Raw genomic sequence first — 115343 nt, forward strand, 5'->3', positions numbered from 1 at the left:
GTTTTGTAAGATTTTAGAGTTGACTAGAGATTGTTTCGCGGAGTTTCTCCGAGAAAAAAAGAGGATTCACAAAGGCTTTTTATTAGATAAGCGCAAAAAAAACAATAGTTCAAACAAAGCTTCTCGATACAATTTTAAACAATAAAGCTACCGCATTATTACAAATCATTATCAGACGATATTGAATTATTTTGACAACAGAAGCACCAATGCTTCGGCAGAATCTTTTAATGCAAAAATAAAAGCATTCAGATCAAAATTCAGATGCGTTAGAAACGTTGCGTTTTTCCTTTTTTTAAGCTAACTAACATCTATGCTTAATTATTGCTTCCCCACAGGTTTTAGGACTGATCCGGACTGATCCCTGATCCGTTTTTTTCTGAAACCAATTATTAAACAAAAAAACCTCTTTCTTACGAAAGAGGTTTTTAAATATATCAAAGGAGTAATATTACAATTTAGAAACAAATTTAGTTAACTTTGATTTCAAATTAGAAGCTTTATTATCGTGAATAATATTCTTTTTTGCTAACTTATCAATCATAGAAATAACATTTGACAATTTAGAAGTAGCATCAGATTTATCAGTAGCTATTCTTAACGCCTTAATAGCATTACGAGTAGTTTTGTGTTGGTATCTGTTTAACACTCTTTTCTTTTCGTTACTTCTAATTCTTTTTAGAGCTGACTTATGATTTGCCATTTTATTTTATCTTTTATCTTTTTTACTATATTTTTTTGTAGTCCGTAAGGGAATCGAACCCCTGTTACTAAGACGAAATCTTAGCGTCCTAACCCCTAGACGAACGGACCAATATCCCTCTAGTTAGTTTTTAATCTCTTAAAGATTAATTGTAGCCCGTAGCGGAATCGAACCGCTCTTACATGGATGAAAACCATGCGTCCTAACCGATAGACGAACGGGCCATGTTACTTTTATAGTTAGTAAGAACTTTTTTTTGCAAATAAAAAGTAGCCCGTAGCGGAATCGAACCGCTCTTACATGGATGAAAACCATGCGTCCTAACCGATAGACGAACGGGCCTGTTTCTGTATTGCGGTTGCAAAGATACAACTGTTTTTTAATTTCGCAATAGCTAAGACAAAAAAAAAATATTTTTTTAATATGCTTTAGCAAAAAACACTCTTTTTGTTGATGGATTCCCAGTAAACACACAGCTTCCCGCTTCCTCTACTCCATCTAAAGGTATACATCTTATAGTTGCTTTAGTCAACTCTTTAATCTTCTCTTCCGTTGCTGTAGTTCCATCCCAATGTGCTGATACAAAACCACCTTTGTTCTCTAAAACCTCTTTAAATTGATCAAAACTATTTACCTCAGTAATATGAGCTTCTCGATAATTTAATGCCTTATTAAATAAATCTGATTGAATTTGGGCTAACAAATCACTTATAAAAGCAGCAATTCCTTCTTTAGACTTCACTTCTTTAGTCAAAGTATCTCTTCTTGCTACTTCATAAGTTCCGTTTTCAAGATCTTTTGGACCAACAGCAATTCGAACAGGAACTCCTTTTAACTCCCACTCTGCGAATTTAAAACCTGGTTTTTGGGTTGTTCTATCGTCAAACTTAACCGTAATACCCAATTTGCGTAAATCAACAATTAGGTTATTTACTTCTTGCTTTATTTGTGATAATTGTTCTTCTGTCTTGTATATTGGAACAATCACCACTTGTATTGGCGCTAAATTAGGAGGCAACACTAATCCTTGATCATCAGAATGTGTCATTACTAAAGCTCCCATCAATCGGGTAGAAACTCCCCAAGAAGTCCCCCATACATATTCCTGCTTTCCTTCGGCATTGGCAAACTTGACATCAAAAGCTTCTGCAAAATTTTGTCCTAAAAAGTGCGAAGTTCCCGCCTGAAGTGCTTTTCCATCCTGCATCAAAGCCTCAATACAATAGGTTTCTTCTGCACCAGCAAAACGTTCTGTTTCCGTTTTCAAACCTTTAACAACAGGAATAGCCATAAAGTTTTGAGCAAAATCAGCATAAACGTTCATCATTTTTTCTGATTCCTCGATAGCTTCCTTTCTTGTTGCATGTGCTGTATGTCCTTCCTGCCATAAAAACTCAGCAGTTCTTAAAAACAGCCGCGTACGCATTTCCCATCGCACCACATTAGCCCATTGATTAATCAATAAAGGTAAATCTCTATACGATTGCACCCAACCTTTATAGGTAGACCAAATAATAGCTTCACTCGTAGGCCGAACAATAAGTTCTTCTTCAAGCTTAGCATTTGGGTCGACCATTAACTTTCCTGGTCTATCAGGATCATTTTTTAACCGATAATGAGTTACAACAGCACATTCTTTAGCAAAACCTTCGGCATTTTTTTCCTCAGCTTCAAACATACTTTTAGGAACAAATAACGGAAAATAAGCATTTTGATGTCCTGTTTCTTTAAACATTCTATCTAACTCGGCTTGCATTTTTTCCCAAATTGCATAACCATAAGGCTTAATGACCATACAGCCTCTAACTCCTGAATTTTCGGCTAAATCAGCTTTTACAACCAGCTCATTATACCATTTTGAATAATCTTCCGATCGCGTAGTAAGGTTCTTACTCATATTGAATAGTTTGGCACAAATTTTGTTTTGTTTTATTTAACTAAATAGTTCCGCAAAACTAACTATTTTTGTAATGTGCAACAATAAAAAAACCAATAGATATGAAAACTAATATTTTTTCATTCCAAAAAATTCAAAATTATCTCTACATTGGATTACTAAGCCTTTTCATGGTTTCTTGTGGTTCTTATCAAAATAGCTCCTATTATAAAAGTGATGGGATTTATGGAGCTTCAAGCAATAGAGTCTATAGAACTCCAGAAAGAAACACGAATTCAGACAATTATTATAGAGATTATTTTAGTTCACTTCAAAATGACAGTGAATCTGCTGAAGTCATGACAGATATTGACAAATACAGTGATTTTGACTCAGTTGATAATGATTCTCATTCAAGTTATGCTGGATGGGGCAATAATCAAACTGGGACAATCGTTAATTATTGGGGAATGAATTCTGGTTTTGGCTGGAATAATTGGGGAATGAATAATTGGGGAATGAATTATGGATTTGGCTGGAATAATTGGGGATGGAATAATTGGGGCATGAATTACGGATTTGGTTGGAACAACTGGGGCTGGAATAACTGGGGTATGAATTATGGATTAGGCTGGAACAATTGGGGCTGGAACAATAATTATTACAACAGGGTGTATAGACCGGCCTATTCTTCTTATGCGCCAAATAGAAGAGGAACCTCTTCAGTGAGTTCTAGAAATTATGCTCCGTCAAGAAGTTATTCTACGGACAGAAACAATTCAATTGGTAGAAATTACTCAACGAGCAGAACAGCTGTTAACAGAACACCTACTTTTACGAATCCAAGAACTTACAGTTCTAACAGAACATCAACGAATACCAATAGAAATACAACTACTACGAGAACGCCTAGTAATACCAATTCGAGACAACAACAAAACAGCAACTACTCAAGAAACGAAAGCTACAACACCCCTTCAAGAACATACAGCACCCCATCATCTGGTGGAGACAGTGGTAGCAGATCTTATGGTGGTGGAAGTAACAGTGGTGGAAGTAGCGGTAGATCATCAGGAGGAAGTAGAAGATAAACAATAGTAGTTTTACAACATAAAAAAAATTAAAATGAAAAAATATCTATTTTTAATACTATTAGGTTTTGCTTTTAATACTATACAATCTCAAGAAATTAGTGACGCAGTTCGATACAGTCTAGAAAACCTAAACGGAACAGCTCGTTTCAGGGCAATGAGTGGAGCTTTTGGTGCTTTGGGCGGTGACTTATCTTCATTAAATGTAAATCCCGCTGGTTCAGCTATATTTGCATACAACCAAATGGGAATAACTGCAAGCAACACTAATACTAAAAATAATTCTAATTATTTTGGCTCTACAAATACAGAAAAAGAAAATTCTTTCGACTTTAATCAAGCTGGATTAGTATTTGTTTTTAATAATAACAACAACAGAAACAATGAAGGGTGGAACAAGTTTTCTTTAGCCATAAATTATGATAACAAAAACAACTTCGACAATACTATTGGTTCTTTTGGAATCAATCCAACAAATTCAATTGGGAATTATTTTTTAAACTATGCAAATGGTATTTCTTTAAACAGCTTTCAAAATTCCAATTACGAAAATTTAGACTTCGCAGCTCAACAGGCTTTATTAGCCTATGATACCTTTATTATCGACCCAGCAAATAACGACCCTAATCCCAACGAATACATCTCAAATGTTACTGAAGGAGGTAATTATTATCAAGAAAACACAGTTATTACTAATGGTTACAACGGAAAACTATCTTTTAACGCAGCAGCTTCTTGCAATGATAAATTTTTCATAGGGATTAACTTGAACTCTCATTTTGTAGATTACACTCAATCATCTGTTTTTTATGAAGACAATGATAACCCCCTAGAACCTACAAGTTATAGAGTAAACAAAGTTCAATTCAACAATGATTTATATACTTATGGTTCTGGTTTTTCATTCCAACTTGGAATCATTGGAAAAATAACTAATGAAGCACGAGTAGGTTTATCTTATGAATCACCAACATGGTACAAATTGAATGATAAATTAACCCAAACTTTAATCGCAGTAAGTGCTAATTTATCTGGTTCATTAGATCCCGATGTTGCTGATCCAAGACCTAATGTTTATGCACCTTATAAATTACAAACTCCAGGAAAATTAACAGCAAGTTTTGCCTATGTTTTTGGAAAAACAGGACTCATAAGCATTGATTATAGTTATAAAGATTATGGTAACACCAAATTCAAACCTGAATATGACAGTCACTACCAAGTTTTAAATAACGCAATGAACAGAACTCTCTCCAAGACTAATGAAGTAAGAATAGGAGGAGAATACAAAATTGAAAAACTTAGCCTTAGAGCTGGTTATCGTTTTGAAGAAAGTCCGTATGAAAACAAAATAACTATTGGTAACTTAAATGGTTATTCAGCTGGTTTGGGGTATAATTTTGGAGGAACCAGAGCAGATTTATCTTATGCATATGCAAAAAGAAATTCACACCAATTTATTAACCAAGGGCAAACACCTAACCAAGGCTTAACTGACGTAACCAAAATAAATTCAATCAACAACACGGTTTCTTTAACACTATTATTTGAATTATAATTACTAGAAAAACAATCTGAAAATAACCGTCTTGTCTTTTTGTAAACAAGACGGTTATTTTTTTAGTCGTGATGCCAAGGGAAATCCTCCCTATTTTTCTTCAGAAGATTATATTACACATCTCGAATAGCTTCACAAAAAACAGCTAAATGGCACGAAAACCAATTCAATTTGAATAAAAAAACGTAATTTTGCCATCCAATTTACAAATCTATGAGAACCAAGTCTTTAAAAAAGAACAAAATAAACGTAATTACCCTAGGGTGTTCAAAAAACATATACGATAGTGAGGTATTAATGGGGCAACTTCGTGCCAATGGAAAAGATGTGGAACACGAAGCTCCTGTTGAGCGAGAAGGAAATATTATTGTAATCAATACTTGTGGATTTATTGATAATGCCAAAGCAGAATCGGTAAATATGATTTTAGAATATGCTGACAAGAAAGAAAAAGGTTTGGTAGACAAGGTTTTTGTAACTGGATGTTTATCGGAGCGATATAGACCCGATTTAGAAAAAGAAATCCCCAATGTGGATCAATTTTTTGGAACTACTGAATTACCTCAATTATTAAAAGCGCTAGGTGCTGATTACAAACATGAATTATTAGGAGAACGTTTAACTACTACTCCTAAAAATTATGCCTATTTAAAAATTGCTGAAGGATGTGACAGACCATGTAGTTTTTGTGCTATTCCTATTATGAGAGGCGCACACGTTTCGCAACCTATTGAAAAATTAGTAAAAGAAGCTCAAGGCTTAGCTAGAGACGGTGTAAAAGAATTGATTTTAATTGCTCAGGACTTAACTTATTACGGTCTTGATATTTATAAAAAACGAAATCTTGCCGAATTACTAGAGGCTTTGACAAAAGTTGAAGGAATTGAATGGATTCGTTTGCATTATGCCTTCCCTACTGGTTTCCCTATGGATGTGTTAGAATTAATGAAACGCGAACCTAAGATTTGCAATTACATTGATATTCCGTTACAGCATATTTCTGATTCTATTTTGAAATCGATGCGTCGCGGAACAACTCAGGCTAAAACAACTCAGTTATTGAAGGATTTTAGAGCAGCAGTTCCAGGAATGGCTATTCGAACCACATTAATTGTAGGTTATCCAGGAGAAACTCAGGAAGATTTCGAAATATTAAAAGACTTTGTTCAAGAGATGAAATTTGACCGTATGGGATGTTTTGCTTATTCTCACGAAGAAAACACACATGCGTATTTACTTGAAGATGATGTCCCTGATGATGTAAAACAAGCACGTGCCAATGAAATCATGGAATTACAATCGCAAATTTCATGGGATTTGAATCAAGAAAAAGTAGGTCAGGTATTCAAATGTATTATCGACAGAAAAGAAGGAGAACACTTTGTAGGTCGTACTGAATTTGACAGCCCAGATGTAGATAACGAAGTATTGATTGAGGCGTCTAAACATTACTTAAAAACTGGCGATTTTGCCATGATTAAAATCACAGAAGCTACAGAATTTGACCTTTACGGAGAACCTGCATAACATCTAATTTCAGCTATTTTAAAAAATAAAATTATGAATAAGACACAATTTATCGTTGCATTAGCGTTTATATTACTTTCGTTTAATACTACATTTGCCCAATATGGTTATGGAAATGGCTATGGCAACGGTTATGGCGGTGGTGGAATGGGTAGAAACAGTATGAGCCAAATAAACCAAATGGATCAAACTCCATCCAAACCAAAAGAAATTCCTGTAGAAGTAACCGTGAGTAAAATAATGGAGAAGTTAAAACCAGAATTAAATCTTGACGAATTGCAAACTATCGCAATTGGTAACGTTTATACTGATATCATCAGATCACAGACGGCCATTATGAAAGATGAAAAACTAGGACAAACCGAAAAATCAAACGAAATAAAAGTGCTTTTTGAAGTAAACGAACGAAAAGTAAATGAATACTTGAGTGAGGAACAAAAAATAAAATACAAAGCATTGAAAGAAGATCGCGGAAATAACAAAAAAGAAAAGAAGAAAAAATCTAAAAAAGAAGAATAAAAAAATCTTTCAATAAAGCTCTCAAAAATGATTAAACCTTTTTTTTATTTAATTCCTTTTGCTATCATTACGGCTTGTTCCACTAATCCGTATAAGAAGAGCGAGAAAGAATATGCTACTAAACTAAAATCTTTAACAGATGAAATGTCTATTAAAGTACCTGAACCACTACCTATTGTAAATAAAGTAACATTAAGTATTGATAGTGTTTACTCCAAACAGTTATACACTTTTAAAGATAGTATTTTCAAAGTAGGTTCAACCCGATTAGATAATGGAATTCATACTGAATGGATAAGTACAGTAAATTTCAATCTTCGCAAGCCTAATTTTATCATTATTCATCATACTGCACAAGATTCTTTAGAGCAAACGATTAATACATTTACAAAAGTACACACACAAGTAAGTGCTCATTATATAGTTGCCGAGGATGGTCATGTGGTTCAAATGCTAAACGATTATTTACGTGCATGGCATGCAGGAGCAAGTTCGTGGGGAAAAAATACTGATATTAATTCGGCTTCCATAGGAATTGAATTAGACAACAATGGTGTAGAACCTTTTTCTGAAGCTCAAATTACCAGCTTAATGGCTTTATTAAGTAAGTTAAAAAAAGATTATAATATTCCTGATCAAAACATTATTGGTCATTCAGATATTGCTCCTACTCGAAAAAAAGATCCAAGCGCATTATTTCCATGGAAAACCTTAGCCGAAAATGGATTCGGAATTTGGCAAGACGACATACTCCCTTTGGCTCCTTTTGATTTTAGCCCCGTGCTAGCATTACAAATTATAGGCTACAATACAAAGAATTTAAATGCTGCAATTACTGCTTTTAAATTACATTACATGCCTCAAGAGGTTAATTCTATTTTAGATCAAAGCACTATTAATACTATTTATTCTATCTACCTGAAACAACAATAATTTTCATTTATTACCAATACAAAAGTTCTTTGAATCCTCTCAAAGAACTTTTTTTTTGCATAAAAGCGGTCACTAAATAATAATTAATATAGCTATCCGAAACTAATACTATTAGATAGGATTAGCCACAGATTAAAATGTTTTAAACAGATTTCTCAATAGAACGGGTGATACTGATTAAACAGATAAAAAAAATTATCAATAAACAAACTACAATAGGCAAAAACCAATTTGTTGTATCCTTTTATTTTTCCTCCAAATACAAAAACTACCAATCTTTAAAAAGGCACAAAAACCTAAACGTTTGCGTCTGGAGCGCCATTGTTTGGGTTGTTGACGTAAAAGTTGGCGTCCTTGATGCCAAATTTGGCGTTGTCCTACGCCAAATTTCACGTTCCCGACGTAAAGTTTCACGTTCCTGACGCCAAATTTGACGTTGAAGACGCAAACGTTTAGGTTTTAAGACTCTTTTTTCTTGTTTTTTTTTAAAGATTCATTCCTATAGCTGAGCTTTTAAGATAGAAAAGTATTTAGAAAAAAGCATTAATAACATTTTCAATACAACAAGCTAACTCAAGTCGGATTAAATTTGAATATAACTAACTCAAAAGACATGTACTATTAATAACAAAAAAACTGCCAAGACACCTGAAGCGCCTTGGCAGTAAAAAAAATTATATTTTTAATTCTAAAATTAAATTTTAGTTATTTCTTAGAAAGCATATACTAATGCTATTGAAGCTTGTGAAGCAGATTTTGTTTGAGTCATCATATCCGATTTCATGAAAAAATCATCAGAATTACTATCCAATCTAAATTCAGGAATAACTGTTAACCCACCTGCTTTCAAGTTAGCTGACAATGTAAAAGCTGTTACTGATTGATCAGCTCCAATTCCAAATAGACCTGTAGCAGTTTCTTTAGCTTTGAAATATTCAGCACGCAAACCTAAACCAAAGTTTTCAGTTACTGCAACTGCAGGATACAAAGCTACTCCTGTATAACCGAAATCACTATCAGCAGCTGAAGACCAATCAGCAGCATTTAAACCTAAACTGAATTTATCCGATAATTGGAAAGTAGCTGTTAAATCTACAATAGTACCACTTTCTGAACCGTCCATAAAATTAAGGTAAGCACTTATTCCTTCTGTTGGAGCAAAAGAAAGTTGTGCACCTATTGCATTCAATCCTTTAAATGGATCTGCAGAATACACATTCCAAGAGCTATTAAAACCACCTATCATCAAACCAACTTTATCAGAAAACGCGTAGTTTGCTTTTACTCCTGCATTTTGGAATGGTCCATTAGTAAATAAATAAGACGTAGAGTAGTGGAAGTTAGCCACTGGAGAAATTACCTCATATCCAATAAATGTTCCCATGTAACCAGCTGTGAAACTTAATTTATCTGTAGCTGCATAAGTAGCATACAAGTTTTGGATGTGGAATGAGTTAGTTCCTTCATCGTATGTTCCATCTAAGTTTGGAATCGATTGATTTTGTCCTCTAGGTCCAAAAGAAACTTCACCCACGAAAGACGTTTTACCTGTTGTTTTTTTCAAAGCAATATCGATCATACCTAGTGAAACAGAATTTTGATCACTTGCAAAACTAGTTCCTATGTTTTGTCCTTTAGCAAAATCGTATTTGTAATATAGATCAGCAGAACCTGAAATTTCTAATGGTGTGTCTTGTGCAAATGTCATGTTTCCTGTAAGCGCTAAAGCTAAAATTAAAAGTACTTTTTTCATGTTGAATTTTGTTTTGGTTATTTAAATTATTTTTACTTAAAAAGAAATATTAACATATTATTCTCAGTATTTAACACATTTTATCTCTTTTTGTTGAAGCAAATTTATCAACTTTTATATTTACAAAAATGAAATCAGATAACTTTTTACCAATTTTGACGTCGAATTATTAAAAACCAAGATTCGAATAATAAAAAATACATTTTCCTTATTTTTCAATATCAAAAAAATAATTATTCTCATAGTTAAAAAACAAAACCCTCTTAAAAAACGATACAAAAACCAAAAAAGAAGTAAAAAATAAATCAAAACACAACAAAAAACATATTTACACACATACACCCCTATAAAAAATAGGGATGTACTGTAAAAATAAAAAAATGTATAAAATTAAAAAAACACCTATAAATAGAAAAACCTCCTAAAAAGGAGGTTTACTAATAACTACGATCAATTTGTCTTTAAGCAATCGAAATAAAAGAATTGCGGATTACTTTATAACGTATAAGTAATGAGTGTTTTCAAAAAGAATAAATTATTTGTAACTATTTACAACACCAACAATCCAAATTCCCTCAAAGTATTCACCGGTTTGGAATACCAAAACAATTCAAAATCTTCTAAACTAGTTTCAAAATCCGATTTGATTTCCATAAAAGAATATATTTTAGAGTTAGAAGATGAAATTTTTTCAAGCATTTGCACCAACCATTCGCCTTCTTTTTTTGGCGTTTGAATAGTAAAACTTTCCTTTTTATCGTGAAAAGTCAAAGTCATCATTTCCCAAGTATTTCCTTTTTTGGATTTTGTGAAATGTTCTACAAAGGGCTTCCCTCCTAGCCAAACGATTTTGGCTGTTGGTTTTATATTGAAATCTTCGGATTCTTCTAAAGCATTGGCAATAAAATCAGGATGAATTTTTGTTTTTGGGATTTTAAACTCAAACCAATCCTGCAATTCATAGTCAAAACAAATGCCATGCATAAAATTGAAGAGCGATTTCTTCAATCCAAAACTAAATTTATCGTGGTCTATTCCTGTATGATCTACATAATTAATATCGTTATTGGCAAAAACCACCCCTAACCCCTCCAAAGGAGGGGAAGTTGGAACAACACCAAATTTCTCTGGATACATTCCAACGGGACTGTGAGCTGTCATCGCAAATTGATGCCAAAATCCCGATTGCAAAATCCCCGCTTCAAATAATTGACGTACCATTTCCAGACTATCCACCGTTTCCTGAACCGTTTGTGTTGGATAACCGTACATCAAATAAGCGTGAACCATAATACCGGCTTCGGTAAAATTTCGGGTAACTTTTGCCACTTGTTCTACCGTTACGCCTTTGTCAATCAATTGCAATAATCGGTCGGAAGCCACTTCGAGTCCACCCGAAACAGCAATACAACCCGAGGCTTTGAGCAACAAACACAAATCACGAGTAAAACTTTTTTCGAATCGAATATTGGTCCACCAAGTCACCGATAATTTTCGACGAAGTATTTCGAGAGCCAAAGCGCGCATCAAGGCTGGAGGAGCAGCTTCATCTACAAAATGAAACCCGTTTTCTCCTGTTTGCGCTATCATTTCCTCCATTCGATCGCACAATAAATTGGCGGCAACAGGTTCGTAGATTTTTATGTAATCCAATGAGATGTCGCAAAATGTACATTTCCCCCAATAACAACCGTGCGCCATCGTGAGCTTGTTCCATCGTCCGTCGCTCCACATTCGGTGCATCGGATTCACAATTTCGATAACCGAAATGTATTTATCCAACAACAAATCCGAATAATCGGGAGTTCCTACTTGCGATTGCTTGTAATCTGGTTTTAATGAATTGTTTTTATAAACTACTTTTCCGTTTTCTAAAAGAAAAGTTCTTTTAAAAGAATCATACGTTGGATTTTCAATATTGGAAATTAATTCTTCAATGGGCACTTCACCATCATCCAAAGTGATATAATCGAAAAATTCAAAAACTCTTGCATCCGAAAGCGAACGTAATTCCGTATTTGGAAAACCGCCACCCATTGAAATTTTAATATTCGGATAATGCTGTTTCACCCATTGTGCACATCGAAAAGCCGAATATAAATTCCCAGGAAAAGGAACAGAAATCAGGAATAATTCAGGTTGAATGGTTTCGATTTTATCTTTTAAAAGAGAAAAAAGAACTTTGTCAATGTAAGTTGGTTCTTGCTGCAAAGCCCCATATAATTCGTCGAAAGAATTGGCAGATCGTCCCAAACGTTCCGCATAACGGCTGAAACCAAAATTAGCATCGACACATTCTACAATGAAGTCGGAAATATCTTCGAGGTATAAAGTGGCTAAATGCTTGGCCTTATCCTGAGTTCCCATAGTACCAAAAGCCCAATCCAATTCTTCCAATTGTGCAAAACGAGACGCCTCGGGCAAATAATCTTCCTGACAAATTTGGAGCGCCAAGGTTGGATTCTTCCCTTGCAAAAAAGCAATAACCGAATCAATGGTTTTGATGTATTCGTCTTGTAAGGCTGAGATTCGTTTACAGTTGTCGGTTGTTGGTTGTTGGTTGTTGGATTGAAACAAATTTTCAAGCCCTTGCTTCGAAAACAATTTTAAGATCACTTCAATCCCTAAATCCGCTTGTGTTGCCGAAATGTTTTTGGTATTCAGAAACCCTTTGATATAAGCGGTTGCTGGATAGGGTGTATTCAGTTGGGTAAAAGGCGGTGTGATAAGGAAGAGTTTGGTTTTCAAAAGACATTGTTTTGATGCAAAAGTAAAGTATTTTAGAATTTAGGGAACCATTCAGCATATTCTATTTTCAAAACATTAATTGCCTACAGCTTTAGCTGGAGAAATAAAATTGCCTTGTTTTTAATGGCTTTAGCCAAAATAGCATACTTTTTGGCTAAAGCCAATGCTAAATTGATTCCTTTTCCTCCAGCTAAAGCTGGAGGCAAATCAAAATTATTGATATGCTTTCCTTCAGCTAAAGCTGGAGGCAAGTCAAAATTATTGATATGCTGAATACGAATTTAGAAAAGAATAAAATTCATTTTTGAAGGTTTTCCGTATTTTGGAATAAAATTACTACTTTTAAAATCTCAAAAATAATACAATGACAATCCAAGAATACCTCTCCAAAATAAATACCCTTTACAAAACTGGCAATGCTCGCGAACACTCCTATCGAGGCGATTTGCAAAACCTAATTATGGCTATTTTGCCCGATGTTTTGGTAACCAACGAACCCGCGAGAGTGGATTGTGGAGCACCCGATTATGTATTGACCCGCAAAGATGTGCCTATTGGCTATATCGAAGCCAAAGATATTGGAGTCGATTTAAAAGACAAAAAACTCAAAGAACAATTTGACCGTTACAAATCAGGATTATCCAATTTGGTTTTTACTGACTATATGGATTTCCATTTTTATAAAGACGGAGAGTTTGTGACTAAAATTGCCATAGCACGAGTAGAAAACGAATTGATTATACCACAATCCGAAAACTTTGAGCAGTTATTTTAAAGATAATGACACAGAGACTGAGTCAGTATACAAAAAATTCATCCCATTAAATAAATTATTTAACAAATCAATTATTGGTGTACAAACACACAGAGATGAATTGGTAGTGGATTTCAACAAAAGAGATTTAACATCACGTATAAATTCAATATTCAATTCTAATGAATTAAATTTTCTTATTGATAAATATAAGATTAAACAATCGAATAGTTGGAATTTACAATTAGCAGTAAACAAAGTAAAAGAATTTAAAGAAACTGAAATTAAAAAACTATGTTACCGTCCATTTGATGATAGATATATATTACAATGATGCATTTGTAGATAGAACAAGAAGGACTGTTGGTAAAGAAGTAATAAATGATAATTTAGTTTTAAATTTTCCAAAAATTGTGAAAGTAAATTGGAATCATTCTTTAATTACAAAATCAATACCAACAGCAATTTCAATGGATATAAATGGGACATATTTTGCACCCCTCTACCTCTACCCCGAAACCACAGCCCAACAAACATTAGACGGCAACACGGAAAGAACACCTAACCTAAACCCCGAAATTGTCAAACAAATTGCGGATAGTTTGGGATTGACTTTCACCAACGAAAAAGAAACAGAAGGAGAAGTTTGTTTTGCCAATAGTGAGGAAGTGCGACCAGAATTTAGACAAAGTTTTGCCCCAATCGATTTGCTGGATTATATTTATGCCGTTTTGCATTCGCCAACATATAGAGAGAAATACAAGGAGTTTTTGAAAATTGATTTCCCTAGAGTGCCGTATCCGTGTAGAGACGCGATTAATCGCGTCTGTACGAAAGAAGAGATTGATAATTTTTGGCAATTGGTACAATTAGGTGGCGAATTGCGTCAAATTCATTTGCTGGAAAACCCAATTGTAGAAAAATATATCACCCAATATCCCGAAGATGGCGATAATGTGGTGGCAAAACCTCGTTACGAAATTAACCCTGTCAGAGTTCAAAACTCTGACAGGGTTCTTGGAAAAGTTCACATCAACAACACCCAATATTTTGACAATATTCCCGAGGTAGCTTGGAATTTTTACATTGGTGGTTATCAGCCCGCACAAAAATGGCTCAAAGACCGCAAAGACCGTGAGTTGAGTTATGATGATATTTTGCATTATCAAAAAATCATCGTGGCTTTGAGCGAAACGGATAGAATTATGGCAGCAATAAATACAATTGAAATATAAAGAATGGCAGAATTTTTAAACACACAAAAATTAAGAGACTATTTACCTAAACTTATTGAAACAGCCGAGAGAGAATTGGTTATTATAAGTCCCTATCTTCAAACTTCGGAAATAATTATAAAACTACTCAAAGCAGCAGAAAAAAGAGGCGTTGAAATAACCATTATTTATAAAGAAAAGGAGGTTAACGAACACGAAAGAGTAAAATTGAAGGAAATAGACAACCTTAATCTTTTGCACCATCCGAATTTGCATAGTAAATGTTTTTACAACGAAAAATATTTAATTATTGGATCGATGAATTTATTTGAATACTCTCAACGAAACAATAGAGAAATGGCAGTTTTATTCCGTAGAACTGATGAAGAAACTAGCAATTGGAACGATTATAAACATGGTAGAGATGACGAAAGCATTTTTCAAGATGCCATCACCGAAATAAAATCTATCATCAACAGTTCGGAATTTGAAAAGGAAAGCCGAGAAACCAAAACTATTGGTTTTGAAATGGATATTATAAAAACTAACTATGATTTTATTATAGAAAAATGTGCTGTTTATAATAAATTTTCAAAAAACAAAAAGTTTGTTCCATTCCAATCAGGACAAGAATGGTATTGCAAATGCGAAAATTTTTTAGATCACGTAGTTTTAGTTTTTGAAGGCAACAGAGTTGTAATAAATCTAAATTTTGAAGAAAACCGTTTAGAAAAACTATTTAACGTTTTAAGTACCAAAAAACTAAAAGAAGAACACCAAAAAATAGATTGTTTCAGAATGTATTGGACCTATCACAAATCATCTATTTACCTTTATCAATTGAAAGGGCATAAAACCTGGGCTTTTGAAGAAAAAGAAGCATTTTATCCATTATTATTTATGGGGCTTAATGAAGTTTTCAAAACTATAAAACCAGTAATTGATTCAACCAAAAAATAGAAAAAACAAAAAAGGTCTTCTGAAATTTTACAGATGACCTTTTTTATGAGTTAAAATCGTTTCTAAAACTTATGCTCCTCCTTACTAATTACCAACAAAGCAACCAAAGAAATACAAGCCGCAATAGTCAAATAAAAGCCAACATAAGTTAGACTATAAGTCGATGCTAACCAAATGGCTACCATTGGAGCAAAAGCTGCCCCTAAAATTCCTGCCATGTTGAAAGTCAAAGATGCTCCCGAATAACGAACAGAGGTAGGAAACAATTCAGATAAGAAAGTTCCTAGTGGGCCATAAGTAAAACCCATCAACGCCATTCCCATACAAATAAAAGCAGTAACTAAAAAAGTACTTCCTGAATTTAAAAAATACGAAAAGAAAAAGCCAAACAGAGCAATAGCAATCGTGGCCAAAATCAACATTTTCCGACGTCCAATTTTATCAGCTACTACCGCTGAAACAGGGATAAACAAAGCAAAAAACAATACCGAAAATAGCTGAATCAACAGCGCATCTCTTTTTGCAAAACCCAAATCAGAAGTTGCCCAACTTAGCGTAAAAACTGTCATTAGATAAAAAACCAAGAAAGTGGTAACGGCAGCCAGTGTTCCAAAAATTAATTGGTTTTTATAGGATTTTATCAAAGTCAGGAATGGAATTTTCACTTCTTCGTTTGCTATTTTAGAGTTTTCAAAAGAAGGTGTTTCGGAGATTTTTGTTCGAATATAAAACCCAACTACTACCAAAAGTGAACTGGCAATAAACGGAATTCTCCATCCATAATCCATAAAATCTTCGCTATTCATCGAATCAGTTAATAACAAGAAAGTCCCGCCTGAAAGCAACAAACCAATTGGCGCACCCAATTGTGGAAACATTCCGTACCAAGCGCGTTTATTAGGCGGTGCATTTTCGATTGCCAGCAAAACAGCTCCACCCCATTCTCCTCCTAATCCAACGCCTTGACCAAATCGACAAAGCATTAATAATAAAGGAGCCGCAACACCAATACTAGCATAACTAGGCAAAAAACCAATGGCCACTGTAGAAACTCCCATGGTTAATAAAGCGGCGACTAAAGTAAATTTTCGTCCAATTTTATCACCATAATGTCCAAAAAAAGCTGAACCCAACGGACGCGAGATAAAAGCTATCGAAAAAGTAGCTAACGATTGTATGGTAGCCATAGTAGGACTTGAACTCGGGAAAAACAATTGTGGAAAAACCAAAACCGCCGCATTGGCATAAATATAAAAATCAAAAAACTCTATGGTAGTACCTATCAAACTACCAAAAAGGACATGTTTTAAGGAATTTTTTTTCTTTGGCTGTTCTTTCATCGTCAAATAATTAGGTTTAAAATCGTGCAAAAGTCTTCCTTATTTTTGAAAGCAACAAATATTTAGTTCCAATATTTTTTGGTAATTTTACTCAAAACAAATTCAAACATGCCCAACGACTGTATCAGCTATCAAAAATCAGGATATTTTTCTCCTTTGATGAATGATTATTTAGACCAAAATCCAAAATTAAAATCTTTATATAATCAGTTTCCTATCATTGAAAACTTCGAAGCTCAAATTACCGAAAAGCAAGCCAATTTCAATCATATACATAGAGCGAACTTGGTTTCAGTTTTACAAAAACAATATAGCGGAATTGAAATTTCGCATTTAACTGAGCAAAACATTGAATCTCTAAAAGTTGACAATACTTTTACTATAACTACAGGACATCAACTAAATCTGTTTTCTGGACCTTTGTATTTTCTATACAAAATCATTTCTACTATTAATTTGAGTACCGAATTAAAAGCAAAATACCCCGCTTACAATTTTGTGCCCGTTTATTGGATGGCAACGGAGGATCATGATTTTGAAGAAATCAATTATTTTAACTTTAAAGGAAAAAAATTCCGTTGGAACGCAGAAAGCAGTGGACCAGTAGGACGGCTTTCAACTGAAGGATTGGATGATTTTTTTGAAATATTTGCCCAAGAATTAGGTTCTAGCACCCATGCTGAAACACTAAAAAAACTATTTCAAGAAGCTTATTTGAATCATGATAATTTAGCTGATGCCACACGTTATTTAGCTAATGCGCTGTTTAGCGCACATGGATTAGTCATTATTGATGCCGATGATGCTGATTTAAAACAAAATTTCGCACCATATATAAAAGAAGAATTATTGCATCAAACTGCTTACAAAAAGGTGCTAGAAACTATCGAAAAACTAAATGAATATACAATTCAAGTAAATCCGCGTGAAATTAATCTATTCTATATCGAAGATCAATTACGAGAGCGTATTGTTTTTGAAAACGGAAAATTCAAAGTGAACAATACTAAAATGGAATTTTCTGAAAGTGAAATTCTAGCATTACTGGAAAATCATCCTGAAAAGTTCAGTCCAAATGTAATTATGCGTCCTTTGTACCAAGAAGTGATTCTGCCTAATCTTTGCTACATTGGTGGTGGTGGTGAAATTGCCTATTGGCTCGAATTAAAATCTTTTTTTGATGCAGTAAAAGTTAGTTTTCCAATACTTCTAGTTCGTAATTCGGTTCTTTTGGCAACGGAGAAACAAGTAAAAAAAGCGGATAAATTAGATCTCAATTGGAATGACTTGTTTTCGAAACAAACCAATTTGATTAATTCCAAAGCAAAAGTACTTTCAGAAATAGATATAGATTTGTCTATGCTAAAAAACCAATTGCACTCGCAATTTAGTATCCTACACGAAATTACTACAAAAACCGACCCATCTTTTGCGGGTGCAGTAAAAGCACAAGAAATGAAACAGTTAAAAGGACTTGAAAATCTAGAAAAACGTTTGCTAAAAGCGCAAAAAATAAAATTAAAAGATACTTTAACTCGCATTACCGATTTACAAAACGAATTATTTCCTAATCAAGGATTACAAGAACGACAAGCTAATTTTTCTGAATTTTATATTGAAACCGGAAATAACCTTATTACAAAACTCATTGAGTGTCTTGAACCGCTAGAGCAGCGTTTTGATGTCATTACTTTATAAAATGTAACAAAAGAACAGCATTTTTGACTTAATTTATAGTTAAATCAAGAGAAATTACGTTTTAAAAAAACTACTTTTATAAAAAAGAAATTATAAAATGACTACCAACAGAACTTTTACCATGATTAAACCCGATGCTGTCGCTAATGGACACATTGGAAATATACTTGCAATGATTAACTATGCAGGATTTAAAATCGTTTCCTTAAAGTTAACACAGCTTACAGTAGCCGATGCACAAGCTTTTTATGCTATACATAAAGAAAGACCGTTCTACGCCGATTTAGTAGAATTTATGTCAAGCGGACCTATTGTTGCAGCGATTTTAGAAAAAGAAAATGCTGTTTTAGATTTCCGAACACTTATTGGTACCACAAATCCAGCTGATGCTGCCGAAGGTACTATCAGAAAAAAATACGCCACTTCAATGAGCCAAAATGCAGTTCACGGTTCTGATAGTGATGAAAATGCAGCTATAGAAAGTGCTTTTCATTTTGCAACAAGAGAAGAATTTTAGTATTTAGTATTCAGTGTTCAGCTTTTTAGTGTTCAGTCACAGTTGAAGAAAGTCGCAGATAAAAAAAGAAATCCCGTCTCGTTTTTTAGAACAAGACGGGATTTTTTTATTTGATAATAACTGATTACTAAAAATCTGAACACTGACCACTACCTAAGAACCACCTCTTTTATCACATCGCGACGCAGTTCTTCATTAATCATTGCTACAATTTTAGATTTTCCGTGGCTTAGTTCTTCTCTCAAAACTGATGATGTTAATTCTACATACAAAGTACTTCCTTTTAAAACTACATTTCTGGTATAACTATTTACCCCATTACCCATTAAATTTTGCCATGCTTCTTTTACATTGATTCCGTCCATTCCTGACTGCAATTTATTCACCTGAATAATTTGCTTTAGAACATCGCCTACGGTACTTTGATTATTTAGTCTTTTTGCCATCTTCTAATAAGTTAATTGGTCCTGCTTTTTTATATTCGTATTCTTTATTTTGATCATTTTTAATTACCATCTCATCTTCTGATATATATATTAATTCTTCAGTCCATTTTGCGTAAGCGGTAGAATAATCTAAAAAAACATGTTCTTCTTCAAAACGTACTTTTACATTTTCATAATCTTCGTTGAATAAAAATGTTCCGTTAAATTGAGGCCTTACTTTTCTTCGAATTCCTTTATTATTAGCAATTTTAAAAAAATCAAAATTTTCATTCATCTTGAATTCTTTGTCTTCGCCATCTTTAAAAACCACCTTCTCGATTTCCCAATAACCGTTGAGTTTATTAATATCTTCTGGGGTAATTTTTTGTTGGCAAGAAACCAAAAACAAACATACAAAAAGAGTTTTTAAAACATTTTTCATCATAAATACTATTAATTATCAGGAGCGATTTCTAAGAACAAAGTTAAGTGTATTATAATTAACTTAGCTAAAAAATAAAACACAACTTAAACTATTTTATATGTTTTGTGTCTTAAAGAAGTTAACCTAAAATTACAAAATCATGTCTAAAATACTTCTTAGCTTAATTAGCCTTTTGTTATTTATCAATTGTAGTCCAGAAAGCAATTCAGATACTACAACCACAGAAAACCTATATTTCCCTCCTACTACAGGATCAAATTGGGAAACCAAATCTATTAGTGATTTAGAATGGAAACAAGAAGCAGTTCAACCATTATTAGACTATTTAGAGTTAAAAAATACTAAGTCGTTTATGATTTTAGTGAACGGACGCATTGTATTGGAAAATTATTTTAATGGACATTCAGCAACTACTAATTGGTATTGGGCAAGCGCTGGGAAAACCTTAACAGCAACACTCACTGGAATTGCAGAGCAAGAAGGCTATATCAACATTAACAACAAAGTATCTGATTATATAGGTACGGGATGGACATCTGAAACTGTAGCAAAAGAAAATCTAATTACTTCCAAACACTTACTTACCATGACTTCAGGAATTGAAGATATTGCTAATGGCGATGATGTTGCCCCTTCTAGTTTAACCTACAAAGCCGATGCAGGAACGCGTTGGGCGTATCATAATGTCTATGTAAAATTACAAGATGTTATTGCACAAGCTACAGGACAAAGTTGGAACAATTATTTCAATTCAAAATTGAGAGATAAAATTGGAATGAATGGTACTTGGTTACCACTAGACAACAATATTGTCTATTTTAGTAATACCAGAAGTATGGCTCGCTTTGGTTTATTGATGTTAAACAAAGGAAAATGGAAAGACAATACTGTTTTGAATGAATCTTTTTTTAACGCTGCAACCTCAACATCACAAAATATTAATCTCGGGTATGGCTATCTTTGGTGGTTGAACGGAAAAAGCAGTTACCATTTACCACAAACTCAACTACAATTTTCAGGAAGTATTATTCCAAATGGTCCTAACGATATGTTTATGGCTTTAGGTAAAAATGACCAAAAAATCTATGTGATTCCTAGCAAAAAAATGGTGGTAATCAGAATGGGAGAAGCAGCCAACACAGTTAATCCATCTTTTGCTCTATCTGGTTTTGATAATGAATTATGGCAAAAGATAAATGCTTTATATGAATAACAAATTAGGATTTATTACTGATTCTATTTTTAAAACCTAAAACAAAAAAAATGATTCCAATAATCAGTAAAATATAATATAAGTTTATATATTGATCCCGGATAATATTTGCAATTACAAAACATATTACACTTACCATATAAAGATAAATAGGCGCAATATTTTTAAATGAAGAAAACATATTTATTTTTTATTTAAAAAAACTATCTACAAATTCGTGTTTATTGAAAACCTGTAAATCCTCAATACCTTCTCCTACGCCAATGTATTTTACAGGAATTTGAAACTGATCTGAAATACCAATCACAACTCCTCCTTTGGCAGTTCCGTCCAGTTTAGTAACAGCAAGTGAAGTCACTTCGGTTGCAGCTGTAAATTGTTTGGCTTGCTCAAAAGCATTTTGTCCAGTAGATCCGTCCAAAACTAACATTACGTCATGTGGTGCATCATTAACAACTTTTTGCATCACACGTTTCACTTTTGTCAATTCGTTCATCAAATTGACTTTATTATGCAAACGTCCTGCCGTATCAATAATTACAATATCAGCATCTTGTGCCACTGCCGATTGCAGTGTGTCAAAAGCTACCGAAGCGGGGTCAGAACCCATATTTTGTCTCACAATAGGAATCCCTACTCTATCTGCCCAAATTTGCAATTGGTCAATAGCAGCAGCTCTAAAAGTATCAGCAGCTCCAAGAACTACGTTGTAACCTTGTTTTTTAAATTGATAAGCTAGTTTACCAATAGTAGTTGTTTTTCCAACGCCATTTACACCCACAACCATTAAAACATAAGGTTTAACGTTAATTGGAATAATAAATTCTGTTGCTTCGCCAGTATTGGTTTCTGATAATAAAGAAGCAATTTCTTCTTGTAAAATTTGGTTTAGCTCCGCAGTACCTAAATATTTATCTTCAGCTACGCGTTTTTCAATACGAGTTATGATTTTTAAAGTAGTATCAACACCTACATCAGAAGAAACAAGAATTTCTTCTAAGTTATCCAAAACATCATCATCCACTTTAGATTTACCTGCAATGGCTTTACCTAACTTAGAAAAGAAAGTATTTTTTGTTTTTTCAAGTCCTTTATCTAAAGACTGCTTCGCCTGTTCGCTTAAGCTCGGGTCTTTTTTTTCTGACGAAAATATTTTTTTAAAAAAACTCATTGTATTTGAAGTATAAAAAATGATGTAAAAGTATTGAGTAACTGTTTACGTTTTTTTAAGAGTAAATATAGAAAATAAAAAAGCTACTTCCGAGAATGAAAGTAGCTTTTCTATATATTATTTTATGAATTATTTCTTTTTCAAGAATTCTTCAACTAATTCAGGAACAATAATAGTTTCTACGAAAGTATATGCGCCAGTTTTTGGAGATTTAACCATTTTGATGGCTTTTGATAATCTCTTAGAAGATGTTTGTAACGATGCTACTGTTTTCTTTGCCATGATTCAAATGTTATTTGAATTTTAATAAAATCTCTAAATGCAACATTTGAGACTCTTATCAAAATCTTATTATTATTTAATTTCTTTGTGAACAGTTACTCTTTTCAAAACAGGATTGAATTTTTTAATTTCTAATCTGTCTGGAGTATTTTTTTTGTTCTTAGTTGTTATGTATCTTGAAGTACCAGCAACACCTGAAGTTTTGTGCTCTGTACATTCTAAAATTACTTGGATTCTATTACCTTTCTTTGCCATCTTGCTATATATTTATTTAGGAATAAAGATTATTTAATAAATCCTTGTGACTGTGCTTTTTTCAAAACAGCGTCAATTCCATTTTTATTAATTGTTTTTATCGTAGATGCTGCTACTCTAAGAGTAATCCATCTATCTTCTTCTGGAAGATAAAAACGCTTTTTAACTAAGTTTACAGAAAACTTTCTCTTAGTTTTATTCATAGCGTGAGAAACGTTATTTCCTACCATCGCTCTTTTACCTGTAAGGTCACAAACTCTTGACATTATACTTATTTTTATCGTTATTCAAAATCAGGGTGCAAAGAAAAGAAAAATAAATGGTTCAAACAAAAAAATTACAAGACATTTTTAAAAATTTCTTTCTTTAATATTTCTAAACTTTTAATCACCGCTCTATCTATCACTCTTTCACGGGGTTGACCAAAATTAAACTCTTCCACAATTACCTCATTTGGCGTAGCCAAAGCAATAAAAACACTTCCTAATTCGGCTTTTTCATCGCCTTTTGTTGGCCCGGCATTTCCTGTAGTTGCAATTGCGTAATCTGTGTTTAATAGCTTCTTAACGTTCAACGCCATCGCTTTTGCCACCTCAGCGCTTACAACCGAATATTCTTCGATTAATTCTTCTGGAATTCCCAATACATTTATCTTAGTTTCAGTTGCGTAAGAAACCACACTTCCTTTAAAATAACTTGAAGCTCCAGCCACCGAAGACAAACTTGCTGCAATTTGACCTCCTGTACAACTTTCTGCTGTTGCTACGGTTATCTGTTGCTTTTTAAGCATTTTACCCACTATAACTTCAATTGTTTCATCTTCGTCAAAACCAACAATAATATCATTGATAATAGCATCTAATGAAACCACATAAGCCCCTAAAGCGTGTTCTAACAATCCTTTATCTTTTCCTCTAGCAGAAAGACGCAAACGCACTCTTCCCGGACTTGGTAAATAAGCTAACTTAATAAAATCAGGCAAACTGTTTTCCCAATCTTCAATACGTTCTGCCACCATACTCTCCCCTTGTCCGTAAGTCAGAATCGTTTTATGAATAATATACGGACGATTGTATTCCTTAACCACCTTTGGAATGATCTCATTTTCGACCAAGTATTTCATTTCAAAAGGAACTCCTGGCAACGAAACAAAAACGGTATTTTCTTTTTTCACCCACATTCCCGGAGCTGTCCCTACTTGATTGTGAAGTACAGTACAACGCGAAGGAACCAATGCTTGATCTTTATTGATTTGAGTAATTGTACGCTTATAAAAACCTTCGATTAACTGTGTAACGTGCTTTAAAACTACCTCATCGACAATTAGCTCATCTTCAAAATAATCGCAAAATGTTTTTTTAGTGACATCATCTTTTGTGGGTCCCAAACCTCCTGTAATGATTACCAAATCAACCTTATTTTGCAATTTTGCAAAAGTATCTAAGATGTGTTGTTTATCATCGCTAATAGAAATCATCTCACTGATTTCTACTCCTATTTTATCCAGAGATTTGGCTATAAAACCCGAATTAGTATCAATGATTTGCCCTATCAAAATTTCATCTCCTATAGTAACAATGGTTGCTTTCATTATATTATTTTGATAATTTGAGTGTATTAAAAAATAAAATCAACATTCAAAAAAGTTGAATGTTGATTTTTATTGTTGATATTTAATTTAAAATGAGATTTATTACAAATCAAAATCTTTCTTAATCTCTTTAATAGCTTCTTTCACCTGAGTCTTTATACTATCAAAAGTATGCTCGATATCTTTTCTTTTTCCTTCTTCTTTTGTCCAGGCTTCCACTTGAAGAATTTCCTCAAAAGCCACAGTCATTCCCAATAAATCCAAGGTTGGCTTAATTTTATGGGCATAAGCATAGGCATGCTTGTGATCTTTCTTTTTAATTCCCTCTTTAATTTGCGCCAAATCTTCTGGAACATCATTGACAAACAAGGTTAGAATTTCGTTTACAAAATCTGCATCATTGTCAGAAATCGCATATACTTTTGCTAAGTTATAGTGTAAAGCCATTATTTTATTTGTATTCTAAATAGTTTTTGTCCTTCTAAATATCCTTCCAAAACGTCGTTTGGATTTACCTTTGCTACTCCTTTTGGAGTTCCTGTAAAAATAATATCTCCTATTTTTAAAGTAAAATATTGTGAAGCATAGGCAATTAGCTCGTCTATTTTCCACAACATCATATTCACATTACCTTCCTGAACGGTTTGATTGTTATTTTTCAATTCAAAAGTAAGATTTTCTAACGAACTAAACTGTTCTTTTGGTAAAAAATCGCCAATTACAGCTGAACCATCAAAAGATTTTGCTTTTTCCCAAGGTAAGCCTTTTGCTTTTAAGTCATTTTGTAAATCACGAGCGGTAAAATCAATTCCTACGCTTATTTCGTCATAATATTTATGAGCAAATTTGGCATCTATATACTTCCCTACTTTATTAATCTTAACAATAACCTCAATTTCATGCTGTACATCTTCTGAAAATTCAGGGATTACAAAAGGATGTTGTTTTAACAATATCGCCGAATCTGGCTTGATAAAAATCACAGGTTCTGTTGGGCGTTCGTTTTGTAATTCTTCGATATGATTCGCATAATTGCGACCAATACAAATTATCTTCATTTTTTAGTATTCAGTATTCAGCGGTCAGTGGTCAGTGTCAATCTGTAAACTGAACACTGTATACTGAACACTATTTCGTGTTTAATTTTCTAAGTTTAATAGCTGTCAATACCTTTTTAGTATACAAAGGGAAATCAGCATTTTGAACCCAACTAAAATAACCGGGTTCTTTTTCTAAAATAACATCCACTTTTACGCCTTTGTGTTTTCCAAAAGTGAAGATCTCATTTCCATCTTTATCAAAAGAAATCATTCCCGCAAAATCAGCTATTTTTTTTCTAGTTGTAAATTCAGATAACGATTTCATATCGTTTTCCAAATCAGGATAACGCTCTAGTTGTGCTTTTAAAATCTCGTAAGTCGCCATCGTATCTGCTTCTGCCGAATGTGCATTTTCTAAACTTTGTCCACAATAAAACTTTAATGCAGCACTCAAAGTACGCTCTTCTTTTTTATGAAAAATGGTTTGAACATCAACAGAAACTCTGTTTTTCATATCAAAATCCACTCCCGCACGAAGCAATTCTTCTGCCAAAAGCGGAATATCAAATCGATCCGAATTAAATCCAGCCAAATCGCTGTCTTTTATCATATTGTAAACCTGAGTTGCTAATTCATTAAAAGTAGGTTCGTTAGCTACTTTTTCGTCAGTAATTCCGTGAACTGCGGTAGTTTGCGGTGGAATGGGAATCGTAGGATTCACTAACCAGGTTTTGCTTTCTTTGTTTCCGTTTGGAAAAACTTTAAAAATTGATATTTCAACAATTCTATCTTTTCCAATATCAATTCCTGTAGTTTCAAGATCAAAAAAGCAAATCGGTCTATTGAGTTTTAATTCCATTTTTTATCATATATAATTACAAATATAAAGTTTTGAGTTTAATTTAAACAACAGTTTAAAAAAGAAAACCCGAAAGTCTTTTAAAACTTTCGGGCATTTTCATTATTAGTAATATCAAATTAAACGGTTCTGCTACTATCAAAAGCCTCTAAATATTCGGCAACTCTTTTTACAAACATCCCTCCTAAAGCTCCGTCAATGATACGATGATCGTAGCTATGTGTTAAAAACATTTTTTGACGGATTCCAATAAAATCGCCTTCCGGAGTTTCTATAACTGCTGGTACTTTTCGGATAGCTCCTAATGCTAAAATTCCCACTTCTGGCTGATTGATAATTGGCGTACCAAAAACACTTCCAAAAGAACCCACATTAGTTACCGTGTAGGTTCCGCCTTTAGTCTCGTCTGGTTTTAGTTTTCCTGTTTTAGCACGATTTCCTAAATCATTCACAGCCTTAGCCATACCTACTAAATTCAACTGGTCTGCATTTTTTATTACAGGTACAATCAAATTACCATTTGGCAAAGCGGCTGCCATACCTAGGTTGATGTTTTTCTTTTTAATAATATAATCGCCATCAACTGAAATATTCATTCCTGGAAAATCTTTCAAAGCCTTAGCAACGGCTTCCATAAAAATGGGAGTAAAAGTCAATTTAGCTCCTTCTCTTTTTTCGAAATCATTTTTATGCTTATCGCGCCATTTTACAATATTGGTCACATCAACCTCAATAAAGGATTGTACATGCACCGAAGTTTGAATAGAAGCCATCATATAACCCGATATCAGCTTACGCATTCTATCCATTTCAATGATTTCGTCTCCACCACTTACTGAAACAGACATAGCTGATTTTGATGGTGCATCTTCAGCAACTTTCTTTACAACCTCAACCTGAGGAGCATTCGTTCTATTTTTAAGGTATTCTAAAATATCATTCTTAGTTACTCTTCCTTCGTTTCCTGTCCCTGGAATTTGTTCTAATTCTTCCATTGCAATGCCTTCGGCAGCAGCAATATTTTTGACTAGTGGCGAAAAGAATTTTTCAGAATTACTATTTGTTATCGTTGGAGCTGAAACACTTTCTTTTGCTCCCGACACTTCGGGACTAATTATTTTTGTTACTTCTTCAATTATTTCTGGTGCAATTGTTTCTTCAATTTCATCTTCCGCATCTTCATCCTCGCCTTCTGTTTCAATGATGGCAATAGTTTGTCCTACGGCAACCAAATCATCTTTTGAAAACAATTGTTCTACTAAAACCCCCGAAACTTCGCTAGGTACTTCACTATCCACTTTGTCGGTAGCAACTTCTAGCACCGCCTCATCGGCTTCAATTTTATCGCCTACTTGTTTCAACCAGTTTGTAATGGTTGCTTCTGCGACACTTTCTCCCATTCTTGGAAGCTTTAATTCGAATCTTGCCATATTGTTAACCCAAAAGGTAGTTTTTTAATTTCTGTTTGCGAAATTACTAAATTCTTAAAACATAAATTATATTAAATGTAGCTTTCCTATATTAATTATAACAAGCAACTCATTTTCAAAACAATAATTCACTTATTAATAAAAATCAAAACCTAAATACATGGTATTTTACCAATTTGATAAAAAAACAAGTGTACGAATCGATTGCTTTTTACAACAAATTAACCTGAAACGCCCGATTGGTAATGGAAAAAGGCTTATTTTATTTTCTTTTTTACTTCTAAAAGTAATCTTTTTTTCAAAAATAGGAAAGCTTCTCTTAAGATGATTAAATAATCAATCCATAAAAATCACTTACTTTTGAAGTATAATAAAGAACCTATTCCTAAATTATTGTATCCCATTGAAAAAAGCTTTCTTATTATTTTTTCTGTTTTCAATTAGCCAAATCCAATCTCAAATTTCAGGGTGTACGGATCCTTTGTCAAAAAACTACAATCCAAAAGCAACCATTAATGACGGAAGTTGTAAATACAAGAATAAAAATCTAAAACCTTTTTTTTCAAATAAACTCAGTAGTGCTATTGTAGAAACTTCGGGCTTAATTGCATTCGATAATTTGCTATGGACCCACAATGATGATACTGACACTAACATTTACGGATTAGATGCTGCAGGTGAAATTAAAAAGAAAATCAAACTTGAAAAAGTTAACAATACCGATTGGGAGGAGATTTCGCAAGACAGTAGCTACATATATATTGGCGATTTTGGTAATAATTATCGAGGCAATCGCACCGATTTACATATTTTAAGAATTGAGAAAAAATCTTTCTTAGCAAATCAAGCTGTAATTGATACCATTTCGTTTTCTTATTCAGATCAAACTGATTTTTCTCAAGCAAAACCTAATAAAACCAACTTTGATTGTGAAGCTTTTATAGTTTCTAAAGACAGTATTTATTTGTTTAGCAAACAATGGAATGAAAAGAAAACCAATATTTATGTATTGCCTAAAAACCCTGGAAAACATATTGCTCAATATAAAGAAACTCTCAATGTGAAAGGACTAGTTACTGGCGCAACTTACTTAGAAAATAAAAAACTAATTGCACTTTGCGGTTATTCTAAAACAGGAAAAACATTCATTTATCTTTTATACGATTTTAAAAACCACGATTTTTTATCTGGAAACAAACGAAAATTAAAACTCAAGCTGCCTTTTCATCAAATTGAAGGAATTGCAACCCAAGATGGAAAATTATTTTATTTAACCAATGAATCTTTTATTAAAAAACCCATTGCTAATAATCCGCAGCAAATTCATCATTTCGATTTAAGCAGCTATTTATTGCAATATCTTGAACAATTCAAAACGGATTAAAACAAACAATTCGCAATTAGTCATTTAATAGCTTACTTTTGCCAAAAAAATTACAACTGTGAATTATTTATCTGTCGAAAATATATCCAAATCTTTTGGAGAAAGAACTCTTTTTGAAAACATTTCTTTTGGAATTAACAAAGACCAAAAAATTGCCTTTATAGCCAAAAATGGTTCTGGAAAAACAACAATAATGAACATTATTAATGGTTTTGACGAACCTGATACGGGACAAGTTATTTTGCGTAAAAGCATCCGAATGGCATTTCTTTCTCAAGACAATAATTTACAAGACGAATTGACGATTGAAGAAAGCATTTTTGCATCGGACAATGAAACTTTAAAAATTATCGAAGCTTACGAAAAAGCATTAGAAAATCCGGAAGACGAAGAAGCCTATCAAAAAGCTTTTGACGGAATGGATCAGCACAATGCTTGGGATTTTGAAACCCAATACAAGCAAATTTTATTCAAATTAAAGTTAGAAGATTTTAAACTAAAAGTAAAAAGTCTTTCGGGTGGACAAAAAAAGCGTCTTTCTCTAGCTATCATTTTGATAAATCGTCCTGATTTATTGATTTTGGATGAACCTACCAATCACCTCGATTTAGAGATGATCGAATGGTTAGAATCTTATTTTGCTAAAGAAAATATTACCTTGTTTATGGTTACGCACGACCGTTTCTTTTTGGAGCGTGTGTGTAACGAAATCATAGAATTGGACAACGGAAAAATATACCAGTACAAAGGAAATTACTCGTATTACTTAGAGAAAAAAGAAGAACGAATTGCTTCTGAAAATGCGAGTGTAGACAAAGCACAAAACCTATTCGTAAAAGAATTAGAATGGATGCGTCGTCAGCCAAAAGCGAGAACAACCAAATCTAAATCGCGTCAGGATGATTTTTACGTTATCAAAGAAAAAGCGCAAAGTCGTCGTAAAGAGAACAAAGTAGAATTGGAAATCAACATGGAACGCATGGGAAGCAAGATTATAGAGCTTCATAAAATTTCTAAGAAATTTAAGGATCATGTAATTTTAGATGAATTTAGTTTTGACTTTCAACCTGGGGAACGCATTGGAATTATTGGTAAAAACGGAACTGGAAAATCAACTTTCTTAAATTTGGTTACAGGAACCTTGCCGCTTGATAGTGGAAGAGTGGTAACAGGCGAAACCATAAAAGTGGGTTATTATACACAAAGTGGAATCAACCCAAAACCAGGACAACGTGTTATTGATGTGATTAAAGAATACGGAGAATTTATTCCGTTGATGAAAGGACGATTAATTTCGGCTTCCCAATTATTGGAGCGTTTCCTTTTTGATTCTAAAAAGCAATATGATTTTGTAGATCGATTGAGTGGTGGAGAATTAAAACGTTTGTATTTATGTACGGTATTAATTCAAAATCCAAACTTCTTAATTCTGGATGAACCTACAAATGATTTGGACATTGTAACCTTGAACGTCCTGGAAAGTTTCTTAATGGATTATCCTGGTTGTTTATTAGTAGTTTCTCACGACAGGTATTTCATGGATAAAATTGTTGATCAATTATTTGTTTTTAGAGGACAAGGTGAGATTGAAACATTCCCTGGTAACTATTCTGATTTTAGAAGCTATGAAGACAGCTCCGATGTAGCTCAAAAAGAAGACAACAAAACCGAAAAAAAGGAATGGAAACAAAAAAATCCAACTGGAAATTTAACTTTCAACGAGCAAAAAGAATATCAAAAAATCGAGAAAGAAATTAAAGATTTAGAAATCGAAAAAACTAAAATCGAACAATTATTCTCAGAAGGAAAAGTAGCTGATACTGACATCGAGAAAAAGGCTAAAGAATTAGAAAGTATCATCACCAAAATGGAAACCAAAGAAGAACGCTGGTTTGAACTTTCGGCAAAAATTGAAGGATAAACAAAAAATGGAAATCCCGTAACAGAATTCATTTTTCGTTACGGGATTTTTTATTATTACTTTTTTAAAAACAATATCAGTATGTTTTTTTTATATTTTCATTTATGTTTATGTTGTTTATTTCCTTATCAAAAATTTCAAAATAAATTCCCTATTCTAAATCAGATTAGCTTCTGATATGGATTAGGTTTGTTGGGATTATGACCATCTCTAACTGTAAAACCTTGCTCAGCGATTTCTTCATTCGTTTGATTATTAGGCTTCTTATCAGATTGCGATTCATTGGCTAAATCAATTTTTCTGTCTTTGTCCACAAGACTACTTTTACCGTCTTTTTTATCTTTCATTTTTACTTTATTTTAGGATTACTCTTTTTCATAATAAATAATAAAATAAACCATTACTATATTTAACAACAACGAAATACTATTAGTAACAATTATTGGCATGTCATTTTTTAAAACTCCATACACCACCCACAATGCTATTCCAAAAGTCAATACACTAAAAGTCAACAACGAAATGTCTTTTACTTTCTTAGTTTTCCATACTTTCCAAATTTGTGGAATAACCGAAATTGTAACACATATTCCTACAGAGAAACCCAAAAAATCAATAAAATTCATCGTTTTCTGTTTTAGTTCTATTTGTGTTAGAAGTATTTTATCTTTTTGAAAATAAATCAACCTTATAGAAATTACAAGAACTAAAAATAGTTTAATTTTCTATATTCCTTTAACTTCAAAAAATTAAAGATTATCTCAAAAGAAAAAGCTCTCAAATAGTTTCTAACTTTTTGAGAGCTTTTATATTTTGGTTTTTTAGACCAAAGCTCAAGAACTAAACCAAATCAAAACGATCTAAATTCATTACTTTGTTCCATGCTGCCACAAAATCTTTCACAAATTTATGATGAGCATCAGCACTGGCATAAACTTCAGCAATAGCTCTCAACTCAGAGTTAGAGCCAAATACTAAATCCACACGAGTTCCTGTCCATTTAGGCTGACCTGTTTTACGATCTATTCCAATATAAATTTCTTTGCTTTCGTCCATTGCTTTCCAGGCTGTTCCCATGTCTAACAAATTAACAAAGAAATCTGTCGTTAATTGTCCGGGACGAGTCGTTAATACACCATTTTTTGATCCATCAAAATTAGTATCTAAAGCTCTCAAACCACCTATCAAAACAGTTAATTCAGGAGAAGTTAAGGTTAACAATTGTGCTTTATCAATTAGTAATTCTTCAGTAGAAACAGCACTTTTATTTTTTCTGTAATTTCTAAAACCATCAGCAATTGGCTCTAAAAACCCAACCGATTCAACGTCTGTTTGTTCCTGAGTAGCATCTGTACGACCAGCAGTAAATGGAACAGTCACACTTGTTCCTGCATCAGCTGCTGCTTTTTCTACAGCAACATTACCCGCTAATACAATTAGATCCGCAATAGAAACTTTTTTAGATATGTTTGCGTTATTAAATTTACTTTGAATATTTTCTAAAGCCGTAAAGACTTTACTTAATTGAACTGGATTATTTACTTCCCAATTTTTTTGTGGTTCTAATCGAATGCGTGCTCCATTAGCACCACCACGTTTATCAGAACCTCTAAAAGTAGATGCCGAAGCCCATGCAGTAGTCACTAATTCTGATACCGAAAATCCTAATCCTAAAATTTGAGATTTTAACACATCAACATCATTAGCGTCTATTAATTCATAATCTGCAGCAGGAATTGGATCTTGCCATGTAAACACTTCCTGAGGAACATCTGGACCTAAATATCGTGAAAGAGGTCCCATATCACGGTGTGTTAATTTAAACCAGGCTTTTGCAAAAGCATCAGCAAATTGATCTGGATTTTCGCGGAATCTTTTTGATATTTTGGCATATTCTGGATCAAATCGTAAAGATAAATCGGTTGTTAGCATCGTTGGTCGGTGCATTTTGTTAGGATCGTGTGCATCTGGAGTAATTGCGCCAGCATTTGTAGCCACCCATTGATGAGCACCCGCAGGACTTTTTGTTAATTCCCAATCAAAATCTAATAAGTATTCAAAAAATAAGTTGGTCCATTCTGTTGGTTTACTCGTCCAGGTAACTTCAAGTCCTGAACTAATAGTATCAGCACCTTTACCTGTTCCAAAACTATTTTGCCATCCAAAACCTAATTCTTCGATTTCCGAAGCTTCTGGTTCTTTACCCACATGATCCGTTGAAGCCGCACCGTGAGCTTTACCAAATGTATGACCACCAGCAATTAATGCCACCGTTTCCTCATCATTCATTGCCATACGGGCAAAAGTATCTCTAATATCATGGGCTGCTAAAATAGGATCAGGATTTCCGTCTGGTCCTTCTGGATTTACATAAATTAATCCCATTTGAACGGCAGCCAAAGGATTTTCTAAATTACGGGAATGAACTTTTCCATCTGCATCATCATCAGAAGGAACTACGCCGTCTCCTGCTACTCCATGAGAACCATGCGCATAGCGAATATCTCCACCAAGCCAGTTTTTTTCAGAACCCCAATATACATCCATGTCTGGCTCCCAAACATCAGCACGACCACCGGCAAAACCTAATGTTTTGAATCCCATAGACTCTAAAGCGATATTTCCAGTAAGGATCATTAAATCAGCCCAGGAAATTTTATTACCATATTTTTGTTTTATTGGCCAAATCAAACGACGGGCTTTATCTAAAGACACATTATCAGGCCATGAATTTAATGGAGCAAAACGTTGTTGACCTGAACCAGCGCCACCTCGTCCGTCTTGCACGCGGTAAGTTCCAGCACTATGCCATGCCATACGAATAAAAAATGGTCCATAATGTCCAAAATCGGCCGGCCACCAATCCTGAGAATCGGTCATCAAAGCATGTAGATCTTTTTTTACTGCTTCTAAATCTAATGATTTGAATGCTTCTGCATAATCAAATTCTTCGTCCATTGGATTAGATTTTGATGAATGTTGACGTAAAATATCAACTTTTAGCTGATTAGGCCACCAATTTTTGTTTTGCGTTCCATTACCTGCACTTTGCTTAGGAGCGCTTCCAGAAAATGGACATTTTCCACCACCGTTTGAATTGTTTGTATTTTCCATATTTATTTGTTTTTTGTTATTAATTTCGAAATGCTAATCTAGCTACAATAAATCTATTTAAAAACAATTGATAATAGATAAAAACTATAGTTCTATTTTTTATAAACTGTCCTTCAACTAATAAAAATACTAAAAAAACAACTGTTCTCCAGTAAATAATGAACAAACTTAAAATGATATTAAAAAATAAGCTACCTAATCTTATAATTAAATTTATTTTTAAGGCATTTTTTATGATATAAAAATAAAAATTCAATATTTTTTCCTATTTTGCATAGTATTCCAAAACCATAGCTATGAACTCAATCACCCGAATTTTTGACTTCCCGTACCATCAACAGGATGAGTTTACTTCTATTCCAGACGCCTTAACTTCAAAACAAAATGGGGTTTGGGTAAAAATATCTACACAAGAATATATTGCTAAGTCCAATAGTATTTCCAGAGCATTATTGCGAATGGGAATAAAAAAAGACGATAAAATTGCCATCATCTCCTCTAATAATAGATCTGAATGGCACATCGTTGATATTGGTGTTTTGCAAACTGGAGCACAAACTGTTCCAATATATCCTACTATTTCTGAATATGATTATCAATATATTCTTAGCCATTGTGAAGCAAGCTACTGTTTTGTTTCTGACGAAGAAGTATTAAGAAAAATAAACTTAGTCAAAGACAAATTACCTCACCTAAAAGAAGTTTACAGTTTTAATCCTATTACCAATTGCAAAAATTGGAATGAATTACTATTACTTGGAGAAGACGAAAATAATCAAGATGAAGTTGAAGCCCGAAAAAACAGCATCAATACCGAAGATTTAGCTACAATAATATATACTTCGGGAACAACGGGAAATCCAAAAGGTGTGATGCTTTCACATCAAAATATTGTTTCAAATGTTTTAGGTAGTGCTCCTAGAATTCCATTTCAAGCAGGAAAAAGCAGAGCCTTGAGCTTTTTACCTATTTGTCATATTTTCGAACGAATGGTATTGTATTTATACCAATATTATGGTGTATCGATTTATTTTGGAGAATCCATTGAAAAAATTGGAGAAAACATAAAAGAAGTTCAGCCTACAGTAATTACTGCTGTTCCTAGATTAATCGAAAAAGTATATGATAAAATTTATGCTAAAGGAGCAGAACTTACCGGAATTAAAAAGAAATTATTCTTCTGGGCAATTGATTTAGGATTGCGATATGAACCCTATGGAGCCAATGGCTTTTGGTATGAACTCCAACTTAAAATTGCCAGAAAACTTATTTTTAGCAAATGGAAAGAAGGACTTGGAGGCAAACTAGAAGTTATGATTTCTGGAAGTGCTGCTTTGCAAACACGCTTGTCTCGAATTTTTGCCGCTGCCGAAATACCCGTTATGGAAGGCTATGGTTTAACCGAAACTTCGCCTGTAATTGCTGTAAATGATATGAGAAATTATGGTTTCCGAATTGGAACTGTTGGAAAAGTAATTAATAATGTTGAAGTGAAAATTGCCGAAGACGGAGAAATTCTTTGCAAAGGGCCTAATGTAATGATGGGTTATTACAAAAACGAAAAACTGACTAATGAAGTAATTACCGATGGTTATTTCCATACCGGAGACATAGGAAATATGGATCCAGATGGATTTTTAAAAATTACCGATCGCAAAAAAGAAATGTTTAAAACTTCGGGTGGAAAATACATTGCTCCTCAACTTATTGAAAACACAATGAAACAATCGCGTTTTATAGAACAAATTATGGTTATAGGCGAAGGTCAAAAAATGCCAGCTGCATTTATCCAACCTAATTTTGATTTTATAATTGAATGGGCTAAAAAGAATAAAATTGACTTAGATAAATCGCACGAGGGTATCGTTTCTAACGAAAAAGTTATTGCCCGAATCCAACAGGAAATTGATTCTATTAATCCTAAATTTGGTCATTGGGAACAAATAAAACGTTTTGAACTTACTCCAGATATTTGGTCTATTGATGGTGGACAATTGACACCAACTCTTAAATTGAAACGTAAAAACGTTTTAGAAAAATACCAGGATTTATATCAAAAAATATATAGTGCTTAAATAAAAGCTATTTCTTAACTAAAAAAGAGATTGTTTCATACAGTGTGAAACAATCTCTTTTTTTTTAAGCCAAACCATTATTTAACAAAAAAATAGCGGTTTTATATTATGCATGCATACTATTATTTCTTATATTTGAAACAACAACAATGCTAATATCATAATTTTTAGATTAAAATAAAATGATTATGATAAAAAAATGATTTTCTGTTTGAGAGAAATTTAATCAGCATGCCACATGAAAAACAAAACGATAGACTATATTTTAAGAGCGACTTGGCAAGCTATTTCCAGAATGTACAATGAAGAAGCTACTAAATATGGAGCTACAATGGCAACTGGTTTTACATTATTAAGTATCGACAAAGAAGAAGGAACGCCATCTACTGCTTTAGGCCCAAAAATGGGAATGGAACCCACAAGCCTGACTCGTATATTAAAATCGATGGAAGAAAAAGGATTAATCATAAAAAAGAAAAATCCAAATGACGGTCGAGGAGTGTTAATTTACCTAACAGATCAAGGAAAAGAAAAAAGAGCCTTATCTAAAAGTACCGTTATCCAATTTAATGAAAGTATTAAAAAACATATCTCTGATGAAAAATGGGAAAACTTTATAGAAGTTGCCGAAACCATCAACAAATTAATACAAGATAAAGAAATATTTAACCCATCTGAAAATAGAGAAAATGGAATCGCTACAACCGAAAAAAACAAAAAATAATTCATTAGTAACGATAATAAATTCAGATAAAAATAAATAGTAACAACTTATGAAACGCACAATTAAAAAAGTTGCCGTAATCGGTTCAGGGATCATGGGTTCAGGAATTGCTTCTCATTTTGCAAACATCGGTGTCGAAGTATTGCTTTTGGATATTGCTCCAAAAGAACTTACTGAAGCCGAGAGCAAAAAAGGACTCACTCTGGAAAGTAAAGTAGTTAGGAACCGAATTGTCAATGAGCATTTGGCTAATTCCCTAAAATCAAAACCCTCCCCTATTTACAGTGCAAAATTTGCTAGCAGAATCACCACTGGAAACACCACGGATGATATGGCAAAAATTGCTAATGTAGACTGGATTATAGAAGTTGTGGTAGAACGTTTGGACATCAAAAAATTAGTTTTCGAACAAATCGATCAATACCGAACTCCGGGAACCTTAGTGACTTCAAATACTTCTGGGATTCCAATCCATTTTATGAGTGAAGGACGAAGTGATGATTTTCAGCAACACTTCTGCGGAACACACTTTTTTAATCCGGCGCGTTACTTACAATTATTCGAAATTATTCCGGGACCAAAAACTTCGACTGAAGTATTGGTTTTTTTGAATAATTATGGAGAAAAATTCTTAGGAAAAACTTCGGTTGTTGCCAAAGATACTCCTGCCTTTATTGGAAACCGTATTGGAGTTTTCGGAATCCAAAGTTTGTTTCATTTGGTAAAAGAAATGAATCTGACTATTGAAGAAGTCGATAAATTAACAGGACCTGTTATTGGACGACCAAAGTCGGCTACTTTTAGAACTGTTGATGTAGTAGGTTTAGATACTTTGGTTCATGTTGCCAATGGAATTTACGAAAACTGTCCTGAAGACGAAGCGCATGAATTATTCAAACTTCCGAAATTCATTACCAAAATGGTCGAGAACAAATGGTTTGGAAGCAAAACGGGACAAGGTTTTTACAAAAAAGTAGACAAAGACATTCTTTCATTGGATTTGAATACTTTAGAATATCGTGCAGCTAAAAAAGCTTCGTTTGCTACTTTAGAACTCACAAAAACCATTGATAAACCTATTGATCGTTTTAAAGTTTTAATAAAAGGACAAGATAAAGCGGGCGAATTTTACAGAAAAAGTTTCGCCGCATTATTGGCTTATGTTTCCAATAGAATTCCTGAAATCTCAGATGAATTATATAAAATTGACGATGCCATGAAAGCGGGTTTTGGCTGGGAAAATGGTCCATTCGAAATTTGGGATGCCATTGGGGTTGAAAAAGGAATCGAAATGATAAAAGCCGAAGGTCATACTCCTGCTCCATGGGTAAATGAAATGTTGGCTTCAGGAAACAATAGTTTTTATTCTGTGAAAGAAGGAGCTACTTATTTCTATGATATTGCAACCAAATCACAAACTAAAGTTCCGGGACAAGATGCTTTTATCATTCTGAATAACATTCGCGAAAGCAAAAAAGTCTGGAGCAACAGTGGTGCTATCATTGAAGATTTAGGCGACGGAATTTTGAATATCGAATTCAAATCGAAAATGAATACTATTGGTGGTGATGTATTGCAAGCCATCAACAAAGGAATTGATTTAGCTGAAAAAGAATATTCAGGATTAGTGATTGGAAATCAAGCCGCTAATTTTTCGGTTGGTGCCAATATCGGAATGATATTCATGATGGCTGTGGAACAGGAATACGACGAACTGAATATGGCAATCAAACTATTTCAGGATACAATGATGCGTGTGCGTTACTCTTCAATTCCTGTAGTAGTTGCACCACACGGAATGACTTTTGGTGGTGGATGCGAAATGAGTCTTCATGCCGATAAAGTGGTTGCAGCAGCAGAAACCTACATGGGATTGGTTGAATTTGGTGTTGGTGTGATTCCTGGCGGCGGTGGTTCAAAAGAATTGACTTTACGTGCCTCCGACTTGTTCCGAAAAAATGATGTAGAACTCAATACTTTACAGGAATATTTCCTGACCATTGCTATGGCAAAAGTATCAACTTCTGCTTATGAAGCCTTTGACACTGGACTTTTACAGCATGGAAAAGACATTATTGTAGTAAATAAAGACCGCCAAATTGCCGAAGCAAAAAAACATGCCTTATTAATGGCTGAAGCGGGTTACACTCAACCTATCAAAAGAAATGATATCAAAGTTTTAGGAAAACAAGTTTTGGGAATGTTCTTAGTAGGAACCGACCAAATGCTTGCTGGTAAATACATCTCGGAACACGATAAAAAAATTGCAAACAAACTAGCTTATGTCATGGCTGGAGGTGATTTATCTGAACCGACATTGGTTTCTGAACAATACTTACTCGATTTAGAAAGAGAAGCTTTCTTGTCTCTTTGTACCGAAAGAAAAACAATGGAGCGTATCCAGTATATGTTAAAGTCGGGGAAACCTTTGAGAAATTAGTATCAATTTGAAAAATTAAAGATTTGGCAAAAAGCAATGACCTCGTAGAGGTCAACTATTTGTAGAAAATAGAATAATTTTAGTTTTAGCTCCGTAGGAGCGACCTGTAAAAAAATGAATTTATGGCAAATACCTATTCGCAAATTTATATCCAAATTGTTTTTGCCGTAAAAGGAAGAGAAAATTTGATCAAAAAAGAAAACCGTGAAGAGTTACATAAATTCATTACAGGTATTGTTTCCAATAGAGAACAAAAGTTATTAGCCATTTTTGCAATGCCAGACCACGTTCATATTTTGGTTGGAATTAAGCCAAATATTGTAATATCTGATTTGGTGAGAGATATAAAAGCTGGTTCATCAAAATTTATTAATGACAGTAAATGGATTAATGGAAAATTCAGTTGGCAAGAAGGATATGGAGCATTCTCTTATTCAAAAAGTCATCTTGACAATGTGATAAAATACATTTTAAACCAAGAAGAACATCATAAAAAACAAACATTTAAAAAAGAATATCTTGCCTTTTTAGAAAAATTTGAAATTGAATATGAGGAAAAATATTTATTTGAATGGATCGAATTATAAACAGGTCGCTCCTACGGAGCTCATCAACAAATTCGCAACTTAATGCTACAAACAGTGTGCCTCTACGAGGCAAATAAATAGGAGCAAAAAAGAACATGATACTAATTAAAATCTTTACAAAACAGTTCCGTAATAGAAAAAGCACTAAAAAAACCTCGTAGAGGTTTACTGTTTGTAAAAAATATAGTTTGAAATTAAATTTAGCTCCGTAGGAGCGAACTGTAAAATATCAAAATAATAAGAATTATGAAAAACACAACAGCATATATTGTTTCTGCATACCGCACTGCAGTTGGAAAAGCTCCAAAAGGTGTATTCCGTTTCAAACGCCCTGATGAATTGGCAGCAGAAACCATTCAACACATGATGAATGAATTGCCTGATTTCGACAAAAAAAGAATCGATGATGTTATGGTAGGAAACGCTATGCCAGAAGCCGAACAAGGATTGAATTTTGGACGATTAATTTCCTTAATGGGATTAGAAATTAATGATGTTCCCGGAGTAACCGTTAACAGATATTGTGCTTCGGGATTGGAAACCATCGGAATGGCAACTGCCCGAATCCAATCAGGAATGGCAGATTGTATTATTGCCGGTGGGGCCGAAAGCATGAGTTTTATCCCAATGGGCGGTTACCGACCTACTCCAGATTATGCCGTTGCCAAAGCTGGTCACGAAGATTATTACTGGGGAATGGGACTAACAGCCGAAGCCGTTGCCAAACAATTCAATATCTCCAGAGAAGACCAGGATTTATTTGGTTATCATTCGCATCAAAAAGCACTGAAAGCACAAAACGAAGGTAAATTTGATAATCAAATTGTTCCAATTACTATCGAACAAACTTTTGTTAATGACAATGGCAAAAAAGAGACAAAATCATATACCGTAAACAAAGACGAAGGACCAAGAGCCGATACTTCACTAGAAGCTTTGGCTAAACTAAGACCCGTATTTGCCGCTGACGGAAGTGTAACAGCAGGAACTTCATCTCAAATGAGTGATGGTGCTGCCTTTGTTTTGATTATGAGCGAAGAATTGGTGAAAGAATTAAACCTAACACCTATAGCAAGATTAGTCAATTACGCATCCGCTGGAGTAGAACCAAGAATCATGGGAATTGGCCCTGTAAAAGCCATTCCAAAAGCCTTAAAACAAGCAGGATTGCAATTGAAAGACATTGATTTAATTGAATTAAACGAAGCTTTTGCTTCTCAATCCTTGGCAGTAATTAGAGAATTAGACTTGAATCCTGATATTGTTAATGTAAACGGAGGTGCCATTGCATTAGGTCATCCTCTAGGTTGTACCGGAGCAAAATTATCCGTTCAATTGTTTGACGAAATGAAACGCAGAGGTAATAAATACGGAATGGTTACTATGTGTGTAGGAACAGGACAAGGAGCAGCAGGGATTTTTGAATTGCTTTAGAAGAAAATAGAACAAAGAATAGAGATAATAGAATATAGACTAAAAAGAATGAGAAATGCGTCATAACTATAAAAACTTGAAAATTTGGCAACTTGGAATAGAAATCGCAAATGATGTTTCTGATATCCTTTTAGAATTTCCAAAACACGAAAGATATGATTTAAGCTCTCAGTTAAGTCAATGTTCCGTTTCAATTCCAAGTAACATTGCTGAAGGTTCTTCTAGAACTGACAAATCTTTTAGCCACTTTATAGATATCTCTCTAGGTTCTTCATTTGAATTAAACACTCAATTAATAGTAGCAAAACATCGAAAATACATTAATGAAAAAACATTTAATCAATTAGAAAAAAAAGTAGAAGAATTTCAAAGAATGACTATGGGATTTCAAAATGGACTAAAATAAAGTCTATTTTGAAAATTTAAACTCTAGTTTCTCTTTTCTATATTCTTTATTCTATTTTCTCTTTAAAAAAAATAAATCATGGACAACAAAACAAGAGGCGGACAATTCCTCGTAAAAGAAACAAAATGCGAAGACATTTTTATTCCAGAAGATTTTTCGGAAGAACAAAAAATGATGCGCGACATGGTCAAGGAATTTGTTGACAAAGAACTTTGGCCCAACAAAGACCGTTTTGAAAAAAAAGATTTTGCTTTCACGGTCGAATGTATGCAAAAAGCGGCTGAACTTGGACTTTTAGGAATTTCTGTTCCTGAAGCCTATGGCGGAATGGGAATGGGATTTGTAGAAACCGTTCTGGTTTGTGATTACATTTCAGGAGCAACAGGATCATTTTCTAGTGCTTTTGGAGCGCATACAGGAATTGGAACGTTACCAATTACCTTATACGGAACAGAGGAGCAAAAACAAAAATACGTTCCTAAACTCGCTTCTGGCGAATGGTTTGGTGCTTATTGCCTTACTGAACCTGGTGCTGGAAGCGATGCCAATTCTGGAAAAACAAAAGCTGTTTTATCTGAAGATGGTACTCATTACAAAATTACAGGACAAAAAATGTGGATTACCAATGCTGGATTTTGTTCGCTTTTTATTGTTTTTGCCCGAATTGAAGACGATAAAAACATCACTGGTTTTATTATCGAAAACGATCCCGAAAACGGAATTTCTACCAATGAAGAAGAACATAAATTAGGAATTCGTGCTTCATCAACAAGACAAGTTTTTTTTAATGAAACTAAAGTTCCTGTAGAAAACATGCTTTCTGAAAGAGGAAATGGTTTTAAAATTGCGATGAATGCACTGAATGTGGGTCGTATTAAATTGGCAGCAGCCTGTTTGGATTCACAGCGAAGAATCATCACTGGATCGGCTAAATATTCGAATGAAAGAGTGCAGTTTAATGTTCCTATTTCTAAATTTGGTGCCATTCGATACAAATTAGCCGAAATGGCTACTAGCTGTTACGCAGGTGAAAGTGCGGTTTACAGAGCGGCAAAAAGCATTGAAGAACGAATTTCCATTCGCGAAAGTGAAGGTGCTTCACAACAGGAAGCCGAATTAAAAGGCGTGGAAGAATTCGCTATAGAATGTGCTATCTTAAAAGTAGCGGTTTCTGAAGACATTCAGAATTGTTCTGATGAAGGAATTCAAATTTTTGGAGGAATGGGATTCTCTGAAGACACTCCTATGGAAAGTGCTTGGCGTGATGCCAGAATTACTCGAATTTACGAAGGAACTAACGAAATCAACCGAATGCTATCAGTAGGAATGTTAATTAAAAAAGCCATGAAAGGTCATGTGGATTTATTAGGTCCAGCTTCAAAAGTACAAGAAGATTTAATGGGAATTCCATCATTTGAAACTCCTGATTATTCTGAATTATTTTCTGAAGAAAAAGAAATGATTAGCAAATTGAAAAAAGCATTTCTAATGGTTGCTGGTGGTGCTGTTCAAAAATACGGTCCTGATTTAGACGAGCACCAACAATTGTTAATTGCATCTGCTGATATTTTAATCGAAATTTACATGGCTGAATCTACTATTTTAAGAACAGAGAAATTAGCTAAAAAAGAAGGAGAAGCTAATATTAAAGAACAAATTGCAATGGCAAAATTATATCTTTATAAAGCAGTCGATATCATTACTCAAAAGGGAAAAGAAAGCATCATTTCTTTTGCCGAAGGCGATGAACAACGCATGATGTTAATGGGATTGAGACGTTATACTAAGTATACCAACATGCCCAACATTGTAGAAATTAGAAGAACTATTAGTGCTAAAATTATTGCCGAAAACAAATATTGTTTTTAATATAATTTGTTGCAATCAGGTATAAAAAACGTCCCAAAAATTGGGACGTTTTTTGGTACATATCATTTTTTCTCTTCTTCTTCCAATGGCGATATTTCACCAAAATAAGAAATAGATTCTCTATTATTACTAATGATGGTTAGTGTGCTACTTCCTTCAAATAGTACAGAAAGCGTGATATTAAAAAAATCCTGCTGTCCTTTAACTGCAACATCAATTTGATATCCTTTTTTCTGCTTGTTTACTACAAATTTTTCTGGTTTTCCTTCAAATTTTAATCCTGTATCACTACCACCATAACCTAATCCGCTAAATCCTCTGCCAAAAAAAGGCATTTCACTTTTTATAAAATCAGGTTTAAACTGGATAAAATTAGGAATGATACTTAAATCGACCATTCTAAAAGTTTGCGAATTTAAATTTCGAGCAACAAATTGAAATTCTTTAGCATCAATTAGTTTTTCAATCTCTTTTTTCTTTTCTATGCTTTTTTCAATTCTAAGTTGCTTTCTTGTCTTTTCCTGAGAAAACCCAGTTAAAACATTAAAAAAAAGCAAGAATACCATAGCAACTTTATATGTTTTCATAATTTTTAGTTTTTAATAATACCAAAATATTTAAAAAAAATCATCTAATATTAAACGACTTTGATCTAATAAAATTACATTTTTGAAACAACAAAAATTATTCCTGTATTTAGTTAAAAAGCAAAATTGTATGAAAAAAACTAGGAGATTGTCTCAATATTATATTTTAGAAACAGTAAAAAGAATGATTAATAGAACAAAATGATTAAATTTTTAACTGTTTATCTTCTTCAAATAACAATTTAATGTTCTCATAAGAGTTCTTCAAAACTTCCGGAATGTCATTTGGATGAATCCAGGCTACTTTTTCAATACCTTCTTCTAATTGCCCTTGAGGTGTGCCTTCAAAATCTGAAAACATTTCAAACCAATGGGTTATTTTTAATTTATAAACCCCGTTACGCTTGAAAACATGATAGGTTTTTTGCAGTTTATTTATAATTCTTAATTGATTGACACCTGTCTCTTCTTCCACCTCGCGCATAGCAGTTTGCTCAATTTCTTCCTTCTTTTCGACACCTCCTTTTGGCAAATCCCATTTCCCATTTCGAAAAATAAACAAAACTTCCCCTTTTTTGTTATACACTAAGCCTCCACCTGCTTTATTCACTGGGATTTTAGCTTTTAAGGTTTTCATAATCTCCTTTTCATCAGGATGATAGAGATAAGCTTTTTGAATTTTATTTTGAAAAATTTTAACTATAATTTGCTTTATATCAATGCTTTCCAATAAAAACAACTGAAAATCTGTCTCTTTAGAGATTTTATTTGTCAAAAAAAGTGGTTTGTCGTTCACAAAAACTTTATACATTTGTACTATGATTTTTAATAAAGATACAGCCGAAAAAACAGCCGAATTGCTTTTACAAATAAATGCAATTAAATTGAATCCTGAAAATTCTTTTACATGGGCTTCAGGGTGGAAATCACCCATTTATTGTGATAACCGCTTAATACTTTCATTTCCAGCAATAAGAAATTATGTGAGAGATGAATTTGCAAAAAACATAGAAAAACAATTTGGAAAACCAGATGTTATTGCTGGAGTTGCAACTGGAGCTATCGGAATAGGTATGCTTGTTGCCGAAAGCATGGGATTACCTTTTGTTTATGTACGTCCAGAACCTAAAAAACACGGTCGTCAAAACCAGGTGGAAGGTTTCTTGCAAAAAGGACAAAATGTAGTTGTGGTTGAAGATTTAATTAGTACAGGAAACAGTAGTTTGCTTGCTGTTGAAGCTTTGCGTGCTGCAGGAGCTAATATTAAAGGTATGGCTGCCATTTTTACTTATGGTTTTGATGTGGCCGAAGAAAACTTTAAAAATGCAAAACTGGATTTATATACTCTTAGTAATTATCAAAATCTTTTGAATTTAGCTGTAGCTAAAAAATACATTACAGAAAAGGAAGAAAGCACTTTAAGAGAATGGAGCGTTACTCCTTCTACATGGGGACAAGTAGATAGCAATTAAAAAACAAAATCATGAACTTAGAAAGTCCAAAGGTTAACCTTGAAAAATCGGCAGATGAATTATTTAATTTATTGACCGATATGAAAAATTTCGAAAAATTAATGCCTGAAAACATTGCTAAGTTTGAAGTTATTGGAGATGATTCATTTCTTTTTGGTTTAAAAGGAATGCCTGAAATACAACTGAAAGTAAATGAAAAAATAGCTCCAAACAAGATTGTTTTTGGTTCAGCAAGTGATAAAGTGCCTTTTACATTAATAACTAATATTGAAAGTGTTTCGTCTAATTCAAGTTCAGTAAAATTAGATTTCGAAGGAAGTTTCAATCCTATGATGGCAATGATGGTAAAAGGACCAATTAGTAAATTTATCGAAACTCTTGTTTCTAATATGCCTAAATTATAGCTTATCCTCTTAAAAACAAACTTTTCAAACCCTTTTAGTTTAAGACTAAAAGGGTTTATTTTTTTATACAAATGGCTTAATGAATAGCTATTCTTACCTCATTTCTTTTATTTTCAGTTTTTAACTATTTCACTTTTAGTAATAGAAAATAAAATCTACTCGTTGGGTGAAATTGTTTTTGGATATTAAATTTTCGTCAGTTCGAGTGAATTTTCAGAAAACGCGACAGCTTTTTCGGAAAATTTGTATCGAGAACAAGAAAATATTGAATAGAAAACGGTTCTCGATACATTTTTCGCTTCATTTCATTACGCAAAAAACACTACCATTGAGGTTTTTGATAATTTCACCCAACGGGTAATATCTCAATTATTTTAGCTCGACTCCTCCTGTTTTATTTGTATAATTTACACAAAAAAACTCAATCACCCACTTGTTTTATAGGTTAAAATATAAAAATGCATTGAAATTAAGCCAAAAAGACGTAAAAAAAACACACTTTACTAAAACAACCCTATTTTTTTAGGGGCACATACAAAAATACATTTATGAAAATATCAAAATTCAATTACCGAAATTAAAGATTATACATTATTTTGATTTGATTTTCGGTAATTGACAATTCTTTCATGTTTTAAGCAAAAAATACCAAATCTTTGATATTTTTAAATCAAAAGTTGATAAATTCGCCATTATCAATAACAAAAAAACACAATCACTAATAATTATTCAAAAACACAAATACCTTTTATGAAAACCAAAAGAAACTAACACTTAACTGAAAATAAAAAACTTTAAAAAAAGAAACAATAGAAAACTTTTACCATAAATCAATTTAAAACCCATTTATTATGAAAAAAATCGAAGCAGTGATACGAAAATCTAAATTTGAGGATGTTAAAAAAGCATTGCACCAAATTGAGGTTAACTTTTTTACCTATTGGGACGTTACTGGAGTTGGTAACGAAAAAGAAGGACACGTATACAGAGGAATCACTTACAGTACTTCAGATATCCAAAGAAGATATATTTCGATAGTAGTTTCAGATCCTTTTTTAGAAAGAACCATTGACGCTATTTTAAATGCGGCAGAAACAGGAATGGTTGGAGATGGAAAAATATTTGTTTCTGATATCACGGAAACTTACCGAATTAGAACCAAAGAAAAAGGAACAGACGCTGTTAACTAAATCATTTTTTAAAATTAACTTATAAAATATATATTATGGATACGAATGCTGTATTAGACTTAATGTGGGTATTAATCTGCGGAATTTTAGTGTTTTTCATGCAAGCTGGTTTTACTCTTGTAGAAGCTGGTTTTACAAGATCAAAAAACACAGGAAACATTATAATGAAAAACTTAATGGATTTTTGTATTGGTAGCATTGCCTTCTGGGTACTTGGTTACTCATTAATGTACGGAGATTCAATTAGTGGTTTCATAGGAACTCCAAGTTTGATTTTTGACACTGCTGCTGATATGCACAGTTTATTCTTTCAAACTGTTTTTGCTGCTACTGCTGCTACAATTGTTTCTGGAGCTATTGCTGAAAGAACTAAATTTACTACTTATTTATTCTTCTCTCTTTTAATGACTTTAGTAATTTACCCAATCTCGGGAAGCTGGGTATGGAACGGTGGAGGTTGGTTAGCTCAAATGGGCTTTACTGATTTTGCTGGTTCAACTGTAGTACACTCTGTAGGTGGATGGGCCTCATTAGTTGCTGCTGCAATGGTAGGACCTAGAATTGGAAAATACAATGCTGACGGAACTTCAAATGCTATTCCTGGTCACAACATTATGTTAGGAGCTTTAGGGGTATTCATTTTATGGATGGGTTGGTTTGGATTTAACCCAGGTTCTCAATTAGCAATCTCTGGAGACAATGCAATTGCTGTAGCTGGAATCTTTATCACGACAAATTTAGCTGGAGCTGTTGGAGCAATAGCTGCTATGTTTGTAACTTGGATTATCTACAAAAAACCAGATATCTCTATGACATTAAACGGTGTATTAGCTGGACTAGTAGGTGTAACTGCAGGTTGTGCTGCTGTAGATACTGTTGGTGCATTCTTCATAGGATTAATTTGTGGTATTGCTGTAGTATTCTCAATCGAATTTATCGACAAAAAACTTAAAATTGACGATCCGGTTGGAGCAATATCTGTTCACGGAGTTTGTGGAGCTTTAGGTACTATATTAGTTGGTGTTTTTGCTACTGATGGTGGATTACTTTACGGAGGTGGATTTGAAAAACTAGGAGTTCAACTTACAGGAGTAGTTGCAATAGGCGCATGGGCTATCGTAACCTCTTTTATTGTACTTTTTGTTCTTAAAAAATTGATGGGATTGAGAGTTACTAAAGAAGAAGAAATTGACGGATTAGATATCCACGAACATGGTTCAAATGTTTATAATGATTAAGAAATACTAACTATTAATTTTCAAAATGAGGCTATCTAAAAAAGACAGCCTCATTTTTTTTACACAAAATGATGATTATATTGCTTTTATATCGTAATATTGCAATATAAATATATTACGATGGGAACTACAAAATCCGAACACTTTACCGATACACAAAACGAAATGGCGACTTTAGCTAAAGCCATAGGTCATCCAGCACGAATTGCCATTATAGAATACCTTATAAAAGTGGATAGCTGTATTTGTGGTGATATTGTAAATGAGTTACCACTCTCCCAACCTACTATTTCGCAACACCTGAAAGAACTTAAAAACGCCGGACTTATCAAAGGAAACTTTGAAGGAAATGCAATTTGTTATTGCTTGAACGAAGAAGGTTTTAATAAAATAAAGCTCTTTTTTAATCATGTAAATACCTATTTAGAGAACAAGAAAAATGAATGTTGTTAATTTTTAAATTAGTACAAAATGAAATTATCAGAAATTAAAAATCTATTGAGCAGCGTAGAAACAGTTGCTTTTGTATTACCAAACGGAACTTATGTTCCTGAACATTTTCACGTAACCGAAGTCGGCTTGATTTCTAAAAACTTTATTGATTGCGGCGGAGTAGTGAGAAAAGAAACCGTTGTTAATTTCCAATTATGGAATGCCAATGATTTTGATCACCGTTTAAAACCTAAAAAACTATTGGATATCATTACGCTATCTGAAAAAGTTTTAGGAATTGGAGATTTCGAAATAGAAGTAGAATATCAATCCGAAACAATAGGAAAATATGATTTAGGTTTCAATGGTAAAGATTTTACTTTATTAAACAAACAAACCGCTTGTTTAGCAGAAGATCAATGTGGAATCCCTCCGTCCAAACAAAAATTATCTGACAACAATACAGAGACCAGCTGCTGCCCACCAGGAGGAAGCTGTTGTTAATTGTATCGACAAAAAAAGCAAACATCAATCCAATAAATTTTAAACTAAAAACATGACTTCAACACAAACTGCATTATTTCCAGAAATTGAAAAAGTAATTCATCGTTTTAATTTCGAAACTATATCCGAAGAACGCAAACATATTTTACAGCCTTTAATTGATTTTATTCAATCCAAAGCAAATAACAAACAAGAAATAAGACTAAACCTGATTTGCACACACAATTCTAGAAGAAGTCATTTGTCCCAAGTTTGGGCTCAAACCGCAGCAACTTATTACGACATCAAAAATGTATTTTGCTATTCTGGAGGGACTGAGGCAACTGCACTATTTCCAATGGCGGCTCAAACATTAGCCAAACAAGGATTCCAAATTAAAACTATTGCCGAAGGAAACAATCCTATTTATGCAATAAAATATACTGAAAACGCACATCCTATCATTGGATTTTCTAAAACCTTTGATTCTGAGTTCAATCCACAATCGGAATTTGCAGCGATCATGACTTGTTCAAGTGCGGACCAAGGTTGTCCGTTTATAGGAGGTGCCGAAAAGCGTATCCCAATTACTTTTGAAGATCCAAAAGCTTTTGATAATACTCCGCAACAAGCTGAAAAATATGAAGAAAGAAGCATTCAAATTGGTACAGAACTTTTATATGTGTTTTCACAAATTCAAAAATAACCATGTCAATAAATCATTGTACACCCGCTGTTTCTAGAAAAAAGCTGAGCTTTCTTGATCGTTTTCTAACACTTTGGATCTTTTTAGCCATGGCTGTAGGAGTGGGTATTGGAAATTTTATTCCGTCTAGCAGTAACTTTATCAATTCCTTTTCAAACGGGACAACTAATATTCCGCTCGCTATAGGACTTATTTTAATGATGTATCCTCCACTAGCAAAAGTAAAATATGAACAAATGGGCGAAGTATTTAAAAACGTCAAAGTTCTAAGTGCTTCATTAATTTTGAATTGGATTATTGGTCCTATTTTAATGTTTTCCTTAGCATTATTATTTCTAAATGGTTATCCAGAATACATGATTGGACTAATTCTTATTGGGCTTGCCCGATGCATCGCTATGGTAGTTGTTTGGAATGACCTTGCCGATGGAAACAGAGAATATGCCGCTGGACTTATTGCTTTAAACAGTATTTTTCAGGTCTTGCTTTACAGCGTGTATGCCTATGTTTTTATCACTGTACTTCCTCCCTATTTTGGTTATAACGGATTTGAAGTCAACATTAGCATAGCACAAATTGCAGAAAGTGTTGGGATTTATTTAGGAATTCCATTTGCTTTAGGAGTTATAAGTAGATACAGTTTAATAGCCTTAAAAGGCGAAGATTGGTTCCAAAATAAATTTGTTCCCATTATCTCTCCTATCACATTGATTGCGCTATTATTCACAATCATCATTATGTTTAGTTTAAAAGGAGCGCTTATTGTTCAAATTCCTATGGATGTGGTACGAATAGCCATTCCACTGGTTATTTATTTCAGTCTAATGTTTGTGATAAGTTTCTTTATTGGAAAATATTTTGGCGCTGACTATTCTAAAAGTACAGCGATTGCTTTTACAGCTACAGGAAACAATTTCGAATTAGCCATTGCAGTAGCTATTGGTGTTTTTGGAATTAACAGTGGACAAGCTTTTGCCGGAGTTATTGGTCCATTAGTTGAAGTTCCAGCTTTAATTGCATTAGTAAATGTTGCCTTTTGGTTTCAAAAAAAATATTTCCAACCCATTAAGTAATCTTACGTAAAAAAAGCTTTTTTATTTTTTCAACCAAAGCATCAAAATAAGTATTTAAAAGTACTTATTCTTGATGCTTTTTTAATTTTAGAATATTACACATTTGTTTTAGTTGATTTTCTTCATCTTTAAAACCTAAAAAAATGAAAAAAATCAACCAAAACCATAATAATTGATTAAAAAATAAAAAAAACTTCGACTGTTTTTTACACATAATCTATTTTATACTCTTAGTTTTCACAATATCTCAATTAACATCAAAAAATTATAATTAAGTATTTAAAATAAGTATTAATACTTATATTTGCTTCATAATACTTAATAATGATATTATGAAAAAAGTAATAGTAGTCGGAAACGGCATGGTGGGTTATAAATTTTGCGAAAAATTCATATCAAAACAAGGACATGAAAATTACCAAATCACCGTATTTGGAGAAGAACCAAGACGTGCTTATGACAGAGTTCACCTGAGTGAATACTTTGCTGGAAAAAGTGCTGAAGATTTATCATTATCAACTTCAAACTGGTACGAAGAAAATAATATCATACTGAATACTTCTGAATTAATTACAGATATAAATAGAGAACAAAAAACCATACATACACATCTGGAAACTACGCACGAGTATGACTACTTAGTTTTGGCTACGGGTTCAGCTGCTTTTGTACCACCAATTGAGGGTGTGGACAAAGAAGGCGTTTTTGTTTACAGAACAATTGAAGATCTGGATGCCATCATGGCTTACGCCAAAAAAATCAAACTAAACGGAGCTACGGAAGCAGCTGTACTTGGTGGAGGATTATTAGGTCTCGAAGCCGCAAAAGCCGTTCGTGACTTAGGATTGAATCCTCACGTTGTGGAATTTGCTCCTCGATTGATGCCAAGACAACTAGACAAAGGCGCCAGCGATATGCTTCAATCAAAAATTGAAGAATTGAATATAGGAATCCATTTGAACAAATCTACTCAATATATTGATGGTGAAGACGTGATAACAGGGATGATGTTTGATGAAAATGAATTGCTAAAAGTAGATATGCTGGTAATTTCTGCTGGTATCAAACCTCGTGATGAACTAGGAAGAGTTTGCGGACTTGAAGTAGGTGTTCGTGGAGGAATTGTGGTGGACAACAAGATGCAGACTTCAGATCCAAATATTTACGCAATTGGTGAAGTGGCACTTTACAATCACATGATTTATGGTTTGGTTGCTCCTGGATATGAAATGGCGGATGTTGCTGCTGAGCAAATCATGAATGGCGAGAAAACCATGAGAGAAGTAATTGACATGTCCACTCAATTAAAATTAATTGGTGTTGAAGTAGCGAGTTTTGGAGATCCTTTTATCGAAAATGATACTGTTACTGCTATTGTTTATGAAAATAAGTTCAGCGGAATATATAAAAGAATCAATGTTACCAAAGACGGAAAAACACTTTTAGGAGGAATTCTGGTAGGTGATGCAAGTGATTATAACGGATTATTCCAAATCTACAGCAATGCAATGGCGTTGCCTCCTAACCCGGAAGATTTGATTTTGGGATCAAGAGGCGGAGAAGCTTCTTCTTTTGGAAACGCTTCTGATTTACCCGATACTGCTGTAATTTGTTCTTGCGAAAATGTAACTAAAGGCGCTATTTGTTGTTCAATTATTGACGGAACTGCAAATACATTTGGTGATGTAGTAAAACAAACCAAAGCCACTTCAGGTTGTGGAGGTTGTAAACCGATGGTTGCTGATTTAGTAAAAGCGGCTCAAAAATCAATTGGGAAAGAAGTAAAAGAAAGCATTTGTGAGCACTTTAATCATACCAGACAAGAATTATTTGATTTGGTAAAAATCAACAAATACACTAATTTTTATGAAGTGATTGATCATCACGGAAACGGAGATGGTTGCGAAGTTTGTAAACCTTTAGTAGCATCTATTTTCTCCAGTATTTATAACGATACGGCAAACAAACACGTTACTACACAAGATACTAATGACAGATACCTAGCTAATATTCAAAGAAACGGAACCTATTCTGTTGTACCAAGAATTGCAGGTGGTGAGATTACGCCAGAAAAACTAATTGTAATTGGAGAGGTTGCTAAGCAATTCGACTTATACACAAAAATTACTGGAGCACAACGTGTGGATTTATTTGGAGCTACACTAAACGATTTACCTGAAATATGGAGAATTCTTATCGAAAATGGTTTTGAAAGCGGACACGCTTACGGAAAATCTTTAAGAGCGGTAAAAAGTTGTGTGGGTAATGCCTGGTGTCGTTACGGAATGGATGACAGTACCACTTTTGCTATCGAATTAGAGAACCGTTACAGAGGAATTCGTTCTCCTCATAAACTAAAAGGAGGCGTTTCTGCTTGTATTAGAGAATGTGCCGAAGCAAGAGGAAAAGATTTTGGAGTAATTGCGGTGGAAGGCGGTTGGAATCTTTACATCTGTGGAAACGGTGGCGCAAATCCTAAACACGCTGTACTTTTAGCCGAACAAATCGATAAAGAAACCGTATTCAAATACATGGATCGTTTCCTAATGTACTACATCCGTACGGCTGGACCACTGGTTAGAACCTCTACCTGGTTAGAAAAATTAGACGGAGGATTGGATTATTTAAAAGAAGTAATTATCCATGATCGTATTGGAATTTGTGAAACATTGGAAGCAGAAATGGAACAATTGGTTGGTACATTCGAATGCGAATGGAAACAAGTATTAGAAAAACCAAGATTGATGAAACGTTTCAGTCACTTTGTAAACTCTGATGAGAAAGATGACAATATTGAATATGTGGCATTAAGAGATCAAAAGATGCCAAAAGCCTGGTAATTTTCGAGTAAAAACAAAAAAATAATACTTCAATTTCAATTCCTCTTTCTTTTAGAGGGATTGGAAATGAGAAAAAAAGATAAATCATGGAAAATATTTTAGACAAATACAAAACGGTTTCTATAAATGAAGTAACCACTTGGTTTAAAGCTGGTAATATCAAAGACTTTCCAAGTAACAGAGGGGGATGTATCAAATACAAAGACAAACAAATTGCTGTTTTTAATTTCGAAAGAAGAAACGAATGGTACGCTTGTCAAAACGCTTGTCCTCATAAAATGGAAATGGTTTTATCTAGAGGAATGACCGGTTCAGCCGATGGTGTTCCTAAAATTGCTTGTCCAATGCACAAAAAAACTTTTTCTCTGGTGGATGGTTCTAACTTAAATGGAGACGATTTTTCTATTGCAACTTATCCTGTAAAAGTGGTGGACAACGAAGTATTCGTTGGGTTTTTAGAATAATTATGTATCTTTGAAAATATACTTTTCCAAATGATACTTACGCCATTCCAAAACGCCAGCGCAAAGATTGATGCAGAAAATGCACAAGATCCTAATAGTGAGCTATTTCAATCGAAATCTTACCCAAAAGAATTATTGTATTCGAATAGAATGTATAAGAGGCTGTTGGATTTTCATCCAAACGCTTCTGAAGAAGTTCAAATTGCGGCAAAAGCACAACACATTTGTCGTTGGAAAATGCCCAGAGAATCCTATCCCATGGATCGTGTGGGTTATCTAAAATGGCGTGAAGAATTGAAAAAATTTCACGCCAAAACTACCGCTGGTATCTTAGCTTCAGTAGGATACTCACAGGAATTTATTGATCGGGTTTCGTTTCTTATCGAAAAAAAATTACTTAAAAAAGATGAAGAAACCCAACTCCTTGAAGACGTAATTTGTTTAGTTTTTCTAGAGTTTTATCTTGAGCCTTTTGTACAAAAACACGATACTGAAAAGCTTAAAAATATTATTCTAAAAACCTGGAATAAAATGTCTGAAAAAGGACATCAAGCCGCTTTAAAAATAAGTTATACTGACGAAAATCTTCAATTGATTAAAGACGCGCTTGGATTGTAATTCATTTCCATTATGATAAAAGAAGCCAAAGCGTTTTCTGAAAATCTTAATTTCAAAAAATTAAAGCAAATGTATTTATTTGCTTTGATTACTATTGCTATTACCATTCTTCTAAGTCAGCTGCTTATCCAGTACAACATCAGTAGCCAACTTAATGATTCCCGATTGATTAACATTTCGGGCAGACAAAGAATGTTTAGCCAAAAATTAGCCAAAGAAATCCTGATCTTGAATGCTTCAACTGATAATTCAAATGAGGCAGAATCCATTTCGAACATAAAAAAAACGCTTGAACTTTGGAAATTTACTCATTTTGCATTAGAAAAAGGAAACGACAGTCTTAATTTTCCTGAAACCAAAAGTCCGGGTCTTTTAAAACTTTTCAATGCGGTAAAACCTAATGTGAACTATATTGATCGTGCAACTACACAATACTTACTCAATAGAAATAAACAACTTTCGCAAACTAGAAACCAACAAGAAGTTCAAGGCATACTAAATAATGTAAATGTTTTTGTGACGAAAATGAATCTTATTGTAAGTCAATATGAATATGAAGCTTTAGAAAAAGTAACCAAGCAACGCAATATTGAATACGGAATTCTAAGCTTTACGTTATTGATTTTATTTTTAGAGTTTCTTTTTATCTTTAAACCTACCAATAAGAAAATTGAAGTTCTTATCTCAAAATTATTGTCTTCTGAAAGAAGAGCCATCAAACTAGCTCGTGATACAGAAGCCATCAGTATTATCAAAGAAAATTCAGTAAAAGAATTAAAATCTTTGAACTATGCAATGGAAAACACCTTGCTGTATTGCCGAATTAGTCCGATGGGAAAAATCATCCACATGGGAGATAAATTCTCCAAATTATTACATTACAATCCTTCTTTTGATACTGATAAAAGTTTTTCTCAAGCCTTAACAACTATAGAAAAAGAGCAATTGGCTATAGACCAAATTATTGCTGACAAACAAAGAAGCGGCTGGCAAGGCGAGTTAAATACAACTGATAGAAATGGCAACATGCTTTGGCTTGATATGTCGATGATTCCTGTGAGAATCAGAAAAGAAGAATCGGAATTATTAGTGATTTGTTTCAATATTACGGTTCGAAAAAATGCCGAATTAGAAGTCGAAAGATTGAATAGAGAAAACATTATTGAAAGAATCAATCAGCAAAAAGTCATTTCGAGTAAAATTGTTGAAAACCAGGAAAACGAACAAAACCGAATTGCCAGAGAAATCCACGATGGAATAGGACAAATGCTTACAGGATTGAAGTTTAGTCTGGAAAGCATCAATCTGGACGACAAAGAAAAATCGGCTCAAAAAATAGAATACTTAAAAAAACTCTCTTTAGATATTATTAAAGGGGTTCGTACTGCAACTTTCAATTTGATGCCACCGGAATTGAGCGATCACGGAATTGTTTCTTCGATTGCCAAATTGACTTTAGAACTGGCAAAACTAACGGGTAAAAATGTTCAATTTTATAATAAAACCGATTTTGATCAAAGACTAGATTCTTTAATCGAAATTAATATTTACCGCCTTACTCAGGAAGCGATTAATAATGCTATAAAATATGCCGAATCTTCGCATATTATTGTACAGCTTTCCCACAGCAACAAAATACTAAGTATTACAATAGACGACAACGGAAAAGGATTTGATGTTACGGCAGTAGAAAAAAAGAGAAATAGTGAGTCTGGAATGGGATTATTATTCATGAAAGAAAGAGTACAATACATTAACGGACGCGTATTTATCAACTCCATTCCTGGCGAAGGAACCCGAATTACTTTTAATATTCCCATTTAATTTTGAAATAAAATACGTAAAAAATACGTATATTGCACTAATTTAGATGAAATACGTAAATTTTATATTCTTAAAATAAGTAAGTTATGAACCAAACGATTCGAGTTGTCCTTGCTGATGATCATTTTTTTGTTAGAGATGGTATCAAATCACTTTTAGAAAGCGAGAAAAACATAGTTGTAGTAGGAGAAGCAACGGATGGATTAGAAGCTTTAGAAATTGTTACAACAACAAATCCTGACTTATTAATTGTAGACATTAGAATGCCACACCATACCGGTATTGAAGTGGTTGAAAAATTACGTAACCTCAACAACCCTGTAAAGATTATTGTGCTTTCAATGCACGAATCAGAAGAATACGTTTTAAAATCTATTAAAGCAGGTGCCGATGGCTACTTACTAAAAGGTTCTAGTAAAGAAGAATTTTTAAAAGCATTACATTCTGTTGCTAATGGCGGTAAATATTTTACTGGAGACATTTCGTCTATTTTGATCAATCAGTTGACTAGTAGTGCTACTTCTTTGGAACCAAAACCAACACTTGCTGAAGACTTGACCATCACCAAAAGAGAAAAAGAAATCCTTACCTTATTATTATCTGGAAAAGGAAACAAAGAAATTGCCGAAGCTTTAGAAATTAGTAAACGTACTGCCGAAGTACACCGTTTTAACCTAATGAAAAAACTGAAAGTAAAAAACCTGATGGAACTTTCAAATAAAGCTACCGAATATTCGCTGATCTAAGAATCCAAGTTTTATTGGTTTCGATTAATACACTTTTTATATCTATCCTGCTTTTTAGTTGCTACTAGAAAACAGGATTTTTTATTTATGTTTTTTTAAACACAAAGAGCACAACGTTTTCGCAAAACTCAAAGAAAAATATAATCCTTTAAATTTGTGGCAATCTGTGGATAATTTCAAACACAAAAGGCACAAAGTTTTCGCAAAACTCAAAGAAAAATATAATCCTTTAAATTTGTGGCAATCTGTGGATAATTTCAAACACAAAAGGCACAAATATTTTGCAAAGCACTCAAAGAATAATCTAATATTTTTAATCCGCAAAAACCTGTATAATCAGCAGCAAAAGAGAACCCGAAACAAATACGTAATTAAAATACGTATTTTTACTTATTTATTTTCTAAAAACTGCGTTTTCGCAGCTTTTTACCCGTATATAGTATTTAAATTTGTTGAAAAATATAAGTATTATGAAAAACGCAAACTCCCTATCAAAATCGCACCAAATGTTATTTCTCAATACATTGGCCTTCACAGTATGCTTTGCTTGTTGGACATTAAATGGTGTGTTAGTTACTTATTTAGTAGACAAAGGTATTTTCAATTGGAGCGTGATGCAAGTAGGTTGGTTACTTGGAATTCCTATTTTAACGGGTGCCATCATGCGTTTGCCAATAGGTATTCTAACCGATAAATATGGTGGGAAATACGTATTTACCACATTATTGCTTTTATGTTCCATTCCTCTTTTTCTTTTACCGCTTGCAGATAGTTTTTTAATGTTTGCCGTTTTAAGTTTTTTATTCGGAATGGTAGGAACAAGTTTTGCTGTGGGTGTAGGATATACTTCTATTTTGTACCCAAAAGAATGGCAAGGTAGAGCATTAGGAATTTTCGGAATGGGGAATGCAGGAGCTGCCATTACTACATTTATTGCTCCTTCCCTATTGAATCATTTTGCTATTGATGATCCCGAAAACGGATGGAAAATATTGCCAATCATCTACGGAGCAGCCTTATTGATTATTGGAATTTTATTTATCATTTTTGCCGAAAATAAAAAATTAGAAAAATCGACCAAAACGATTCCACAAATGCTTTCTACGTTAAAAAACGTTCGTGTTTGGCGTTTTGGAGCCTACTACTTCTTAGTTTTTGGTTGTTTTGTGGCGTACTCACAATGGTTGTTGCCTAACTTTATGAATGTGTACCAAACCAGCTTAGTTATGGGCGGAATGTTTGCTACCTTATTCAGTTTGCCATCAGGAGTTATTCGTGCCTTTGGTGGATATTTATCCGATAAATATGGTGCCAGACTAGTAATGTACTGGGTACTGGGAACATCAGTATTATTTAGCGCATTATTGATGGTACCAAAAATGGAAATCACTACAGCTGGTGCTGGAATTATGGCAAAAAAAGCAGGTGTAGTCACTGAAGTTTCAACAACGAACATCAAAATAGACGAAACCGCTATTCCTATAAAAGCCAAAGACGAACTAGAAAGCGATGGAACTGGTATTTTTCCAAGCAAAACCACTTGGCAAGAAGTTGTTGTAACCCAAAACCAAAGCGTAGCTAAAAAAGAATTACTTGCAAAAGGAATCACCAAAATTAAATTTGATGCTAACATGTGGGTCTACCTGATTTTAGTAGTTTTAATTGGTATATCCTGGGGAATTGGCAAAGCTGCTGTTTACAAACACATCCCTGAATATTTCCCTAACGAAGTAGGTGTTGTAGGTGGAATGGTTGGATTACTTGGTGGACTTGGTGGATTCTTTGGTCCTATCATCTTTAGTTACTTACTAGAATACACCGGACTTTGGTCAAGTTCATGGTTGTTTGTGTTGTTGTTCTCCATCATTTGTTTGGTTTGGATGCACATTACCATTACTAAAATGATGAACAAAAACGAACCAATATTATCTAAACAAATAGAAACTAAAAGCTAAATTCTAGCTGCTCCATACTAAAACCTCCTTTTCGTTTGAATTTCAAATGAAAGGGAGGTTTTTCTTTTTTGGAGCCAATCCCGTCATCCGCTCTATCTTTGTCTCGTTAAAAAAACGAGACAAAGGATGCCGCTTCTACCGGGGCTAGAGAGACTGCTAACAACCAAAATCCGATAGCTAAATTGTTTCAGTACCCACAATAGATAGCAAATAATCAATAAAAACTAAACAAAATAATATACTTTGTCGAGTTACTATAGGAGATATTTCCTTCGTCAAAAGGACAAGTTTGTGGGGAGTTGGGCTGTTTAAAATTAGTTACAACCAGCTCCGCAAAGTCCCCGTTAGCGCGGAAATGCTTTCCGTGCCCACAACAGTGAGCAAACAATCAATAAAACTAGACAAAATAATATACTTTGTCGAGTTACTGGCTAAGATTCTTCCTTCGTCAGCAGGACAAGTTTGTGGGTAAAACTACTTTAAAACGTTCTTTTACAAAAACCTAAACCGCCCAGTTTGTCTTTCCGACGAAGGAGGAATCTCCGCAATACTTTTCCGCACAGATGCGAAGATTTGTAACTTTTAAAACAGCAATGAGTAGCTTTGTCGAGTTACTGGCTAAGATGCTTCCTTCGTCAGCAGGACAAGTTTGTGGGTAAAACTACTTTAAAACGTTCTTTTACAAAAACCTAAACCGCCCAGTTTGTCTTTCCGACGAAGGAGGAATCCCCCGTTAGCGCGGAAATGCTTTCCGTGCCCACAACAGTGAGCAAACAATCAATAAAACTAGACAAAATAATATACTTTGTCGAGTTACTGGCTAAGATGCTTCCTTCGTCAGCAGGACAAGTCTGTGGGTAAAACTACTTTAAAACGTTCTTTTACAAAAACCTAAACCGCCCAGTTTGTCTTTCCGACGAAGGAGGAATCTCCGCAATACTTTTCCGCACAGATGCGAAGATTTGTAACTTTTAAAACAGCAATGAGTAGCTTTGTCGAGTTACTGGCTAAGATGCTTCCTTCGTCAGCAGGACAAGTTTGTGGGTAAAACTACTTTAAAACGTTCTTTTACAAAAACCTAAACCGCCCAGTTTGTCTTTCCGACGAAGGAGGAATCCCCCGTTAGCGCGGAAATGCTTTCCGTGCCCACAACAGTGAGCAAACAATCAATAAAACTAGACAAAATAATATACTTTGTCGAGTTACTGGCTAAGATGCTTCCTTCGTCAGCAGGACAAGTCTGTGGGTAAAACTACTTTAAAACGTTCTTTTACAAAAACCTAAACCGCCCAGTTTGTCTTTCCGACGAAGGAGGAATCTCCGCAATACTTTTCCGCACAGATGCGAAGATTTGTAACTTTTAAAACAGCAATGAGTAGCTTTGTCGAGTTACTGGCTAAGATGCTTCCTTCGTCAGCAGGACAAGTTTGTGGATAGTTGGGCTGTTAAAAATTAGTAACACTTGCTACGCAAAGTTTCCAACTTGGCGGCTGTGAGTATCGGTTTTCAACCTATAATAATTACAACTATACAAGGGTCAGAGACAGCTTCACACTTACTCAAAGTCAGAGACTTTGCGGCGCTGTAGTCAAATCAAATTTCACATTTGAAAAATTGTTGATATATTTTTTTTGATTTTGCTTAAAATCAGACTCTTAATAATTACAAAAATGGGCTCTACAATTTCGAACAAACATACTCGTAAAACTGCTCTTTTATGCAAAGAGCAACAACGAATACTGGATGACCTAATCAATTCTGATAAATCAATTTACACCGAAGCTGAAACGCTTTATTCTGATTTAAAAAAGAAGTACGAATTATAAAATATTCCAATAAAAAAAGCCCCAAAAAGGGGCTTTTTCAATATCAGGATTTGAGTTATTATTTACTCAAATACATTTTTCTTCTAGAGTACAATTCGTAGAATTGGTCGTCTTTTAAGTCATCAATAAACAAGATACTTTCTCCTGTTGATTTCATTTCAGGCCCTAAAGCTTTGCTTACATTCGGGAACTTGCTGAAAGAGAAAACCGGTTGCTTGATAGCATATCCTTTTAACTGTGGATTAAAATCAAAATCAGTTACTTTATTGTGTCCTAACATTACTTTGGTAGCATAGTTTACATAAGGCTCTCCGTAGGCTTTTGCAATAAATGGAACCGTACGTGAAGCTCTTGGATTGGCTTCAATAATATAAACCGTATCGTCTTTTATAGCAAACTGAATGTTGATTAGTCCAACCGTTTTTAATGCGATAGCAATTTTATGAGTATGATCTTTAATTTGTTGCATTACAAACTCTCCTAAGTTAAAAGGAGGCAATGTAGCATTAGAATCTCCAGAGTGTACTCCACAAGGCTCAATATGCTCCATAATTCCGATGATGTACACATTACCATCAGCATCACAAATGGCATCTGCCTCTGCTTCTATTGCACCATCAAGATAATGATCTAACAGTAATTTATTTCCAGGAATCGTTTTTAGCAAGTTAACCACATGCTCTTCTAATTCTTGTTTGTTGATTACAATTTTCATTCCCTGACCCCCTAATACATAAGAAGGACGAATCAATAATGGGAAATCCAACTGATCCGCTAAAGCTGAAGCTTCATCCGCTGTTTCAGCAATTCCGAATCTAGGGAAAGGAATTTTTAATTCGGTCAATAAATCAGAGAAACGTCCTCTGTCTTCGGCTAAATCTAGTGCATCAAAACTAGTTCCGATGATTTTTACTCCGTATTTAGATAATTTTTCTGCTAATTTAAGAGCTGTTTGACCACCTAATTGAACAATAACACCTTCTGGTTTTTCATGCTGAATGATGTCGTAAATATGTTCCCAGAAAACAGGTTCGAAGTATAATTTATCGGCAGTATCAAAGTCGGTAGAAACCGTTTCAGGATTACAGTTAATCATGATAGTCTCGTAACCACATTCTTTTGCTGCCAAAACTCCGTGAACACAAGAGTAATCAAATTCGATTCCTTGTCCAATTCTGTTTGGTCCAGAACCTAAAACAATGACTTTCTTTTTATCCGTTACCACACTTTCGTTATCTACATAACGAGTTCCATCTGCTTTTTCAATTTCGGCTTCAAAAGTGGAGTAGTAATAAGGCGTTTTTGCTTTAAACTCAGCTGCACAAGTATCTACCAGTTTAAACACACGGTTAATGTTTGAATTCATACGCAAAGTATGTACTTCACTTTCTAAACAACCCATCATGTGCGCAATTTGTCTGTCGGCAAAACCTTTTTGTTTGGCTTCTAGCAACAATTCTCTTGGCAAGGTGGTAACGGTATATTTAGCAATTTCTTTTTCAAGGGTAAAAAGCTCTTCGTATTGTTTCAAGAACCACATGTCGATTTTTGTGATTTCATGAATTCTGCTCAATGGAATTCCCATTGCAATAGCATCATAAATTACAAAAACACGATCCCAACTTGCGTAAGTTAATTTTTCGATTACTTGCTCATAGTTAGTATATCCTTTTCCGTCAGCCCCTAAACCATTTCTTTTAATCTCTAATGATTGAGTGGCTTTGTGTAAAGCTTCCTGGAACGAACGTCCAATTCCCATTACCTCACCTACTGATTTCATTTGAAGACCTAAAGTTCTGTCTGATCCTTCAAATTTATCAAAGTTCCAACGTGGGATTTTTACAATTACATAATCCAATGTTGGTTCAAAAAGAGCCGAAGTCGACTTTGTAATTTGGTTTTGCAATTCATCTAAGTTGTATCCTAAAGCTAATTTTGAAGCAATTTTAGCAATTGGATAACCCGTTGCTTTTGATGCCAAAGCAGAAGAACGAGATACACGAGGATTGATTTCAATCGCTACGATATCTTCTTTTTCGTCTGGAGAAACCGCAAACTGTACGTTACATCCTCCAGCAAAATTTCCAATACTACGCATCATCAAGATAGCGTAATCACGTAATTTTTGGAAAGTAGTATCCGATAACGTCATGGCTGGTGCCACTGTAATCGAATCTCCGGTGTGGATACCCATTGGATCCATATTTTCGATAGAACAGATAATTACAACATTATCATTCTTATCTCTTAAAAGTTCTAATTCATATTCTTTCCATCCCATCAAAGCCTTGTCAATCAAAACTTCGTGAATTGGCGATGCTTCAAGACCAGCAGTTAACAATCTGTCAAAATCTTCTGGTTTGTACACTATAGAAGCTCCAGTTCCTCCAAGTGTAAACGATGGACGAATTACAAGTGGGAATCCAAATTCCTGGGCAATTTCTTTTCCTCTTAAATAAGAAGTACAAATTTCAGCAGGAGCTGTGGGTACATTTATTTTTTTAAGCAACTGTTTGAACTGCTCTCTATCTTCAGTAATATTAATGGCATTAACATCAACTCCTATTAATCGTACTCCAAAATCCTGCCAAATCCCTTTTTCTTCAGCTTCTAAACACAAGTTCAAAGCCGTTTGTCCACCCATTGTAGGCAAAACAGCATCAATTTGTGGGTGCTCTTTTAGAATTTCGATAATCGATTTTGTTGTTAAAGGCTTCAAATAAATATGATCCGCCATAGAAGGGTCGGTCATAATCGTAGCGGGATTCGAATTGATAAGAATAACTTCAATTCCTTCTTCTCGAATAGAACGTGCTGATTGTGATCCTGCGTAATCAAATTCGCAAGCTTGACCAATAACAATAGGACCTGAACCTATAATTAAAACTGATTTTATGGAAGTGTCTTTTGGCATTATATTATAATTATTGTTTTATGAAGAATCTCTTTTATTCGATTTTATAAGATTAAAAATGATGCAACTCACTATAAATCTTAAGTTTGAATGTCATTTTACCGACAAGATATAAAAAAAGGCGGTACTAAAAAAAGTAACGCCCTTATTTATGTTTATACAAACATTATTTTTTGTGTCTAGGTTCGCTAGAAACAGTCAATTTATGTCTTCCTTTAGCTCTTCTACGCGCAAGAACTTTTCTTCCATTAGCAGAAGCCATTCTGTCCATAAATCCGTGTTTATTTCTTCTTTTTCTTTTCGATGGTTGAAACGTTCTTTTGCTCATTGCTTTGTATCTTTAAAACTTATTTATATGTATCTTTTATATTTCGAATAGTGCTTATTCTGAAACCGAGTGCAAATATACAAAGACTTTTTTTTCTAGCAAGAAGTTTTATAAAAATATTTTTAATTCCTTTTACTATATTTGCAAACACAAATTATACATCATCATGTTAAACAAGAATATCAAACTTATTATCGCTGGACTTATTGTAATTACTAGCATTTGGCAATTTATTGAGAACAATATTGGAAATGGAATTTTCTTATTACTACTTACTATAATTCCTATTTTTCTTTATTTCAGGAACGAATACATCCTGTTAGCCTTTTTAAAATTACGAAAACAAGACTTTGAAGGCGCTAAAAAATGGCTTTCGTACATCAAAAATCCAGAATCAGCTTTAGTAAGAAAACAACAAGGTTACTTTAACTACCTTCACGGGATTATGCTTTCGCAAACCAATATCAATCAATCTGAAAAATATTTCAAGAAAGCGATCGAACTAGGATTATCTATGGATATGGATTTGGCTGTAGCCAAATTAAATTTAGCTGGTATCGCTTTGTCACGCCGAAGAAAACTAGAAGCAACCACTTTGATTACCGAAGTTAAAAAACTAGACAAACAAAACATGTTGAAAGAACAAATCACCATGATGAAAGAACAAATGAAAAAAATCTAACGATTTTAAATTTCAATCCCGAAGCTTCGGGATAAAATCCCAAATTCCAAGAGTTTGGGATTTTTTATTGCGAAAAACTAAGCAATCTCAATAAAAGATGGAAGATGGAAGTACTAGACGTTAAAACTTGGAATTTGGGATTTTATAATTTGGGATTTTTATCTAAAATAATATCAGGTAAGTGCGCATTAAACCAACGGTATTGCGTATAAACCATAACATGCGTACCACCTTTTAGCACGGTACAATTGTTAATGTTCTCAATAGGAAATATTCGGTCTTTTGTACCATGAATATGAATCACACGATCATTAGCCTCTAAACGATTCCAAAGCACTACTTTTTCAACCGCCCATTTTAAATAATAAACATCCCTTACTGACAAGAAAGTATCATACAACTGTATGCGATGTTTCAATTTTTCTCCAAATACCATTTTTGCCAACTTATCCAAACTCAGAATCAAACGCATCGGAATTAATTTGTATGCCGATGTTTTCTTAGCAAACTTGATTCGTTTGGGCAATTCTAACCTCGTTTTTACACTCGAAATAATAATTATTTTTCTAATATTTATCAAATCAGCTATTTCCTGAACCAGAATTCCACCAAAAGAAACTCCTATTAAAACAGGATTTTCTTCTTTTATATGCAAGGCAATTCGTTTAGCATAATCTTCTAAAGTTTCTTTTGGTTTCGGAATTTCCCATTCCAAATAATGAACATCAAAAAGAGCATCATCCAGCTTAATCCTTTCAAAAATCAAAGGATTCGCTGCTAATCCGGGCATAAAATAAACAGGGATTTTATTCATATTCTAACTTCAAAATTCAAAGGGATAAAAAACGAATTTAAAGTTTTTCAAACAGCATACCTAATTTTACAAATAATAAAAAACACACTTCCTCTTTCAATAATAAATGAGCTTCAAAAAGCATTTGTTTTTGGCTATCAATTACTTACCTTTACATTTCCTCATTTGAGTATAAAAATCATTGCAAAAACAACAGTTTAGTTAAAAAAGAACAAGCTTCAAAAAAAACAAAATGCTATGGAAAATATTGCAACAATCGAAATTAGAGACAACGCTTTTGCAAGACAATTTGAAACTACACTACCCGAAGGACTTATAACTATAGAATACTCCTTTCAAGAAAGGAAAATATTTTTGACCAAAATAAATACTCCCGAAGAATTTAAAAACGAAATATTTATTGATAATCTGATTAAAAACATCTTAGACAACGCAATAGAACAGCGATTAAGAGTCGTCCCCATTTATCCTAGAATAGTACAATTTTTCAAAAAAAATCCCTCTTACAAAGAATTGCTTCCTCCTGGAATTAGATTATAAAATCAAAAAAAAGAGCATTTGCGTGACACAAATGCTCTTTTTTATTTATTTTATTTCCAAAATTTATTTTTCAATTTCTCTCATGCTTTCCATTTTCTTGTGTGCCAAGAAACCTGAAATATCTTCAAAATGCTCCACTACTCTTTTGTTTCCAAATTCGAAAACCTTGGTTGCTAACCCATCTAAGAAATCACGATCGTGAGAAACTAAAATTAAAGTTCCGTCAAAATCACGCAAAGCATCTTTAATAATATCTTTGGTTTTCATATCCAAGTGATTGGAAGGCTCATCCAAAATCAATAAATTCACTGGTTCCAACAACAATTTAATCATTGCCAAACGTGTTTTTTCTCCTCCCGAAAGCACTTTTACTTTCTTAGTAATATCATCGCCCTGAAACATAAATGCTCCTAAAATATTCTTGATTTGCGTTCTGATATCTCCTACAGCAATAGCATCAATGGTTTCAAAAATAGTAGCATTTTCATCTAATAAAGACGCTTGATTTTGAGCAAAATACCCAATTTGAGCATTATGACCAATTTCGACACTTCCGCCATCAATGCCAATTTCTTTCATGATAGCTTTAATCATAGTCGATTTACCCTCACCATTTTTACCTACAAAGGCTACTTTCTGCCCTCTTTCAATAACAATATTAGCATCTTTAAAAACCACATGATCTCCGTAAGACTTGGACAAATCCTTAACTACAACAGGATACTGCCCTGAACGAGCAGCTGGTGGAAACTTCAATTTTAGTGCTGAATTATCCACTTCGTCAACCTGAACAATAACTAATTTTTCTAACATTTTCACACGGGACTGAACCGCATCAGTTTTAGAAAAAGTCCCTTTAAAACGATCAATAAAAGCTCTATTATCAGCAATCATTCTTTGTTGTTCATCGTATGCTTTTTGCTGATGAACTCTACGGTCTTTTCGCAATTCTAAATAATGTGAGTATTTGGCTTTGTAATCGTAAATCCTTCCCATTGTTACCTCAATTGTACGATTGGTAATGTTATCTACAAAAGCCCTATCGTGCGAAATCACCACCACTGCCTTAGCCGAATTGATTAAAAAATCTTCCAACCATTGAATACTTTCAATATCCATGTGATTGGTTGGCTCATCGAGCAAAATCAAATCGGGTTTACGCAATAAAATTTTAGCTAATTCGATTCGCATTCTCCATCCTCCAGAAAACTCCGAAGTTTGACGTGTAAAATCTTCACGAACAAATCCTAATCCAATTAATATTTTCTCAACTTCTGCTTCGTAATTGATCTCTTCAATAGCATAAAATTTTTCGCTTAAATCCGAAACTCTTTCGATTAATTTCATGTACTCATCACTTTCATAATCCGTACGAATAGTCAATTGCTCATTGATTTCGTCAATCTCTGATTTCATAGAAAAATATTCCGAAAAAGCTTTAGACGCTTCTTCCATAACCGTTGCACCATCAGTAGTCAATAAATGCTGCGGCAAGTAAGCCACAACTGCATCTTTAGGTGCCGAAACACTTCCCGTAGAAGGCTTGCTATTCCCTGCAATAATTTTTAGTAAAGTTGATTTTCCTGCTCCATTTTTACCCATAAGGGCAATTTTATCATTCTCATTAATAGCGAAAGAAACATCGCTAAAAAGTGTTGTTCCACCAAATTGTACCGATATATCGTTTATTGTAATCATTGTAAAAAGTTAGAAGTTAGAGGTTGGAAGTTAGAAGTTTCTACCCTCAATAAATTTAAAAGTGCAAAGATAGATTAATTAAGTAATTTGTTGCTATAAAATAAAAGCTTCTAGTAACAACCTGAAATGGGCTACTAGAAGCTTTAAAATAGTATCAAGAAATGGATTACTTTTCTCTTTCTTTATTTAATGTATTCCAAATATGCGCATTAGTAACTCCTATTTCTTCTGGAACAAAAACAGGATCTTTGCCTTGTTTTTTCTGTTTTTCATAATCCAATAATGCCTTTAAAGCTGGTTTTTGCAAAAGAAGAATAGCTACAATATTAAACCAAGCCATTAAACCAACACCAATATCTCCCATTGCCCATGCTAAGGTAGCTTGATTTACTGCACCGTACATGATAACAAGCATCATAATTACCTTTAAAACATAATAAAAAACAGGCGATTCTATTTTTCGAGTCAAATAAGAAACATTAGTTTCTGCAATATAATAGTAAGCTATAACGGTGGTAAAAGCAAAGAAAAACAAGGCTATAGCAACAAAGTAGGATCCAAATCCTGGAAAAACCGTATCCATAGCATTCTGGGTATAAGCTGGCCCTACTGCAATATTATTTAATCCGTGATATAAAAATTCTGAGGCTCCACCAGCAGCAGAACTTGGATTGTAAACATTATACATTCCAGTAATTAAAATCATAAACCCCGTAGCCGAACACACAAACAAAGTATCAATATACACCGAAAAAGATTGTACCAAACCTTGTTTAACTGGATGCGAAACATTAGCAGCAGCAGCAATATGCGGTGCAGTTCCCTGACCTGCCTCATTAGAATAAATCCCTCTTTTTACACCCCATTGAATGGCTAAGCCAAAAACAGCTCCAAAACCCGCTTCCATATCAAAAGCACTTTTGAAAACCAAACTAATCACTCCTGCTAATTGATCAAAATTTACTGCAATAATTATTAATGCCAATAAAATATAACCTATAGCCATAAACGGAACGACATATTCTGTAAACTTAGCAATTCTTTTCACTCCTCCAAAAACAATAGTTCCAAACAAAATTACCATTCCCAATCCTGTTATCCATGTTTCTACATTAAAGGCGTTTTTAATTCCCTCAGCCACTGAATTTGCTTGAACTCCTGGTAAAAATGCACCAGCAGAAACTACCGAAACAACGGCAAATAAAATCCCAAACCATTTCATTCCTAATCCTCTTTCGATATAAAAAGCAGGTCCTCCACGAAATTCTCCCAGATGCTTTTCCTTATAAATTTGTGCCAATGTAGCTTCAACATAAGCAGTACTTGCTCCTAAAAAAGCAACCATCCACATCCAAAACATAGCACCTGGCCCACCAAAAGCAATGGCTGTAGCTACACCTGCAATGTTTCCAGTACCTACTCTACCCGCCAGAGACATGGCCAAGGCTTGAAAAGAAGAAACGCCAGAATCAGTACTTTTTCCATCAAATAGAAGGCGGCACATTTCTTTAATATGTCTTAATTGTAAAAAACGAGTTCGTATTGAAAAATAAAGTCCTGTACCCAAACACAAAATGATTAAGCCGTTACTCCAAATAATATCATTTATCATTCCAACAAATTCTTCCATATCTTATTTATTAATTTGTCATCAAAAAAACAACAAAACAATCATTTATCAAACATTTTTTCAATAAATAACTCAAAACAACCTAAAAACAAAAAAAATACTCTATCCATTACAGACAAAGTATTTTTATATTATCGGAATAAATAATTCCTCAATTACTCTTTACGCCACTTTTTAGTTTCTTCAAAAACATGTTCTAAAATGGCAGCTTCTTTTTCATCAAATTCAATATTTCTTCTTCCCATGACTAACTTAGCTGTTTCGAAAGCCTTTTTTGTGGTATACGTTGCAAAACCAGCTGCTCCGCCCCATGAAAAACTTGGAACAAAATTGCGAGGAAATCCGCTTCCAAAAATATTTGAACTCACCCCAATAACAGTTCCTGTATTAAACATCGTGTTTATTCCACATTTACTATGATCTCCCATCATCAAACCACAAAACTGCAATCCCGTTTTAGCAAAACCTTCCGTTTCATAACTCCATAATTTTACTTCGTCATAATTGTTTTTCAGGTTCGAATTATTACTGTCTGCGCCAATATTACACCATTCGCCTAAAACTGAATTTCCTAAAAATCCATCATGTCCTTTATTTGAATGACTAAACAACACCGAATTATTAATTTCTCCTCCTATTTTAGAATACGATCCTACAGTAGTTGCTCCATAAATTTTAGCGCCCATTTTCACCACCGCTCCTTCACAAAGTGCAAAAGGACCACGAATGGTTGTTCCTTCCATTATCAAAGTATCTTTACCTATATAAATAGGACCAGTCGAAGCATTTAAGGTTACAAATTCCAATTGAGCTCCTTCTTCAATAAAAATATTCTCTGCAGCAATTACATTGACACTTTTTGGAATAGCTTGCGACTTTCTATCTTCGGTTAAAAACTCAAAATCCTCTCGGATTGCCGCAGCATTTTTAGAAAAAATATCCCAGGTATTCATCACCGTTAAACATTCCTCGCTATATTCAATAATTTCATAACTATCAAAATCTACTTCTTCCTGACTGTCATTGGTATAAAAAGCAATTACTTCTTCTCCTTTAAAAATGGCTTGATTGGGCTCTAAATTCGAAACCATTTCTGCTAAAACTTCGTTGGGAAGAAAGGAAGCATTAATCATTACATTCTCTTCTAATTCTACCATTGGATATTTATCAGACAAATATTCTTCAGTCAAAGTAGTAATGGTCGAACCTAAATATTTTTCCCATTTTTGACGAATTGTTAGAATTCCAATCAAAATATCCGCTACTGGACGCGTAAAAGTAAATGGCAACAAAGCATTACGAGCGGGTCCGTCAAAAAGTATATAATTCATAAAAATTGGTTATTAGTTGATTCGGTTATTTGATGATTAAAACAGATGCAAACAACTTACTTTTTTATTGTATCGAGTTCAAAGTTACAAAGTTTTGAATAGCAATAAAAATAAAAAAACCTCGCGATTTGCGAGGTTTTCTATATTTAAAAACAAATTAAAATTATTTAATGTGTTTAGCGTATTTAGTTTTGAATTTATCAATACGTCCTGCAGTATCGATAAGTTTAGATTTACCTGTGTAAAAAGGGTGAGAAGTTCTAGAGATCTCCATTTTTACAACTGGGTATTCAACACCGTCAACTGTAATTGTCTCTTTTGTTTCAGCAGTAGATTTAGTAATAAAAACATCTTCGTTTGACATGTCTTTAAAAGCAACTAATCTGTAATTTTCTGGGTGTACACCTTTTTTCATCTTGAATCTTTTTTATTTGTTTGGCTATAAAACATTTTGAAGCTTCTCTTTTAACAGAAAAGGTATAAAGGAATTATAACTTTTTATTTTAATATTATTTTGAGGATGCAAAAATACAATTATTTTTCAATAAACAAATGTTTATTTCTTTTTTTTATATAAAGCGGTAAAAACAGTTTTTTGCTCCTCAATATAGAGGGAATTACTATATTTGTTGCTTAATTGAAAGTATCGAACAATGATTCACGAAACCATTAAGAAAAACGGCATTACTTTTGGAATTATAACTGGATTAACTTCTGTTTTAATCACCGCACTAATCTACTCCATTGATTTAAATTTATTTACCTCTTCTTGGATTGGTTTCACTAATTTAGTTTTATACCTTATTATTGCTATTGTATTATTAAGTAAAACAAAAAAAGAATTTCCAGGTATTTTTACCTACAAAGATGCCTTTACTACTTATTTCATTTCGGCATTAATTGGAATTCTAATATCACTTATTTTCAACATAATACTTTTTAATTTTGTCGATCCTTCAGCCAAAGATACTATTAAAGAATTAACCATTAAATACATGATTTCTGCAATGGAGAAATTTAACGCTCCTGCAGCAACCATTAACTCAGCTGTTAAAGATTTACAAGAAAACGACCAGTTTTCTATTATAGGATTATTAAAAGGCTCTCTTTCTAATATTGTTTTCTGTACTATTTTTGGCTTAATTTTAGCCGCTTTCTTTAAAAGCAAATCTCCATCACAAGAATAAAATCGATGAATCTATCTATATTAATACCACTTCTTAACGAAGAAGAATCTCTTAAAGAACTCTACACTTGGATTATAAAAGTAATGCAAGAGCACCGTTATTCTTATGAAATTATATTTCTGGATGATGGAAGTTCTGATCGTTCCTGGTCAATCATTCAAGGATTTGCTACCGAAAACACTCATGTAAAAGGAATCCAATTCATGAAGAATTTTGGAAAATCGCAGGCTTTACACGCCGGTTTTGCAAAAGCCCAAGGCGATGTAATTATCACTATGGATGCTGATTTACAAGACAGCCCAGAAGAAATCCCAGGATTGTACGAAATGATTACCAATCAAAATTTTGATTTGGTTTCAGGATGGAAAAAGAAACGTTACGATTCTGTCGTGGCTAAAAACCTTCCTTCTAAATTATTTAATTGGGCGGCTAGAAAAACTTCGGGAGTAGAATTGAATGATTTTAACTGCGGTCTAAAAGCATACCGAAATATAGTTGTAAAAAACATCGAAGTTTCGGGCGAAATGCACCGATACATTCCAGTTTTAGCAAAAAATGCCGGATTTGGGAGAATTGGAGAAAAAGTTGTACAACATCAAGCTAGAAAATACGGTGAGACTAAATTTGGAATGGAACGTTTCATTAACGGATTCCTAGATTTAATTACTATTTGGTTCTTATCTCGATTTGGAAAAAGACCCATGCACTTATTTGGAGCCATTGGTTCGTTAATGTTTATCATCGGTTTCTTACTAGCAGGATATATTGGTATTTCTAAATTGTATTATATGTACAACGACATGCGTTACAGCTTAGTGACTAATAACCCTTGGTTTTTTATTGCGTTGACCACAATGGTATTAGGAACACAATTATTTTTAGCTGGATTTTTAGGCGAAATTATTTTACGTACTAAAAATAACGAAGAACGCTATAAAATTTCTAATGAGATTAATTTCTCATAATCAAGCTGATTTGTAAAAACAAGCTATATATTTCTTAAATTTCGAAGGGAAGAATAGTTTACAAACTATTACAGAAAGACTAAAAACAACCAAACATAAAACTACAACAGTAAACGCGACAAAAATGAATATCAAACAAAACATTTTAGATGCAGTTAATGAATGGCTAAGCCCTACATTTGATACCGCAACCCAAGAAGAATTAAACAAAATAATAGCAACATCTCCTAAAGAACTTGAAGAAAGTTTCTATAAAAACCTAGAGTTTGGAACTGGAGGAATGCGTGGCATTATGGGAGTGGGAAACAACCGAATCAACAAATATACGCTAGGAAAAAGCACACAAGGACTTTCTAATTATTTAAAGTCTGTTTTTCCTAACCAACCCATAAAAGCCGTTATTGCTTTTGATTGCCGACATAACAGTAAACTTTTAGCTAAAGTGGTTGCTGATGTTTTTTCTGCCAATGGAATTCAGGTTTATCTTTTTTCTGATTTAAGACCAACGCCAGAACTGTCTTTTGCATTAAGACATTTAGGTTGCCAATGCGGAATTGTTCTAACTGCTTCTCACAATCCACCTGAATACAACGGATACAAAGTGTATTGGGAAGATGGCGGGCAAATTGTTCCTCCAGAAGACGAAGCAATTATTAATACGATCGAAAAATTAAATTACAACGAAATCAAATTTGATGCTAACGAAGATTTGATTCAATATATTGACGAAGAAATTGATCAAGCCTTTATCCAATCGACTATTGAAAATGCTAGTTTTGACACAGCTGTTGAAGCAAAAGACAATTTAAACATTGTTTTCACTTCTTTGCACGGGACTTCCATTGCCGTAATGCCTCAAACTTTTGAGCAAGCGGGTTACAAAAATGTAAGTATTGTTAGCGAACAAGCCATTCCTAACGGAGATTTCCCTACTGTAAAATCCCCAAATCCCGAAGAACCAGAAGCCTTGACTTTAGCTTTGGCCTTAGCCGATAAAAAAAATGCCGATGTTGTTATTGGTACTGATCCTGATTGTGACCGTTTAGGCATTGCTGTAAGAAATAACGAGGGCAAAATGACTTTGTTGAACGGAAACCAAACTATGATTTTAATGACTGCATTTTTACTAGAAAAATGGAAAAAAGCAGGCAAAATCAACGGAAAACAATTTGTAGGTTCAACCATTGTCTCTACTCCTATGATTATGGAATTAGCTTCGGCTTATGATGTTAATTTTAAAGTAGGTTTAACTGGTTTTAAATGGATTGCTAAAATGATTAAGGATTTTCCTGAATTAGAATTCATTGGCGGTGGAGAAGAAAGTTTTGGATACATGGTAGGCGATGCTGTTCGCGATAAAGACGCAGTTGCTGCTACCCTATTAATTTGCGAAGTTGCGGCTCAGGCCAAAGCTAACGGAAGTACAGTTTACAAAGAATTACTAAAATTATATGTTGAACACGGGTTTTACAAAGAATATTTAGTTTCATTGACTAAAAAAGGAATGGAAGGCTTGCAGGAAATCAACCAAATGATGATTGACCTGAGAGAAAATCCATTAAAAGAAATCAACGGACAACGTGTGATTATGGTGGAAGATTACCAATCATCAGTTGCTAAAAACTTATTGGACGGAGAAGAATCAATCATGGATATGCCAAAATCTAATGTATTAATTTATTACACTGAAGATGGTTCTAAAATTTGTGCCAGACCAAGTGGAACTGAACCTAAAATTAAATTCTACATCAGCGTAAATACGCAACTTGATGCTGTAGAAAACTTCAACGAAGTAGAAAGTATTTTAGATGATAAAATAAAAAACATTATAGCAGCAATGCAATTGAATTAAAATCAATAAATGGAAAAATTGGACACAAATGACGCTCCGAAACTATTAAATTCAATTATCGGTTTAATAGACCAAACACGTCATGTTGTTGCCAAAACAGTCAATCAAGAACTGACTTTATTGTATTGGAATATTGGTAAAACTATCAATGATGATATTCTAAAAAACGACAGAGCCGATTATGGAAAGAAACTTATTTTAAATTTAAGTAACGCTCTTTCTAATAGATATGGAAGTGGATTCAACAAGAGAAATCTTCATAGCTTTATAAAACTAAACACTATAATTCAAGACATTACAATTGTGCACACACTGTGTGCACAATTGAGTTGGTCACATATTAGAAATCTTATTTATATAGAAAACCCCATAAAACGAGAGTTTTACATTCAAATGGCAGTTCATGAAAGGTGGAGTGTTCGTACGCTACAGGAACGAATAGACAGCATGCTTTTTGAGAGAACGGCAATTAGCAAAAAGCCTGAGCTAACTATTGTCAATGAATTAAAAACCTTAGCAACCGAAAAGAAAATAAGCCCAGACTTAATTTTTCGAGATCCTTATTTTTTAGACTTTTTAGGTTTACATGACAGCTATTCCGAGAAAGATTTGGAAAGCTCTATTTTGGCACAACTTCAATATTTCATTACCGAAATGGGAAGCGAGTTTGCTTTTTTAGCCCGTCAAAAAAGGATAACTATTGACAATGAAGACTTTTATATCGATTTACTTTTTTATCATAGAGGTTTAAAAAGTTTAGTTGCGATAGATTTAAAATTAGGAAAATTCAAAGCCAATTACAAAGGTCAAATGGAGTTATACCTCCGTTGGTTAGAGAGAAACGAACAAAAAGATGGAGAAAACAAACCCGTTGGTTTAATTCTTTGTAGCGAGAAATCTCCTGAACAAATTAATTATTTAATGCTTGATAATCACGAGCAAATCAAAGTGGCAGAATACTTAACGCTATTACCCGAAAAAAAACTATTACTAGAAAAACTGGAGAAAGCCATAGCTATAGCAGAAAACAATACCCGAAAATAAATGAGTAATTTCAAAAAAATACTTCCTTTTATATTCCCATACAAAAGATACGCTTACTTGAACATCTTTTTTAATGTGCTATATGCCCTTTTTAGCACCTTGTCGTTTATGTCATTAATTCCGATGATGCAGGTATTATTTGACCAGACTAAAAGAAATACAGTAATGCCAACGTATACTGGAATTTGGGAAATTAAAAAATTTGGAGAAGATTATCTTAGTTATTATATCACTACTATCACAGACACTTTCGGTGTAGGTTACACCTTATCCATCATGGTCGCTGTGATTATTTCCATATTCTTATTGAAAAACTTTTGCGATTATATGGCCATGTTTTTTATTACTTTTTTAAGAAACGGAATTTTGAAAGACATGCGTAATGCGATGTATCAAAAAACATTGGAGCTACCTTTATCTTTTTTCTCAGAAAAGAGAAAAGGAGATGTAATTTCTAGAATTTCGGCAGATGTAAACGAAGTACAAACTTCCTTTTTATCCATACTAGAACTTATTGTAAAAGAACCGCTAACTATTATTTTTACCATAATAGCCATGCTTGCCATTAGCCCACAGTTGACATTATTTGTATTCGTTTTTATTCCTGTTTCTGGTTATATAATTTCTATTATTGGAAAACAATTAAAAAAGAAATCCACACGAGCTCAACAAGAACAAGGTATCTTTTTATCTACAATCGAAGAAACTTTAGGCGGACTGAAAGTGGTAAAAGGATACAATGCCGAAAAATATTTTGGTGAAGTTTTTAGAGCATCTACCCAACGTTTTTTTACATTATCCAATAGTATTGGTAATCGTCAAAATCTGGCTTCGCCCATGAGTGAATTTATGGGAATTATGGTTATTGCTATTTTGCTTTGGTATGGAGGAAATATGGTTTTGATTGAAAAAACCTTAAATGGCGCTTCGTTTATTGCTTATATGGGACTGGCTTACAATATTCTTACTCCTGCTAAATCCATTTCTAAAGCTTCTTATAGCGTAAAAAAAGGAAATGCTGCTGCAGAACGTATTCTTGAAATTTTAACTCAGGAAAACCCTATTACCAGCAAAGTAAATGCGGTTGAAAAAAACAGTTTTGAATCCAATATTGACATTCAAAACATTAATTTTAAATACGAAAAAGAAAGCGTCTTAATAGATTTTTCACTTCATATTAAAAAGGGACAAACTGTTGCTTTAGTGGGACAATCAGGAAGTGGAAAAAGCACCATTGCTAATTTATTGACTCGTTTTTATGATGTAAACAAAGGAAGTATTGCCATTGACGGAGTAAACATCAAAGATATGAATTTACAATCTTTACGCGGATTAATGGGATTAGTTACTCAAGACAGTATTTTATTTAACGATACCATAAAAGCTAATATTTCTTTGGGCAAACCAAATGCTACCGATAAAGAAATTATCGAAGCTTTGAAAATTGCTAATGCTTACGAATTTGTAAAAGATTTACCAAAGGGAATTTATACCAACATTGGTGATAGCGGAAACAAACTTTCAGGAGGACAAAAACAACGACTATCCATTGCTCGTGCCGTATTGAAAAATCCTCCCATTATGATTCTGGACGAAGCAACTTCAGCTTTAGATACCGAAAGCGAAAAATTTGTACAAGTAGCATTAGAAAACATGATGCAAAACCGAACTTCAATTGTTATTGCACACCGACTTTCTACGATTCAAAAAGCAGATACAATTGTGGTTATGAAAAAAGGGAAAATTGCAGAACAAGGAACTCACGAAGAACTAATTGCATTAAATGGTGCTTACAACAAACTAGTCATGATGCAATCTTTTGAATAAATAATTATAATTTAACATCGTTTAATTTTAAAATGCCGAATTTAGGTTTAAGATTTCTCACAAACAGAAGATCATTACATCTTTCCATTTTTTATCTTTAAATTATAACAATGTACCATAACAATCTAAATATTAAACTGCCAGAAAACCTAGATACTGTTGTTTGGAAATACCTGGACTTGTCAAAATTTTTAGATTTATTGCTTTCGCAAAAATTATTCATGTCGCGTTCAGACAAATTTGAAGATCAATACGAAGGTACTTTTAGCGAACCTACGTATGAAGAAATCAAGAAATTAGCCATTAATAATCCTGATTTTATTAATTATTACAAAACACATCGGGAAAAAGTAGCTATTAGCAGTTGGCACATTAATGAATATGAATCCTTTGCTATGTGGCAAATTTTTACTCAAAACAGTGAAGGTCTCGCCATTCAATCAACCATTGGGAGATTACAAAAAGCGTTACAGCCTGAAACCAATTTCAAACAATATATTGGCGAAGTCAATTATATCGATTACAAAAAAGAATACATTCCTTTTGATGATTTATTCTTCCCTTTTCTTTTCAAACGAAAAAGTTTTCAATACGAGCGTGAAGTTCGAATTATTACTGACGTTTCTGATAGCGACAGCAATACCAAATTAAATGAAGGCTTAAAAATTAGTGTAGATATTAATGAACTTATCGAAAAAATTTACATTCATCCCAAATCTGAAAACTGGTATAAAAATTTAGTTATCGAATTGATGAAACAATTAGGTTTTGATTTCACTATTGAAAAATCCGATTTAGAAAGCGATATTCTGATTTAAATTGGTTCATAACTTGTTACCTCCCAATCTTTATCTAATAAATGAATGTAATTATAGTGCACTACATCGTTTTTATCAAACTGTCCGTTTTTATTAGTATCCTCAACAGTTCTAAAATACAAACGGTTTTTAGATTCAATTAAATTCCAATCAATCAATTCTTCAAAATTAGCTGAAATCTTGGTAAAATGATTGCCACTAATATCACTCAAATACAACGATTTAATATCACTAGTATCTAATTTTCCGTCTTTATTAGTATCCATATCATACATGGTGTACACTAAAATTTGCTTTTGGGTCTTATCTGCAATTGCTTTTAAATAAGTAGCCGTTAAAATCAAAGCAGGCTTTTTTGTCAAGGCTGTTATCGAATCGGAATCTAATTTTTGAAATTTTAAATTTTGTAAATATCCTGTCAATTCGGAATCACCTAAATTTGAAATCGTAAAACTCAAATCAATCACACTCGAAGAACCATATTTAGCCTTTGTTCCTCGCTCATAAACCCTTAAATCTCCTACAGGATGAATTAAATAATCCGTTCCTTCCATCTGAATAGGTAAATCAGCAATAGCAATCTGAGTGGAATCTACTTTAGTTAATTGTTTATTTCTATTAGAAGAATCATAAATCACTTTAGGCTTTTCTACTTCTTCTTTACAACTCACTAAACATAAGATTGCTAAATTCATCAAGGCTATATGTAGTGTTTTCATAGGAATGTGATATTAAAATATTTTCAAATGTAATGATTTTTAAAAATGGTTTCGATTTTTTAAACTTAATTTATGACATGCTACAATCAAATTCAAACTCCTGACACCAAAGTTTGACTACAATTTAGCATTCAACTTTACATTGAATATTCTTGTAGTCATATAATTAGGTATTGCATATTCGTTTTTAGAATACACGTCTCGCACCCATGTATTGGTAATGGCATTTTGATTGTTAAACAAATTAAATATTTCTAGACCAATAGCTAATTCTTTAAAATTTCCTAACCAATTCTTTTTTGTTTTCATCGAATGGGCCTCTATTAAAACTTTAGAAAATCCAATATCCACACGGCGATAATCATTCAATCGATTTTGATATTGATACGCATCAGCATAAGAAGGCGAACCTCCTGGCAACCCCGTATTATAAACCAAATTCAAATACAATTTCATACTCGGAATTGTAGGCATATAATCCTGAAACAAAACGGCAAATTTGAGTCGCTGGTCTGTTGGCCGTGCAATATACCCCCGACTATTGCTGTTTTCTTCCGTTTTAAGATAACCAAAACTAAACCAAGATTCCGTACCCGGAACAAATTCTCCGTTCAACCGAAAATCCAATCCTTGGGCATAGGCTTTAGCATCATTGTTCGCCGCATAACGCATTCTAACATTATCAATTGTATACGTATTTACATCGCTCAGGGATTTATAATACAATTCCGAAACCAACTTAAATGGACGTTGCCACATTTCAAAACTGTATTCATTACCTAAAACTACCTGAATTGATTGCTGCGCTTTTACATTATCCTGAACTGCTCCAGATGCGGCTCTCAATTCTCTATAAAATGGAGGTTGATAATAATAACCTCCTGAAATTCTAAATATCGTTTCTTTTTCCCAGTTGGGTTTTAGTGCTAATTGCCCTCTTGGACTAAAAACAGTTTGCAAATTCCCCGAAGCATTTGTTCCTGATATTCCCCAATTTTGCATTCTAATTCCTGCTGTGTACCAAAGTTCGGCAGTTGAAAAATTAACTTTAGAATTCCACTGAACATAAGCCGAAAAACGATTGATTGTATTAAAATTAGTGGCAAAAACACTTTGGTACGGAGCCAAAGGCCCAGTAAATGAAGTATTGGGTTGATCCTCTCTAGAAAAATCAAGTATGGGTGGATTAATTGAAAATCCTGCCGAATCGATAACCTCCCATTCTATTAATCGGTCGCGAATGGATTCACGGGTATATTTTACTCCAAACGCTACATTGTTTTGCTTCCAATCATAAAAACCCTTAATTTCGGAATTTACAATCAAAGCATCCAAATCATTTCTGGCATGATTCAGCTGTGTTCCAATTCCATTTGCATAAGATACATCATAGGAATCCGAACCAATTATTGAATTAGCATTAGTTAATGCGTACTGTGCCAAAATATCAAAATGTTCTTGCTCCATAGTATGAAAAACAGAAGTAATGAACTTAAATTTTAAGTTATCAGAAACTTGATAAGTAGTTTTCAAAGCACCGAAATAGGTAGTGTATTTATCCTTTTCCTGACCTTCATAAAACACATTTAACTCCATTGGATTGTCTATAGTCCCAAATCTAGTCTTTCGAGTTAAAGGCTGGTAATTGTATTTATTTTGCGAAATATTCCCTAAAAAACTCCATTGCCATTTATTCGATGCTTTATAATTTAGATTGGTTTGAACATCGATAAAAGAGGGTGTATAATTGGTTTCTGTATCTTGGCTATTGACTAAAAGACTGTTATTTCTATAACGAACTCCCGTAACCGAAGTCCATTTTTTATTTTTTGAAATTGCATCCACGGCAAGGCTTCCGCCAAGGAGACTTGCTTCAAAAGCTGCCGCAAATTGAGTTGGATTTCGATAGGTTATATCTAAAACCGACGATAATTTGTCCCCATATTTAGCCTGAAATCCTCCTGCCGAAAAATTGACATTTTGCACTAAATCAGTATTCGTAAAACTCAAACCTTCCTGTTGCCCGGAACGAATTAAGAAAGGACGGTAAATTTCTATATCGTTGACATAAACCAAATTCTCATCGTAACTTCCTCCTCGAACAGAATACTGTGTACTCAATTCATTATTCGAATTGACTCCTGCTAAAGTTTTCAAAACATTTTCGATTCCTGCATTAGCTCCTGGTAATTTCTTTATAATTTCAGCCGAAATGGTTGTAATTCCTTCAATTTGGCTTCTCTTGTCTTTTGAAACAACAATCTCACCCATTTGTTCTTCGAACTCATTCATCACCAAATTCAATTCGTAATCAGAAATACTTTTTAACACTAATGAAACAGTAACTTTCTTAAATGTTAAATGACTAAAAATCAGATTTATTTTTTTATTTACAGGAACTTTTATTACATAAAAACCTTTGGTATTAGACAGCGTTGTATGTCCTAAAAACGAAATATTGACATTACTTACTGGTCGATTTTGAGCATCAAGCAGCGTTCCTTTCACCCTAACTAATTGTGCCAGAGAAGAAAAACTTACCCAAAACAGAATAAAAACCCAACCTAGCTTATTATTATTCAATGTATCTCCTATTATTTTTGACTTCTAAAAAACTGAGTCTCAAATGTTTTTGAATTCCCCACTTGGTCTGTTACAATTACTTTTAAATTGTTAGCACCTTCGGCTACAATTCCATCACTAAAATAATGAGTTATTTTTCTAGTTTTAGTATTGTATTCAAATAAAATCCAGTTTCCATTTAAATATCCGTTGTATGATTTTATACCCGATCCAGTGTCGCTTATTGAAAGTTGGAGCGTTTTATCATTACTCAACCACCGTCCTTGAATTGGTTTTACCACGCTAATTATAGGTGGTGAATTATCAATCGCCAAAGTATATTTTCCTAAAGTTCGCACTCGGGTGGTAAATACATTTCCTTTTACGTTAGTCCAATTATAACCCAACCTTCCATTAGCACCTAAATTAGCAATATATACTTTACTTTTTTGTTCATCCGTATATTTATCACTCTCAATAGCTATTTCAAAATTAGAATGTGCTGGAACTGTATCATCGTGAAGCGTTAGTATATTTCCATTTACAGCAAAATTCATGGAAAAATCTTCGTAAAATGTTTTTGCAGGAAATGTTACTGTCATATTATCTTTCGAAAAAATATTTTCTTTTTGCGCTTTTACAAAATAATTCGAAATAACGGCTTCTTGCTCTACAACTGAACTGGAAGCATCAAAACCAATTGGAATAGTTACGGTAGTGGTATTCCCAAAAAAATCAGCCACCTCAATTCGATACACTAAATTGATGTTAGGAAGCACATTTACAATTCCATTAGTCCCATCTGTTTTTATAATACTTAAATTATAAGGCGTACTCATAAAAAGTTTTTGAACTCGTTGGTAAGTTTTTTTGTACCGTGAATAATCAATCAAAGCATTTACATAACGCATCTCATCAAATCCATAAGTATCAAATTGATATCCAAAAGAAGTTTTTCCGTTCAAAAAAGACTGTACCTTATAAATGCCATTTTTATTGAACGAATTATTATCATAATCATCGGCTGTAATTCCAAAACCAATAGCGCCATTAGCCAACACTTTATTGGCTAAATAAGTTCCATCTTTTTGTAAACTTAGATTCAGCAATAAAGGACGCTTGGATTTATTAGCAGTTGAACCTGACAAAGGATAAACGTAAACAGCAGCTATCACGGGGGTCTTGGTATCTTTTATAAATTTATCAAAACCAAAAAGCATTGGATTGATAATTTTCTCTGTTTTAGTATCTCTAAATTCAAAATGCAAATGCGGGCCTTCCGAAGAACCTGTATTTCCTGAAAGCGCAATCACTTGTCCTTTTGTGACGACTAATTCATTTGCTTTTGGAAACATTTCAATCTCAAAGTTTTGATCTTTATAATGCGTTTTCTTGATGTAATTTTCAATTTCACCAGAGGCGGTTTGTAAATGACAATAAACGGTAGTATATCCATTAGGATGATTAATGTATATCGCCTTTCCATTTCCAAAAGGAGAAATTTTAATCCGGGAAACATACCCATCAGCAGCAGCATACACTTTTAATCCTTCTCTTTGTAAGGTTTTAAAATCAAAACCCGCATGAAAATGATTGGGTCTTAATTCTCCAAAATTCCCCGACAATTGCGTTGGAATGTCTAAAGGAGCTTGAAAATAATCTTTTGGATAGGTAGTTTGAGCAATAACTACTCTAGAAATCAATAGGAAAAAAAGGAAAAATCTCATGCGTATCGTTTTTGCTAATATAAAAAAACTAATTTGGAATACTTTATAAAAAAAGTTTTTTTGTAATCAATTACAGTACAACATTTTGATTATTTTATAATAAAAAAACCAATAAAATATTGTAATAATAAAAACTAATACTAAATTTGTAATATTAAGTAATGAATAGGATTAATAATGAGTGTAATTGCAGAAATAATTGATACTCTTGAAAATAAAGTTGGAAAACTTATTCTAAAACTAAGAAATTTAGAAAAAAACAATCAAGATTTAACTATCGAATTAAGTAAAGCTGCTCAAATCATACAAAAACAATCCAGTGAGATTGAAGCGTTAAAAGCGCAGTATGAGACACTTAAAATTGCCAGTTCATTATTGGGCAGTGACGAAAACAAAAGAGATACAAAGCTTAAAATAAATTCATTAATTCGGGAAATTGATTACTGTATTGCACAGTTATCAGATTAGTATAAACAATGGACGAAAAGCTTAAAATTAAAATATCAATTGCAGACCGGGTGTATCCATTAACTGTGGATCCTAGTCAAGAAGAAGGACTTAGAAGTGCTTCTAAAAAAATTGATACGATGATAAAGCAATTTGAAGAGAATTATGCTGTTCGCGATAAACAAGACGTTTTAGCCATGTGTGCTTTGCAATTTGCATCACAAGTAGAGCAAAAACAGATTGACAATGCTATCAATGGTGATGAAACCATCGATAGAATTCAAAAAATTAATGCACTTTTAGACGAAAATCTCTAAAAAAACAACGACGTTCTTTAACAACTAAGATACTGCCTACATTAGTTCATAATTTGGTAAACTCAACACTAACAATTTAGAATGAGCGAATCATCGTTACTATAGCAAGCCAATTCAGTTTGGAAGCTTGAACAGCGAGTTAGCTCAAAACTTGTCTTTACGAGTTTATACAAACAACTAATGTAGGCTTTTTTTTATATATAAATTTTTAAACAAACATGGACATATTAACGATTATTATTTCGGGAATTATAGGTATTGCAGCAGGTTTTATTATTGCTAAAATCATAGAAAAAAGCAACATCTCTAATCTTATCAAAAATGCTAAAAAAGAAGCCGCTTCAATATTAAAAGATGCCAATCTAGAGGCTGAAAACATAAAAAAAGATAAAATTCTTCAAGCAAAAGAGAAGTTTATTGAATTAAAATCAGAGCATGAACAAGTGATTTTAGCTCGTGACAAAAAAGTAGCAGAAGTAGAAAAAAGAACAAGAGACAAAGAATCTCAAATTTCTAATGAACTATCTAAAGCTAAAAAAATCAACGACGATTTTGAGAAAAAAACGGCTGAATTTGAAGCTAAAATTGAAGTTTTAGACAAAAAACAAGCCGAAGTAGACAAACTACATAAAAGCCAGCTACAACAATTAGAATTGATTTCTGGTTTATCTGCCGAAGAAGCCAAAGAGCAATTAGTTGAAGGTTTGAAAGCAGAAGCGAAATCTAAAGCAATGTCTCATATTCAAGACACAATCGAAGAAGCTAAATTAACGGCACAACAAGAAGCTAAAAAAATCATCATCAATACCATTCAGCGTGTAGGTACAGAAGAGGCTGTAGAAAACTGCGTTTCTGTATTCAATATCGAATCGGATGATGTAAAAGGTAGAATTATTGGTCGTGAAGGAAGAAACATTAGAGCGCTTGAAGCAGCTACAGGTGTTGAAATTATTGTTGACGATACTCCAGAAGCGATTATCCTTTCTTGTTTTGATCCAGTTAGAAGAGAAATTGCTCGTTTGGCTTTACACAAATTAGTAACTGACGGACGTATTCACCCAGCACGTATTGAAGAAGTGGTGGCTAAAACAGCCAAACAAATTGACGACGAAATTATCGAAGTAGGTAAACGTACCGTTATCGATTTAGGAATTCACGGTTTACACCCAGAATTAATTAAAGTAGTAGGACGAATGAAATACCGTTCTTCTTACGGACAAAACTTATTGCAACACTCCCGTGAAGTTTCTAAACTTTGTGGATTGATGGCTGCTGAATTAGGATTGAATGTTAAATTGGCAAAAAGAGCTGGTTTATTACACGATATTGGAAAAGTGCCAGATACTGAAAGTGATTTACCTCACGCTTTATTAGGTATGCAATGGGCTGAGAAATATGGTGAAAAAGAAGAAGTTTGCAACGCAATTGGTGCGCATCACGATGAGATAGAAATGAAATCTTTATTGTCTCCAATTATCCAGGTTTGTGATGCTATTTCAGGAGCAAGACCAGGTGCAAGAAGACAAGTATTAGATTCTTATATCCAACGTTTGAAAGACCTTGAAGAAGTAGCTTACGGATTCAATGGTGTAAAAAATGCTTATGCTATTCAAGCGGGTAGAGAATTACGTGTAATTGTAGAAAGTGAAAAAGTTTCTGATGACAATGCAGCCACTTTATCTTTTGAAATTTCTCAAAAAATCCAAACTGAAATGACTTATCCAGGTCAGGTTAAAGTAACCGTGATTAGAGAAACGAGAGCAGTAAATATTGCTAAATAATCCTCACCCCAACCCTCTCCAAAGGAGAGGGAGGCGGAATAAAAAATCCAAATTCCAATAATCATAATTGGGATTTGGAGTTTTTTTTTACAAATGAATTTTGGAATTTGGAATGGATCAACGCTAAATGTTGTGGAGAAACATAAAAACCATACGCTCTAATTATTTTCTACCGCAAAGAGCGCAAAGATTTTCAACGAAGAATGCTTCTAAAAGCACAAAGTTCACAAAGCTAAGTCAATAGAAAACTTTGCAAACTTTGCCTTTTTATAAAAACTAAGGGTAAAAAACTTAGCGCTCTCTGCGGTAATTTTTTTTCTAACTCCACAAGTTTTTGTGTTGACCCTTCGGAATTTAAAAAATTGGAATTTCACTTCCCTTTTCTCGGATGAAAATTATTGATCACTTCGGTTAAAAATTTTCTATCCAAATGCAAATAAATTTCGGTAGTGGTTATGGATTCATGTCCAAGCATTAACTGAATCGATCTTAAATCGGCGCCATTTTCTAAAAGATGTGTCGCAAAAGAATGCCTGAAAGTATGTGGACTTATTTTTTTGGTCAAACCAATTTTAACGGCTAAATTACTGATAATGGTAAAAACCATAGCACGAGTCAACTGACCTCCTCTTCTATTCAAGAACAAAGTATCACTAAATTCTTTTTTTGCAGGAACATTTATTCTAACATTTTCTTTGTAAAGAAGAATGTATTTTTGAGTCGAATGAGCAATTGGAACAAATCGTTCTTTATTTCCTTTTCCTGTAATTTTAATAAAGCCCTCATCAAAAAACAAATCGGATATTTTAAGCGAAACCAATTCTGATACCCGAAGTCCACAGCTATACAATGTTTCTAACATCACTCTGTTTCGTTCGCCTTCATTAGATCTTAAATCAATAGCCAAAATTAGCGCATCTATTTCTTCAACCGCCAAGGTATCCGGTAATTTCCTACCCGTTTTAGGAGCTTCAATTAACTCCATTGGATTATCTTTCCGGTAATCTTCGAAAATTAAATAGCTAAAAAAGCTTTTTAAACCTGAAATTATTCGAGCCTGAGATCGCGCATTCACTTGGCTAGAAATAGCATAAATAAACTGTTGAACAGTTTCCTCACTAATTTTTAAAGGAGAAACCTCTATTTTATTATCAGTAAGAAATAGACACAATCGCTCAATATCAAAGGAATAATTAGTAATTGTATTCTTTGATAAACCACGCTCTATTTTAAGATAGGATTGATAACTTTGAATATAGAAATTCCAATTCATACTACAAATAAACGACTTTTATAAACATAAAAAACCTCTTTCCAAAAGAGATTTTTTATGTTTTAAAACAACAAAGACTAATAACCTCCATCGACTTAAATTCCTAAATAAGTATGAGAAGCACTAGATGATTTTCTCTGAGGTATTTTGAAAAATTGACTTGAGAATAAGTATTCATCAAAAAAAATACAGCAATAGCAGCTAAAATAATTTTATCACCTTATTAGTGATGTCTCTTTTTCAATCAAAGAATTAAAAGCATAAGTTTTTTCGTGATTTATAAAAAATAGTTCAACCTTTAAAATAGAAATTTATTTAAAAACACAATAAAATGAACCATTAACTGTTTTATATTTACAGTCTCAAATTATAACTAATAAATCTATTATGAAAAAATCATTTTTAATTACTATCATGCTTTTTAGCATAACAGCAGTATTACAAGCACAGTCCATTCGATTTGGTTTAAAAGGAGGTATCAATTATGCCAATCAAAACGGAACTGAGATTACTGTAAACGGGGAAAACTATGATTCTGAAGCTATCACAAGCTACCATGCTGGTTTAGTTGCAGAAATTAAACTAATAGACCGTTTTGCAATTCAACCCGAACTTTTATACTCAACTCAAGGTGCATCTTACGAAAATGTAACTGACGAATTTAAAAAAGAATTAGGGTATCTTTCTATCCCTGTATTAGCAAAAATCTATTTAAGTAAAAGTTTAAGTTTGGAATTAGGACCTCAAGCTTCTTTCTTATTAAGCGAAAGAAAAAATGTGAATTTTGAAGATTCTGAGACTTTTGAATTTGCAGCTGTAGGTGGACTGGGACTAAATATCACTAAAAACCTATTCATTCAAGCGCGTTATGGACTCGGGTTAACAGAAGCTTCTAAAAACGCTGATGTTAAAAATTCTACATTTCAAGTATCAGCTGGTATCATGTTCTAAAAAAACTTAGAAAATATAATTAAAACCGTCCCGATAATTCGAGACGGTTTTTTATTTTTACAAAAAGATATAAAATGAAAATTAGCATTATAAACGGCCCTAACCTAAACTTATTAGGAAAACGCGAACCTGAAATTTACGGAAGTTTAACTTTCGAAGAATATTTTGAAGAAATAAAAAAGAAATTTCCTTCCATCGAATTCACTTACTATCAAAGCAATATTGAAGGAGAATTAATTGATAAAATACAGGAATTTGGTTTTTCTTATGATGGGATTATCCTGAATGCTGGCGCTTACACACATACTTCTGTTGGAATTGGCGATGCGGTAAAAGGAATCACTACTCCAGTAGTTGAAGTGCATATTTCTAATACTTTTTCAAGAGAAAGCTTCAGACATCAATCTTATATTTCAGGAAATGCTAAAGGAGTTGTCTTAGGTTTTGGTCTAAAAAGTTATGATTTGGCCATTCAATCCTTTTTGTAAATCAATTAAGAAGATAAAAAAAACGAATCAAATTATTAATTTGGTTCGCTTTTTTGGTTTCTAAAGCAATATTATTCATCATCAGGTTCTACATGAATCAACACATGTCCTAATTCTGGAATATCTTTTCGCAAAGTATCTTTTAAAATATGGGCCAATTGATGCCCTTCTTTAACTGAAATTTCAGCACTTACAATAGCGTGCAAATCTACATGATATTTCATTCCTGATTTCCTTATGAAACATTTCTCGGTATCAATAATTCCATCTACTTGAGAAGCCACTGTTCTAATATGCTCAATTAAATCATCATACAAATGTTCGTCCATGATTTCGCCAAGAGCGGGTCTAAAAATCAAATAACTGTTATAAAATATAAAACCAGAAGCAAAAAGTGCTGCCCAATCATCTGCCGATTCATAGCCTTTACCTAAAATTAATGCAATTGAAATCCCAATAAATGCAGCCACTGAAGTAATTGCATCGCTTCGATGGTGCCAGGCATCGGCTTTTAGAGCAGAACTATTGGTTTCTATACTTCGTTTCATTACTAGTTGAAAAGAATATTCTTTCCAAATAATTATGGCTCCTAAAACAAATAATGTCCAGGATTTAGGCAAATTATGAGGCGCTTGAATATTCAAAATACTTTCATAAGCGATAATTGTTGCTGATGTAATCAAAAAACCAACAACTAAGAAAGTAATTAATGGTTCTGCTCGACCGTGTCCATAAGGATGATTTTCATCAGCAGGTCTATTGGAATATTTGATTCCGAACAACACTAAAAAAGAAGCAAAAATATCCGTAGTAGATTCGATTGCATCAGCAATTAAGGCGTAAGAATTGCCAAAAAAACCTGCTAAGCCTTTAATAATAGCTAAGCAGGTATTTCCAATTATACTAAAGTAAGTTGCCGATATGGCTTGTTGTTCTTTACTCATTTTTTTAATCAACACGAACGATTTTAGCTCCAATTGCTCTTAATCGTTCGTCAATGCGTTCATATCCACGATCAATTTGTTCTATATTTTGAATGGTACTCGTTCCTTTTGCAGAAAGTGCCGCAATCAATAAAGAGATTCCCGCACGAATATCTGGCGAAGACATCGTAGTTGCTTTTAAAGTAGATTTAAAATCATGTCCCATAACCACAGCTCTGTGCGGATCACACAACATAATTTTCGCTCCCATATCGATTAGTTTATCCACAAAAAACAATCGGCTTTCAAACATTTTTTGGTGAATTAACACATCCCCTTTTGCCTGAGTTGCTACTACCAAAACAATACTCAACAAGTCAGGCGTAAATCCTGGCCATGGTGCATCGGCAATAGTCAAAATAGAACCATCGATATCTGTTTTTACTTCGTAGCCATCAACGTGAGCAGGAATATAAATATCATCGTTACGTTTTTCGATAGTAATACCTAATTTTCTAAAAGTATTTGGAATCAAACCTAAATTTTCCCAGCTTACATTTTTAATCGTGATTTCGCTTTTTGTCATCGCTGCAAGACCAATCCAAGAACCGATTTCGATCATATCAGGAAGAATTCGGTGCTCGCATCCTCCTAATTCCTTAACTCCTTCAATAGTTAATAAGTTAGATCCAACACCAGTGATTTTTGCTCCCATAGAATTCAACATCTTACAAAGTTGTTGCAAATACGGTTCGCAAGCGGCATTGTAAACTGTCGTTTTTCCATTTGCTAAAACAGCTGCCATAACAATATTAGCCGTTCCGGTTACCGAAGCTTCATCAAGCAACATATCCGTTCCTTGCAAGCCTTCTTTTGGAGATTCTACTCCGTAAAAGTGATCTTCTCTGTTGTATCTAAATTTGGCTCCAAGGTTAATAAAACCTTCAAAGTGAGTATCTAATCTTCTTCTACCAATTTTATCTCCACCTGGTTTTGGGATATATCCTTTTCCAAAACGAGCTAAAAGTGGCCCAACAATCATAATAGAACCTCTTAAAGCGCCACCTTCTTTTTTGAAAGCTTCGGTTTCTAAATAACCAACATTCACTTCGTCGGCTTGAAAAGTAATAGAACCCGGTCCATTACGCTGAATTTTCACTCCTAGATTTCCTAAAAGAGCAATTAATTTATTAATATCAATAATATCGGGAATATTGTTGATTGTTACTTTCTCAGAAGTTAAAAGTACCGCACATAAAATCTGTAATGCTTCATTTTTTGCGCCTTGTGGAGTTATTTCTCCTTTTAAACGGATTCCTCCTTCAATTTTAAAAATTCCCATATTCTTTGTTTAGAGTTTCTCAGTTACTGAGATTCTAAGGTCCTAAGTTTTTTTGAGTTTAAAATCTCAGTTACTTAGAAACTTAGCTGCTTAGCAACTTTTTTTTATTTCTGATTATTGTTTTTTTGAAAAGGTTTTGGTTTCCCTGGACCTTTCATATTTTTATTACTTTGAATTTTAGGCTGTCCAGCTGGAGAAATTTTATTAGAAACTCTCTTATTAGTACGCAATAAATCGGTTGTATTAATTAGTTCTTCTGAACTTTGTATTAAATTCAATTTACCATCGGACAATTCATATAAATGTTCGAAAATAACATCGTCTTTTACGGTGTCTTTATTCCAACTCAAATAGGATTTTTTCATGTGATTGGCAATTACTTTAACCAATGCACTCTTCATTTCTCCCTCCTCCCATTTGTTAGCAACATCAATCATGTACTTGATATTGTTACCATAATAACGGTATTTAGGAAAGTTTTGTGGATAATTTAAAACATCTGGTCTCAACTGCAAAACTTCTCTGGAAGGAATTGGATAAGGAGAACTGACATTCAACTTAAAATCAGACATTATAAAAAGCTGATCCCATAATTTATGTTGAAAATCAGGCACATCTCTTAAATGCGGATTCAAACTTCCCATTACCTGAATGATATATTTAGCTGCTTTATTTCTAGATTCATCATCTTCAATAGCAGTAGCCTGGTCAATTAATTTTTGTAAATGACGTCCATATTCAGGAATAATCAAATGCGATCTTTCGGCATTATATTCTAAATGATGTACTACATCATTCGCATTTTCTTTTATATATTTCTGATTCATATTTGATTTTTTGGAGCTTTACAGTCAAAATACAGAGACTGAAAGCGTATTTTTTTTCGAAAATTATAAAGAAATAATTCCTTCTATAGTTGAAACTTCGATGTATTTATCAATAATTGCCTGAGGACTTTCCATTTGAACATCAACCGAAACACTGGTGAATTTTCCTGTTTTAGATTGAGTTGTTTTAATCACAGCACCTATACAATTAAAAGCCTGTTCTACTTGTTTAATTTTATCGGTATCTGTGGGCACAATAAATTTAAACAAATATATGGAAGGCCAAGTATTGCTTTTTTCTAATTCGCCTTTTAATCTATCGAAAAATTCTTCGGTTTTTTTATCCATTTGTATTTAAAAATAAAAGCAAATATACGTTTTCAATTCTAAAATATGAACTCTGGAATATGAATTTTAGTAAAATCATCATTTTGATTCGCTACATTTTTCAAAATCTAAATTAGTTTGAGTAAGTTTGTTTTAAATGCGGCTTTTTTTCGAAATAAAAAACGGCTATTCACATTACAACTGCTATTAAATCTTTCTAAACTGCATGTCTGAAGCTTTACAAATTCTAAAAAAATACTGGGATCACGATAGTTTTAGATTGCCCCAAGAAGAAATTATCAGTTCCGTTTTAAACGGTCATGATACTTTTGCGCTAATGCCCACCGGTGGTGGAAAATCAGTTTGTTTCCAAATTCCTGCGCTAATGCAAAAAGGAATTTGTTTAGTTATTTCGCCATTAGTTGCTTTAATGAAAGATCAGGTTGCGAATTTACAGAAGCGAAACATCAAAGCTATTGCGCTTACGGGCGGAATAAAATCAGACGAAATAATTGATTTACTGGACAATTGCCAATTTGGGAATTACAAATTTCTTTATTTATCGCCGGAACGTTTGCAATCCGATTGGATTTTAGAAAGGATAAAAGCACTTCCCATTAATTTGATTGCTATTGATGAAGCGCATTGTGTTTCGCAATGGGGACATGATTTTCGTCCCGCTTATTTAAAAATTTCGAATTTAAAAAGTCATTTTCCCAAAACTCCCTTTCTGGCGCTAACAGCAACTGCAACACCAAAAGTCAAAGAAGATATTATAACCGAATTAGGTCTCGAAAACCCCAAATGTTTTGAAAAATCTTTCGAAAGAAAAAACATTGCCTACATGGTTTTTGAAATTGAGGACAAACTCTTTAGAATCAAACAAATTCTAAGTAAAAATTCGCAACCTTCTATTATATATGTACGAAACCGAAGATCTTGCATTGACACGGCGGCACAATTGAATTCCCTGGGATTCAAAGCAACTTTTTATCATGGCGGATTAGCCTTGAAAGACAAGAACAAAAATATGCAACTTTGGATGGACGAAGAAGTTCAGGTTATGGTTGCCACCAATGCTTTTGGGATGGGAATTGACAAAGCCAATGTAAAAACGGTTATCCACACGCAATTACCAGAAAACTTAGAAAATTATTATCAAGAAGCCGGTCGAGCAGGAAGAAACGAAGAAAAAGCATTTGCTATTTTACTGACAAGCGCTTCAGATTTTGCTCAAACCGAAAATCAATTTATTTATATTTTGCCAGATAAAAAGTTTCTAAAAGAAGTTTTTATTAAAATGTGTAATTATTTCCAAATTGCCTATGGCGAAGGAATTAACGAACAATATTCGTTCAACCTCAATCAGTTTTGCTTGCGTTATAAATTCCCCGTTTTAAAAACCTATAATGCCATTCAGTTTTTAGACCGACAAGGAATTATTAGTTTATCGCAAGAATTCTCAGAAAAAATTAGCTTACAATTTATTATTCCTTCTAAAGAAGTGATTCGTTATACGAGTTTGAATCCAAACGATGAAGAAATTATTCTGGCTATTTTGCGTACTTATCCCGGAATTTATGATATTCAAACGAATTTCAATCTTTCGCTAATTGCAAAAAAATCAAAGCATACTGAAGCCGAAGTTTTAGTTGTTTTAGAAAAACTAAAAGAAAAAGGTCTTATTGATTATCATTCGAAAAACAATGACACAACACTCATTTTTAATGAAATTCGAGAAGACGACAGAACTATTAATCGAGTGGCTAAGTATCTTGAAAATCAAAACCAACTAAAAAAAGAACAGTTTCAAGCCGTTTTAGAATACATTAAAAAGGACAAAAACTGCAAGAGTCAATTGCTTTTGGCTTATTTTGGTGAAACCAAAAGTACTAAGTGTGGTATTTGCTCTTATTGTATTACACAAAAAACAAAAAAAGAAAACACTATTTCGCTTGCTGAAAAAATTCTGGATTTATTAAAAACAACCGATTTAAGTTCGAGAGAAATTCAAATCGAGATTAATAATCCTTCAAACGATGTTATCTTTGCCCTTCAAGAATTATTAGAAAACGAATACATTCTAATACAACCTAACAATAAATATAGCTTAAACAAATAATGGAAAAATTACGAATCGTATTTATGGGTACGCCCGACTTTGCAGTAGGAATCCTGGATAGCATTTTAAAAAATAACTACAAAATAGTAGGAGTCATAACCGCAGCAGATAAACCTGCAGGTCGCGGACAAAAAATTAAATATTCGGCCGTAAAAGAATACGCTTTAGAACACAATTTAAATTTACTACAGCCTAGCAATTTAAAAGATGAATCTTTCCTTGCTGAATTAAAATCGCTTAACGCCAATTTACAAATTGTAGTTGCGTTTAGAATGTTGCCAAAAGTGGTTTGGGAAATGCCAAGTCTGGGTACATTTAATCTCCATGCTTCACTGCTACCAAATTATCGTGGAGCAGCGCCTATTAATTGGGCAATTATCAACGGAGAAACTAAAACAGGTGTGACTACTTTTTTTATTGATGACAAAATAGATACTGGTGCCATGATTTTAAGTTCAGAAACCGAAATTGATCCAAACGAAAATGCAGGACAACTTCATGATCGTTTAATGGATTTAGGAAGCAATACGGTAATTGAAACTCTAGACCTAATAGAAAAAGGACAAGTTAAAACAACTATCCAAACTGAAAATGCTGATATTAAAACGGCTTACAAACTCAACAAAGAGAATTGCAAGATTGATTGGAGTAAATCAGCATCTGAAATCAATAATCTCATCAGAGGTTTAAGTCCTTATCCTGCTTCCTGGTGTTTTTTTACCGATAAAGATCAAGAATGGAATGTTAAAATATACGAATCTAAAATAATATCAGAAACCCATCGTTATACTACTGGAACAATTGTTAGTTCTAAAAAAGAATTAAAAATTGCGGTAAAAGACGGTTTTATTCAAATACTAAATTTGCAATTTCCAGGCAAAAAGAAAATGACTACCGCCGAATTACTCAATGGAATTTCTTTTTCTGATGAAGCAAAAGCGGTATAAACCCAATAAAAACGGTAAAACAAGCTAAAAAAAGACTAAAAAACAGTATGTTATCAACAAAATAAATAAGTTATTAACAAAACGCTGTAAAATCAAAGAAAACACTTGCAGGGTCTGTATTTACTGCTAAATTTGTGTATTAACAATTTATTTTTAACCAACAATTAATAACTTTTTATTATGAACAAATCAGAATTAATCGATGCTATCGCTGCTGACGCAGGAATTACTAAAGCAGCTGCAAAATTAGCTTTAGAGTCATTTTTAGGAAATGTAGGTGACACTTTGAAAAAAGGTGGAAAAGTATCTCTAGTAGGTTTTGGATCATGGTCAGTATCTGCAAGAGCAGCTAGAGACGGAAGAAATCCTCAAACTGGAAAAACTATTCAAATCGCAGCTAAGAACGTTGTGAAATTTAAAGCTGGAGCTGAATTAGAAGGAGCTGTAAACTAAGAATTTATTTCAAAACCGATCAATATAAAAACCCTCATTTGAGGGTTTTTTTATACTTTTTACCGAATATGTTTGTTTTTTTTTATTTTTTTTTCTTAAATTTAGTAAAAACTTGAAAAGTCATGATTTCAGAAACATTAATAAAAGGACAATTACTTATTGCTGAACCTTCAATAATTGGAGATTTATCATTTAATAGATCTGTGATTTTATTGGCTGACCATGACAAAGATGGATCAGTTGGTTTTATCATTAATAAACCGTTGAAATACACTATAAACGACTTAATTCCAGAGATAAATTCTCGTTTAAAAATTTACAACGGCGGACCTGTAGAACAAGACAATCTCTATTTTATACATAATGTTCCAGATTTAATACCTAACAGTATCGAAATTTCTAATGGAATTTATTGGGGTGGTGATTTTGAATCTACAAAAGAACTTATTAATAACGGAAAGATTAACAAAAACAACATTCGTTTCTTTTTGGGTTATACAGGTTGGTCTGAAAGCCAATTGGAATCAGAGATGAATGCTAATTCTTGGATTATTACGTCTAACAATTACAAAAATAAAATTATCGGAAAATCGTCTACTCATTTTTGGAAAGAGCAAATTATGGAATTAGGAGGAGATTATCTTATTTGGTCTAACGCTCCAGAAAATCCGTATTTAAACTAAGTAGCGCTAATTACCTCATTGATTTTCGAAATCAATTCTCGAGCTATTTTGGATTGAAAAGTCTTTTTTCTATATTTTGTAATAGGCTGGATTCCTTTTATCACATTGGTAATAAACAATTCATCGGCTTTTTGAAGTTCGAAAGGAGAAATTACAGCTTCTTGAACTTCTAAATCTGCAATTGTTTTTGCTAATTTTAAAACTTGCTTGCGCATTACACCATTCAAGCAACCTTCGGAAACTGGAGGTGTAATCAATTTATTTCCTATTACCATAAAAACATTGCCCTGAATGGCTTCTACAACATTTTTAGCATCATTCAGTAATAAACAGTTATCCAAAGCATTCTCATTGGCAAAAATACTTGCAGCTACATTCAAAATACGATTTGTGGTCTTAATCGATGACAATAATTGTTTTGTAATGTAAAAATCTTTGTATAAATCTACTTCGTATTCTTTTTCATCCAAAGAATAAAAAACCGACTCTAAAGCTGTGGCATGAACTAGAAAAGAAACGGTATTGTCTGTAGGTAAGTAATAGCCTCCATCATTTCTAAAAACAGTGATACGAGCTCTTGCTGATTGCGAAATTGACAACTTATCAGTTAAAGAAAGTAATTGCTCTTCGAAATACTCCATTGTAAAATTCATAGGAATCTCCATTCGAACCACACGCATTGAGGCCATTAACCTAAAATAATGATCCTCTAAATACAGTACTTTAGAATTTACGATTTTAACTGTTTCAAAAACCGCGTCTCCGTATAAAAAACCACGGTTTTGTGTTAATATATTTGAATCTTGAGTTACTAAAGTACCGTTAAAATTAATCATAAAAAAGCCCTGAATTTTGTTCAGGGCAAATATAAGTCATAAAAATAGAATTCACTATACAGAACCCAAGAGATGTTTTAAATCTGAGATTTGATTCTCCCACAACTGAGAAGCCTCTTCAATCTCATCTTCTTCGGCAAAATCTACTACCATTAAAGAAACATCTTTAGTCAACTCATCTACTAGGATATGTAACTCAAAAAAATACTCTGTATCCTTTCCTGCTGCATCAACCCATTTAAACTTTACTTTCTCTCCTGATTTTTTAGAAGCTAATCTTGCTTTCTCTTCGGAATCATTCCAAATGAAAGTAAAAAATTCTCCTCTTGAGTTCACATCGTCAGCAAACCATTCAGATAAACCAGAGGGAGTAGAAATATATTGATATAATAATTGCGGCGAAGAATTTATAGGAAACTCAATTTCGTAACGTACTTTAACATCCATAGAGGCAGATTTATTTTTTTTTCGAATATATAGAATATAATGACTAAAAAAAAACGTTTTTAAAAATATTTTTTTTCTTCATTTTATGCTTGCACCATTTAATTTTATTTCTATCTTTGCACCCGCATTCAGGAACAGTATTAACCTGAACATTTGGCGAGGTAGCTCAGTTGGTTAGAGCGCAGGATTCATAACCCTGAGGTCACGGGTTCAACTCCCGTCTTCGCTACAAAAACAAACCCTTAAACATCAATTGTTTAAGGGTTTTTTTATTGAGTTTTAATGAATAAAAAAAAATAACATTCATAATGTCCAGTAGAAATCAGTTCTTTAAAAAAAGAACCTCCATTATTTTGGTGTAAATTGCTGTGTTTTGATACACGCCAGAAAAAATTTTAGCTCCAGGGCCATAAGCAAAAACAGGAACTGGTATGGCCGTATGATCATTAGTGCTAAAGCTTCCCTGTACATATCCTTTTGATATACTGCCGTCAATTAATGACAATCCACCTGTTTCATGATCTGCTGTTACAATTAACAATGTTTCTTGATTTTTATCCACAAATTCCAATGCCTGACCTACTAATTTGTCAAAATCAAGCATTTCCCGAACCACATATTCTAAATCTTTCTTATGTCCGCCGTGATCAATTTGAGCTCCTTCGGCCATGATAAAAAATGGATTCTTTATTTTAGAAAAAGTATTCGTTGCTTTCGCTAAAGATTGGGCTAAAAAATCTCCTCTCCCCTCTTTAATAGAAACAACTGCTGCATCATCTAAAACTACCATTTTAGAATTTTTAATAGTATCCAGACTGCTAAATTTTTCCGAAAAAGAATATCCTTTTTCAATCAACAATTGAGACAAATCTTTTCCATCTTTTCTAGATTTGAACTCTTTTAGACCGCCTCCTATTAAAATATCTGACGGATTGCTTAAAAAATCAGAAGCTATTGGTTCACTAAAACTTCTTTCAGGCTGATGTGCATAAAAGGCTGCCGGAGTGGCATCAGTACTATTTCCTGATGAAATAATTGCGGTTTTAAAATTTTTATTTGCTAAATGTTGCGTAATGGCTTCTAATGGTTTTCCGTTTTCATCCACGCTGATAAATCGATTATTGGTTTTTAGACCTGTTGCCATAGCTGATCCTCCAGCAGCCGAATCCGTAATATAACTATCTGAAGAATTGGTTATCGAGAATCCTTGCGTTGGAATATTAAAAAGGTTTAATTGTCCCTTATTGGCTGTGTAACCCGCATAAATTTGAGCTAATCCCATTCCGTCACCAATAAGAAGGATTACATTTTTTGGTTTCTTTTTAGCGAAAGCTGCTGCGTTTTTAGGCATATATGCAGTATGAAACTCCGTATTTTGATAGAATGTTGTTTTTATGTTTTTGATAAATTCTGTTAGTGTAGAAACCGTATCTGTCCCTATAAAATCAACTTTTAAATTCATCAAAGTCATCCAGGTATTGATATTGTCCTGCGTAGCCCAGAATCTGATTTTTTTATGCTGATCATGTACCTTTTTAATTACCGATTGCATCTTTTGTAAATCAGCTTGTGTCAAAACACCTTTACCATTCCAGATGGTAAGTTCTTTTAAATCGGCACTTATCATTTCAACACGGGACAATTCTTCTGGCGAATAATTTTCAGTAAGTCTTCCATCAAAATAAATAAACTCAGGATATGTCGACCACTGCGACGGCAAAGGTCTGTTGCCTGAAATCACCACTTTTATATTTTTATTGGAACTAATTTCTGGAAATGTTTTTAACTGCTGTACAATTGCTTTTAAAGTTGATGCTGCATCCGACTTGACATCAATCATCAAAATTAAAGGCTTATTGCTTGGATATGCTTTGCCTTCTAAATTTTTAAGTTTTGCAGCAAGTGGTTCTAAATACAAACTTTTAAGCGTGTTGTGTTGCGTAATTTCTGTTGCGGTATGCGCCACAAATAGTTCATTATTTACAAGAAAAACATCGGCTTCGATAACACCAACTTCATTAGAATAGGCTCCATAAAAAGGAAGCGAACTGGCATAATCATTATGCGAATGAATATTTGTAGAACTGTATTCCTGTGCTTGCCCAAACAGGAAAAACTGGAGGCAAAAAAGGGTTATTATTTTTTTCATTGAAAATAGAAATTCATTCATTTGCAAAGCTGTAGGCGGCTTAGCATAGAATATAAATTGTAATTAATTATTATTTACTTTTTTATTTCGGTGGTGTAAATGACTTCTCCTTTTTCGTTAACTGCCTGCACATGCAAGGTATTGGCTAAGGCTGAAAACACCATAAAACCGTACTCCGATGAAGCCAGTTTGCTAAAAGGCAAACGGTCAATTGGTGTAGCTTCAGAAGCGGATCCGGAAACAAAATAATGTGTTTTCCCTTCTGGTAGTAAATGCTGTAAATCATGATCATGCCCAGCGATATAAGCATCAACTTCATATTTATCCAAAAGTGATTTTAATGATTTTCGTACTGCCTTAGTATCATAAGCTTCTCTTCTTTTTAAAGTTGCCGTAAACAAAGGATGATGCCCCACAACTAATTTCCATTTTACACTTTTAGGTGCTTCTGTCAGGGTTTTAACCAGCCATTTTTTTTGTGCAGTTGAATCCTGAGAAATTACATTTTTAGCATACTGTTTACTTTTATAGAATTCAGGAATTAATGGATTGGTATCTATAAAAGCAATTAAAACCTGCTGGCTTGGATCTCCATTGATATTGAATGTTTCACTGTAATATCGGGCAGGCATATTCCAGCGTCGGCTTATTTTTGAATAAGCAACCTGAGCATCTGGATTACCAGCATAATCATGGTTTCCTAATACTGGATACCAGTTCCAGTGGAGTGAAAAATCAGTATAAATATCTTCATAAGAAGATTTCCATTGTGGGTCGTATTCACTTGCCACACCTACAGGATAGAAATTATCACCTGTAGAAATTATAAAATCACGATTAATGGCTGTAGCAGTAATCCCCATTTGCTTAGCTACGGGAATTTGATGGTCTTCACCAAATCTCCCCCAATCTCCCATAACAATGAAATTTAGCGCGTTTGAGTATTTTTTTACAGAACTATCTTTAGTTTGAGCAGCAGCAAAATTTAAAGAGAGGATACAAATAAATACTTTTACTGTTTTTTTTTGTAACAATGACGTTTTCATTTTTTTCTAATTAATTAAAAAATTGAAGGCTGTTTAGTGTTTTATTAAAGAAAAACAGACAGCCTTCAAAATATATAATCTAATTAATACCCTTGATTTTGTACTAAATATTCAGGAACATTGGATGCACCATCAATTGCGACCTGAGGTATCGGGAAGAGTCTATGGTCTACATCGGTATCCGATTTTTCTGTCCAGATATCTTCATAATGTCCAAAGCGAATTTGATTGGTTCTTCTTAAACCTTCCCAGTAAAATTCAAAACCATATTCTCTGTATAAAATATCTAGAGTTATAGCAGGGAGCGCAGCAGGAATAGGTGCTCTTGCAGTTCTTGACGTTCTTACTTTGTTCATATCAATTAATGCCCCAGCATTATCTCCTTTTCTTAACTTGGCCTCAGCTCTCATCATGAAAATTTCAGCATATCTAAGCAATACCATATCAACACTACTAAAGTTATTTCCATCAGGGGAAGTATGACTAAACTGGTATTTGGAAACTCTATAACCCGATTTATGGAAACTCCCTTCATTAGTAAAATCTACTTTTAAAGTAAGATTTACATAGCCCACATTTAAATCTGATCCGTTTCCTTTAATTTGTTTAACTGGGTAAATTCTATATCCGCCATCACATTTAAAGAATGCTCCATTGGCATCTTTTCTTGCTGCCCAAGGAATACCTCTCATAATTCCTCTGTCAATTTCAAAATCCTCAGCTTTTACACAATAGTAATGATTCTGATCGTTTAATGGTGAAAGTCCTGTTAGATCCTTCAAATTATCAGGCACTTTTGCATTGTTTTTGTAGAATCTAGAATCAGCATCAGCAGGATCTACGCTTCCATAAGCATCGACCCATGTCTGGTAAAAATCGGATGTAATTGCAGGACCATCAGTACCATCTGCATTAATGGATTCCGGTCTTGGAAACATAGATCCTGGAATTGACCAATAGGCCCAGCGGTTATGTTCATCTTTCAAAACACCTCGTTGATCCAATGCAAAAATTAATTCTTTATTTGAGTTATTGTTATCATCAAATAAGTCAAAATATTCAGGAGATAAGCTGAATTTACCTGAGTTTATAATGTTATCTGTATATTTAATAACCTTATCCATATCAGCAGTGGCAAACTGAGGTGTTCCATAAGGATCACGGTAAACAGCCGCATTTAGATATAATCTGGAAAGAAGTCCCCAAACTGCAGCCTGAGTCATTCTGCCTGGTCCTTTATCATTATTAATAACATCAGCAACTGACAGCAACTCACTTTCTATATAAGAAACAGCGTCTTGTCCTCGAAGTATTTCTGAAATACTGGCTGATGATTCCTTTTTAAACACAAGTCCCCAGCTGTCTAATGTAAGCATATTCAAATAAGCTCTTAAAGCTATCATTTCATATAGTGCTCCTTGTGCTTCTGCATTACCACTTTCTGCAAGAGGTCTTAAAACTTCAATAGCCGTTAATGTTCTGGAAATATTTATAGTAAGCTCATTCCAGGTACTTTTAACCAAATCATTGGTAGGTGTAATGGTATGTGCATGTACTGCTAAATATTTTCCTCCGTCGTACCAGTCAGTTCCTCCTCTATAGGGTAATATTCCTTCGTCACTGGCAATTAGCTGCAAACCAAAATTATTGGTGTGTATCCAGGTCGCTTTTAATTGGCCATAAGCTGGAGCAAGTGCACCGCTAATTACTTCTGCCTGTCCAGCACCGGTTAAATTTTCATCCAATACTTTTTCTTCTAAGTCGGTGCAACTCCAGTTGAATAACAAACTGATTCCCAGAGCTACTATTATTACTTTATTTTTCATTTTTTGTTTTGTATTTAATTAAAATGCCACGTTTAGCCCTAGTAAAATTGTTCTGCTTCTAGGATAACTGAAGTAGTCAATTCCAAACGACTGAATTTCTCCAACTGAAGTTCCAGTGTTTATTTCAGGATCATAGCCACTGTACTTTGTAATCACAAATAAGTTTTGTCCCGTTACCGAAAGACGTATGTTATCCATCACATTATCAAGTCCGATTGATTTTGGGTTAAAATTATATCCCAGAGTTGCATTATTCAATCTTAAGAAACTGCCGTCTTCTAAATATCGTGTAGAAACTCTGTTGGAGTTTGTGGAAGCTTCATTTAAAAATTCTGAAGCTCTATCAGTGGTATTAAAGGAATTAGCAAGCCGGCCTCTGTTGAATGAAGTCATTGCAACGTGGTTGTAAATTTTATTTCCGCCAGTACCATTAAAATTAAGTCCTAAGTCAAAATTCTTATATTTAAAATTCAGATAAAAAGCATAAATATAATCTGGTAAAGCGCTGCCTGCAACAACACGGTCATTGTCAAGAATTACACCATCAGGATTTGTATCTGCAAATTGGTTCAAACCATCAGCACCAATTCCTGTAAACTCAACCATATAAAAAGTACCTATCGGTTCCCCATTAAGAACTCCGTTTATTGTTGCTCCAGTTTGTCCGCCTCCTTGCGCTCCACCTGTAGTTAATATTCCATAAGGTGAGTTTTCTACTTTATTTTTGGTAAAAGAAATATTTCCACCAATACTATAAGAGAAGTCTTTGCTTTTATCACTGCTGTAATCTAAAGCCAGTTCAATACCGTTGTTTTTAATCTCCATGTTAGGAATGTTTGTCCAATATGTTTTTGCAGGCTGTATAGGATCTGCTGGTGTTACTTCTAATAAAATATTTTCAGAGACTTTGTTAAAATAATCCACAGTACCTGATAATCTGTTATTAAATAAACTAAAGTCTAAACCTATATTGGTTTGTGTTGAAACCTCCCATTGAATATTCGGATTAGCTAAACGGGTAAAAATTGAACCATAAGGATAGCCACCTAAATCTGTAGCAGATGGATCTAATGGATAGGTATTGTTTCCTGTATTACTTTCGGTATAACTCGCTTTAGTAATTTTAGATGGAATTTCCTGAGAACCAGTTTGTCCCCAGCTTGCTCTCAGCTTCAAATTATTAATAACTTCAGATTCATTTAGAAAATCTTCTTTACTTATGTTCCATCCTAATGCAACAGATGGGAAGTATCCGTATCTGTTGTTTTCACCAAACTTAGAAGATCCGTCAGCACGCATAGTGGCAGTAAGTAAGTATTTGTTTTCATACGCATAATTTAATCTTCCAAAGAAAGACTGAAGTTCGTTTTCTACTGCAGATGAGTAATGACCTGTAGATAAGACCGCTGTTTCTAACTGATTTTTTGGTTCTATACCATTATCCGGAAATCCTTTAAAATTATAATTCTTTTGATTCACTTGTATTTTCTGATAAGATTGCCCCGCTAAAACTGTAAAATTATGTGCATTTGTACTGAAATTATACGTCAATGTGTTTTCGTATAAAATATTATTATTAGTGGTTATAATATTGTTCAAAGTACTTTCAGTTGTATTAGTAGCCGAAGTATATGGCAACACCTGTACATCTCTTTCTGACATAGAATAATCAACTCCCAAGTTGAATTTATAAGTTAATCCTTTTATAAATTCATAAGATGGCGCAATGTTAGCCAAAATACGATTGTTGTTAGTCTCATCAGAGTAAATTCTCTGACTGATTAAAGGATTTAACACATCATTGCTTAAATTCACATTAGGTTCTCCATTTACATAAACGGCATCTGTAGGATTCATGGTTTGCATATTGCCTACGATACTTCTGGCGTCTGGTCTTGAGTTTTCAAGTTTCGTTCCTGTTAAATTAAAAGCAATATTAAATTTATCGTTTAATGCTTTTTGATTCAAATTCAAACGTCCAGAGTAACGTTTTAAATCACTGTTATTCAAAATACCTTCTTGATTATCTACACCTAATGAAGCTGCATAAGTACTACTTTCTGTTCCTCCACTCATCGATAAGTTTAAGTTTTGAGAAACGGCAGTTCTGGTTAATTCATCTTGCCAGTCTGTATTTGCTCCACCATCAAACAGAGTTCCGTTAACCGCAGCTACTTGTGTTCTAAACTCGTCTGCACTAAAAACAGCCACTTTATTTGCTAATGTCGAAAGTCCAGTAGTCATATTAACATTGATTTTAGCCTGACCTTTTGCTCCTTTTTTAGTGGTAATTACTATTACACCATTAGCCGCTCTGGAACCATAGATAGCAGATGCTGACGCATCTTTAAGCACCTCAATGCTTTCAATATCCTGTGGATTGATAAAGTTTAGAGGATTTGAAGCTACTCCATTATTCGAGTTGTCTAAAGCAAATCCGTCCACTACATACAGAGGTGTTGTTCCTGAACGTAAACTTCCTACTCCTCGAATAATGATATCTTGAGAAGCTCCAGGCTCACCACTTGCAGCAGTCACGTTGACACCAGCAACTTTACCTTGAATTAGCTGTCCTACGTTAGCCACAACTCCTTTATTAAAATCTTTACTTTTTACCGAAGCAATAGATCCTGTTACATCCGATCTCTTTTGAGAACCATAACCAATAACTACAACCTCATCTAAAGAACTTGTTTCTTCACTCAAGGAAACACTTAAAGTTTGATTTCCTGAATAAGAAACTTCCTTTGTTTTAAACCCAATATAAGAGAAAACCAAAACACCGCTTTGTTCTTTTAATTGAATCTTGAAATTTCCATCAAAATCGGTTGTGGTTCCAAATGATGGTTGTCCTTTAATGTGGACTGATACTCCTGGAATAGCTTGCCTATCCGGATCAGAAACTACGCTTCCTGATACTGATACTTGCGAATAGGAATAGGACATACACCCTAAAGCAAGAATTAAAATTGCATACATTTTTTTCATGTTAAATACTCGTTTTTTGTTTTGCCAAAAGTATTTTAAGCAAGATCGCTAAAGGGGGAATTTTGATTCACAAAAGAGGATTTTCGATTCAAATTAGGATAAAATTAACCGTTAAAAAGGGTATTTTTGCACGCTAACATTAAGCTAACTTTCCACAAACACCGGGCTAACAATACTTTTAAGATAGTGTTTTGTATTCTTTAGGGCTTTTTCCAAAATATTTTTTAAAAGAGCGCCCAAAATATTTAGGATCGTTGTACCCACATTCAAAACTAATTTCAGAAATATTGAGGTTTTTAGTTTTTAATAATAATTCAGCTTTTTGTAATCTAAAAGAGGTTATAACATCAGATGGCGATTGATTTAAGGTTTCTTTAAATATGCGGTAGCATTTTACTCTGGAAATCCCCAAATTTTCTACCAATATTTCTACGTTAAAAAAAGGATCCTGCAATTCCTTTTTGATGATTTCTAAAGCTTTTTTTACCAACTTGTCATTAGTGGTTATCAAAGGATCATCTTCTGTTAAAATTTCAAATATTTTTTGCTGCATTTTATTTTCATGTACTATCTCTTTTTGTTTTTCAATTAAAGAAGCTATTTTTTTGGAAACAAATGAAGCATTAGCAGGCAACTGAATTAAAGTGTCTATTCCCAATTCTAATAATTGCTCATGCAATTCATAATTAATGACTTCAGATATGTAAATCATTGGCATTTTTAAACCTCCCGTTTTTTTATTTGAATCTAAAAAATGAACCAGTTCTTTTGAAAATGTTGTTTGGTAAAACACTAAAACAGAAAAGGGGATTTGTTTTACAGCAGCGTTTAAATTAGCAACCGAATTTTCAAAAAACAACTGATGATTCCTGTTTTCTAAAACCTGATTGGCTGCCGTATAATCAGATTGATCGCTAAAGACTAAAAATAATTCTTTATCCTCAGAGAGTTGATCTTGTTCGTTGAAATGTTTCCAGGAAATTGTTTCTTTAATTTTTAGATTTTCGGAAGCCAATTCTAAAGGAATTTGTAGCGTACTCTTAAATTGTTCCTCAGAATAATCAAAAAATTCTCCCTTCAAATCTTCTAATAAAACATGTAAAGCTTTAAAGTAAGGGCTATAATGTAAAATATTGTACCAATTGTTTTTTAGGATGACACTATCAGAAACTACGGTAACTTTTAAACAATTATTTTCATAACCCATTTCTATATTTAAGCTACTGTCTGTCTCAGAATATTTACTGATATCATTAAAAAAATAGTGCAATAACAACTTTAATCGCAATACATCTATGGCAACAAAAGAATCCGATTTGTCTATTTCGCAATTAAAATTAACCTGATTGCGTTGCAGCTCCTTTTTTAATTTTTCAATACTATTCTTTAAAACTGGAAACAAATGAACCGCTGATTTCTTAACAGGACCAATATCTTTAACATAACTCAAATAATTCCATCCCGAAATTAAATTCGCCAGTCTGTTAGATTGGAAAACTAAATCTCGCTGGACGCTGTTATCATTTTTGTTTGTATTTGAAATCTCAATGATCTTTGCTATTGGATCTTGGAACTCCGCGAGCATAAAGGTTTTAAACTTTTCGATTTCAAAACTTTCGCTTTTAAGATTGCTATGTAATTTTAAAAGCTTTTCTTTCTGCTCTACTATTTTTTTGTTCTTCTTATCGAGTTTTTCATTAATTGCTTCCAAATCTTTTTTCTGGGATTCTATTACTTTGGTACGAGATTTTATTTTTGCTTCCAGATGCTTTTTTTGTGCAATAGCTGTTTTATTTTTAAAATAAATTAAAACAATACAGCCAAAAAGTATACAAGCCGATAATAAAACATAAAACAGAATGGTTTCATAAAATGCTTTACTGATATTGAGGGTAAAAAATACAGGTTTAGCAACTCCATTTTTCCCCTGTTTTATCCAAAAATGGTAATCTCCCGAAGATAAATTGGCATATTCTAATTTATTGGTATCTTTTAATAAAGTCCAACTCTTATCTCTTCCCTCCAATTTATAATAAATCTCAACTTTACTTTCTTTAGGAAATACAATAGGAATTATTTCAATTTCCAATTCATTATCAGCAAAACTTTTTTCTATTTCGGGTGAATAGTTTTCGTTACCATCAACAATCAATTTGATTTTTGCATTGGAATTAGTAGATTGAAGCGCATTCGGATTGAAATAATTCAGTCCATTTACTCCCCCAAAAAACAAATTGCCTTTTGAATCTTTATAATAAGCTCCTTCTGAAAATTCTGGTGCCTGCCATCCATGATTTGGATTATAAGAAGTGATTTTAAAATTATTCTTAGTAATAGATGCAATTCCTTTTGTGGTGCTAATCCAAACCTTATCTCCATTATCGATAAGACCATACACCATGTGACTTGGAAGCCCATCAGCCTCTGTAATATTTTTAATTAAACCCTTTTTTTTATTAAAAATACTGACTCCGCCTAAGGAAGCAATCCAAAAATTATCTGTAGTCTTGTCAATCAGGACAGAATAAACGCTATTTCCTAAAATTCCTTGACTTGTTGAAATTTGGTTGATCTTTTTAGTATCTAAATTAAGGACAATTACACCATTATTTTCAGTCGCTAAAATTAAATCCTGCTTGTCTTTTTTAACACATCTGATGTGGTATTTATTTAACGCACTTTGACCTTTAAAGCTTTCAAATTTTTCAGTTACCAAATTAAATTTGGCCACACCTCCCCAACAACCTATCCACAGCTGTTTCTTTCCGTCCTCATAAATAGAATACGATCTATTATTAGGCAGTTCTTTGATTTTTTCAGCTTCATAACAAGTATATTGATCTCCCGATATACGTATGATTCCTTTATATGTTCCCGCCCATATTGTTCCGTCACTAGCCGTAAATAAACTTCTAATTCGTTCCCAATCTGGATTTAAAGCAGATTCCTTAATTCTAAATTTCTCGTAAGAATGACTTTTTTCGTTGTAGCAATAAAGTCCTTTTGTATAATAACCCAACCATGTTTTTCCTTTAGAATCTTTAGTAATAGATCTAATTGTTTCTGTTGGTAAATTTGGATTTTTTATAGGATGAGGAACTATAGTGTTTATTTTTTCTGAGCCTGTATACGCCATACTCAAACCACCATCTTTTTGTCCTAGCCAAATGTTTCCAAAAGTATCAATGTGGAGCGTTTCAATTTCGTTGCTAGTTATGGAATAGGGAAAATATATATCAGAAGTAAAATGTTCAATTGTATTTTTATTAGTAATGATATACAGTCCGTTTTTTCGAGTCGCATACCAAATATTCCCTGATTTATCTCTTAAAGCGTCATTGATTATAAGACTAGGATATTTTCTTAGCAGGATATTTTTCAGACTATTAGTATCTGTTTTTTTTAAAGAATTTAAAGGTATTTCAACAAACGTTTCTTCTTTAAATTCATAATAAGCTGATTTGGTTTGAACTACGATATTTCCTTTTTGAGAAACTTGAATGCTTTGTGGAATTCCTTTGAACTTAAATTTTTCAAATTCACCATTTCCAATATATCGATTTACATCCCCCTCTTTAGTAATAAGCCAGATAAAGCCAAACTTATCCTTAATTAATTTCATGATATAATCACTGGAAATTGTTTTAGGATTATTAAATTGATGCTTGAAAATCTTAAAATTATAACCATCATAATAATTCAATCCATCCCAGGTAGCAATCCAGATTCCGCCGTCTTTGTCATTTTCAATATCAATAACAGAATTATTAGATAGTCCTTGATTGGTTGTGAAATTTTCGAACTTTGTCTGTTGACCAAACGATTGTAATGTGATGAAACATATTACAAAAAACCTTGTAACCATTTGTTTGCTTTTTAACCAACAAGAATACAAACACAAGTTTACTTAAACATAAATTGTGTGTTAAGTTTAAAACAGCTGTGGCTTTAAAGTTAAAAATCTAAATCGTCACTTCTTCAAAGTAATCCATAAAAAAATAGATAAAACTTAAACAGTTACTTAATATTATACGTTGTTTTGAAGATTTTATTTGTCAATTATCTTTTCAAATAGTTAGGGAAATATGTTCTGCTAGACTAGACTCTGGAGAATATGGTTGAACGAAAACAGAAGGACTTACGTTTTTTTCGTAAGTCCTTCTGTTTTTGTTAGAGCTACTTTTAGATACTAAATGACTTTGAAATAGCACCCATAATTATTGTTGTCTACAGTTCGCTCTAGAAGCAAAATATAATCATTAGTAATATTCTTTGTCTCATGTCCCATCTCTAGCAACAAGTCAAAGAATTCATAAACAATTGGAATCAACTTATGATACAGTTCTTCTTTTTTAAATTCTGTTAACTTCCTTGTAAGCAATTATAAAAAAAATTACCTCTTCAATATCAATAATTTGTAATTCTATAAAATTAATTAATTTCAGGAAATATTTTTATTATTTCCTCAAAAATTAATTTGTGACCCTTTTCATTTGGATGATTATTTTGACTCATATAAAAGGAAAGAGCTTCTCCTGCAAGGCAACGATTTTTAAATGCATTATAACTATCAACCAAACCGATTTTATAAAATAAAGCAAGTTCTTTTATTTGATTGGCATGTTTTGCTAAAAGGGAATTATCGCTTAATATATTCTCATTCATATCGGGGGATGGTGTAAACAAAATGATTTTCTTATTATTAGCTAAAGATTCTTCTATCATTTTTACCCAAGCAATTCTAGCTTTTTCTAAACCTATACCTCTGTCATTAAGTGCATAATCGATAAATATTACATCAGGCCTCATAGTTAACACTTCATCCTTAAAGCGAACTTCCCCTTGCTCAGATTGCTCTCCCCCAATAGATGTTGTAATAACATTAATTACAGCGTAGGGAAAACGTTCTTTCAAATAACAAAGTATTAAGTGTGGATAGGACTTCAAAGTATTTACATAAGGGGTATTAAAATAACCACTTGGAACACTATGTCCATGAAAAACGAAATTAATAGTTTTATTATTAGGCCACTTTTTTTCCAAGTCGGAAAGTAAAGGTTTCAGATTCAGATACTCTCTATTTTGTGGGTTTTGTGACCTAACGCTCAGTGCGATAAAAAAGAACACTACAGATAAAAGCACTTTATTTATCATAATTTTACATTTAAAATACATCGTTATCGATTAAACAATCGACAATATTAATTATATTCCCCAACATAAGTAACAATTGATCTTCCGGCTATTTCAAACTTATCACTTTTTACATTACTCCCTTTTTTTAAATTAGAATTTTCTGAAGTAACATACGGAGTTAATTCGTCATTCTTTACTGTAGCTCCATTCAAATTAAGTTTATACGATCTTGTTGTGTTACTATAATTAACAGCTACTATTACAAGCTTCTTTTTAGAAACGTCTTTATAGGCAGTTACCATTACATCTGTAGCAGCCGAAGTAGCATTTTGATTGGGAATTTGAAGACGAATCATTCCTGGACGAACAAAAAGCGAATAATTTCCCAAAGTCCACAACAATTTTGAATCATGATAAAAACCATCATTTTTACAATAATTTGCATCAGCAACAACACTTGTACTAAGTCCATTATTAGTACCATTGTCTAAATACACTAATCCATCTTTATAGTCATATCTACTAAGTGCAGTCCACCATTGCCATGAAGAAGCATTAGCTACTGCAATATCATTATGGATTGTTCTTGCCACAAACAAAGCAGTTTTCATCCCTAAATCTCTTTGATTACCCGCGCCTCCTGGAATTTCTGCAACACCGGGACTTTCCAAGATAGAGTATTCTGTTTGCCAATATTTTAAATTACCCATTTGTTTCACACGAGAATTCAATTTTTCGCGATGGCTAATCATATCATTTATTGGCCAAGAAGTAAAATAACTATGTCCTGAAATCACATTCTTAACATTAGATAGTTGTGCAATATTTGTTGAAGTTGTACCAAAAAAAGCATTTATTTGATTGTCTCTATTTTCGCCATTGACATTTTCATACAAATAATTAATTTGTGCAGCTTCACCAAGAACAATTTCTGTATTTAATGATTTTGCTTTGATTTTGTCCGACAAAAGCTTGGTAAAATCATACATTTCTTGATTTGTTGCTGGTGTTCCTTCTTGACTTGCTTGCCCATCATTTCCTGCCATCCAATCCCACTGTGGTTCATTTACCGGACTTAAGTAATCAAAAGTTATACCTTCATTTTGTTGTAAATTATCGACACAATCAACTAGAAAATCCGCATAATTGGTTAGCATACCTGCTTTGATATTCATGCTATTTCTTTGTCCTGAAAAAGCCTTACCATTTAGAGTCATTTGCACAGGCGGACTAACGGTAAAAGCTAAAAATTTATCTACACCTCGGCTTTTAGCTGCCTGCAAAAACCATCTTTGTCCCGCTTGTTTTGTCCAATCATAAGTGCCATCTGTCTTTTGAAAGCATTCTGCTCTTCTCCATTCATCAGTTATATTACTACCCGATCCCTGCTCCATACTACCAGAACCGATATAAAATCGCCAGATAGAAAGTCCAATCCCTTTTGGATTCCCTGAAGCATCCATTTCTTTACTAAAAAGCAAATCGGCTATGGCATTTCTTTTATCAAGCGGCCAATTTTTTCCTACCATTTGAGTTCGCCAAGCGTCAGAAGCCCCAAAACCATCCATGGTTTGTAACTCTTGATTTAAGTCAATTTTTATTTCTCTCACGTTTGATGCCACAGGAGGTGGAGGTGTATTTACGTCTGTTGAGCAAGAAATAATTAACAAGCTTGTAATAAACAAGCTTGTTAATGCTTTTTTTAATATTTTCATAATTTTAGTAATTTGGGTTTTGTTTGATTACATTTCCACTTCTATCGATTTCAGATTGTGGTATAGGCCAAACCAGATTTTTAGCTATATCAAAATGAATTCCTTTGTCTTGAAGTTCTTTTAAATTAGAAGTTTCATTCTCGTCTGTTGACAAAGTAGTATTATACAGTACAAAGCTTCCTGTGGGCCCCATAAGAGTTGCAATCACTGGTTTATTTGTGTCTGGGTCTATTTGACGCCTAATATCAAATAATCGAAGACCTTCAAAAGCTAATTCCATACGACGTTCTTTCCAAATGGCTTTAAGTATATTATTCCCTGATATTAATCCTTTCTTTGGTGTAAGATTTACTCTATCTCTAATATAATCAACATCATCCATAGCAAGATTAAATTCTTCTAAGTGAAAATTTGCCTCTGCACGGGTTAAATACATTTCGGCCAAACGCAATATTGGTACATTAAGAGGTGCATTTCCATAAGTACTAACAAGGCTTCTACGAGTTGCTATTGGAATATAATATTTACGTATTATACGTCCTGACTTACTTTGTTTTAAATCCCATATATGAGTAGGGTTATTTACCTCATCTCCATAAGCAGCATCCCCATTCTTTGTAATTGTACTACGACGACGGATAACATCATTTTCAGACAAATAACAATTCTCTAAATCGCTAGTAGGTACGCACCAGCCCCAGCCATCCATTACATCAGCAGCGCTAGTACTCGGAAAATTATCTTTTAATTCTCCTCTGGCACCTGTAAAAGTTGACATTATATTACCTAATTGTCTACTTGGTTCACTACTGGTTTGAGACTCTAAAATAGTTTCTACTCCGTTATGATTGTTTACATTCCAAATATTGGAAAAACTCTCTTCTAACGAAAATCCTCCTTCGGTGATTACTTTATCTGCATAATCTCTAGCTTCTTCCCATTTTTCTTGAAACAAGGAAACTCTCGCCAATAGGGCGTAACTTGCCCATTTAGTTGCTCTTCCTTTATCGGCTCCAGTGTAAGATGGTTTTAATAAATCGACTGCTCTCAAAAGATCGTCCTCAATACTGGCATAAACAGCTTCTTTAGTCGCTTTTTCTAATTTTAAATCTCCAGTTCCTAAAGGATTTAAAACCAAAGGTACTCCTCCAAAATTATTCACTAAATCATAATAATTATAGGCACGTAGGAATAATGATTCGCCTAAATATTGTTTTTTTTGGTCATCATTTATAGTAGCTTTTTGAATCCCATCTATTGCAACATTGCAGGCTCCAATATTTTCATAACGTGTTTTAAACAAATCCGAAAGATAGCCCATTCTATTTGGAGTTATCAAATATTGAGCTGCAGGAATAAAACCAGATGCATCTTGTCCAGTGTTTCCCATCCAGGCATCGTCTGTTGCTGTTTCATTTGCAAGTCTACCCGGAATCAATTGATACCAATCGTAGTGTAAAAATGCACGTTTGTATAAATCATTCACAAAAGTCTGACACTCTTCAGCAGTTGAAAAGTAATTATCAAGAGTTTGTGTACCTCGCTCATCGTGAACTATAAAGTCATCACTACATGAGCTTGAAATAATACACAAGGTTATAATTGATAAAAATATTTTTTTCATAATTTTTAAATTAAAATGTTAGATTTAAGCCAAATAAAACTGTTTTTTGAACGGGATAATTCCATCCTCCAAATCCAAAACCAAGTACATCTCCTGCTACCTCAGGTTCTACACCTGAATAATTGGTCAAAGTCAATAAATTTTGACCTGAAACAGAGCATCTAATTTTGTCAAACCCTAATTTATTCTCAATTGTATATCCCAATTGAACATTTTTTAAACGAGCAAATGAACCATCTTCAACATAATAGGATGAAAATTTCGAGAAATTCTGATTATCATCAGTTTGTGATAAACGAGGAATAGAATTAGAAGTTCCTTCGCCATGCCAAGCTAAATCGGA

100 protein-coding genes, 4 tRNA genes and 1 pseudogene (1 of these 105 running past the window's edge) are annotated in these 115343 nt (G+C 33.4%); 54 read left to right on the top strand and 51 right to left on the bottom strand.

What is annotated here, in order from left to right; genetic code table 11:
- The first annotated feature begins 181 nt into the window (after nt 1-181).
- Nucleotides 182-304, top strand: coding sequence for a transposase (locus AAGV28_RS10065; RefSeq protein ID WP_373406690.1), 123 nt, complete (start codon nt 182-184; stop codon nt 302-304).
- Nucleotides 305-451: 147 nt separating this feature from the next.
- Here the strand turns inward: AAGV28_RS10065 and rpsT are convergent, their stop codons facing one another.
- The 5 genes from rpsT to proS all read right to left on the bottom strand — a co-directional run bounded on the left by rpsT (nt 452) and on the right by proS (nt 2600).
- The gene (rpsT, locus tag AAGV28_RS10070) at nt 452-703 is read right to left on the bottom strand and encodes a 30S ribosomal protein S20 (protein WP_161643694.1); all 252 of its coding nucleotides are present in this window, start codon (nt 701-703) and stop codon (nt 452-454) included.
- A gap of 38 nt (nt 704-741) precedes the next feature.
- Nucleotides 742-813 (bottom strand) — tRNA-Glu (locus tag AAGV28_RS10075).
- 42 nt (nt 814-855) lie between these two features.
- Nucleotides 856-927: transfer RNA gene (locus AAGV28_RS10080), tRNA-Glu, on the bottom strand.
- Between the two features lie 46 nt (nt 928-973).
- A tRNA-Glu gene (locus tag AAGV28_RS10085) sits at nt 974-1045 on the bottom strand.
- A gap of 76 nt (nt 1046-1121) precedes the next feature.
- Nucleotides 1122-2600 carry a proline--tRNA ligase gene (proS, locus tag AAGV28_RS10090; protein ID WP_373406691.1) on the bottom strand — a complete coding sequence of 493 codons (1479 nt, stop codon included), beginning with the start codon at nt 2598-2600 and terminating at the stop codon, nt 1122-1124.
- Between the two features lie 101 nt (nt 2601-2701).
- Here proS and AAGV28_RS10095 point away from each other — a divergent pair, with 101 nt between their 5' ends.
- From AAGV28_RS10095 to AAGV28_RS10115, 5 genes are all read left to right on the top strand, one after another.
- Entirely contained in the window at nt 2702-3670 is a 969-nt protein-coding gene (locus AAGV28_RS10095; protein ID WP_373406692.1) for a hypothetical protein, read from the top strand.
- A 34-nt stretch (nt 3671-3704) separates the two neighbouring features.
- Nucleotides 3705-5228, top strand: coding sequence for an OmpP1/FadL family transporter (locus tag AAGV28_RS10100; protein ID WP_373406693.1), 1524 nt, complete (start codon nt 3705-3707; stop codon nt 5226-5228).
- Nucleotides 5229-5441: 213 nt separating this feature from the next.
- Nucleotides 5442-6755 carry a 30S ribosomal protein S12 methylthiotransferase RimO gene (gene rimO / locus AAGV28_RS10105; protein WP_373406694.1) on the top strand — a complete coding sequence of 438 codons (1314 nt, stop codon included), beginning with the start codon at nt 5442-5444 and terminating at the stop codon, nt 6753-6755.
- Between the two features lie 33 nt (nt 6756-6788).
- Nucleotides 6789-7274: a hypothetical protein gene (locus tag AAGV28_RS10110; protein ID WP_373406695.1), complete on the top strand. Its 486-nt coding sequence runs from the start codon at nt 6789-6791 to the stop codon at nt 7272-7274.
- A gap of 27 nt (nt 7275-7301) precedes the next feature.
- Nucleotides 7302-8207 carry an N-acetylmuramoyl-L-alanine amidase gene (locus AAGV28_RS10115; RefSeq protein WP_373406696.1) on the top strand — a complete coding sequence of 302 codons (906 nt, stop codon included), beginning with the start codon at nt 7302-7304 and terminating at the stop codon, nt 8205-8207.
- A gap of 712 nt (nt 8208-8919) precedes the next feature.
- Here AAGV28_RS10115 and AAGV28_RS10120 read toward each other — a convergent pair.
- The 3 genes from AAGV28_RS10120 to AAGV28_RS10130 all read right to left on the bottom strand — a co-directional run bounded on the left by AAGV28_RS10120 (nt 8920) and on the right by AAGV28_RS10130 (nt 12959).
- Complete coding sequence (locus tag AAGV28_RS10120) at nt 8920-9960, bottom strand: porin (protein ID WP_373406697.1); 1041 nt, start codon at nt 9958-9960, stop codon at nt 8920-8922.
- A 549-nt stretch (nt 9961-10509) separates the two neighbouring features.
- Nucleotides 10510-12708: a B12-binding domain-containing radical SAM protein gene (locus tag AAGV28_RS10125; protein WP_373406698.1), complete on the bottom strand. Its 2199-nt coding sequence runs from the start codon at nt 12706-12708 to the stop codon at nt 10510-10512.
- 83 nt (nt 12709-12791) lie between these two features.
- The gene (locus tag AAGV28_RS10130; protein ID WP_373406699.1) at nt 12792-12959 is read right to left on the bottom strand and encodes a hypothetical protein; all 168 of its coding nucleotides are present in this window, start codon (nt 12957-12959) and stop codon (nt 12792-12794) included.
- 113 nt (nt 12960-13072) lie between these two features.
- Here AAGV28_RS10130 and AAGV28_RS10135 point away from each other — a divergent pair, with 113 nt between their 5' ends.
- From AAGV28_RS10135 to AAGV28_RS10145, 3 genes and pseudogenes are all read left to right on the top strand, one after another.
- Nucleotides 13073-13483 (top strand): hypothetical protein, encoded by a 411-nt coding sequence (locus tag AAGV28_RS10135; RefSeq protein ID WP_373406700.1) that lies wholly within the window; start codon nt 13073-13075, stop codon nt 13481-13483.
- Between the two features lie 106 nt (nt 13484-13589).
- Nucleotides 13590-14697 (top strand): annotated as a pseudogene (locus AAGV28_RS10140) (type ISP restriction/modification enzyme).
- A 3-nt stretch (nt 14698-14700) separates the two neighbouring features.
- A complete protein-coding gene (locus AAGV28_RS10145) occupies nt 14701-15636 on the top strand; it encodes a phospholipase D family protein (RefSeq protein ID WP_373406701.1) in 936 nt (311 codons plus the stop codon).
- A gap of 62 nt (nt 15637-15698) precedes the next feature.
- On the opposite strand, the gene AAGV28_RS10150 is transcribed toward AAGV28_RS10145, so the two are convergent.
- Entirely contained in the window at nt 15699-16976 is a 1278-nt protein-coding gene (locus tag AAGV28_RS10150) for an MFS transporter (protein WP_373406702.1), read from the bottom strand.
- A gap of 108 nt (nt 16977-17084) precedes the next feature.
- Here AAGV28_RS10150 and bshC point away from each other — a divergent pair, with 108 nt between their 5' ends.
- Nucleotides 17085-18674 carry a bacillithiol biosynthesis cysteine-adding enzyme BshC gene (gene bshC, locus AAGV28_RS10155; protein WP_373406703.1) on the top strand — a complete coding sequence of 530 codons (1590 nt, stop codon included), beginning with the start codon at nt 17085-17087 and terminating at the stop codon, nt 18672-18674.
- A 97-nt stretch (nt 18675-18771) separates the two neighbouring features.
- Nucleotides 18772-19191 carry a nucleoside-diphosphate kinase gene (locus AAGV28_RS10160; protein WP_373406704.1) on the top strand — a complete coding sequence of 140 codons (420 nt, stop codon included), beginning with the start codon at nt 18772-18774 and terminating at the stop codon, nt 19189-19191.
- Nucleotides 19192-19340: 149 nt separating this feature from the next.
- Here the strand turns inward: AAGV28_RS10160 and AAGV28_RS10165 are convergent, their stop codons facing one another.
- Together AAGV28_RS10165 and AAGV28_RS10170 are read right to left on the bottom strand one after the other, a co-directional pair.
- Nucleotides 19341-19637, bottom strand: coding sequence for a DciA family protein (locus AAGV28_RS10165; protein WP_373390872.1), 297 nt, complete (start codon nt 19635-19637; stop codon nt 19341-19343).
- The gene (locus tag AAGV28_RS10170) at nt 19618-20058 is read right to left on the bottom strand and encodes a hypothetical protein (protein ID WP_373406705.1); all 441 of its coding nucleotides are present in this window, start codon (nt 20056-20058) and stop codon (nt 19618-19620) included. Before AAGV28_RS10170 ends, AAGV28_RS10165 begins: the two co-directional genes overlap by 20 nt.
- A gap of 142 nt (nt 20059-20200) precedes the next feature.
- Between AAGV28_RS10170 and AAGV28_RS10175 the strand changes: the two genes are divergently transcribed.
- Complete coding sequence (locus tag AAGV28_RS10175; RefSeq protein WP_373406706.1) at nt 20201-21274, top strand: serine hydrolase domain-containing protein; 1074 nt, start codon at nt 20201-20203, stop codon at nt 21272-21274.
- A gap of 190 nt (nt 21275-21464) precedes the next feature.
- Here the strand turns inward: AAGV28_RS10175 and ftsY are convergent, their stop codons facing one another.
- From ftsY to AAGV28_RS10220, 9 genes are all read right to left on the bottom strand, one after another.
- Nucleotides 21465-22445 carry a signal recognition particle-docking protein FtsY gene (gene ftsY / locus AAGV28_RS10180; protein WP_373406707.1) on the bottom strand — a complete coding sequence of 327 codons (981 nt, stop codon included), beginning with the start codon at nt 22443-22445 and terminating at the stop codon, nt 21465-21467.
- A gap of 129 nt (nt 22446-22574) precedes the next feature.
- Nucleotides 22575-22727, bottom strand: coding sequence for a DUF4295 domain-containing protein (locus AAGV28_RS10185; protein ID WP_373406708.1), 153 nt, complete (start codon nt 22725-22727; stop codon nt 22575-22577).
- Between the two features lie 72 nt (nt 22728-22799).
- Nucleotides 22800-22982 carry a 50S ribosomal protein L33 gene (gene rpmG / locus AAGV28_RS10190; RefSeq protein WP_016988713.1) on the bottom strand — a complete coding sequence of 61 codons (183 nt, stop codon included), beginning with the start codon at nt 22980-22982 and terminating at the stop codon, nt 22800-22802.
- A 29-nt stretch (nt 22983-23011) separates the two neighbouring features.
- Complete coding sequence (gene rpmB / locus AAGV28_RS10195) at nt 23012-23248, bottom strand: 50S ribosomal protein L28 (RefSeq protein WP_035660225.1); 237 nt, start codon at nt 23246-23248, stop codon at nt 23012-23014.
- A 71-nt stretch (nt 23249-23319) separates the two neighbouring features.
- The gene (locus AAGV28_RS10200) at nt 23320-24573 is read right to left on the bottom strand and encodes a CinA family nicotinamide mononucleotide deamidase-related protein (protein WP_373406709.1); all 1254 of its coding nucleotides are present in this window, start codon (nt 24571-24573) and stop codon (nt 23320-23322) included.
- Between the two features lie 102 nt (nt 24574-24675).
- Nucleotides 24676-25020, bottom strand: a complete 345-nt coding sequence (locus tag AAGV28_RS10205) for an Hpt domain-containing protein (protein WP_373406710.1) — start codon at nt 25018-25020, stop codon at nt 24676-24678.
- Complete coding sequence (locus AAGV28_RS10210) at nt 25020-25631, bottom strand: fumarylacetoacetate hydrolase family protein (protein ID WP_373406711.1); 612 nt, start codon at nt 25629-25631, stop codon at nt 25020-25022. Before AAGV28_RS10210 ends, AAGV28_RS10205 begins: the two co-directional genes overlap by 1 nt.
- Nucleotides 25632-25701: 70 nt before the next feature.
- The gene (locus AAGV28_RS10215; RefSeq protein WP_373406712.1) at nt 25702-26472 is read right to left on the bottom strand and encodes an exonuclease domain-containing protein; all 771 of its coding nucleotides are present in this window, start codon (nt 26470-26472) and stop codon (nt 25702-25704) included.
- Between the two features lie 119 nt (nt 26473-26591).
- Nucleotides 26592-27902 carry a dihydrolipoamide acetyltransferase family protein gene (locus AAGV28_RS10220; RefSeq protein WP_373406713.1) on the bottom strand — a complete coding sequence of 437 codons (1311 nt, stop codon included), beginning with the start codon at nt 27900-27902 and terminating at the stop codon, nt 26592-26594.
- 403 nt (nt 27903-28305) lie between these two features.
- Here AAGV28_RS10220 and AAGV28_RS10225 point away from each other — a divergent pair, with 403 nt between their 5' ends.
- Both AAGV28_RS10225 and AAGV28_RS10230 read left to right on the top strand, forming a co-directional pair.
- Complete coding sequence (locus tag AAGV28_RS10225) at nt 28306-29286, top strand: T9SS C-terminal target domain-containing protein (RefSeq protein WP_373406714.1); 981 nt, start codon at nt 28306-28308, stop codon at nt 29284-29286.
- A 58-nt stretch (nt 29287-29344) separates the two neighbouring features.
- On the top strand, nt 29345-31207 hold the full coding sequence (locus AAGV28_RS10230; protein WP_373406715.1) for an ABC-F family ATP-binding cassette domain-containing protein: 1863 nt from the start codon (nt 29345-29347) through the stop codon (nt 31205-31207).
- 161 nt (nt 31208-31368) lie between these two features.
- On the opposite strand, the gene AAGV28_RS10235 is transcribed toward AAGV28_RS10230, so the two are convergent.
- The 3 genes from AAGV28_RS10235 to katG form a co-directional block, all read right to left on the bottom strand.
- On the bottom strand, nt 31369-31554 hold the full coding sequence (locus tag AAGV28_RS10235; protein ID WP_373406716.1) for a hypothetical protein: 186 nt from the start codon (nt 31552-31554) through the stop codon (nt 31369-31371).
- A gap of 18 nt (nt 31555-31572) precedes the next feature.
- Entirely contained in the window at nt 31573-31833 is a 261-nt protein-coding gene (locus AAGV28_RS10240; RefSeq protein WP_373406717.1) for a SemiSWEET family sugar transporter, read from the bottom strand.
- 214 nt (nt 31834-32047) lie between these two features.
- Nucleotides 32048-34321, bottom strand: coding sequence for a catalase/peroxidase HPI (katG, locus tag AAGV28_RS10245; protein ID WP_373406718.1), 2274 nt, complete (start codon nt 34319-34321; stop codon nt 32048-32050).
- Nucleotides 34322-34617: 296 nt separating this feature from the next.
- On the opposite strand from katG, the gene AAGV28_RS10250 reads away from it, so the two are divergent.
- The 7 genes from AAGV28_RS10250 (at nt 34618) to AAGV28_RS10280 (ending at nt 43856) form a co-directional block, all read left to right on the top strand.
- The gene (locus AAGV28_RS10250) at nt 34618-36396 is read left to right on the top strand and encodes an AMP-dependent synthetase/ligase (protein WP_373406719.1); all 1779 of its coding nucleotides are present in this window, start codon (nt 34618-34620) and stop codon (nt 36394-36396) included.
- Between the two features lie 238 nt (nt 36397-36634).
- On the top strand, nt 36635-37120 hold the full coding sequence (locus tag AAGV28_RS10255; RefSeq protein ID WP_373406720.1) for a MarR family winged helix-turn-helix transcriptional regulator: 486 nt from the start codon (nt 36635-36637) through the stop codon (nt 37118-37120).
- Nucleotides 37121-37169: 49 nt separating this feature from the next.
- Nucleotides 37170-39560 carry a 3-hydroxyacyl-CoA dehydrogenase/enoyl-CoA hydratase family protein gene (locus tag AAGV28_RS10260; RefSeq protein ID WP_373406721.1) on the top strand — a complete coding sequence of 797 codons (2391 nt, stop codon included), beginning with the start codon at nt 37170-37172 and terminating at the stop codon, nt 39558-39560.
- 122 nt (nt 39561-39682) lie between these two features.
- Nucleotides 39683-40147, top strand: a complete 465-nt coding sequence (tnpA, locus tag AAGV28_RS10265; protein ID WP_373406722.1) for an IS200/IS605 family transposase — start codon at nt 39683-39685, stop codon at nt 40145-40147.
- 246 nt (nt 40148-40393) lie between these two features.
- Nucleotides 40394-41581 carry an acetyl-CoA C-acyltransferase gene (locus AAGV28_RS10270; protein ID WP_373406723.1) on the top strand — a complete coding sequence of 396 codons (1188 nt, stop codon included), beginning with the start codon at nt 40394-40396 and terminating at the stop codon, nt 41579-41581.
- Between the two features lie 55 nt (nt 41582-41636).
- On the top strand, nt 41637-41987 hold the full coding sequence (locus tag AAGV28_RS10275) for a four helix bundle protein (RefSeq protein ID WP_373406724.1): 351 nt from the start codon (nt 41637-41639) through the stop codon (nt 41985-41987).
- 78 nt (nt 41988-42065) lie between these two features.
- The gene (locus AAGV28_RS10280) at nt 42066-43856 is read left to right on the top strand and encodes an acyl-CoA dehydrogenase family protein (protein ID WP_373406725.1); all 1791 of its coding nucleotides are present in this window, start codon (nt 42066-42068) and stop codon (nt 43854-43856) included.
- A gap of 62 nt (nt 43857-43918) precedes the next feature.
- On the opposite strand, the gene AAGV28_RS10285 is transcribed toward AAGV28_RS10280, so the two are convergent.
- Both AAGV28_RS10285 and AAGV28_RS10290 read right to left on the bottom strand, forming a co-directional pair.
- Nucleotides 43919-44443 carry a DUF4251 domain-containing protein gene (locus AAGV28_RS10285; RefSeq protein ID WP_373406726.1) on the bottom strand — a complete coding sequence of 175 codons (525 nt, stop codon included), beginning with the start codon at nt 44441-44443 and terminating at the stop codon, nt 43919-43921.
- Nucleotides 44444-44648: 205 nt separating this feature from the next.
- The gene (locus tag AAGV28_RS10290) at nt 44649-45254 is read right to left on the bottom strand and encodes an NUDIX hydrolase (RefSeq protein ID WP_373406727.1); all 606 of its coding nucleotides are present in this window, start codon (nt 45252-45254) and stop codon (nt 44649-44651) included.
- Nucleotides 45255-45261: 7 nt separating this feature from the next.
- Here AAGV28_RS10290 and pyrE point away from each other — a divergent pair, with 7 nt between their 5' ends.
- The 15 genes from pyrE (at nt 45262) to AAGV28_RS10365 (ending at nt 61714) form a co-directional block, all read left to right on the top strand.
- Nucleotides 45262-45915 (top strand): orotate phosphoribosyltransferase, encoded by a 654-nt coding sequence (gene pyrE, locus AAGV28_RS10295; protein WP_373406728.1) that lies wholly within the window; start codon nt 45262-45264, stop codon nt 45913-45915.
- An 11-nt stretch (nt 45916-45926) separates the two neighbouring features.
- Nucleotides 45927-46319: an SRPBCC family protein gene (locus AAGV28_RS10300; RefSeq protein WP_373406729.1), complete on the top strand. Its 393-nt coding sequence runs from the start codon at nt 45927-45929 to the stop codon at nt 46317-46319.
- Between the two features lie 851 nt (nt 46320-47170).
- Complete coding sequence (locus AAGV28_RS10305) at nt 47171-47509, top strand: P-II family nitrogen regulator (protein WP_373406730.1); 339 nt, start codon at nt 47171-47173, stop codon at nt 47507-47509.
- A 35-nt stretch (nt 47510-47544) separates the two neighbouring features.
- Nucleotides 47545-48747 carry an ammonium transporter gene (locus tag AAGV28_RS10310; RefSeq protein ID WP_373406731.1) on the top strand — a complete coding sequence of 401 codons (1203 nt, stop codon included), beginning with the start codon at nt 47545-47547 and terminating at the stop codon, nt 48745-48747.
- A 120-nt stretch (nt 48748-48867) separates the two neighbouring features.
- The gene (locus AAGV28_RS10315; protein ID WP_373406732.1) at nt 48868-49200 is read left to right on the top strand and encodes an ArsR/SmtB family transcription factor; all 333 of its coding nucleotides are present in this window, start codon (nt 48868-48870) and stop codon (nt 49198-49200) included.
- An 18-nt stretch (nt 49201-49218) separates the two neighbouring features.
- Nucleotides 49219-49683, top strand: a complete 465-nt coding sequence (locus tag AAGV28_RS10320; protein WP_373406733.1) for a DUF6428 family protein — start codon at nt 49219-49221, stop codon at nt 49681-49683.
- 52 nt (nt 49684-49735) lie between these two features.
- Nucleotides 49736-50368: an arsenate-mycothiol transferase ArsC gene (locus tag AAGV28_RS10325; RefSeq protein ID WP_373406734.1), complete on the top strand. Its 633-nt coding sequence runs from the start codon at nt 49736-49738 to the stop codon at nt 50366-50368.
- 2 nt (nt 50369-50370) lie between these two features.
- A complete protein-coding gene (gene arsB / locus AAGV28_RS10330) occupies nt 50371-51441 on the top strand; it encodes an ACR3 family arsenite efflux transporter (protein ID WP_373406735.1) in 1071 nt (356 codons plus the stop codon).
- A 332-nt stretch (nt 51442-51773) separates the two neighbouring features.
- Nucleotides 51774-54281 carry a nitrite reductase large subunit NirB gene (gene nirB / locus AAGV28_RS10335; protein WP_373406736.1) on the top strand — a complete coding sequence of 836 codons (2508 nt, stop codon included), beginning with the start codon at nt 51774-51776 and terminating at the stop codon, nt 54279-54281.
- Between the two features lie 86 nt (nt 54282-54367).
- The gene (nirD, locus tag AAGV28_RS10340; protein ID WP_373406737.1) at nt 54368-54745 is read left to right on the top strand and encodes a nitrite reductase small subunit NirD; all 378 of its coding nucleotides are present in this window, start codon (nt 54368-54370) and stop codon (nt 54743-54745) included.
- A 33-nt stretch (nt 54746-54778) separates the two neighbouring features.
- A complete protein-coding gene (locus AAGV28_RS10345; RefSeq protein ID WP_373406835.1) occupies nt 54779-55363 on the top strand; it encodes a DUF4202 domain-containing protein in 585 nt (194 codons plus the stop codon).
- A gap of 12 nt (nt 55364-55375) precedes the next feature.
- Nucleotides 55376-57187, top strand: a complete 1812-nt coding sequence (locus AAGV28_RS10350; protein ID WP_373406738.1) for a sensor histidine kinase — start codon at nt 55376-55378, stop codon at nt 57185-57187.
- An 86-nt stretch (nt 57188-57273) separates the two neighbouring features.
- Complete coding sequence (locus AAGV28_RS10355; protein WP_373406739.1) at nt 57274-57933, top strand: response regulator; 660 nt, start codon at nt 57274-57276, stop codon at nt 57931-57933.
- 470 nt (nt 57934-58403) lie between these two features.
- On the top strand, nt 58404-59888 hold the full coding sequence (locus AAGV28_RS10360) for an MFS transporter (protein WP_373406740.1): 1485 nt from the start codon (nt 58404-58406) through the stop codon (nt 59886-59888).
- A gap of 1670 nt (nt 59889-61558) precedes the next feature.
- A complete protein-coding gene (locus AAGV28_RS10365) occupies nt 61559-61714 on the top strand; it encodes a hypothetical protein (RefSeq protein ID WP_373406741.1) in 156 nt (51 codons plus the stop codon).
- A gap of 58 nt (nt 61715-61772) precedes the next feature.
- On the opposite strand, the gene carB is transcribed toward AAGV28_RS10365, so the two are convergent.
- Complete coding sequence (gene carB, locus AAGV28_RS10370; RefSeq protein ID WP_373406742.1) at nt 61773-64628, bottom strand: carbamoyl-phosphate synthase large subunit; 2856 nt, start codon at nt 64626-64628, stop codon at nt 61773-61775.
- Nucleotides 64629-64794: 166 nt separating this feature from the next.
- Nucleotides 64795-64956: a 50S ribosomal protein L34 gene (gene rpmH / locus AAGV28_RS10375; protein WP_008464848.1), complete on the bottom strand. Its 162-nt coding sequence runs from the start codon at nt 64954-64956 to the stop codon at nt 64795-64797.
- 166 nt (nt 64957-65122) lie between these two features.
- Here rpmH and AAGV28_RS10380 point away from each other — a divergent pair, with 166 nt between their 5' ends.
- Nucleotides 65123-65638 (top strand): DUF2892 domain-containing protein, encoded by a 516-nt coding sequence (locus AAGV28_RS10380; RefSeq protein ID WP_373406743.1) that lies wholly within the window; start codon nt 65123-65125, stop codon nt 65636-65638.
- 142 nt (nt 65639-65780) lie between these two features.
- Here AAGV28_RS10380 and AAGV28_RS10385 read toward each other — a convergent pair whose 3' ends face one another.
- Nucleotides 65781-66452 (bottom strand): alpha/beta fold hydrolase, encoded by a 672-nt coding sequence (locus tag AAGV28_RS10385; RefSeq protein ID WP_373406744.1) that lies wholly within the window; start codon nt 66450-66452, stop codon nt 65781-65783.
- Between the two features lie 237 nt (nt 66453-66689).
- Between AAGV28_RS10385 and AAGV28_RS10390 the strand changes: the two genes are divergently transcribed.
- Complete coding sequence (locus tag AAGV28_RS10390; RefSeq protein ID WP_373406745.1) at nt 66690-66992, top strand: GNAT family N-acetyltransferase; 303 nt, start codon at nt 66690-66692, stop codon at nt 66990-66992.
- A 63-nt stretch (nt 66993-67055) separates the two neighbouring features.
- Here AAGV28_RS10390 and AAGV28_RS10395 read toward each other — a convergent pair whose 3' ends face one another.
- The 4 genes from AAGV28_RS10395 to AAGV28_RS10410 all read right to left on the bottom strand — a co-directional run bounded on the left by AAGV28_RS10395 (nt 67056) and on the right by AAGV28_RS10410 (nt 72066).
- On the bottom strand, nt 67056-68690 hold the full coding sequence (locus tag AAGV28_RS10395) for an ABC-F family ATP-binding cassette domain-containing protein (protein WP_373406746.1): 1635 nt from the start codon (nt 68688-68690) through the stop codon (nt 67056-67058).
- A gap of 166 nt (nt 68691-68856) precedes the next feature.
- Nucleotides 68857-70320: an alanine/glycine:cation symporter family protein gene (locus AAGV28_RS10400; protein WP_373406747.1), complete on the bottom strand. Its 1464-nt coding sequence runs from the start codon at nt 70318-70320 to the stop codon at nt 68857-68859.
- Nucleotides 70321-70475: 155 nt separating this feature from the next.
- On the bottom strand, nt 70476-71651 hold the full coding sequence (locus AAGV28_RS10405; protein WP_373406748.1) for a GlmU family protein: 1176 nt from the start codon (nt 71649-71651) through the stop codon (nt 70476-70478).
- A gap of 163 nt (nt 71652-71814) precedes the next feature.
- Nucleotides 71815-72066, bottom strand: a complete 252-nt coding sequence (locus AAGV28_RS10410) for a type B 50S ribosomal protein L31 (protein ID WP_373406749.1) — start codon at nt 72064-72066, stop codon at nt 71815-71817.
- A 238-nt stretch (nt 72067-72304) separates the two neighbouring features.
- Here AAGV28_RS10410 and AAGV28_RS10415 point away from each other — a divergent pair, with 238 nt between their 5' ends.
- The 6 genes from AAGV28_RS10415 to AAGV28_RS10440 all read left to right on the top strand — a co-directional run bounded on the left by AAGV28_RS10415 (nt 72305) and on the right by AAGV28_RS10440 (nt 79344).
- Complete coding sequence (locus tag AAGV28_RS10415; protein WP_373406750.1) at nt 72305-72838, top strand: DUF4199 domain-containing protein; 534 nt, start codon at nt 72305-72307, stop codon at nt 72836-72838.
- Between the two features lie 5 nt (nt 72839-72843).
- The gene (locus AAGV28_RS10420; RefSeq protein ID WP_373406751.1) at nt 72844-73803 is read left to right on the top strand and encodes a glycosyltransferase family 2 protein; all 960 of its coding nucleotides are present in this window, start codon (nt 72844-72846) and stop codon (nt 73801-73803) included.
- A gap of 124 nt (nt 73804-73927) precedes the next feature.
- A complete protein-coding gene (locus AAGV28_RS10425; RefSeq protein WP_373406752.1) occupies nt 73928-75655 on the top strand; it encodes a phospho-sugar mutase in 1728 nt (575 codons plus the stop codon).
- A 9-nt stretch (nt 75656-75664) separates the two neighbouring features.
- Nucleotides 75665-76699 (top strand): PDDEXK nuclease domain-containing protein, encoded by a 1035-nt coding sequence (locus tag AAGV28_RS10430; RefSeq protein ID WP_373406753.1) that lies wholly within the window; start codon nt 75665-75667, stop codon nt 76697-76699.
- Nucleotides 76700-78526 carry an ABC transporter ATP-binding protein gene (locus AAGV28_RS10435; RefSeq protein WP_373406754.1) on the top strand — a complete coding sequence of 609 codons (1827 nt, stop codon included), beginning with the start codon at nt 76700-76702 and terminating at the stop codon, nt 78524-78526.
- 110 nt (nt 78527-78636) lie between these two features.
- Nucleotides 78637-79344, top strand: a complete 708-nt coding sequence (locus tag AAGV28_RS10440) for a hypothetical protein (protein WP_373406755.1) — start codon at nt 78637-78639, stop codon at nt 79342-79344.
- Here the strand turns inward: AAGV28_RS10440 and AAGV28_RS10445 are convergent.
- From AAGV28_RS10445 to AAGV28_RS10455, 3 genes are all read right to left on the bottom strand, one after another.
- The gene (locus tag AAGV28_RS10445) at nt 79341-80063 is read right to left on the bottom strand and encodes a CREC-EF hand family protein (protein ID WP_373406756.1); all 723 of its coding nucleotides are present in this window, start codon (nt 80061-80063) and stop codon (nt 79341-79343) included. The two genes, AAGV28_RS10440 and AAGV28_RS10445, sit on opposite strands and share 4 nt — an antisense overlap.
- A gap of 117 nt (nt 80064-80180) precedes the next feature.
- The gene (locus AAGV28_RS10450; RefSeq protein ID WP_373406757.1) at nt 80181-82646 is read right to left on the bottom strand and encodes a TonB-dependent receptor; all 2466 of its coding nucleotides are present in this window, start codon (nt 82644-82646) and stop codon (nt 80181-80183) included.
- Between the two features lie 11 nt (nt 82647-82657).
- On the bottom strand, nt 82658-84352 hold the full coding sequence (locus tag AAGV28_RS10455) for a M23 family metallopeptidase (RefSeq protein WP_373406758.1): 1695 nt from the start codon (nt 84350-84352) through the stop codon (nt 82658-82660).
- Nucleotides 84353-84529: 177 nt separating this feature from the next.
- Between AAGV28_RS10455 and AAGV28_RS10460 the strand changes: the two genes are divergently transcribed.
- The 3 genes from AAGV28_RS10460 (at nt 84530) to rny (ending at nt 86897) form a co-directional block, all read left to right on the top strand.
- The gene (locus AAGV28_RS10460; protein WP_373406759.1) at nt 84530-84820 is read left to right on the top strand and encodes a hypothetical protein; all 291 of its coding nucleotides are present in this window, start codon (nt 84530-84532) and stop codon (nt 84818-84820) included.
- Nucleotides 84821-84828: 8 nt separating this feature from the next.
- Nucleotides 84829-85116, top strand: a complete 288-nt coding sequence (locus AAGV28_RS10465; RefSeq protein ID WP_035660797.1) for a cell division protein ZapA — start codon at nt 84829-84831, stop codon at nt 85114-85116.
- Between the two features lie 218 nt (nt 85117-85334).
- Entirely contained in the window at nt 85335-86897 is a 1563-nt protein-coding gene (gene rny, locus AAGV28_RS10475) for a ribonuclease Y (protein ID WP_373406760.1), read from the top strand.
- 370 nt (nt 86898-87267) lie between these two features.
- Here the strand turns inward: rny and xerD are convergent, their stop codons facing one another.
- On the bottom strand, nt 87268-88170 hold the full coding sequence (gene xerD, locus AAGV28_RS10480; protein ID WP_373406761.1) for a site-specific tyrosine recombinase XerD: 903 nt from the start codon (nt 88168-88170) through the stop codon (nt 87268-87270).
- 387 nt (nt 88171-88557) lie between these two features.
- Here xerD and AAGV28_RS10485 point away from each other — a divergent pair, with 387 nt between their 5' ends.
- Both AAGV28_RS10485 and aroQ read left to right on the top strand, forming a co-directional pair.
- Entirely contained in the window at nt 88558-89121 is a 564-nt protein-coding gene (locus tag AAGV28_RS10485; protein ID WP_373406762.1) for a porin family protein, read from the top strand.
- Nucleotides 89122-89195: 74 nt separating this feature from the next.
- A complete protein-coding gene (aroQ, locus tag AAGV28_RS10490) occupies nt 89196-89609 on the top strand; it encodes a type II 3-dehydroquinate dehydratase (protein WP_188493812.1) in 414 nt (137 codons plus the stop codon).
- A 71-nt stretch (nt 89610-89680) separates the two neighbouring features.
- Here aroQ and AAGV28_RS10495 read toward each other — a convergent pair whose 3' ends face one another.
- From AAGV28_RS10495 to AAGV28_RS10510, 4 genes are all read right to left on the bottom strand, one after another.
- The gene (locus tag AAGV28_RS10495; RefSeq protein WP_373406763.1) at nt 89681-90553 is read right to left on the bottom strand and encodes a cation diffusion facilitator family transporter; all 873 of its coding nucleotides are present in this window, start codon (nt 90551-90553) and stop codon (nt 89681-89683) included.
- Nucleotides 90554-90557: 4 nt separating this feature from the next.
- Nucleotides 90558-91874 carry a UDP-N-acetylglucosamine 1-carboxyvinyltransferase gene (gene murA / locus AAGV28_RS10500; RefSeq protein ID WP_373406764.1) on the bottom strand — a complete coding sequence of 439 codons (1317 nt, stop codon included), beginning with the start codon at nt 91872-91874 and terminating at the stop codon, nt 90558-90560.
- 104 nt (nt 91875-91978) lie between these two features.
- Entirely contained in the window at nt 91979-92701 is a 723-nt protein-coding gene (locus AAGV28_RS10505) for a DUF4290 domain-containing protein (RefSeq protein ID WP_373406765.1), read from the bottom strand.
- Nucleotides 92702-92764: 63 nt separating this feature from the next.
- On the bottom strand, nt 92765-93049 hold the full coding sequence (locus AAGV28_RS10510) for a DUF493 family protein (RefSeq protein WP_373406766.1): 285 nt from the start codon (nt 93047-93049) through the stop codon (nt 92765-92767).
- Between the two features lie 205 nt (nt 93050-93254).
- On the opposite strand from AAGV28_RS10510, the gene AAGV28_RS10515 reads away from it, so the two are divergent.
- From AAGV28_RS10515 to AAGV28_RS10530, 4 genes are all read left to right on the top strand, one after another.
- A complete protein-coding gene (locus AAGV28_RS10515) occupies nt 93255-95150 on the top strand; it encodes a RecQ family ATP-dependent DNA helicase (protein ID WP_373406767.1) in 1896 nt (631 codons plus the stop codon).
- Nucleotides 95150-96097, top strand: a complete 948-nt coding sequence (gene fmt, locus AAGV28_RS10520) for a methionyl-tRNA formyltransferase (protein ID WP_373406768.1) — start codon at nt 95150-95152, stop codon at nt 96095-96097. Before AAGV28_RS10515 ends, fmt begins: the two co-directional genes overlap by 1 nt.
- A gap of 180 nt (nt 96098-96277) precedes the next feature.
- Nucleotides 96278-96550 carry an HU family DNA-binding protein gene (locus tag AAGV28_RS10525; protein WP_108740556.1) on the top strand — a complete coding sequence of 91 codons (273 nt, stop codon included), beginning with the start codon at nt 96278-96280 and terminating at the stop codon, nt 96548-96550.
- 122 nt (nt 96551-96672) lie between these two features.
- On the top strand, nt 96673-97233 hold the full coding sequence (locus AAGV28_RS10530) for a YqgE/AlgH family protein (protein WP_373406769.1): 561 nt from the start codon (nt 96673-96675) through the stop codon (nt 97231-97233).
- On the opposite strand, the gene AAGV28_RS10535 is transcribed toward AAGV28_RS10530, so the two are convergent.
- Complete coding sequence (locus AAGV28_RS10535; RefSeq protein ID WP_373406770.1) at nt 97230-98069, bottom strand: aminotransferase class IV; 840 nt, start codon at nt 98067-98069, stop codon at nt 97230-97232. The two genes, AAGV28_RS10530 and AAGV28_RS10535, sit on opposite strands and share 4 nt — an antisense overlap.
- Nucleotides 98070-98123: 54 nt before the next feature.
- The gene (locus tag AAGV28_RS10540) at nt 98124-98516 is read right to left on the bottom strand and encodes an START-like domain-containing protein (RefSeq protein WP_373391196.1); all 393 of its coding nucleotides are present in this window, start codon (nt 98514-98516) and stop codon (nt 98124-98126) included.
- Nucleotides 98517-98671: 155 nt separating this feature from the next.
- Between AAGV28_RS10540 and AAGV28_RS10545 the strand changes: the two genes are divergently transcribed.
- A tRNA-Met gene (locus AAGV28_RS10545) sits at nt 98672-98745 on the top strand.
- 93 nt (nt 98746-98838) lie between these two features.
- Here AAGV28_RS10545 and AAGV28_RS10550 read toward each other — a convergent pair.
- From AAGV28_RS10550 to AAGV28_RS10590, 9 genes are all read right to left on the bottom strand, one after another.
- Nucleotides 98839-100665 (bottom strand): alkaline phosphatase, encoded by a 1827-nt coding sequence (locus tag AAGV28_RS10550; protein WP_373406771.1) that lies wholly within the window; start codon nt 100663-100665, stop codon nt 98839-98841.
- A 74-nt stretch (nt 100666-100739) separates the two neighbouring features.
- On the bottom strand, nt 100740-101711 hold the full coding sequence (locus AAGV28_RS10555; RefSeq protein WP_373406772.1) for a purple acid phosphatase family protein: 972 nt from the start codon (nt 101709-101711) through the stop codon (nt 100740-100742).
- 83 nt (nt 101712-101794) lie between these two features.
- Entirely contained in the window at nt 101795-103537 is a 1743-nt protein-coding gene (locus AAGV28_RS10560) for a RagB/SusD family nutrient uptake outer membrane protein (protein WP_373406773.1), read from the bottom strand.
- Between the two features lie 18 nt (nt 103538-103555).
- A complete protein-coding gene (locus AAGV28_RS10565) occupies nt 103556-106516 on the bottom strand; it encodes a SusC/RagA family TonB-linked outer membrane protein (RefSeq protein WP_373406774.1) in 2961 nt (986 codons plus the stop codon).
- A 187-nt stretch (nt 106517-106703) separates the two neighbouring features.
- Entirely contained in the window at nt 106704-110390 is a 3687-nt protein-coding gene (locus AAGV28_RS10570; protein WP_373406775.1) for a two-component regulator propeller domain-containing protein, read from the bottom strand.
- Between the two features lie 566 nt (nt 110391-110956).
- Complete coding sequence (locus tag AAGV28_RS10575) at nt 110957-111679, bottom strand: SGNH/GDSL hydrolase family protein (protein WP_373406776.1); 723 nt, start codon at nt 111677-111679, stop codon at nt 110957-110959.
- A 47-nt stretch (nt 111680-111726) separates the two neighbouring features.
- Complete coding sequence (locus AAGV28_RS10580; RefSeq protein ID WP_373406777.1) at nt 111727-113376, bottom strand: glycoside hydrolase; 1650 nt, start codon at nt 113374-113376, stop codon at nt 111727-111729.
- A 4-nt stretch (nt 113377-113380) separates the two neighbouring features.
- Nucleotides 113381-115000, bottom strand: a complete 1620-nt coding sequence (locus AAGV28_RS10585; RefSeq protein ID WP_373406778.1) for a RagB/SusD family nutrient uptake outer membrane protein — start codon at nt 114998-115000, stop codon at nt 113381-113383.
- Nucleotides 115001-115010: 10 nt separating this feature from the next.
- Nucleotides 115011-115343, bottom strand: the 3' portion of a protein-coding gene (locus AAGV28_RS10590) for a SusC/RagA family TonB-linked outer membrane protein (protein ID WP_373406779.1). 2679 nt of this gene lie beyond the right edge of the window; the window shows 333 of its 3012 coding nt (coding positions 2680-3012); its start codon lies beyond the right edge, outside the window; the stop codon is at nt 115011-115013.

Origin of the sequence: Flavobacterium zubiriense (genome assembly GCF_041729725.1) — a bacterium.
Classification (GTDB): domain Bacteria; phylum Bacteroidota; class Bacteroidia; order Flavobacteriales; family Flavobacteriaceae; genus Flavobacterium; species Flavobacterium zubiriense.

What these genes read in the sequence shown, in the direction of transcription:
- AAGV28_RS10325 (WP_373406734.1), top strand. Translation starts at nt 49,736, where the DNA reads ATGACTTCAACACAAACTGCATTATTTCCAGAAATTGAAAAAGTAATT.
- AAGV28_RS10310 (WP_373406731.1), top strand. Translation starts at nt 47,545, where the DNA reads ATGGATACGAATGCTGTATTAGACTTAATGTGGGTATTAATCTGCGGA.
- rpsT (WP_161643694.1), bottom strand. Translation starts at nt 703, where the DNA reads ATGGCAAATCATAAGTCAGCTCTAAAAAGAATTAGAAGTAACGAAAAG.
- AAGV28_RS10270 (WP_373406723.1), top strand. Translation starts at nt 40,394, where the DNA reads ATGAAAAACACAACAGCATATATTGTTTCTGCATACCGCACTGCAGTT.
- AAGV28_RS10440 (WP_373406755.1), top strand. Translation starts at nt 78,637, where the DNA reads ATGTACCATAACAATCTAAATATTAAACTGCCAGAAAACCTAGATACT.
- rimO (WP_373406694.1), top strand. Translation starts at nt 5,442, where the DNA reads ATGAGAACCAAGTCTTTAAAAAAGAACAAAATAAACGTAATTACCCTA.
- AAGV28_RS10390 (WP_373406745.1), top strand. Translation starts at nt 66,690, where the DNA reads ATGGAAAATATTGCAACAATCGAAATTAGAGACAACGCTTTTGCAAGA.
- AAGV28_RS10120 (WP_373406697.1), bottom strand. Translation starts at nt 9,960, where the DNA reads ATGAAAAAAGTACTTTTAATTTTAGCTTTAGCGCTTACAGGAAACATG.
- arsB (WP_373406735.1), top strand. Translation starts at nt 50,371, where the DNA reads ATGTCAATAAATCATTGTACACCCGCTGTTTCTAGAAAAAAGCTGAGC.
- AAGV28_RS10465 (WP_035660797.1), top strand. Translation starts at nt 84,829, where the DNA reads ATGGACGAAAAGCTTAAAATTAAAATATCAATTGCAGACCGGGTGTAT.
- AAGV28_RS10505 (WP_373406765.1), bottom strand. Translation starts at nt 92,701, where the DNA reads ATGAATCAGAAATATATAAAAGAAAATGCGAATGATGTAGTACATCAT.
- AAGV28_RS10255 (WP_373406720.1), top strand. Translation starts at nt 36,635, where the DNA reads ATGAAAAACAAAACGATAGACTATATTTTAAGAGCGACTTGGCAAGCT.
- AAGV28_RS10585 (WP_373406778.1), bottom strand. Translation starts at nt 115,000, where the DNA reads ATGAAAAAAATATTTTTATCAATTATAACCTTGTGTATTATTTCAAGC.
- AAGV28_RS10435 (WP_373406754.1), top strand. Translation starts at nt 76,700, where the DNA reads ATGAGTAATTTCAAAAAAATACTTCCTTTTATATTCCCATACAAAAGA.
- xerD (WP_373406761.1), bottom strand. Translation starts at nt 88,170, where the DNA reads ATGAATTGGAATTTCTATATTCAAAGTTATCAATCCTATCTTAAAATA.
- AAGV28_RS10495 (WP_373406763.1), bottom strand. Translation starts at nt 90,553, where the DNA reads ATGAGTAAAGAACAACAAGCCATATCGGCAACTTACTTTAGTATAATT.
- AAGV28_RS10260 (WP_373406721.1), top strand. Translation starts at nt 37,170, where the DNA reads ATGAAACGCACAATTAAAAAAGTTGCCGTAATCGGTTCAGGGATCATG.
- ftsY (WP_373406707.1), bottom strand. Translation starts at nt 22,445, where the DNA reads ATGAGTTTTTTTAAAAAAATATTTTCGTCAGAAAAAAAAGACCCGAGC.
- AAGV28_RS10430 (WP_373406753.1), top strand. Translation starts at nt 75,665, where the DNA reads ATGGAAAAATTGGACACAAATGACGCTCCGAAACTATTAAATTCAATT.
- AAGV28_RS10200 (WP_373406709.1), bottom strand. Translation starts at nt 24,573, where the DNA reads ATGAAAGCAACCATTGTTACTATAGGAGATGAAATTTTGATAGGGCAA.
- AAGV28_RS10305 (WP_373406730.1), top strand. Translation starts at nt 47,171, where the DNA reads ATGAAAAAAATCGAAGCAGTGATACGAAAATCTAAATTTGAGGATGTT.
- AAGV28_RS10415 (WP_373406750.1), top strand. Translation starts at nt 72,305, where the DNA reads ATGATTCACGAAACCATTAAGAAAAACGGCATTACTTTTGGAATTATA.
- AAGV28_RS10275 (WP_373406724.1), top strand. Translation starts at nt 41,637, where the DNA reads ATGCGTCATAACTATAAAAACTTGAAAATTTGGCAACTTGGAATAGAA.
- AAGV28_RS10110 (WP_373406695.1), top strand. Translation starts at nt 6,789, where the DNA reads ATGAATAAGACACAATTTATCGTTGCATTAGCGTTTATATTACTTTCG.
- AAGV28_RS10570 (WP_373406775.1), bottom strand. Translation starts at nt 110,390, where the DNA reads ATGGTTACAAGGTTTTTTGTAATATGTTTCATCACATTACAATCGTTT.
- AAGV28_RS10220 (WP_373406713.1), bottom strand. Translation starts at nt 27,902, where the DNA reads ATGGCAAGATTCGAATTAAAGCTTCCAAGAATGGGAGAAAGTGTCGCA.
- AAGV28_RS10510 (WP_373406766.1), bottom strand. Translation starts at nt 93,049, where the DNA reads ATGGATAAAAAAACCGAAGAATTTTTCGATAGATTAAAAGGCGAATTA.
- AAGV28_RS10205 (WP_373406710.1), bottom strand. Translation starts at nt 25,020, where the DNA reads ATGGCTTTACACTATAACTTAGCAAAAGTATATGCGATTTCTGACAAT.
- AAGV28_RS10420 (WP_373406751.1), top strand. Translation starts at nt 72,844, where the DNA reads ATGAATCTATCTATATTAATACCACTTCTTAACGAAGAAGAATCTCTT.
- AAGV28_RS10320 (WP_373406733.1), top strand. Translation starts at nt 49,219, where the DNA reads ATGAAATTATCAGAAATTAAAAATCTATTGAGCAGCGTAGAAACAGTT.
- AAGV28_RS10445 (WP_373406756.1), bottom strand. Translation starts at nt 80,063, where the DNA reads ATGAAAACACTACATATAGCCTTGATGAATTTAGCAATCTTATGTTTA.
- AAGV28_RS10560 (WP_373406773.1), bottom strand. Translation starts at nt 103,537, where the DNA reads ATGAAAAATAAAGTAATAATAGTAGCTCTGGGAATCAGTTTGTTATTC.
- AAGV28_RS10240 (WP_373406717.1), bottom strand. Translation starts at nt 31,833, where the DNA reads ATGAATTTTATTGATTTTTTGGGTTTCTCTGTAGGAATATGTGTTACA.
- AAGV28_RS10410 (WP_373406749.1), bottom strand. Translation starts at nt 72,066, where the DNA reads ATGAAAAAAGGTGTACACCCAGAAAATTACAGATTAGTTGCTTTTAAA.
- AAGV28_RS10580 (WP_373406777.1), bottom strand. Translation starts at nt 113,376, where the DNA reads ATGAAAATATTAAAAAAAGCATTAACAAGCTTGTTTATTACAAGCTTG.
- rpmH (WP_008464848.1), bottom strand. Translation starts at nt 64,956, where the DNA reads ATGAGCAAAAGAACGTTTCAACCATCGAAAAGAAAAAGAAGAAATAAA.
- AAGV28_RS10280 (WP_373406725.1), top strand. Translation starts at nt 42,066, where the DNA reads ATGGACAACAAAACAAGAGGCGGACAATTCCTCGTAAAAGAAACAAAA.
- katG (WP_373406718.1), bottom strand. Translation starts at nt 34,321, where the DNA reads ATGGAAAATACAAACAATTCAAACGGTGGTGGAAAATGTCCATTTTCT.
- AAGV28_RS10575 (WP_373406776.1), bottom strand. Translation starts at nt 111,679, where the DNA reads ATGATAAATAAAGTGCTTTTATCTGTAGTGTTCTTTTTTATCGCACTG.
- AAGV28_RS10315 (WP_373406732.1), top strand. Translation starts at nt 48,868, where the DNA reads ATGGGAACTACAAAATCCGAACACTTTACCGATACACAAAACGAAATG.
- proS (WP_373406691.1), bottom strand. Translation starts at nt 2,600, where the DNA reads ATGAGTAAGAACCTTACTACGCGATCGGAAGATTATTCAAAATGGTAT.
- AAGV28_RS10290 (WP_373406727.1), bottom strand. Translation starts at nt 45,254, where the DNA reads ATGTATAAAGTTTTTGTGAACGACAAACCACTTTTTTTGACAAATAAA.
- tnpA (WP_373406722.1), top strand. Translation starts at nt 39,683, where the DNA reads ATGGCAAATACCTATTCGCAAATTTATATCCAAATTGTTTTTGCCGTA.
- AAGV28_RS10395 (WP_373406746.1), bottom strand. Translation starts at nt 68,690, where the DNA reads ATGATTACAATAAACGATATATCGGTACAATTTGGTGGAACAACACTT.
- rpmB (WP_035660225.1), bottom strand. Translation starts at nt 23,248, where the DNA reads ATGTCAAGAGTTTGTGACCTTACAGGTAAAAGAGCGATGGTAGGAAAT.
- fmt (WP_373406768.1), top strand. Translation starts at nt 95,150, where the DNA reads ATGGAAAAATTACGAATCGTATTTATGGGTACGCCCGACTTTGCAGTA.
- AAGV28_RS10145 (WP_373406701.1), top strand. Translation starts at nt 14,701, where the DNA reads ATGGCAGAATTTTTAAACACACAAAAATTAAGAGACTATTTACCTAAA.
- AAGV28_RS10360 (WP_373406740.1), top strand. Translation starts at nt 58,404, where the DNA reads ATGAAAAACGCAAACTCCCTATCAAAATCGCACCAAATGTTATTTCTC.
- rpmG (WP_016988713.1), bottom strand. Translation starts at nt 22,982, where the DNA reads ATGGCAAAGAAAGGTAATAGAATCCAAGTAATTTTAGAATGTACAGAG.
- AAGV28_RS10405 (WP_373406748.1), bottom strand. Translation starts at nt 71,651, where the DNA reads ATGAATTATATACTTTTTGACGGACCCGCTCGTAATGCTTTGTTGCCA.
- AAGV28_RS10150 (WP_373406702.1), bottom strand. Translation starts at nt 16,976, where the DNA reads ATGAAAGAACAGCCAAAGAAAAAAAATTCCTTAAAACATGTCCTTTTT.
- AAGV28_RS10135 (WP_373406700.1), top strand. Translation starts at nt 13,073, where the DNA reads ATGACAATCCAAGAATACCTCTCCAAAATAAATACCCTTTACAAAACT.
- AAGV28_RS10095 (WP_373406692.1), top strand. Translation starts at nt 2,702, where the DNA reads ATGAAAACTAATATTTTTTCATTCCAAAAAATTCAAAATTATCTCTAC.
- AAGV28_RS10385 (WP_373406744.1), bottom strand. Translation starts at nt 66,452, where the DNA reads ATGAATAAAATCCCTGTTTATTTTATGCCCGGATTAGCAGCGAATCCT.
- AAGV28_RS10515 (WP_373406767.1), top strand. Translation starts at nt 93,255, where the DNA reads ATGTCTGAAGCTTTACAAATTCTAAAAAAATACTGGGATCACGATAGT.
- AAGV28_RS10425 (WP_373406752.1), top strand. Translation starts at nt 73,928, where the DNA reads ATGAATATCAAACAAAACATTTTAGATGCAGTTAATGAATGGCTAAGC.
- rny (WP_373406760.1), top strand. Translation starts at nt 85,335, where the DNA reads ATGGACATATTAACGATTATTATTTCGGGAATTATAGGTATTGCAGCA.
- AAGV28_RS10165 (WP_373390872.1), bottom strand. Translation starts at nt 19,637, where the DNA reads ATGGCAAAAAGACTAAATAATCAAAGTACCGTAGGCGATGTTCTAAAG.
- AAGV28_RS10250 (WP_373406719.1), top strand. Translation starts at nt 34,618, where the DNA reads ATGAACTCAATCACCCGAATTTTTGACTTCCCGTACCATCAACAGGAT.
- AAGV28_RS10160 (WP_373406704.1), top strand. Translation starts at nt 18,772, where the DNA reads ATGACTACCAACAGAACTTTTACCATGATTAAACCCGATGCTGTCGCT.
- AAGV28_RS10185 (WP_373406708.1), bottom strand. Translation starts at nt 22,727, where the DNA reads ATGGCAAAGAAAACAGTAGCATCGTTACAAACATCTTCTAAGAGATTA.
- murA (WP_373406764.1), bottom strand. Translation starts at nt 91,874, where the DNA reads ATGGGAATTTTTAAAATTGAAGGAGGAATCCGTTTAAAAGGAGAAATA.
- AAGV28_RS10170 (WP_373406705.1), bottom strand. Translation starts at nt 20,058, where the DNA reads ATGAAAAATGTTTTAAAAACTCTTTTTGTATGTTTGTTTTTGGTTTCT.
- AAGV28_RS10550 (WP_373406771.1), bottom strand. Translation starts at nt 100,665, where the DNA reads ATGAAAAAAATAATAACCCTTTTTTGCCTCCAGTTTTTCCTGTTTGGG.
- AAGV28_RS10485 (WP_373406762.1), top strand. Translation starts at nt 88,558, where the DNA reads ATGAAAAAATCATTTTTAATTACTATCATGCTTTTTAGCATAACAGCA.
- AAGV28_RS10525 (WP_108740556.1), top strand. Translation starts at nt 96,278, where the DNA reads ATGAACAAATCAGAATTAATCGATGCTATCGCTGCTGACGCAGGAATT.
- AAGV28_RS10350 (WP_373406738.1), top strand. Translation starts at nt 55,376, where the DNA reads ATGATAAAAGAAGCCAAAGCGTTTTCTGAAAATCTTAATTTCAAAAAA.
- AAGV28_RS10210 (WP_373406711.1), bottom strand. Translation starts at nt 25,631, where the DNA reads ATGAAGATAATTTGTATTGGTCGCAATTATGCGAATCATATCGAAGAA.
- AAGV28_RS10530 (WP_373406769.1), top strand. Translation starts at nt 96,673, where the DNA reads ATGATTTCAGAAACATTAATAAAAGGACAATTACTTATTGCTGAACCT.
- carB (WP_373406742.1), bottom strand. Translation starts at nt 64,628, where the DNA reads ATGCCAAAAGACACTTCCATAAAATCAGTTTTAATTATAGGTTCAGGT.
- pyrE (WP_373406728.1), top strand. Translation starts at nt 45,262, where the DNA reads ATGATTTTTAATAAAGATACAGCCGAAAAAACAGCCGAATTGCTTTTA.
- AAGV28_RS10100 (WP_373406693.1), top strand. Translation starts at nt 3,705, where the DNA reads ATGAAAAAATATCTATTTTTAATACTATTAGGTTTTGCTTTTAATACT.
- AAGV28_RS10455 (WP_373406758.1), bottom strand. Translation starts at nt 84,352, where the DNA reads ATGAGATTTTTCCTTTTTTTCCTATTGATTTCTAGAGTAGTTATTGCT.
- bshC (WP_373406703.1), top strand. Translation starts at nt 17,085, where the DNA reads ATGCCCAACGACTGTATCAGCTATCAAAAATCAGGATATTTTTCTCCT.
- nirD (WP_373406737.1), top strand. Translation starts at nt 54,368, where the DNA reads ATGGAAAATATTTTAGACAAATACAAAACGGTTTCTATAAATGAAGTA.
- aroQ (WP_188493812.1), top strand. Translation starts at nt 89,196, where the DNA reads ATGAAAATTAGCATTATAAACGGCCCTAACCTAAACTTATTAGGAAAA.
- AAGV28_RS10565 (WP_373406774.1), bottom strand. Translation starts at nt 106,516, where the DNA reads ATGTATGCAATTTTAATTCTTGCTTTAGGGTGTATGTCCTATTCCTAT.
- AAGV28_RS10540 (WP_373391196.1), bottom strand. Translation starts at nt 98,516, where the DNA reads ATGGATGTTAAAGTACGTTACGAAATTGAGTTTCCTATAAATTCTTCG.
- nirB (WP_373406736.1), top strand. Translation starts at nt 51,774, where the DNA reads ATGAAAAAAGTAATAGTAGTCGGAAACGGCATGGTGGGTTATAAATTT.
- AAGV28_RS10365 (WP_373406741.1), top strand. Translation starts at nt 61,559, where the DNA reads ATGGGCTCTACAATTTCGAACAAACATACTCGTAAAACTGCTCTTTTA.
- AAGV28_RS10215 (WP_373406712.1), bottom strand. Translation starts at nt 26,472, where the DNA reads ATGGAATTAAAACTCAATAGACCGATTTGCTTTTTTGATCTTGAAACT.
- AAGV28_RS10400 (WP_373406747.1), bottom strand. Translation starts at nt 70,320, where the DNA reads ATGGAAGAATTTGTTGGAATGATAAATGATATTATTTGGAGTAACGGC.
- AAGV28_RS10285 (WP_373406726.1), bottom strand. Translation starts at nt 44,443, where the DNA reads ATGAAAACATATAAAGTTGCTATGGTATTCTTGCTTTTTTTTAATGTT.
- AAGV28_RS10300 (WP_373406729.1), top strand. Translation starts at nt 45,927, where the DNA reads ATGAACTTAGAAAGTCCAAAGGTTAACCTTGAAAAATCGGCAGATGAA.
- AAGV28_RS10535 (WP_373406770.1), bottom strand. Translation starts at nt 98,069, where the DNA reads ATGATTAATTTTAACGGTACTTTAGTAACTCAAGATTCAAATATATTA.
- AAGV28_RS10115 (WP_373406696.1), top strand. Translation starts at nt 7,302, where the DNA reads ATGATTAAACCTTTTTTTTATTTAATTCCTTTTGCTATCATTACGGCT.
- AAGV28_RS10460 (WP_373406759.1), top strand. Translation starts at nt 84,530, where the DNA reads ATGAGTGTAATTGCAGAAATAATTGATACTCTTGAAAATAAAGTTGGA.
- AAGV28_RS10555 (WP_373406772.1), bottom strand. Translation starts at nt 101,711, where the DNA reads ATGAAAACGTCATTGTTACAAAAAAAAACAGTAAAAGTATTTATTTGT.
- AAGV28_RS10175 (WP_373406706.1), top strand. Translation starts at nt 20,201, where the DNA reads ATGTCTAAAATACTTCTTAGCTTAATTAGCCTTTTGTTATTTATCAAT.
- AAGV28_RS10355 (WP_373406739.1), top strand. Translation starts at nt 57,274, where the DNA reads ATGAACCAAACGATTCGAGTTGTCCTTGCTGATGATCATTTTTTTGTT.
- AAGV28_RS10235 (WP_373406716.1), bottom strand. Translation starts at nt 31,554, where the DNA reads ATGAAAGATAAAAAAGACGGTAAAAGTAGTCTTGTGGACAAAGACAGA.
- AAGV28_RS10380 (WP_373406743.1), top strand. Translation starts at nt 65,123, where the DNA reads ATGTTAAACAAGAATATCAAACTTATTATCGCTGGACTTATTGTAATT.